The organism is Solibacillus sp. FSL K6-1126, from assembly GCF_038003445.1.
GTDB lineage: Bacteria > Bacillota > Bacilli > Bacillales_A > Planococcaceae > Solibacillus > Solibacillus silvestris.
Genome location: NZ_JBBOPD010000001.1, coordinates 577,501 through 692,843, shown reverse-complemented (window position 1 = coordinate 692,843; position 115,343 = coordinate 577,501). Strand labels below are relative to the sequence as shown.

Here is a 115,343-nt window from a genome sequence, read left to right as displayed (position 1 = left end):
CAGATATAATTGAACCTTTCATTTCTTTTACCTCTTTCTTTTTCTAATACCGAATTCCCCTAACAAGGGGGTGATGTAAAAAAAGTCTTTTTACGCTTCTTAATTTTAATATCAGTTAAAAATCAAACAATGAGTCGCCGTTTGCATCGTCTTCTTCAAGCTTTTGTGCTGGAATTGCGACTGGTTGCGTGTATACCGGGGTCGAGATTGTTGTACTCATACTCATGCTATTTATGGAAGCAGGTTTTGGCGAACTGACTTTTTCGTCTAAAACGACATCACATAGTGCACGAATTGCCGTAAGCTTTTCACGGGCTTGTTGTTCTGTTGCCGCATGTGCTGCTTCTGCTGTCAATTTTTCAATTTGCTTAACAATCGATTCATACGTAATCATCGCGTTTGCCCACCTTCTCTATTTTTCGGTACGAATTTTAAGCAGTCCATTCCCGAAGACTGTTTTACAACGAGAGATGGCAGCTGCTTCGTTTTAAAGCCATATGCTGTACAACCGCGCGGATTAGACTGATCCCACGTCACACGAAAATACTGGCATTTAAAGCAATCTACTTTCATTTGCCGTTCCCTCTCTTTCTATCAATACTTTACCATGCTTTTGGGCAAAAGTTTAGCTGTTTCCCCATTTCTTCGTTAAGCACCAGTCAATCGGCTGTTGTCCCAATGATAAAAGCGCTTCGTTTGCTTTTGAATACGGTCTGCTTCCGAAAAATCCTCGGTGTGCGCTTAGTGGACTCGGATGTGGCGATTGCAGAATAATATGGTTACTTGAAATTTGTTCAATTAACATTCGTTTACTTTGCGCCGGTTTTCCCCATAATAAAAATACAATAGGCTGCTCACGTTTCGCGAGAAGTTCAATAACAGCATTCGTAAAATGTTCCCAACCTTGCCCTTTATGAGAATTGGCTTTGCCTGCTTGTACAGTTAAAACGGTGTTCAATAATAATACACCCTGCTTTGCCCACGATGTTAAGTCTCCATGCTCAGGTATTTCGCAGCCAATGTCCTGTTGCAGTTCCTTCATCATATTTTTAAGACTGGGTGGTAATTTTTGCCCTTTTTCAACCGAAAAACTTAATCCATGTGCCTGATTCGGACCATGATACGGGTCTTGGCCTAAAATGACTACTTTTACATTATCGTAATCCGTTAACTGGAGGGCATTGAAAATATTCTCCTTCTTCGGATACACTGTTTGTTCCATGTATTGTCTTTCTAAAAATGTTTCGAGAAATTTATAATACGGCTGCTCTTCTTCTCGAGACAATAAATCTTTCCAACTATTTGTTAACTGTTCCATCATAATTTCCACCTCATTTTAAACGCTATTGTATTTGCTGCAGAAGTTCAAGTAGTTCTTCTGGCATTATAGTTTTTTCGTTTTCTGACTATTTTTATATAGTCAGATAGGAGTTATACTTAACCTAATTATAATTCGAATATTCACTATAAGGAGATATGCTATATGACACTTAAAAAAACTTTAACAATTGCTGGTTCTGATACTTCTGCAGGCGCAGGAATGCAGGCCGATTTAAAAGCCTTCCAGGAACATGGCACATACGGAATGGTCGCATTGACTGTAGTCGTAACAATGGACCCGAAAACTTGGAGCCACACAGTAACACCGCTACCGACAGAATTATTGCAAAAGCAAATCGATACAGCCCTTTCAACAGGTGTCGATGCCATTAAGACAGGCATGCTTTCAACTGAAGAAATTATTCAAATGGCCTCAAAAGCGATCCAGGCTTCCGGTACAGATAAAATTGTTATCGATCCTGTTATGGTCTGCAAAGGCGAAGATGAAGTATTGAACCCTGGCAATACGACAGCAATGATTCAATATTTATTACCCCACGCAACAGTTGTCACACCTAATCTTTTCGAAGCAGGACAACTTGCAGGGACAACAACGCCGAAAACAATCGAGCAAATGCAAGCTGCCGCTGTGAAAATCCATGAGCTTGGCGCGAAAAATGTTGTAATTAAAGGTGGAAAAGCCTTAGTACATGATAAAGCCGTTGATTTGTTCTATAATGGAGTAGAATTTAAATTATTAGAAACAGAAAAAGTTTCTTCTACTTATAATCATGGGGCAGGCTGTACTTTTGCAGCGAGTATTTGTGCAAACTTAGCAAATGGTCTTACTGTTGAGGAATCGGTTATTGAGGCGAAAGAATTCGTTTCAGCGGCGATTAAACACGGTTGGGCTTTAAATGAACATGTTGGACCAGTAATGCATGGGGCAAAACCACGTTTCGGTGCACCTGAAGTTACGGTTACAACAATTCAAAACTATCTACATGCATAAAATCAACTGCGTCACACAAGAACTCGTTTCTTGTGTGACTTTTTCGTTTCACAGTCGAATATATTTGACTATACTATTAATAGAAAGATTCGAAAGGAGTTAATAAGAGTGATGAAGGAAGTAAATACTAACGAGCTCCAGGAGTTAATTAATTCTTTTGCGAACAAAGACGTTTTTATTCATCTAGAAACTACAAACGGCTCTTATGCAACACATTACAATGAAGGCTTTTTCAATGCAGGCGCATTTATCCGCAATGTACAAATACGCTATGAATTAGGAAAAGTTGTAGGAGACGCACCGCACCGTGTCGGACTTAAAATGCCGCATGGCTGGGTGTACGCGCAAGGAATTACACATTTTGAACTGGACGATCAGGGCCGATTACTAATGGCCGGTTTAGATAATACTGGAAAGCTGGCGGTTGCATTAGAAATCAGCGAAACGCCATTTGCTTATTAAGGAGGTTGCTTATATGACATTACAAGAAGAACGTCACGTTTTAGTCGTTTATCCGCACCCGGATGATGAAGCCTTTTCAGTTGCAGGTACATTACGCTTATTCCACAACATGGGAGTTCCTGTTACATATGCTTGTTTAACATTAGGCGAAATGGGACGAAACTTAGGAAATCCTCCATTTGCAACGCGCGAATCATTGCCGGAAATTCGCCGAAAAGAGCTGATGCAAGCATGTGAGGCAATGGGTATCGGGGATTTGCGTATGATGGGTTTACGTGATAAAACAGTTGAATTTGAAGATGATGAAAAAATGATCAAGCTCGTAAATGATTTAATTGTCGAGCTGAATCCATCATTAATCTTCACATTTTTACCTGGCTTCGCTGTCCATCCCGATCATGAAGCAACTGGACGCGCTGTCGTCGAAGCGGTACGTCGCATCGATAAACAGTACCGCCCTCGTATTTTAGCTTGTGCGTTTGCGAATGACACAGTTGAGAAAAATGGTGAGCCGGATGTGACAATCGAAATCCAATCCGTCAAAGCAGATAAGTTAAAAGCATTGAAAGCACATGCTTCTCAAACTGCCTGGATGATGCAGGACGCAGAAAAACGAGTAGATTCCGGCGATGTCTCATTAGATAACTGGTTAAATTATGAAAAGTTTTATACTGTAACATTTAATGATTAATGTATATTTATAATAAAAAGGACGTTTGCATATTTTTTTCATTTGCAGGCGTCTTTTTTCTATTATTCATCTTTTGTATTTTTATTCGGTTCAATTTTAGCTTATTTCTTCAAAATTATGATGTTTAGTACGTCTAAACCTTTCGTTCGCCTAATTATATTCATTTTTTAATCAATATAGTTTTCAGAAATATTAATCTTTATGTAAAACAGTAGACAAATGAATATTCACGTTTTATAGTGTATAAATATTCAAACTAACAATCAAAGAGGTTATCATATATGAAAACAAAATTTTCTTCTTATACTTGGTTTCTGTTTATTGCCCTTTCTGCACTTGGTGTATTCCTATTTATTACACCGATTGGTACAGAAGACGGCATAAAAGTACCGATTGCGATCCTTGCGAACTTTTTGGCAGGTAAAGTAGAGCCGTTCATTCATTGGTTCGCTCTCATCGTGTTTATTGTTGCGGCGGTAGGCTCTGTCGTAATGCAATTTATTCCGCAAAAAGGAGAACGTACGCTAGTTGATTCACTATTCCGTGTGAATTGGTTCTGGACAATTATGCGTGTGCTCGCAGTAATTTTTGCAAGTATGTTTATTTTCCAAGTCGGTCCTGAAAGCTTAACGAGTGAAGTCACGACAGGTGTGTTAATCGACCCGGCAACTGGTCTTGTAACATTCATGTTCGTATTGTTCTTATTCGCAGGGTTATTACTGCCGTTATTAACAGACTTCGGTTTACTCGAGTTCTTCGGTTCAATGATGGTGAAAATTATGCGTCCCCTATTCAAGATTCCAGGACGTTCTGCCATTGACTGTCTAGCTTCTTGGGTTGGCGATGGTACAATCGGCGTATTGCTTACAAGCAAGCAGTATGAAGAAAAAAATTATACAGGCCGTGAAGCTGCAACAATCGCAACAACTTTCTCGGTCGTATCGATCACATTCTGTTTAGTCGTAGTTGAAACAATTGGCATTGGCGACTACTTTATCGAGTTTTATGCTTCTGTCATTATTTGCGGATTAATTTTAGCATTCATTATGCCACGTATTTACCCGTTAAAACAAAAGGCGGATACTTTAATTGATGGTTCACAAGTTCCTGCAAACCGTGAAGATGTACAAGATGGATATAATGTATTCTCTTATGGGTTGCATAATGCTTTATCGAAAGCTGATTCTAACCGTAATTTAGGAAAAATGATCAAAAACGGTTTTATTAATGTATTGGAAATGTGGTTTGCGGTAACTCCTATTATTATGGCGTTCGCCACAATCGCATTAGTTTTAGCCGAGTTTACAAGCTTCTTCCGTATTCTAGGGATGCCATTCGAGCCGATTTTGGCGCTTCTGCAAATTCCTGAAGCCGGTGAAGCTGCACAAACGATGATCGTTGGTTTTGCGGACATGCTGTTACCTTCTATTTTAGGTGCTGGTATTGAATCAGAAATGACACGTTTCTTCATCGCAACAGTATCGGTTACACAGTTAATCTACATGTCGGAAGTCGGCGGACTGATTTTAGGTACAAAGCTTCCATTAAAGCTTTGGGATCTATTCATGATTTTCTTAATCCGTACAATCATTTCAATTCCAATTATCGCAGCAATTGCGCATCTTTTATTTTAATTAAAAAAGAAAGGGCTGCCGGAAAGTCAGATTCTCTACTGACGTTCCGGGCAGCCCTTTTTACTATTTACTTCGTGCTTGTGAAGCCGCCATCGATTCGAATAACTTCCCCGTTAATATACTCTGCTTTTGAAGTTAGCAGGAAGGTTACAAGCTCTGCTACTTCCTCTGGTGTACCTAAGCGTTTTTGAGGGATTCCACCAGTAGCATTTTCCTTCATTTGCGGATTTGCTTCATAAAAGGCTTTTACCATTGGTGTTTCAGTCGGCCCTGGTGCGATGGCATTAACGCGTAGCCCGTCTTTTGCGTATTCCGCTACCATACTTCTTGTTAAGCCGACAATTCCGTGTTTCGTTGCTGAATATGTAACAACGGAATCCTGTCCAATTACACCGGCACTTGATGCTGTGTTCACAATAGAACCGCCACCGTTTTGAAGCATTACTTCTGCTACATAGCGTACACCATAAAGTGCCCCAAGCAAATTAATGCCGACAATTTGTTCAATTTCCTCGATGGTAGTATCTAAATAGAATTTACCGCTTCCGGAAATCCCTGCATTGTTAAAGAAGTAATCGATCGAACCAAAATGCTTCAGTGTTTGATCCACATAGTTTTTTACTTCTTCTGCTTTTGAAACATCCGCTTTAATGAAAATAGCGTCTACGCCATGTGTTTTTACTTGTTCAACTGTTTCGTTTCCGCCTTTTTCACTGACATCCACTACTGCAATATTAATACCTTCCTGAGCCATACGGATGGCTGTTGCCTGTCCTAACCCGCTACCTCCACCTGTAATAATCGCTGTTTTAGTCATCCCTATTCCTCCTGATTATATGATTTTGGACGTTGCCAATAAGTTTTTCCTATCCGCAAAATTGTCCTGCCACAATAATTTATTTTTCCCTGTTACTTTTCAAATAAACATGAGAGGTGATTTAAACATAAGCTTTTCCTGTTCTGTTCTGTTCTGTTCTGTTCTGTTCTGTTCTACGATATGCTCTTCCAAGGAATTTAGTTGGCGTTTCAATTTGAAGGGATTTTTGTATGAATCCTTGCCTAATTTCTCTATTAAACCGCTTTCATTATGGCATATTGATGAATTTTCATAATTTACAGAATTTTTAAGCCATTACGACATAAATTTATGATAGAATAATATAATCTTTAATCAGATGACGGAGGTTACATGGAAATGGGAGTTACTCAACCGAATACGATTGCAGTCGAAAACGTATTAATCGCACATCATTTTTTAAAAGATGTTGTTGTACATACACCCCTGCAATTAAACGAATATTTATCAGAAAAATATGGGGCAAAAATTTACTTCAAGCGTGAAGATTTGCAGCATGTTCGCTCATTTAAATTACGTGGTGCCTACTATAAAATTAAAAAAATTGAAACTGAGGCTCGTGCTTCAGGTGTCGTCTGTGCAAGTGCAGGCAATCATGCACAAGGCGTTGCCTACGCATGTGCGAAGCTGGAAATTAAAGCAACAATCTTCATGCCGAAAACAACACCGAAACAAAAGATCGATCAAGTGCGGATGTTTGGAAGAAGCTTTGTGGAAATTGTGCTGGCAGGCGATACATTTGACGACTCTGCAGAAAGCGCGCTTGCCTATTGTGAACAGGAAAACCGCATTTTCATCCATCCATTCGATGATGCAGATGTAATGGCTGGCCAAGGAACAGTGGCGGTAGAAATTATGAACGACATCGAAGAGCCGATCGATTATATATTTGGCAGTATTGGCGGTGGCGGATTAATGTCAGGCGTCTCTTCTTACATTAAAAACTTGTCCCCTTCGAGTAAAGTTATCGGTGTAGAGCCTGCAGGGGCGGCAAGTATGAAATCTGCTTTCCAAAACGGAGCAGTGGTTTCACTGGACACGATCGATAAATTCGTTGATGGCGCTGCTGTAAAATGTGTTGGGCATGATACATATGAAGTATGCCGTCATTATTTGGATGATATTATCGCCGTTCCGGAAGGCAAAGTATGTACGACTATTTTAGATTTATATAATAAACACGCTATTATTGCCGAGCCTGCTGGAGCATTGTCGGTTGCAGCACTTGACTTTTACGCAGAGCAAATTCGCGGAAAATCGGTTGTCATCATTATCTCTGGAGGAAATAACGATATCGGGCGTATGCAGGAAATTAAAGAACGCTCACTCATCTATGAAGGGCTGCTTCACTATTTCATCGTAAGTTTCCCGCAGCGTTCAGGAGCATTACGCCAATTTTTAACGGAAGTTCTTGGTCCGAATGATGATATTACAACATTTGAGTATACGAAGAAAAACAACAAAGAAAGCGGACCGGCATTGGTCGGCATAGAGCTTGCACATCGCGAAGACCACGCAGGATTAATTGAACGTATGCGTGCAAACGGCTTCGAGTATAAGGAAGTAAATAACGACAGTACATTGTTTGCGTTGCTTGTGTAGATAATATTGTTAAAAAATTTAAAGACTCAATTTTCTCCAAGAGAAAATTGAGTCTTTTGCTTCTAAAAATTGATTTTCGTTATGGGGGCGCTTTCCGGGGGCGTGAGGCCAACACGATGTTGTTGGTCACAAAAGCGTTGCCACAGGACGTGGCGTTCTTTTAGCTTTTGTTCCTAGTCTCAGGCGTCACGCTTATCCCCCAGGAGTCGCCCCTTCTCTCCAATCAATTAATCAAGTTTTAATTCAAACTGATGCTTACTCATGCTTACTCATTAAAAGAAGTTCGATATCTGTCCGGAACTTTTCAATTACCCTAACAGCGCGCGGTCTGAGTTCATTTTTTCGCCGCGGATTTGTTCGAATTCGTGCATTAAATCCGGAATCGTCAAGTCCTGTTTGCGGTCTTCGCCGACTTCCAGAATAATCTGACCTTTATCCATCATGATGAGGCGATTCCCCAAATCGAGCGCCTGCTGCATATTATGCGTGACCATCAGTGTTGTCAGCTGGCTTTCCTCGACAAGCTCTTTTGTCAGCTTTGTAATAAGTTCTGCGCGTGATGGGTCGAGTGCTGCTGTATGTTCATCAAGCAGCAAAATTGAAGGCTTCGTAAATGTCGCCATTAATAAACTTAATGCCTGGCGTTCCCCACCCGATAATAGCCCGACTTTAGCCGATAAACGATTTTCCAAATTCAAATGCAGCTTTTCCAATGACGTTTTGAAAAACTCTCGACGCTTTTTATCAACACCAAAACGCAATGAACGCTTCATGTTGCGCGAGTAGGCGATCGCCAAGTTTTCTTCAATCGTCATCGTTGGTGCTGTCCCTGCCATTGGATCTTGGAAAACACGGCCGATATGGACAGCACGCTTATACTCCGGCAAACGGGTTAAATTATTGCCGTTAATTTCGACAGAGCCAAAGTCGGGTGTTAACGCTCCGGAAATCATATTCATCATTGTCGATTTACCGGCACCGTTACTTCCGATAATTGTAACGAAGTCACCAGGTGCCAAATGCAAGTTAATATTGTCCAGCGCAATTTTCTCATCGGGTGTTCCTTCGTTAAACACTTTATTAATGCCATCTAATTTAAGCAAGGCTCTTCCCTCCCTGCTCAATATCTACTTCTGCCTGCTGTAATGCGAGACGCTCTTCCAAACGTTTTGCTTTTCTCTTTTTCTCTTTATATTTCCCTACGATTTGCGGGATTACTAGCGCTAGAATAACGATAACCGCCGTAATTAATTTCATATCACCTGAGTCAAGCCATTTCACACGTAAAGCCAATGCGTAAATCATTCGGTAAATTATTGCCCCGGCAATAACTGCAAATGTGACACGAACAATCGACTTTGTTCCGAAAATCGCTTCACCGATAATTACAGACGCCAATCCGACAACGATCATACCAATTCCCAGTCCGACATCGGCAAACTTTGTATATTGGGCAATCAAGGCACCCGATAATGCCACCATACCATTCGAAATTCCCAGCCCTAAAATGACGAGTGAATCGGTATTTGCCGAAAAGCTGCGAATCATTCGTTTATTGTCACCTGTTGCACGGATTGCCAGACCGATTTCCGTTTTTAAGAACCAGTCTACTACTAGTTTAATAACCGCCGTGACAACAACCATTAAAATTAAAATTCCCCAAGTTGTTGGAACAGAAGCTAAGCCCATTGATTTCAATAGGTTTGTAATCGCGGAATCAATGCCTAAATTCGACCAGAAAGCTCCGAACGTCGAAAAAACTGTTTCCGAATTTAATAATGGAATATTTGGTCGTGTTACACCGGTATCTGAGCTTAACCCCATAATTCGAAGATTGATCGAATAGAGGGCAATCATCATTAAAATCCCTGCAAGTAGTGGATTAATTTTCCCTTTAGTGTGTAAAATTCCTGTCATGCATCCAGCAATAAATCCAGCAACTGTTGCAACCAATGTGGCAAGCAACGGATTATAACCAAGTACGATCATCATCGCTGCCGTCCCTGCACCCGTTACAAAGCTTCCATCAACCGTTAAATCCGGAAAATCCAGCACGCGGAATGTTAAATAAACCCCAAGCGCCATAATTGCATAGATGATCCCTTGCTCCACTGACCCAAACATAGCTGTAAACATCTCGAATCATCTCCTGACTTTTTTAAAAGTTTTAAGCAAATCAGCCCAAACATTTATACCTGTTTAGGCTGACTTGCTTTTTTTGATAAAGTGAATTATTGTACTTCGGCTTCCCATTCAGGCTTAATTTCCAAGCCTAAATTTTCTGCAGTTGCTTTATTGATTACTAATTTTAAGTTTGCCGGGTATGCAGCTGGAACTTCTGAAGGTGATTTGCCTTCTAATAAAATTTGTGCCGCCATTTGCCCTGCTTCATAGCCGATATCGTAGTACTCAAAACCGTATGCTGCTAAACCGCCTCGCTCTACTGAATCAAGCTCACCAACAACTAGCGGTAATTTGTTTGCATCTGCTACTTCGATTACAGATTCAAGTGCAGATACGACCGTATTATCTGTAATAATATAAAATGCATCTACTTTTCCTACTAATGATTCTGCTGCCTGGCGTACTTCAGATGAAGCAGATACCGCTGCTTCCACAATCGTTACGCCTTCTTTTGCTGCAATTTCTTTTACTGCCGCAATTTGTGCAACTGAGTTTTGCTCACCAGCGTTAAATACCATCCCTACATTTTTTGCCCCTAATTCTTTTAGGAAAGCAACTGTTTTCGGCATTGTTTCCGGATGTAAATCAATCGTACCTGTTACGTTAGAACCAGGTGTTGCCATTGACTCGATCAATTCTGCACCTACTGCATCCGTTACCGATGTGAAGATAACCGGAATATCAGATGTTGCGCTTTTTGCCGCCTGTGCTGAAGGTGTTGAGTTCGCGAAAATCAGATCTACATTATCCCCGACTAACTGCTGGGCGATTGTCATGTTCGCACTGTTATCGTTGTTTGCTGATTTATCTACGTATTCTGCTTTAATACCTGCATCTTCAATTGCTTTTTTAAATCCTTCTTTTGCTGCATCTAATGATGGATGCTCAACAATTTGTGTTGTCCCGATTTTAAATGTTTTTTCACTATCTGCATTAGCTGTATCTACAGCCTCGCCATTTGTTGTCTCATTCGAAGATGTCTCGCTCTCTTCCGCGCCACAAGCAGCTAATAATAAAAGAAGCCCGAATAATAAAAAGGACAGCTTCATTAAGTTTTTTCTCATCTTATTTCCCCCTAGTTTACTTTATCGGTTTAAAGCGCCGAACTTCATTTGGATGAAGTGTGTTGAAATAATATTACCGCGTCATATTTAGATAGTCAATAACATTTAGAATCTTCTGAATTTATTCTAGGTAATGCGCCTTATTTTAAATTTTACTTGCTACACTTCAAACCGCTATGCGGCGGGGTTTGTTGAACTTTTTACTCTTTGTAAATTTTTTGAACAATTATTGAAAAAAAAGACCTATAAATCTTTACTTTTATTTTCAATATTGCTATGATTGCAGTTGCTTTGCGTGGTTCGTAACCATCCCACGTTAAAAAACTAGGAGGAATTTCATATGAAAGTAAAGTTTATTGCAGCGAGTGCCATTATTGCAGCATTGTATATTGCTGTCACAATGCTTGTTGCACCAATTAGCTTTGGGCAAGTACAGTTCCGTATTGCCGAAATTTTTAACCATTTAGTCGCTTTTAACCCGCGCTATATGTTAGGTGTTGTTTTAGGTGTATTTATTTCCAATTTCCTGCTGTCTTCAATCGGTCCAATTGACTTAATATTCGGTGTGGGACATACGATTATTACACTGGGAATTTTCATATTCATTTGTAAGTTTGTGAAAAATATTTGGGCTCGTCTGATCATTAATACAACGCTATTTACGTTTACAATGTTTATCATTGCAGCACAGCTGAATATTGTTCTCGGCTTCCCGTTCTGGGAAACTTGGCTGTTTGTAGCATTTGGCGAATTTGTTGTATTGGCGGTTGGAGCACCGATTATGTACACTTTAAATAAACGATTGAATTTCAAAAAATTAATCTAGTATCGATTGTTTCACCAGCTGGTTTTTGAACGCCAGCTGGTTTTTTTATTTAGCGAAAACATTTTAGAATTGTTTGACATTTCATTTTTCAGTGTTAGAATAAAGCATATTAAATTGTTATTTACGGTAGCAGGTTGCGGGAGCGCGACCACCGTTTTCGTTTAGTTGAGCTTAGTTGAGTAAATTGTTGAATAAGAAGAGTAGCATTTATTGTTTTGTCCAGAGAGCGTATGGATGGTGAAAATACGTCAAAAGGTAAATGTGAATGGGCCTTATGAAAGCTGCTGGCGCTAGTCGGTGGACGGTACCCTGCCGTTATCAGGTTTAAGTGGAGGCATGGCTTTTTTGGCATGCTTCAAACGAGGTGGCAACGCGGTGCAGATCGTCCTCAGCAAAAGTTAATTCTTTTGCTGAGGGCGATTTTTTTTATTCAGCGAACTTTAATTACAAGATTGCTAAATAATCCGAATCGTAAAGGCGTAGTTTATTTCAAAAAAGGAGTGTTTCAAATGGTAGTTCAGCAACATTTTCGTACATCAATGAAAAAAGTAAATGGGGATTTACTGACACCGATTTCTATTTTCCAGCGATTGCAAGGTGATCGGAAGTTTTTATTGGAAAGTTCCTCTAAATATGATGGCAATGGACGCTATTCGTTCATCGGGGTCAATCCCCGCAAAACATATGTCGGGACAGATGATCAGCTCTTAGATCATACGCATCATTCAAAAAAAGCCTACACATATGAAGGCGAACTGATCCAACTCTTAAAACAAGCGATGCCGCGCATTTCGTCACATACGGAATATCCGTTTACTGGTGGCGGGATTGGCTATATTCATGCATTGCAAAAGCCATTGCCTGAACTGCAGTTTCACGTTTACGATACACTCGTTATTTTTGATCATTTAACAGATGAAATCGCTGTTTTCCATACAAATATTGAAGCAGAGCAAGTAGAGCCAAACATTAATCAATTGATTGAACAGCTGTTTACAACACCAACACCTGAACAGTCAGCCTACACATTGCAAAATGTCGAAAAAGATGAAAATGAACGTTATCGCGCACAATTTACAGGTGACGCCCTTTCTCTTTATCGAAAAATGCGCATTGAGCACGCTGCACCATATATGTACTATGTCGAATTTGATGATTGCACAGTAATCGGTACGTCACAATCAAACTACATGCAAGTAAGAGACGGAAATATTTCCGTTACGAATGATGCACCGTCAATTGAACGCTATAGTACGGAAAATTCAGTGCAACAACTTGCCAATGTTACAACAGGTACGTTAAGCCCTACCCTTCATGCAATCGATGTCGTGAAAGGGCTATTACCAGCACAAGGCTTGATCGGCTATATCGGCTTTAATGGGCAAGTCGATTTCACAACACCTGAACAGACGATAATAATTCAAGGAAATGTCGCTCAGCTTCATTCGAAAGCAGATGAAGAAGTGCCATTCCACTCTTTACTGAAAGGATGATGAACATGTCTTTACTTCCATACATTGAACAGATTGAGCGAAAAGAGCTCTTAGTTTTTGAGGAAATGCAGCAGGCGGCACAGCTTATTTTTAATGAGCAAACACCGAAAGAACAGATCGCCTCCTTTTTAACCGCCATGAGTGCAAAAGGAGAAACGGCACACGAAGTTGCAGGTTTAGCTTCTGTAATGAAATCACATGCCGTTGCCGTTGACGTACCAGAAGGCATTTATATCGATAATTGTGGCACAGGTGGTGACGGACTTCAAAGCTTCAATATTAGTACGACTTCCGCTTTTGTATTGGCAGGTGGAGGCATATCGGTAGCGAAGCACGGCAACAGAAAAGTATCAAGTGCTTCAGGAAGTTCGGATGTGTTAGAGGCACTTGGCATTACGCTATTGCCGAATATCGAGCAAACATCTGAATTACTCAAACAACATGGTATCGCCTTTTTACATGCACCGAATATGCATCCAAAATTAAAACGGATCGGTGAAGTGCGACAGGCAATCGGCAATCCGACGATTTTCAATTTAGTTGGCCCCCTGACAAACCCTGTTCCATTAAAAACACAGTTTGTCGGCATTAACCGACCGAACTTCACGATGGATTATGCGGAAGTGCTCCATATGCTTGGACGTGAGCGTGCAATCGTCGTATCTGGTGCACAAGGAATGGATGAAGCATCACTGGATGGTGAAAACACTTTTGTGCTGTTAGACCGCGGGGACATGATCCCATTTAAACTGCGTGCTGAAGATGTCGGCTTAGCCGCACAGCCACTTTCTGCAATACGCGGCGGCACTCCTGCTGAAAATGCGGACATTATGCGTGATTTATTAAAGGGAAAACAAAGCGTGTATTTCGATACAGTTCTCTTAAATGCCGGCATTGGCTTCTTTGCATATGGGCTTGCCGGGACGATGAAGGAAGGAATCGAAATGGCGAAGGACAGCATTTTGTCCGGACGCGCTTATGAAAAGTTAGAAAATATCGTTGCTTATAGCCAAAAACAGATGCAGGAGGAACCCGTAAAATGACGATTTTAGACCGTATTATTGACCAAAAAAAGACTGAGCTGCCACAATTGCTTTCGACAAAGCCTATGTTTTTATCAATTGATAAGGCCCGACCTTCTTTATATGAAACATTGATGTCAGCTAATTCATTGCAAGTAATTTCGGAAATGAAGCGTGCCTCCCCTTCCAAAGGTGATATTGCGACAGAAGTCGACCCTGTTGAGCAAGCTTTACAATATGAAGAAGCAGGTGCTGCCTGTATTTCCGTATTGACAGAGCGCGCATTTTTTAAAGGAAGCTATGCGGATTTAAATGCAGTTGCAAATGCCGTAAACATCCCTGTTTTATGTAAAGACTTCATCATCCATGAAGTGCAGATCGACTATGCAAAGGCAGCCGGCGCATCGGTTGTACTGTTGATTGTCGCAGCATTAACAGACGTTCAGCTGAACTCCCTACACGCCTATGCGACAGAAAAACAACTTGAAGTGCTCGTTGAAGTACATGATGCCGAGGAATTAAAGCGTGCCCTTGCCATTGGGGCAAACATCATCGGGGTAAATAACCGGAATTTGAAAACATTCGATGTTTCACTTTCAGCAACACTTGAAATTGCGCAGCTTCTTCCCCCATCACCGATTGCCTTTATTAGTGAAAGCGGCATTTTAGGTCCGGAAGATGCACAGTTTGTGGCGAATGCTGGCGCAAAAGGAATATTAGTCGGCGAGGCATTAATGCGGAGCGGAAATGTCAAAAAATCACTTAAAGCCCTACAAATCGACATAACAGCAAAGGTTGGCGAAAATCGATGACAAAAGTAAAAATTTGCGGATTAAAAGAAATCGAACATGTGGAAACAGCGGTCCAAGCAGGTGCTGATTTTATCGGATTTATGTTTGCGCCCAGTAAACGACGCATTACAGTAGAGGAAGCAGTGGAACTGGCAAAGGCAATTCCGAGTACAGTTAAAAAAGTCGGGGTTTTTGTCAATGAAGAGTCAGCCACTATTCGTCAAATTGCAAAAGAAGTCGGACTTGATTATATCCAGTATCACGGGGACGAGACGCCCGAACAAATTCAGGAGATCGGACTGCCGGCAATTAAAGCGTTTTCGATTCGTGGCGAAGAGGATGTGATGCGTGCGGCGACATATGATGTGGACTACTATTTGTTTGATGCGCCTGGAAGTGACTTCCGTGGAGGGAGCGGAAAATCCTTTGACTGGATGCTCCTCGATAAAGTGAAAATCCCGCTTGAAAAGGTTATTTTGGCAGGCGGATTAAATAATGAAAATGTTGGGCTGGCGATTATGCTTGTCGAGCCATTTGCGGTAGACGTTTCAAGTGGTGTAGAAGTAGATGGTCGAAAAAGTTCAGCAGCGATTACGAATTTTATTGAAACAGCAAAAGGAGAGTTGATTTTATGACGACAGTAAAAGGACGCTTCGGGCGATTCGGCGGTCAATTTGTGCCCGAGACATTGATGACTTCACTTGAGGAATTGGAGCTTGCATATGAGGAAGCAAAAAAGGACCCCTCTTTCCAGGAAGAACTTGACTATTATTTAAAGCAATATGTCGGACGGGAAACTCCACTTTATTTTGCGGAGCGTTTAACAAAAAAAGTCGGCGGTGCGAAAATCTATTTAAAGCGTGAAGATTTAAATCATACTGGCGCACATAAAATAAATAATGCGATCGGCCAAGCACTTTTAGCAAAGCGTATGGGGAAGAAAAAGATTGTCGCTGAAACAGGGGCAGGTCAGCATGGTGTCGCAACGGCAACTGCGTGTGCATTGCTTGATATGGAATGTATCGTTTATATGGGGGCAGAAGATGTACGCCGTCAGCAACTGAACGTTTTCCGTATGGAGCTGCTCGGGACAAAAGTTGTATCAGTAGAAAAAGGTTCCGCAACATTAAAAGATGCGGTTAATGAAGCATTGCGTCACTGGGTTACTCATATAGAAGATACGCATTACATTTTAGGATCAGCACTTGGGCCACACCCCTTCCCTACAATTGTCCGTGATTTCCAGCGTGTTATTGGGGATGAAACACGTGCCCAAATTTTACAGCAGGAAGGACGTCTTCCGGATACAGTTATTGCTTGTATTGGCGGCGGCAGTAATGCAATCGGAATGTTCTACCCGTTCGTGGAAGATCAGGATGTTGCATTATATGGCGTGGAAGCTGCAGGTTCCGGTGTTAATACCGACAAGCATGCGGCAGCAATTCATGTTGGAAAAACAGGTGTCCTTCACGGTGCGTTCATGTACTTATTGCAGGATGATAACGGTTTTGTTCAAGAAGCCCATTCAATTTCAGCAGGACTTGATTATCCGGGAGTTGGACCTGAGCACTGTCATTTACATGAAACAGGTCGTGCTGCCTACCCTTCTGTTACCGATGAACAGGCACTTGAAGGTGTGAAGCTGTTATGTGAAACAGAAGGAATCTTGCCTGCATTGGAAAGCGCGCATGCCATTTACTATGCAAGTCAATTTGCTAAGAACCGTCCTGCTGATGAAATTGTTGTTGTTTGCTTATCAGGTCGTGGAGACAAAGATGTTCATACATTAATGGATAAACTTGGAGGTGGCTTGAAATGACATTGCAAAAACAGCTCGAAGACGTATTAGCAACAGGGGATAAAGCATTTGTTCCTTATATTATGGCAGGCGATGGCGGGCTTGAAACGTTAAAACCTACTATATTAAAGCTGCAGCAAATCGGGGTTTCCGCAATTGAGGTCGGCATTCCATTTACCGATCCTGTAGCAGATGGACCAACGATTGAACAAGCCGGTGAACGTGCACTTGCCCACGGTGTGTCATTGAAAAAAGTACTAGCTGAACTGCAAAGCTTTGCACAGGAAATCCATATTCCGCTCGTTGTCATGACGTACTTAAACCCGATTTTAGCTTATGGAATTGAAGCATTTGCCGAGGATGCAAAACGCGGTGGTGTTCAAGGGCTGATTGTACCGGATATGCCTTATGAAGAAAGTGCTTTATTGCATGATGCTTTAAAGGTAAACGGCATTGCGCTTGTCCAGCTCGTATCATTGATGAGCCCACCTGAACGTATTAAGAAATTAGCCGCAGCAAGTGAAGGCTTCGTTTATGCCGTTACGGTAAATGGCATTACCGGTGAACGTGCAAGCTTTGCCGCGGAACTTGCCGGGCACTTTGCAAACTTGAAAGCAGCGAGCAATATTCCGGTTCTAGCAGGATTCGGTATTTCTACGACGGAACATGTAAAAAGCTTCGGCGACATTGCGGATGGCGTAATTGTCGGCAGTAAAATTGTTACGGCACTCGTTGAGCAAGACTGGGCAACAATCGAAGCCCTTGTACAGGCGACGAAGAAGACGGCGGCAATTTAATTGCCACTTATGATAAAGGATGCAACGGCTTGGTGAATAGGAGGTTTTCTCCTACCCAATCAGCTCATTTGCATCCTGCTTTCTTCTATATATTACATTTCCTTTATATGGTATCCTTTGATTAAATCCTATTTAGTGGAGGTTCAAAATGAATGTAAAGGACTTTTTTGCCGGTTTGTTTTTTATTGGACTGGCGGGTTATTTTATTTACGCATTAGTCGATAATATGTCGAACCTTTTTATTGAAAGTACAACTGCTTGGCAATATTTCGTTGCTTTCTTTCGTGTTGCACTGATCATTTTCCTATTCAATTTAGGACTCTCCCTTATGAAACGCTTTTTCGTAGGCGGGACGACGAAAAACGGGAACGCTCGGTAAAACGATGCGTTCCCGTTTTTGTTTTTCATTTACTCTTCTTCATTTAATGTTGCGCTAAATGCACCTTTAAAATCAGTATCTTTAATTGTAACATTAGCTTCTTTTAACAAACGTGCTTCTACTGTTTCCCACTCAGTATTCGCAACAATTCGCTCTCTCAATGTCTTTTTGATTTCTTCTTTTTGCTCTTCCAGTGAAGCATAGTCTTTCACTTCACGTTTATCTACTAGCTGAATAATTTCAAAGCCTAAAGTACTTTCCACCGGCTCTGATACTTCTCCAGTTTCTAACGCATTTGCCGCATCTGCAAATGTTGTCTCCATATCAGAAATTGACAGCCAGTCTAGATCGCCGCCGTTTTCAGCTGTTTCGCTATCCTGCGAGCTTTCTTTAGCAACCGATTCAAAATCGCCGCCTTCCGAAATTTGCTCATACAATTGCTGTGCCTCTTCTTCCGTCTCTACTAAAATGTGGCGTGTATGAAGCTCATATTTTCCTTGATCATAATAGGTCTCGATTTCTTCCTCTGTTACTTCAACATCTTCCATCGCTTTTTGCTGGAGCAATTGGAAGCGTATTGTGTCCTTGAATGTTTCTTCTGTATAGCCATTCGTCGCCAAAGCCGATTCAAAGCTTTCTCCGTACATTTCTATATACGTTTCGAGCTGTTCCTCTATTTCTTTGTCCGACACTTCATACTGATCCGTTAAAATTTTATCAATTACGACTTGTTCCAAAAGAGTTGTTCCGGCTATTTCTTTCATTTGCTCATAAAATCCGGATTTTGTAATATCCCCGTAAGCCGTTGTTGCGACAATCTCGTTATCTGTATTACCACATGCCGCCAACAAAAGCGAAGCCGTCAATGTGATACCGATTATAGTTTTTTTCATTATTACACTCCCTGTTTTTATGCTGTGAAGTTGCCGTCATAGCTTAACATTACTGCTGACGATACACCTTCCACTTTCGATAATGTTGATACGAAAGCGGCATCGTTCCCTTTAAGGCGTACTTCATATGTTACTTCCATTTGTTCATCATTCATTACCGATTTTGATTTTAATAAATAACGTTTTGAAGCTTCTCTCAACAATCCTTCAATGACTGTATTTGTTTCTTCATGCTCAAAACGTACTACAACTAAGTACGGGTTTTCGATTACAATTTTATTTTGGAAAACGATAATGACTACTCCGATAATGACTGAACCGATTACCGCTAGAGGAATAAATCCTGCACCACATAAAATTCCGACTACTACGGACCAGAACAGGAATATTAAATCCATCGGGTCTTTAATCGGTGTACGGAAACGAACGATTGATAATGCACCGACCATACCAAGTGATAATAAAACGTTTTGACTGATCCCCATAATGACAAGCGCTGTTGCCATAGCCATAATCATCAACGAAATATTGAACGAATGAGAGTACACAACGCCGTTAAATGTTTTCTTATATATGAAGTAAATAAACACACCTAATAAAAAGGCACTTGCCAGTCCAATCAATGCATCGATTAAAGAAAAACTGGACGTCTTTTCTAAGAAACTCGATTTAAAAATATCATCAAAATTGGTGATATTCGTTGCTGCTAATAATGTAAACACTTAAAATTCCTCCTATATTTAGCCGAACATGCGGCTTAACTGATATTTTGAGTACGCTTCATGGCGCGTATGAATGCCTTGCAGTAACATTTTAATAATTGCCGGCAAGTACTCGTCATACTTCACTTCCAAAATGACTTCATTTTGATCAAGTACATCGACCATTGGTAAGTTTTTGTCGAACATATCGGTATTGCGCAAGCTTGTCTGTACTTTGCAATCGAATGTTATACGCACATTGCCATGCTCATACAAGTAGGCTTCACGTTCATAGTCGACAACGGTCGTTGGTTTCAGGTGATAGAGTCTGATGTCTTTGTACAAATCTCGGATTAATGAACGCTCATCACCTTTCATCCATTCGAAATCATTTACACGCAATTGCTCAAATTCTTTTTTTGTCAGTGGACATTTGGATTTGTATGTCTGGTTATTGCGCTTCGATTTGCGCTCAAGATGAATAACCGCATCGCTTTTGTTGTATATTCGCACCCGGTATTTATCCCGGTTTAAAAAGCCTTCCTTCTTTTCATTCATTACCTTATTGTCGAAGTTGTCGAAATAACAGGAACGGATGAGATAACGCCCGTTTGCATTTGCATACGGATCGAGCTTCATCATATGACGCAGCTTCATTTTTAAAATTTGATAGTCAATATACGTAATCCCAAATTTCATTTCACTGCGGCCATTTGGATTATAGGATGTTTGTTTTCGCACCATGCTCACCCCTTTTTATATTTTCTTCTGCTTAGGATTACAACAGCACCGATTGCGATAATGACTGCTGCAAAGGAAGCTGCCAATATGATGATCGTTTGTTTTGAACTGCCTGTTGCCGCGTCGTTTGTACGTTGCTGCCCTGGCATACCATTCATTTGGGGCATGTTCTCGAAATTGGATAATTCTCCGTTCATTTCCGGCATATTCTCGAAGTTTGGCATCTCTCCGTTCATTTCCGGTGGTCCGTCTTGTGCTCCGTTTTCTCCGTTCGCGGGTAGCTGTCCATTTCTTTCTGGGCGATTACCGCGCCCTTGATTGGTATTCTCCTGCCCGTTGTTCCCGAAATCCGGTGGGGCTTGGCCGTTCATTTCAGGCATTTCGCCATTCATTTCACCGCCCGGAGCCCCGCCAAATCCTGATCCTGCACCTGATACACCTTCAATTTCACCGGCAAGTTGCTTTAAAATCGATTCGCTGCGCTGTTTTGCAAATTCCGGCAAGCTTTGTTCACCGCTTACTCCTGCCAGGAATTGCTCTGTCGTTGCAAATTTGGATGGATCCTCTTCTACTGCTTCCTGCAGCAAATCTTGTAATTTAGTTGTAATCGCAAGTACATTTTGTTCTGTTAAAATTTCAGCCGCTATTTTTTCTAAATAACGGTCATATAACGCCCGCGCTTCTTCGTTCTCTAAAATAATTTTCAATAATGGACGTGCATCAACGGTTGTTCCCGATACAGGCTCCGTAATACTGAAATTAATATTGGAGTCGGTCATGATCGTTTCGTTAAGCATCATACCGCCACCTCCCATACCACCGTTTATCTGTGGCGGATTGTTTGTGGGTTCTTCTGTTTGTGCTTCGTTATTTTGCACGGCATCGGCATTGACTTTCCCTTCCGGACGACCGCCCCCACCGCCAAATCCACCGAAAGACATGTTATAATCCCATGGAATAACCGAGAATTGTCCATTTTCATCTTCATATAAATAGTAGTTATGCTTGAATGAGCCCTGATAACTGTCCATGCTGACAAGCGCCGTATTTAATGCGAAATAGCGTGCTGCCTCGTCAATATTTACCGAAGAGGTGTCACCCTCGCTAATTTCTTTCATCATGTTGATAATATTCGAATTTTTTTCAGCCGTTTTTTTGTTCATTTTTACTTCATCAAAAATTCCGGCGTAATCATCTGTATCATCCGATTTATAGGCTAAATCACTGCCATCGCCTTCTGGTTTAAAAATAAACCCTTCTGTCGATCCGAAATTTGTTTTCGCAAAGGCTTCTCCAATTTCTTCAACGGCAAGCATCAGTCCGTAATATTCACCATTCACAAGCACTTTTACATAAGAGTGTGCTGGTGTCACGATCCCCAGTTGTTCCATCAGTTCGTATGAGACAAATTCCTTCATTTGTGTTGTATCTGAAAAGTTATTGTTTAAATTGATTTTCTCCAAACCGTAAAACGTCTGGTTCGTATCATATTGAGCAAAATCCACTTTTAGGCTGTAACGCTTTGAATCGCTGTTCGCCACACTTGATAATGAGGAGTTCCCTTTTGCACGAACACCTACATTGTCATATGCTTCACCGTTAATCGTTACTTTTGCTTCCACATATTCCTCGGCAGTTGGATTGTCCAAAATTTTATTCCAGTTGCTGTCACTCACCGTTATTTCTACGACTGCGAGTTTATCTTCCTTAAATAACTGCTCTTTATAGTCATAGCCTGCTGTTGATTTTTCTACGTTAAAATACTTCAGCCCATAAACTGCAGCTATCACGACGGCAACCGTTAAAATAATTGGCACAACTAGCCATCTTGTACGCACTTTCAAAGTCATTCCTCCTTACAAACGTTACAATACAGAGGAAAAATGAAATGAAAATGAAAAAATGGTCCGGATAAATAAAAAAACTCAATTTTCCTCCAGGAGAGAAAAGTTGAGTTTTTTGATTCATGTATTTTGTTTTGTTGCGGAAGACTTTTTAATAAGACTCCTCGCCTATTTTTGAACAATCGGCAATTCAACAGTAAATGCTGTCCCTTCGCCTAGCTCGCTTTTTACTGTAATTTGCCCGCCATGCAAATCAGTAATGACTTTTGCGATGGCAAGTCCGAGCCCCGTTCCTGATTTATTGCGTATTTTATCTGCCCGGTAAAACCTTTCGAAAATATGTGGCAAATCTTCCTCCGCAATGCCGATACCGGTATCTGCCACTTCGATTTTCACGAAGCTTGTTTCCTTATATGCGTGAACATGAACCGTACCTTCCGTTGTATAGGTCACTGCATTTTTCAATAAAATATAAAGCAGTTCCTCTACCAATATTTTATCCGCTTCAATCGTCAAATCCTCTTCAATATCGAGCTGAAATGATAGATGCTGCACCGTTTTGGCAAAGCGGCGTGTTCGCTGAATGAGTACTTTCGATAAATCCACTTCACTGATTGTCAACTGAATTTGATTTTGATCCGAACGTGTTAACGTAAGCAAACTTGAAAGCATGTCATTCATATAATTCGCTTCATTTTTCATATCATCCATCGTATCTGTTGGATAATCGGTTTCCTTTTGCTTCATCTGCGCTTCGAATAATTCCAGCGAGCTGTACAGTACGGCAAGCGGTGTACGGAGCTCGTGAGAAGCATTTGCTACGAATTGGCGCTGTTGCTCATACGATGTTTGAATTGGTGCCATCGATTTTTTCACTAGGAAATAACTTAATATCCCGATGCCGATACTTGAAACAGTCAGCAGCATGATAAGTAAAATAAGCACGTTTTGTAACAGTTCTTCATATGTCGTGACATCTTGGCCAACTGCGATATAGCCTAATGTCTCCCCTTTCATGCGCACAGCCTGTGTCATGACGAGCAATGTTTCGCCTTCGTAGTCATATCGTTTAAACTGTTTCGTTTCTACCGGCGTTAAATTTCCCTGCAATACTTCATTGAATCCGGCATGCAGCTCTTCTCCGTACAAAATCTCCAGATCACGGTTAACGACATAAAAGAAGCTCACTTGATCGACTTCAAGTTCAAAACGCTGAGGAGGCTTCGGTGGTCCGTTATAAATATTGAAAAACTTATCGATATTGTTAGCCGCATAGCTTTCAACCATATTTTCCTGTACTTTGTTCAAAATTTGCGCAAAGGATATATAGAAAACAGTTAAAAACAGCACGAGAAAAACAAAATAGCTGATGGCATTCATCCATGTGAGGCGCATTTTTATTTTTCTAAACATCGCTGTCCCTCAATTTATAGCCAAGTCCGCGAATGCTTTGAATATAGGACGGCTCATCTTCCATATCGATTTTCTTGCGCACTAGACGGATGAGTGCTGCCAGCGTATTTGTGTTGGCATTATCGTCAATGTCCCAAATATAGTCGAGCATCTGTTCATGTGTCAGTACTTGTCCTCTGTTTTCAATTAAATATTCGAGCAGCAGAAATTCATTTTTCGTCAGGCTTACTTCGAAATTCTCAATAAAAACGGTCCGCTTTTTTTTATTAAGCTTCAGCGAACCTACGCTGACTTCCTCTTCCACCATTTTGTTTTTCCGACGCAACAGTGCCCGGACTCTTGCGCGAAGCTCCTCCATTTTAAATGGCTTCACCATATAGTCATCCGCGCCATTATCCAATCCTTCAATAATGTCCTCCGTTGCATCTTTTGCCGTCAGCATTAAAATTCCACCATCAAATCCTTTGCTCCGTGCATACCGGCAAACTTCAATCCCTAAAGCTTCCGGCATCATCCAGTCGAGCACGAGCAGATCGTATTGATAGTAATCGATTAAATCCTTCGCTTCTGCTCCATCAAACACGGAATCAACCGCATGAAAATCGAGCTTCAATATTTTCGCGATGTTATCACACAATGTATGATCATCGTCCGCTACTAAAATTCGCAATTTCCGCACCTTCTTTAATTGAAATCAACTTGCCATTATTTTTGCACACCTTCCCTTTTTATTCTAGTAAAAATATAAAAAAGGAACGCCCGGTAATTAAGAGCGTTCCCATCATTTCAAATTACAGTTGAAGCTGTGGATAAATTTCATTCACATTTTCACGTAACTTCGCCTTTAAGAACTTCCCGACAGAAGTTTTCGGAATTTCCGTTAGGAAGACGATATCATCCGGCAGCCACCACTTTGCAAATTGGCCTCCCAAAAATGCTGTAAGTTCCTCTTTTGTTGTATTGGCCCCCTCTTTCAAGACAACACATGCCAGCGGACGCTCTTGCCATTTCGCGTGTGGAATAGCAATGACTGCCGCTTCAAATACCGCTTCATGCGACATAAGCGCATTTTCCAAATCAACGGATGATATCCACTCACCACCGGATTTGATTAAATCTTTCGTTCGGTCTGTTATTTTAATGAATCCCTCTTTTGAACGAACCGCGATATCCCCTGTATACAGCCAACCATCAGAAAAGGCTTCCGCTGTACGTTCATCTTTATAATATTCCGCCGCAATCCATGGACCACGCAGACGCAGCTCGCCCATTGTTTCTCCGTCCCAAGGCACTTCACCGTTTTCATTGACGATGCTCGATTCAATTCCTGGAACCGTTAAGCCTTGCATTGCGCGTGTTTCAATTTTTTCATCCAATGACCAGTCATTCATATGTGACATATCACGTGACATCGAAACAATCGGTGAAGTTTCCGTCATGCCGTATACCACAATATAGTTGACGCCCATTTCTTCGTACTTTTTAATAAGGCCTTTTGGTGAAGCCGATCCTCCACAGAAAATTTCCTGTAATGTGGATAAATCACGGGCTCTTTTTTCCTGTTCCTGCAATGCGCCAAGCCAGATTGTCGGTACACCCGCCGTTTTCGTTACATTGTACTGCTCAATGAAATCCAATATTAGTGCCGGGGTAAATTGAGGGCCGATCAATACTTGCGTAGCCCCTACATTCACTGCTGCAAACGGCATTCCCCAAGCGTTGACATGGAACATTGGAACAATCGGTAAAATCGTGTCACGTTCTGAAATTGCCATCGTATCCACCATTGAAATCGACATGGAGTGCAGCACGAGCGAACGATGTGTATACACAACCCCTTTTGGATTCCCTGTTGTCGCACTTGTATAGCACATGCTTGCCGGCGCATTTTCATCCAAATCTTCCGGGAATGCAAAGTTTTCATCTGCTTCTTCCAGCAATGCTTCATATGACAGTACATTCGGCAAAGTCGTTTCCGGCAATTCCCCATCCGCCATAATGATGTAATGCTCGATTGTTTTCAATTCCGATTGTACTTCCTCAATGAGCGGCACTAAATCTTCATCTATTAAAATTATTTTATCTCCCGCATGATTAATAATGTACGCAATATGTTCCGTTGACAGGCGAATATTGACCATATGCAAAATTGCACCTGCGCATGGAACCGCAAAATACGCTTCTAAATGGCGATGCTGATTCCAGGCAAATGACGCAATTTTATCACCGCGCTCCATGCCCAGCTTTGTTAATGCATGCGCTAGCTTTCTTGTACGCTTTACCCATTGCCCGTATGTAAGGCGATGAACCTTCTTTTCACTTGTACGTGAAATAATTTCTTTGTGTGCATAATACGTTTCTGCACGCTTGACCATATCTGTTAGAACGAGTGGTGTTTGCATCATCATTATATATTTCCCCCTTTTATGAGGCACTATCTTTACCGGCAATCCCCATTACCAATAAAGCGCCTCCTAATTTCTCCCACAATATCATTTTAATATAATATACTGAAAAATGAAAATATTTTGTCAATAATGCAACGATTTCATTTTACTAGAGAACCGAATATTACAGAATTTTGCTTTTAGGGTCTCCCACATCGAGGCTTTCCACCGGCACCTATATAAAAAAGCGAGTGAACTGCTTTTCAACAGTTTCACTCGCTTCTATAAGTTAAATCGCGTTTTGTGCTAATCGTACTTTTAGTTTTTCCAGCATATCGACCGTCATTTTTTCCAGATCGTAGCTAGCTTTGAAGCCCCATTCTTCAATCGCTGCCGATGAGTCGATTGCATTTGGCCAGCTGTCCGCAATTGCCTGACGGATCGGGTCGACATCATAATCCATTGTAAAGCTTGGAATATGCTTTTTAATTTCGGCTGCGATTTGTGAAGGCTCAAAGCTCATCGCCGAAATATTAAATGCATTGCGGTGCACAAGCTTTGCAGGGTCCGCTTCCATTAAATCAACGATAGCCTGCAGTGCATCCGGCATATACATCATATCCATATACGTACCTTCCGCAATATACGATGTGTAGCGTCCTTCCAAGATTGCTTTATAATAAATATCTACCGCATAGTCCGTCGTTCCTCCACCAGGTGGCGTCACATACGAAATCAGCCCCGGGAAACGGACACCGCGTGTATCCAGCCCGAAGCGTGTGTAGTAGTAGTCGCATAACAATTCGCCTGCTACTTTATTGACACCGTACATCGTTGTTGGACGTTGCAGTGTATCTTGTGGTGTATTGTCCTTTGGCGTAGAAGGACCAAATGCGCCGATTGAGCTTGGCGTAAAAAACTGCATATCAAGTTCACGCGCCACTTCAAGTGCATTCATTAAACCGCCCATATTTAAATTCCAGGCGAAAACTGGATTTTTTTCTGCTGTTGCCGAGAGTAATGCAGCCATGTGTATCATCGTGTCTGCACCAAAATCATGGGCAAGTGTGTGCATGCGTTTCCCATCTGTTACATCCAATACTTCAAATGGACCTTCATGCTGATCAATCTTTCGAATATCTGTTGCCAATACATTATCTGTGCCATACGTATGACGTAATTTCTCTACTAATTCCGAACCAATTTGACCTAAAGCACCGGTCACCATAATTTTCTTCACGCTGAAGCCTCCCTATCCTTTAAAAGACAATTTTCAGCCTGTTATCGCTGAATATACCGTCTATTATTTCTCATCTATTAAAACAAATGTCCTTGTGGAAAATACATAGAACCATCCGTAAAACTTGATGTTCAAACATTTTCATGAAATTCATTATATGGTGTTCTTTTCTAAAAAACAATATTTAATAAATATTCTTTTTCAGAAATACATTTGTACGTGTGAAATATTCGAATAGAAAGATTACTTTTATACGAGTGGCTCTGGTTGTAAAATCGTGAGAAATTTAATTTCTCTTTCTAACATTGGGTTGATTTCCATTCCGGGTCGGACGCTTTCCGCGGGCACGAGGCCAACACGATGTTGGTCACAAAAGCGTTGCCACAGGACGTGGCGTTCTTAGCTTTTGTTCCTTTTGCTCAGACGTCGGTGCTCCTGACGCTTCGCTTTCGTCGCAAAATAAATTTTGCTGTTCCCGCTGGAAGCTTGCTTGTAGCGAAAGGCGCCAGCCGTCAGCTAATGTTTTAGCAGTGCGAAAGGTGAAACCGTCAGCACGAACACTCGCCTCCCCTCCATTCCAATCAACTTACTTAATATCTGGTTTTATCATCTTATTTTTTATTGGACGATTAGAAAGTCTACTCATCCAAGAGTGCTTCATAAATATGGTGGAATTGAATTCTTTCGCTGTTTGCCAGCTTGACGTATTGTTCGTGGATGTTGATTTTTTGAATTGCTCCGGAAACTGTATAAAGGCCTGTTTGCTCCCATACTTTTAGTTGGATTGGGCAATGCTCTGTGTAGGCTCGCTGCAGATTGATGTTAATTTGTTCTAACTGGGCTTCGTCGAGTTGGGGTTGGGTAACAATTGTGTCCTCTTCCTGCCATTCACGTAATAGTTGGACATGCTCCGGCAGCATCATTGCGCTCCATTTAATTGTTCCTCTATCTTTGTTCATCGCCTTCACTCCTTATTGTTTATGCCCGCCTACTAATTTAGCCCGTGTCAGTGCAGTACCTGCTTCCGTATAGGAAACAGCACGCAAAATCGCTGTTGTGCCGTATTTTGTACGTAAACGGTCCATCGTTTCTCCGAGCTTGCGGTTGCGCCATCTCATCTCATCAAACAGACTGAGCTGCATCGAATATTCACTTTCAATATTGCTTAATGTAATCGTAACTTTGCGTGCCGGTCGTTCTGCATAAAATTCGTCGAGCAGCTGCTTGCATACTTCGAAAATTTTCATTGTATCGTTTGTCGGCTCATCAATTGTGCGGGAACGATGAAATCCGCCTCCGAAGGCATCTTTACTGTAGCTAAGCCCTAATGAAATCGTCCGCCCGATTTTTTTCGCTTCCCGCGCCCGCCTTGCCACGTCTTCACACATTTCCAGCAATACGACTAAAATTTCTTTTCGGCTGCGATAATCGCGCATCAGCATTTGGCCTTTCCCAAAGCTGATCTGCCCTTGCATAATCGGTGCTCCGACTGTCGAATGATCGATTCCCCATGCGTGGTAATAAAGCTGGTTGCCGAGAACACCGAAGCGCTTTTCAAGTAACGCTAAATCGGCATGCGCCAAATCATAGACAGAGTAAATCCCCATATGGTTCAGCGTTCTTTCCGTTCGGCTACCGATGCCCCACATTGTAGACAGCGGCATGATCGGCCACAGTTTTTCCGGTACATCATTATATGTCCATTTCGCAAATCCCGTCTTTTTTGCTTCGATGTCGAGCGCCAGTTTTGCCATCAGCATATTTGGGCCAAAACCGACTGCACATGGAATTTCAAATTGGTTGTAAACGAGCTGCTGAATGTATTTTGCCGTTTCTTCGGGCGGTCCCCATAACTTTTCTGTTCCGGTTAAATCGATAAAACTCTCGTCGACGCTATATACATGAATGGCCTCTTTTGGAACGAACTCATTGAACAGACGTGTAATTTCCATTGATATGCGAATAAATAACGACATCCGCGGTTCAAAAAGGCGAATATCCGGATGTGGCGGGATTTCGTATAATCGCGAACCTGTGCGAATATTAAAGCGCTTTTTCATCGGAGGGGACGCTGCAAGCACAACACTTCCCTTTTGCTGAAAATTTCCGACAATCGCAATCGGGACTTCCATTACATTTAAATTTTCAACCGATGCAATACAGCTTGCATAAAAACTGCGCATATCAATACAAATAATCGAACGTTCCGGCGCATTTTCATACATAAAGCTCATCTCCTTATATCGAACGTTTGTTCTTATATTAAAATGAGACGTGTGAGATGGCAAGTGGAAAGTAGTGGCTGTTTTGGTTGTTAGGGATTTTTTTCGGTATGAAAGAGTTATTTTGCTGCTTAATGCAAAAAAGCGCACTGGCATTATCCAGTACGCTTCTAAAATTTATTCTTTTATTACTTTTTCATAAAGACCTGGACGGCGATCTTCGTATACAGGAATGCGGCCGCGCACTTCATCGACCGTTGAAAAATCAACATCAATAATCGCCAGCTCCTCATCTTCTGCACCTGTCCAAAGTACCTCACCCCATGGCCCGATAATCATTGACTGACCATTAAAGTTTTCCACTTTACGGGCAATACGATTTACCGCAACGACGAAGCACTGGTTTTCAATTGCTCGCGCCTGCAGTAAAATTTTCCAGTGATCAATACGTGGTGTCGGCCATTGCGCTGGTACGAACAGCACCTTGGCACCATCCAATGCATGAGAACGCAGCCATTCCGGGAAGCGGATATCATAGCAAATTGCTCCGCCTGCTTCGAGCTCGCCTAATGCGAAACGGTTCATATCACTTCCGGATTCCAAATACAGATGCTCATCCATTAAGCGGAACAAATGCACTTTACTGTACTCGCCGACTAGTTCGCCATCGCGATTGTACGTGTACATTGTATTGTAAAACTTATCATCACGCTTCACCGATACCGATCCGCCTACAATATGTACCGCCAATTCTTTTGAAAGACTGCTTAAAAATGCTTTTGTACGTTCACCATTTTCGTCTGCCAGCTCTTCCAGTTTTTCGAGCGCATAGCCCGTATTCCACATTTCCGGCAATACGACAATTTCAGCACCGCCTGCTACCGCTTCGCGAATAAATTTCTCCGCGCGTTCATAGTTTTCATCTACCTTGCCAAAACCAACATTCAACTGAATACAACCAATTTTCATAACTGCCACCGCCTTAAAAATTCCGTGCGAATCAATTTTCGCTTATTCGTACTCATTGTAACATCTCACTTCAAGTTGTCAAAATCTTCACTTTACTTAAGTGAAGTTTTAGACTAACATTAACCTTACTATTTTTCAGAGGTGATAAAAAATGATTGAATTCTCGAAAAAGCTGCAACAGTTACCACAACAGTTTTTCGCAGCACTTGTAAACAAAGTGAATGAAGCGCTTGCTGAAGGGCGCGATGTCATTAATTTAGGTCAGGGAAATCCGGACCAGCCGACACCGGCACATATTATTGAAGCACTGCAAATTGCGGCAAACGACCCGCAAACACATAAATATTCCCCATTCCGGGGTATTGCGGAGCTCAAGCAAGCGGCTGCGGATTTTTACAAACGTGAATATAATGTAGACATCAACCCCGCTACAGAAGTGGCTGTCCTTGGCGGAACGAAAATCGGTTTAGTCGAACTTCCGCTTGGGCTCCTGAATCCGGGTGACTATATGCTCCTTCCAGATCCGGGTTATCCGGATTACTTATCCGGTGTCGCACTCGCAGATGTAAAATTTGATACGATGCCGCTTCAAGAGGAAAATCACTTTTTGCCAGATTACGAAGCATTGTCCGCAGACATTAAACAACGGGCAAAATTGATGTATTTAAACTATCCAAACAATCCGACTGGCAGTGTCGCAACACATGAATTTTTTGAACAGACCGTACAGTTCGCTAAAGAAAATAACATTGCGGTTGCCCATGATTTTGCTTACGGGGCAATAGGTTTTGATGGGGAGCGTCCGCCAAGCTTCCTGCAAGCACCAGGTGCAAAAGAAGTCGGTATTGAGCTTTATACATTGTCAAAATCGTACAATATGGCAGGCTGGCGTATTGGCTTTGCTGTCGGCAATGCAAAAATGATTGAAGCGATCAATATTATTCAGGACCATCTGTTTTGCAGCCAGTTCCCTGCTATTCAGCATGCAGCGGCCGTTGCACTGAACGAGGAGCAAACTTGTGTACAGGAGCTCCGTGCATTATATGAGCGTCGCCGCAATGTACTCGTTGAAGAGGCTCATAAAATCGGCTGGGAAATTACCGCTCCGAAAGGCTCGTTTTTCGCATGGCTCCCTGTACCTGCACCATATACAAGCGAGCTATTTGCCGACTATTTGCTGGAAAGAACAGATATTGCCGTTGCAGCCGGTAATGGTTTTGGTGAATACGGCGAAGGCTATATTCGTGTCGGACTGCTCGTCGATGAAGAACGTTTGCGCGAAGCAATGCAGCGTGTCGCAAAGCTTGGTCTGTTTGCGGAGACGGTTTTGAAATAACTTTCATTGTATGATTCTGCTATCAGAAATGCGGTGTTTTATTCGCCGCATTTTTGTTGTTTAATCCTCAATTCCAGTTAAATAATCCTCAATTCATACTCAATAATCCTCACTTGCTCTTACTTAATCCTCAGTTCACTATTTATAATCCTCAATATGCGCCAGATAATCCTCAATTCCATTTTTAATCCTCAAATCCACTTTTAAACCTCAACATATAAAAAAACTCAGCACCATAAAAACAGCGCTGAGCTTAACATCTTCTATTTAATTACTTCTAACTCGCGGCCTACTTTTTCATAAATCGCTAGTGCTTCATCGAGCATTTCTTTCGTATGTGCCGCTGTTGGCATATTGCGCACGCGGCCTGTTCCTTTTGGTACTGTCGGGAACACGATTGCTTTTGCGTACACACCTTCTTCGAGTAAACGTTTCGAGAATTGTTGTGTCAGCTTTTCTTCGCCGATAATACATGGTGTAATCGGTGTTTCCGAATCACCGATATTAAAGCCAAGTTTTGCTAGGCCGTCTTTTAAATACTGACCGTTTTCCCAAAGCTTGTCATGCAGATCAGTCGATTCCATAATCATCTCTACAGCGCGTGTAATGGCAGCAACATCCCCTGGTGGTAATGCTGTTGAGAATAAAAACGGACGAGATCGAACTTTTAGCCAGTCGATCAGATTTTTCTTCCCTGCCACATAGCCGCCAACAACACCGATTGCTTTTGACAATGTACCGATTTGGAAGTCGATATCATGTTGCAGACCGAAATGCTTCACTGTTCCGGCACCTTTACCTGTAACGCCTGAACCGTGTGCATCGTCTACATACGTAATCAAATCAAATTCTTTTGCGATTTCCACGATTTCCGGAAGCTTGGCAATATCGCCGTCCATCGAGAAAACGCCATCTGTAATGACCATTACTTTATTGTAAAGGCCTGATTCTGTTGCGTCTTTTGCTTTTGCGCGTAAATCATCCATATCCGCATGCGCAAACGGAATAATTTTTGCTTTTGATAAACGGCAGCCGTCGATAATTGAAGCGTGGTTTAATGCATCCGATAATATTGCATCATTTTTGTCCATAACAGCCGAAATTGCCGCCATATTACAGTTGAAGCCTGATTGATAGCTGATTGCTGCTTCTGTACCTTTAAACTTTGCTAATGTTTCTTCCAATTTTACATGTAGATCAAGTGTGCCGTTAATTGTACGAACAGCACCAGCACCGACACCGTATGAAGCGATCGTGTCTTGAGCGATTTTTTTCAGCTCATCGTTCGTCGCCAAACCTAAATAGTTGTTTGATGACAGGTTTACAAGCTGTTTGCCTCCAACTTTGATAATCGGGCCATTTGCTCCTTCTACCGGATCGATTTCGTTGTATAAACCTTGTGCTTGTAGTGCCAGTAGGTTTTCATCTAAAAAGGTATTTAATACGTTTGACATGCGCGTTCATCCTTTCGATATCTATTTCCACTATATTTTAGCACAGAGGGGGAATTTTTTATGTAAGCGGCTCTCCGATTATTTCCTCAAGCTTTCTTTTAAAGAAAAACAGTGAAGGCTGAATGACATAACCTGTGCCGAGCGCTAAAATAACCGTCCCAAAACCAACAGGACCACCAAGCAGCCAGCCGGCGCCAGTCGCAAATACTTCCATAACAAGCCGCCCTGTTTTCACAGAATAGCCTTTACTCGCAATAATCATCATAATCGTGTCACGCGGGCCTTCACCAAGACTTGCCGCAATATACAGCGCGCAGCCAATGCTCATCACAAAAAAGCCGGCTGTAAAATACGTAAGTTCCAGTACAAAAATACCTGTCTCTGGCAGGAGCCAATTGAACAAATCGATAAATGAACCAATGAACAGCATATTTAAAAACGTCGCAAGCTTAGGAATGCGCTTTAAATAAATCGATGTCCCGATAATAATCGTCAGACCCGTTAAAATGGACCAGGAACCGATCGTCAACCCAATTTGCTTGTAAAGACCAATATGGAAAACATCCCATGGTGCGGTCCCGACAACATTCCCTTTAATCGTCATCGTGATACCAAGCGCCATGATCATCATTCCTACAAAAAAACTTCCCCATTGCCACTTAAATTTTTTCGACACAACAATCCTTCTTTCTATCAAGAAACAATCGATGCAAATTGCCCGTTCGTTGCCTGTTGTAAATCTTCCGGTGCAAGCTTAATCTGCATCCCAATTTTTCCGGCACTGACAATTATATAGTCAAGTGCAGTCGCCGCTTCCTCAATAATTGTTGGAAACAGCTTTTTCATCCCGATCGGCGAGCAGCCTCCCCGAATATAACCGGTCAAACCGAGTAGCTCTTTTACGGGCAGCATCTCAATTTTCTTTTGCCCTACCACTTTTGCGGCAGCCTTTAAATTCAGTTCCGCATCGACCGGGATAACGAAAACAAAATAATTGCCCTTTCCTGCAGTGGCGACCAATGTTTTATAAACATGAAGGACAGGCTGGCCAATTTTCCCGGCAACAGTCAATCCATCCACCGCTTCCCCGTCATTGATTGTATACTCAAAAATTTCATGTGCGATTTTTTTTTGCTCAATTAAACGAACTGCATTCGTCTTTGCCTGCTTCTTCGCCAAAAAGACCACTCCATATTCTAAACTTTGGAAATATTATACCACTGAATGATTTGCTAAGTGCTGCTTAATGCAATTTTGTAATTTACTTAAATATAAAAAACCCACTCCATATGAGCGGGCTTATTTTCATGCAATTTGGGAAAAAACCGATTCCTCTGTCAAACGGTAACCGTTATTCACCATTGCAATATGAGCGCTGTATTTTTGTGCAGCTATGTTGAAGGAACGCTGAAATAACCGCTTTTCCAACTCTTGACCAAAGACCGTTTTCTCATCTGGATTACGTGCAAAATCTTGTTGGAACTTTTCCGGTATCGTAAAAGAAAGATTTTCGTTCGACAACGGAATTGCTTCCTCATCTTGTTCTTGCTCTGTAAGTTCTTTTTGAGTGTTTACCGGCGTTTGCGGAATGGAGGTTGAAACATTTACTGCTGTAAGTAAATCTTGAGATGAAGGGACAGCAGATGCTAGATGTGCATTATCCAGTGTTGGTGAATACGTGATGTCAGTTGGCAATGCAAGGTTTTCTGCCTGATCGGCATTGTCGCTTTTCAGCAAATCTTTTTCTGTTTTACCGGAAAGAAGGTTTTCAAGCACCTTCAGTAGCGGGTTTTTACTTGGATCTGTATATTGTGCATGCTTTTTATATACTTCGCCTGCCTCTTTGCGAAGCTGGGAACGTCTTCTTTCATCTAACTCTGAACTAAAGCCTCGTGCCAAGCTAGAAATCTTCATCTTCTTCACCCCATTTGTAAAAGTTGCATTAATTTTTTTATTAATATACCAACATATACCGCTTTTATATAGAAGATATTCAACAATTGTTCATATTCAGAACTTTCCTACCAACCTGTTCTGCATTATTCACCTATAAAATGGACTATTTGTTCATTAATATTAAGTACCCATTGCCTATAATGAAAAAACAATCTTTACACCGCCTTTATAATGCCAAAACAATTGCTGTTTACAATTAAGAATCATAAATAACTTCAGGTAGGAGCATTCCATGAAAACTTTAGTAAATTCAAAACCGAACTATCCGATCGACTTCAAGGAAATGATGCAGCGGTTTCTGTTAAAGAATAAAATGATCCGCCATCTATCCCAGTCAATAGCATTGAAAAATATCATTGCGCAAGAAGCGATGAATACATATTTCCAGCCTATTTATGATGTGAAAAGCAACACGACATTTGGTTTTGAAGCATTGAATCGTCCGATGGCACTGAAGCTTTTTCAGTCGGCCGATATTTTCTATGAATTTGTTGGACAAACGGATAAAGTATTTCTGTTTGAGTGTTTTTGCCGTAATCTTTCGCTCGTGCGCTATCATAAAAAATGGCTCAATTACAATAGGAAGAAGGATTTCACGTTGTTTATCAACATACATCCGAATGTTTTGCTCGATAAAAATTATCATAGCGGTGAAACGAGAGCTTTGCTGGAAAAATTGAATATTTCCCCTGAGCAGGTCGTTTTCGAATTGACGGAGCGCAGTGCTGTCGGGGACTTCGAAGAGTTTGCACGGGTCCTTTCCCACTACCGGTCACAAGGCTATCGCATTGCGGTGGATGATGTCGGTTCCGGCTACAATAGTTTAAAAACATTAATTTACTTAAAGCCGGAATTTATTAAACTGGATCGCTCACTAATTCAAAATATCGATCAGCATAAAGCACAGCAGCAGCTTTTAACGGTCATTTTAAATTATGCGATTGAATCGGGGACAAAGGTAATTGCTGAAGGGATTGAAACAAAATCGGAATATGAATTTATCCAATCAGTTGGCGTTCATTATGCTCAGGGCTATGCAATCGGACGCCCTCATCAAGATTTAATTGAAGGAAAAAATCCTTGCTATGAATGAAGTTCGGCAATATAAAATAGGTGACTGAATTATCCAAAATGGAGTTCAGCCGCCTAACATTATTGATTAATACCCATTGAAATTCACAAATTCCCCGACAGGTTTACGGTAACCACGGGCACGTACTTTATCAACACTTTTCCCTATCGTAATCATCATAATCGGCTCTAAATGATCCGGAATATTAAACTCTTTTCTTAGTTCATCGACATTATGGACATGCATTGGACATGTATCGAATCCGTAATGCTTGGCGCTCAGCATAAAGAGCATAGCGTGAATACCGGCATTGCGCACTAATTCTAAATTCAATTCATGCGGATTGTTTTTTAAGCCGTCACTATACCCTTTAATCAATTCCATCGTCATATCATACTCCACTTCATCCATCATCTTCAGCATTTTTAATGGACTGTAAATTCTTTCGACTTCCGGCATTTCAATGCTGTTCTTATTGCCCATAACAATCACAACACCGCTTGCTGTATGGATTTTATATTGGTTGTAGCTTAATTCTTTTACTCTTTCCTTCTTCTCTTGATCTGTAATGACCAGGTAATTCGTAAACTGCAGGTTGTATGCGCTTGGAGCCATTTTTGTCAGCTCAAATATATTTTTAAAATCTTCTTCTGTCATTTGTTCAGTTTCTATAAAGTTCATTGCGGAATGGCGAGATTTTACTAAGTCTTCAAAGTTCATACTGTGCTACCTCTTCCTTGTATATTTAGTTTGAATTAAAATATCTTTATTTCGAGATAAATTTACCATATTATGATTTTAGTTGTCAATAATTTCATATCTTTTAATCGGTTGAGAAATAATAGAAAGTCCATACTTTCTATAGGGAATTCAATAAGTTTAAAGAAACAGGAGATGCAGAATATGAAATTTGAAAACAAAATTATTATTGTCACAGGTGCTGCAGGAGGTATCGGTAAAGAGGTTGTAAGAAAACTGGTTAATGAAAAAGCAAAAGTTGTATTGGTCGATCTAAACGAAGATGCGATTAAAGCCGTTCAAACAGAACTTTCACTTACAGATGAAAACAGCTTAATTGTAAAAGCCGATGTGTCAAAAGAAGACAATGTAAAAAACTATGTGGATCAAACGATCTCGAAATTCGGCCGGATCGACGGCTTTGTGAATAATGCTGGTGTAGAAGGCCCCGCAAAACCCCTTGAAGAAATTACAGAAAAAGAATTCGACTTTGTATATGGCATTAATGTAAAAGGTGTTCTTTTCGGCCTAAAATATGTACTGCCGGTAATGAAAGAACAAAAATCCGGTTCTATTGTCAATACTTCATCAGTAGCCGGCTTAATCGGTTCTCCAAGTATGGCACTATATAATTCATCTAAACATGCAGTAATGGGTCTTAATAAGGTGGCCGCTTTAGAAGCAGCAGCGTATAATGTTCGTGTAAATACGGTAAATCCAGGTGTGATTAATACACAAATGATGCGTAAAATTGAAGCAAATGTTGCGCCGGGCGCTGCAGAGGCAGCTCAAGCAGCATACAATGATGCTGTACCGATGAAACGCTATGGTGAACCGGAAGAAGTAGCAAATGTTATTGCTTTCTTACTTTCTGATGAAGCTTCATATGTAAGTTCATCTTCTTTCACGATAGATGGCGCATTATACAATGTTTAAATTTAAAGAAAAGAAAAACCAAAAGAGCCCATTCTTTGATATTATCCCCTTTAAGTAGACAATGTTAAAAAACCTACAGTACGCTGTAGGTAAACATTTTACTTAAAGGGGATTTTTCTGTGTCGAGAAAAAATAGTATTTATTCAAACGAGTTGAAGTTAGAGATTGTACAAGCTTATTTAACAGGCAATGAAAGTATGCAAAAAATTGCGGATCGATATGAGATTCGTAATGTTTCTCAAGTAAAAGCTTGGGTGAAGAAATATAAAGAAGTCGGATCCATCGAAGCTTTTAATCGTATCGCATCTACAGGTTCTGGTGCGAAAGGTGAGAAGAATCCTTTAAAAGGAAAACGGGTCCACTTTAAAAATGTAGAAGAAGAACGTGATTACTATAAGGCACAGGTCGAATACTTAAAAAAGCAGTATCCAAATCTGTAAATGGAGGAATGCCTACTTATTCAGATCGTTATCAAATTATTGAAGAAATGAAAGATCGCTATCCCATTACATGGCTTACTAAAATGGCAAAATTGGAACGTTCAGGCTACTATAAGTGGCTTAAAAATGGCAAAGTATCGTTACGCAAACATAATGATATTGTTTTAAAGGAGCAAATTTTGGCAATTCATCAAACGCACAAAATGTATGGATATCCACGCATGAAAATCGCTTTACGAGACAAAGGCTTTCTTGTGAATCATAAGAAAGTCTATCGACTAATGAGTGAGTTGGGTATTCAATCGATTATCCGTAAAAAGCGTCGCGTATGGGGCAACCGTCTCTCACGTGTATTTGATAATGTGTTGGAGCGTCAATTTAAAGAACGTGTAGAAAATGAGGTGCTCGTAACAGATATTACGTATCTGCCAACGAAAAATGGATTTCTCTACTTGTCAGCTGTACAGGATTTATATAACAACGAAATTGTCGCTTGGCGTATTAGCAAGCGTAATGATTTAGAATTAGTCATGGATACCCTCCAGGAATTGACCGCAAAAAGAAATGTGTATCGAAGCATCATTCACTCAGATCAAGGCTACCAATACACATCCATAAAGTATCATCAAACAGTAGAGCAGCTTGGCATGATTGGCAGTCATTCTCGCAAAGGAAACTGCCATGACAACGCTTGTATTGAGTCCTTTTTCTCGCACTTTAAAAGCGAGTGCTTGTATCTGTTACATGATTATTCAGAGGAAACGGTAAGACAAGCTGTTGAGCAATATATCTACTTTTATAATTACCAGCGCTTCCAAAAACGACTCAACCATCTGGCACCGATAGAATATCGTCACCAGATGGCTGCTTAGTCTTTTTATAGGCTGTCTACTTGACAGGGGTAAGTCCACTTTTGGTTTTTTCCCTTTTTCATATACAAAACTTTTTCAACTCCTTCATAACCCGTCACCCCTGCCACCGCAAGTTATATATGTTAATATAAAATCGTTATTCTCAAGCATTATCGGAGGTTTATAGATATGAAGATAAATAAAGGAGTATTCTTTGTACTGCTAGGTGCAGGATGCTTTGGTTTTACACCTGTGTTCGCTAAGTTAGGGTTTGGGCACGGTTACTCACTTGGACAAATTAATCTTGTCCAAATGGTCATCTCCTTTTTGCTTTTGTGGTCAATCGCTTTCTTAAAAGGCGACGGGACTAAAGGACTGACTAAAAAGAATATCATTCCAATTATGATTACCGGATGTTTTATCGGTTTAACAAGTATTTTTTATTATGGTGCGATGCAGTATTTACCTGCTTCACTGGCCATCATTTTAATGTTCCAGTTCGTTTGGATCGGCATTCTGTTCGAATGGGTCTTCAATAAAATTAAGCCCGCCCCGATTACTATTTTTTCGATTGTGCTCATTCTTGTCGGTGTATTTTTCGCATCGAATATTTTAAACGGTGATATGCAGGGCCTTCCGATTAAAGGTTTTGTTATGGGCATATTATCTGCTTTTACTTATGCTGCCTTTATCTTTTTCAGCGGAAAAGTCGCCGTTGATGTCAATCCATTAACCCGTACTTCTTTAATGGTGACAGGTTCAACGATTTTAGTATTTATCCTATTTATGAAGGACATCCCTACTGTATTTCCCCTTGAAGGAAGCTTGGTGACAAGCGCTGCAGGGGTTTCATTATTTGGAGCTGTATTGCCGCCACTGTTTTACGCGGTCGGTGCACCGTTGATTTCAGGAGGTTTGGCGAATATATTAACTTCTGTTGAACTGCCTGTCGCAATTTTATCAGCGAGCATCATTTTGGCTGAAACGGTTAAAGCTGTGCAATGGCTCGGTATTGTGCTGATCCTCGTAGCGATTGTATTAAATGAAATCGGTCCAAACATCATTCGCATGAAAAAACGATCAAAAAGAACAATTCTTCATCAGCATAATAAAAATTAATTAGGATGCTAATCAACTGTGCAAACAGCCTTTGGTTAGCGTCTTTTTATTTACAGAAACAAAAAAGCTTATCAATAATTTTCTATTGATAGGCTAAATTGATATTTCGAGTTTTATATTTAATTATCTGAAGAGATTCAGCATTGCGCCTACTTGTCTCATCGTATTAATTCCATTAGTTAATGTCCCCACATGGCCCATCATTGTATTTAAATTATCCGAAAGACCGCTAAAGCGAGAACCCTGCTGTTGTTGCTGTTGTGGAAAAGGGTTGAATTGTTGTTGCTGCTGTTGTGGATATGGATTGAACTGCTGTTGCCCCTGCCCCTGTCTAGGATTCACTGGATATGGCGGATAAAAGGCTTCCCTCGGTCTTGCAAATTCATTGGATCGAGGCATTCCCATCTGCTGTCTGCCCATTTGCGGTGCAGGACCAAATTGTTGTCCATTTGGCGGAAACATCCCCGCTCTAGGATTTTGCCCAAAAAATGGCATGTCATTCACCTCCCTACTAAGTTTGACATCTAACCTAGTATATGTTCATGATTTTACGCAATATAGACATTTGAAATACTCGGATGAAACGTTAATTACTCATAGTAACGACCTCTTCACCTCCAATAAAAAAGTCGCATATGAATATAGAAAATGATTGGAGCAATGACATGAACAAATTTAATTCTGAAAGGCTGTCCGTTGAATACAGGGATGGTGTTACCGCAACAGATCCCGTTATTTCAAGACACCATACACTCACCCATTCTGATGACACCGGAGAATTATTTTTAACAATCGGAACACAGTTTGCGTGGGACAAAGTGAATATTGATATGAGAGATGAAGTAATCGGCGAATGGAAAACGAATGGGCACTGTATATATTACAATGCCTATGTAATGGTTAACAAAGAAGGTCAGGATTTCAATACAGCAATGCGGCGTTATGAAGTATTCCGGCGCGAATTGCCTCTCGCATTGACGGCAATCCGGTATGGTGACCGCTTTTTATTCAATGTCTATCCAGCTTTGGACAATGGATTAATCATCTTAAACTTCATATCCACATACCCCCAGTTATATAAACAAGAGATTTTTGGGACTTTCAGCAGTTTTTCCAACTCCTTTTAATTTTATGAAATGCGGTAAAATGTAATATTCAATTCCACTCCCTTTTATGGTATTAATTGTTAGTGCGTAATGCACGACACTTCACTTTACATGAGAGAGGGTAAAAGAAATGCTGCATTTAAAAACGATTACAAAAGACAATTGGATAAAAGCGATTTCATTAAAAGTGCGGGAGGATCAAGTAAAGTTTGTAGCATCAAATACGGTGTCACTGGCGCAGCTGAACTTTTTGGAAAATTTCCATGCAAAAGGAATTTACTACGGTGAAGAAATGGTCGGATTTACACTTTATGGTATTGATGAAGATGACAATGAATACTGGATTTACCGTATGATGATTGACCAGAAACATCAGGGAAAAGGATATGGGAAAGAAGCAGTTCAGCTCGTCATAGAGGATATTCGAGCAATGAAAGAGCCTCACAACCAAACGATTAGCCTTTCTTATGAACCTGACAATGAGCATGCAAAGCGCATCTATGAAAAAATGGGCTTCCGGGAAATAGACGGCTTTGTTATTGAAGGTGAGCAAGTAGCACGCTATACGTATTAGGAGAAACTCCGATGCGAATTATAACGATTGCGTTACTAGCGATTCCAGGCTTCTTTATTTACAGCAAACTTACTTATAATGAATTTCTCTTCAAACATCTGGATGAGAGAGCTGTCCGATTTTATTTTTCATATGATTCAGAGGATGAAGAGTCTATAAAGGAGCTGAATCAGCTAAAATCTCCAGCTGATTTGGAGCAGTATTTAAAAGAAATTAGGGGAAACTAGTCATCAAAGATGAAACCCACTTATGCATGAATAAATACGTTTTAAGTGGGTTTTTCATATGCAATATACGGATACTCTCTCTTGTATCCGTTTTAACACTTCTTCTGGTATTTCTCTAATTGTTATGTCCCCTCCCAGAAACAAAAGCCAGTTCGTTATCTCTACCAAGTCTTCTTGGTTCTCAGTATTAATAAAAGTCTCTAGAACTGCTGTAGTTTGGTAGGGATTTGTATAGGAAATAGAAAGTTTTAAAGGATGATATTTTTTGAACTGTGCGATTGCCTTTGGACCAAACTCCAGGATAAGGTTACTCTCTTTATCCCGTTCACTAAGCTTTTCTAAAATCTCCTTCTTACTGATTCTGTTTTTCCCCGAGTCCGGTTTCACATCGATAATATGCGAGACAGGAAAAATTCGATTCTTTTTCTCACCCACATCAAATCCTTCTATCAGCCAGTTACCTTTTTCATGATGAAGGTAAAAAAGATAAATTGAATATGTTTTAGTTAACTTTCCTTCTTTGACTGAAATGATTAAATAACGGTCAATCAGAAGTGTTTGTATAAGCTTTTCTATCACCGGATCAGGTAAATCGGATAAATCCAGCAAATCCGGATTATGAGGGTTCGTCCCTTCAAAAAGCAAGATCTGATTTAACAGAACAAGGTCGTCTTGCTGGTTTTCTGAAATCAAACCGAGTAATTTCTCAGCTAACGACTGACGACTTTTTAAATATGGAAGTTGTTGATTTCTTGTCGCCATAAAGGCAATAAAAAGAGCTTTAATTTCATTATCGGTAAAACGAACAGCGGGAAGGACAGAGTTATGTAATACATTATACCCCCCTTCTCTTCCAACTTCAGCGACAAGAGGCATTCCTATAGCTTCAATTTCTCTAATATCTCGTATAGCCGTTGATCGGGAGATATTAAATTCTTGCATGATTTCAGAAATGGTAAAGTGAGCACGATTGTTGATATATCGCATGATCGTATTAATCCGTTCAACTTTTTTCATTGGCACCTCCGAAACAGTATCATATTTTGACATGATTTATGGCTATTATAAACTTATCAAGTAAAAAAACAAATCTTGATTAAAACAAATTTGAAAGAAGGTTTATGATTTGCCAAATTATACGATTGAAGAAAAGGAAAGCTTTATTGTTTTAGGTTTTGGAACAGAACTAAAGAGCGATTACACAGACTATATGGGGATAAATAAAGAAAAGGCTGATTTTTGGCATGCAGTCAATCAGAATGGAAGGCTTGATACATTAAGGACTTTAGCTACAAACGATTATATTTTTATCGTAAACGAAGCAGTTAATAATAAGATGATGCATTATGCCGGGGTCCAGACTGAAGAAACATTACCAGAGGCAACTAGAGTCATTCAATTTCCTAAAGGGGATTACGTAGTTGTTAAAGGGGAAGCTCCTACTGCAGAAGAGTTGGTCAATACTGTTACAGGTATTGCCTTTGGACAAGTTTTACAAGAAGCAACTGATTATGCCTATGTAGGAGGTCCAAACACAGCAGTTGTAATGGGGCAACAAAATGGCCAAGTATATGGGGAAATGTGGATTCCGGTTATTAAGAAATAACAGGTAAATTGGACTTCAGAAAAATTAGACTTCAGAAAATGAAACGGATTAAAATTAAAACTGAGTCCGGTACGGACTCAGTTTTAATAAGCTTTTATTGAAATAATAATGTCTAACTAATGCTTTATGAAGTCAATTCATGTTGTAGGAGATTTCCATCTAAAGCCTTTTGCATAAAAGAACTTGGTCTCCCTACGCTATACAGTTGCAGTACGTGCATTGCCCTTGTACAGGCTGTATAAAAAATCCTGCGTAGACTTTCATCACCATATACATTTTCGGATGCATCATAAATAATGACCGCTTCAAATTCAATCCCCTTCGCTAAATACGAAGGAATGACTACAACCCCTTTCTCAAATTCTGCTGTACCGCTTTTTATTAGCTTAATCCCATCAATTTTATTCAATGCCTCAAATGCCGCTTTACTTTCCTCCGCTGATTTACAAATAACTGCAATACTTCCATAGCCTTCACTTTGTAATTCCGAAATTTTAGACAGTATGCATTGGTGCAAGTCTGTATGATTCTCCACTTCGGTCAACACCGGCAACTCGCCAGCACGGTCAAACGGGATAATTTTTTCTCCATTTGCTATCAGATTCCGTGTAAATTCGATAATCGGTTTCGTTGAACGGTAACTTCTTGTCATATTGATTACTTCTGTTTGTTCTTCTCCATAAAGATGGTTGAGCGTTTGAAAATCTCCCACTCCACTCGCATGAGCAAAAATGGCCTGATTAAAATCACCTAGCACTGTCATTTTGGCTGAAGGGAATAGGCGCTTCAGAAATTCAAATTGAAACGGTGAATAGTCCTGCGCCTCATCAATGAGGATATGCTTGATCGAACGGTTTGTTTGAAAGCCTTGAATCAATTCCTGCAAAAATAGGAATGGTGTCGCGTCTTCATAATACAGGGTTCCCGATTCCAGTATTTGAAGTGTATCTTCACATATAGCTTGCCACTCATCTGGCACTTCTACTTTTAATTGCTGTTGCATCAGTAATGGATCTGTAAATAGCTGCTTATAGATCCCTTCTAAATCAATAAAGTCCAGTGTTTGAATTTGTTTTCTCACTGCCTTCAATTTCAGGCGGACGATTACTTGAATAAGCGCATCCTGATCCATTTCATAATCCGCTTGCTCTTCTCTTTCAAAGCCATTTTTCTTTGCTAAATATTTATGAATTTTATGATACGTCTCATCGCTTAGTAGCTCAATTTCCTCTTCTACCCATGGCTGAGAACGTTCTACTTTTTCTATTTCTTTAATTTTATTCATTAGCCAGTCTTTCAGCTTTTCAAGTCTGCTTTGGAAACTCAGTGAAATATGCTCTCTATAAAACGTCTCCGACAATTGTTGTGAGGAAAAGATCATTTTCCCTCTGAATTTGACATCTTTAAATAGCAGGCCTGATTTTTCCAATGTTTCTCGATATAGTTTAATCGCCTCGAAAAATTTTACGGATGCTTTAAATTGAATGCCTTTAATTCTTGCGCTATATGAAGGGTTATTTGCTGCCGTCAGCACATATTCCAATTGATGATACGGGTTTTCCAAATGGAAATCTTTACTTAAGCGATGATCCAAATATTCCTGAAATGTAACTTGCTGCATATTCTCTTCACCGAGCTCTGGAAGTACGTTGGAAACATAGCTATTAAACATAGCATTCGGTGAAAATAATATAATTTGGTCTGCTTTTATACGGTCCCGGTATTTATACAATAAAAATGCGATTCTTTGTAATGCAGCTGAAGTTTTACCGCTGCCCGCTGCACCGTGCACAATAAGCATACGCCCTTGATCATGGCGAATAATACGGTTCTGATCCTTTTGAATCGTTGCTACAATGCTTTGCATATACTTATCCGCGCCTTTTCCGAGCACTTTCTGCAAAATCTCGTCACCAATCGTGAGACTTGTGTCAAACATAGACTGCAGTTTCCCGTCACGAATAACGTATTGCCACTTTTTCTCGAGTTCACCGTAAACCTTGCCCCCAGGAGTTTTATAGTGTGCTGGTCCAGGCTCGTAATCATAATAGACGCTTGAAATCGGTGCTCTCCAGTCATAAATTAGGAAGTCCTCTCCACTTGCATCCATTAGGGACGAAATACCAATATAAATTTTCTCCTGCTCTGAAAATCCTTCTTCAAGAAAATCTATTCGCCCGAAATAAGGTACTGACTTCATACGATGAAGGACAGCTAATCTTTTGGATGCATGGTGGTGTGTACTTTCACCAACAGCTAATGCCTGCGCTTCTTGTCTTAAATTAATAACGGTTTCCAGAAAGTCATCAAACGAATCCGTATTCACTTTGATTTCATCCCAAAAATGCTTACGAGTATTTACTACCTCGTTTCGGAGCTTTAACGTTTCTGATTCCAGTTGAAATGTTTGATCATTAATTACATTCAGAACACTATTTAAACGTTGTTGTTCGTCCAAGAAAACTGCTTTCATAACATTCACTCCTTGAAAATAGTTAAGAGTTGACTAATAAAGAATTTTTATATATAATTAGAATAGGGAATAATATACACAAGTATAATTAATTATGTATATCTATATAAACTTACCACGTGTCCGCATTTTTTACAATGCATTTGGCAGGTGTATTTTTTTTGCCTTTAAATAAGGTAGCAGAAATAAACAACGATTGCTTACTCATTGAAGATTTACTGTACATTACTAAATCTACATAAATTTTCGGTTTTAAGATTTATATTGGAGAAATTTCATTTTCTTGAAGGTATTAAAGAAAACCGCACTTACATATGATACGGTACATTTCCGTAATAAATTTAAGTGCGGTTTTCAGATATAGATTTAGATGAAGATGGAAAATTTATTTATCCACCAGGTAGTTCATTTGTAATTTTCTTAATTTCACCTAATAATCAAATAGTTAAAGCAGAAGTTGCATTCGGCTGGTTTGAAAAATTAAATATAGATGATAACTAATTTGTAAATCAGTTCATTCAATTGGGAATACCGTGCTTAGGTCTCCATGGTTTTTTGTTCACACAATGTTCTTCTAACTATCTAATGTAGACCAATCTTCTAAAGATAGTTGACCAACAATATCATAGCCGTTACCTCGCCCTTTTGGCTTAATAATAACTGTCCCCATATAAGGGATTGGACCTAATCCAACCTTTGCAGGGAAAATGTGATCAACAATCATTTTATTATTTCCCTTATCCGGGATATATTCTAAAATTGATTGAAGATTACTCAAAATTATTTGCCTATCATTACTCGGTAAATTTTCGCTTAACCTATTTATCTCAACCCAAAAAGGATTAATTTGAACATTACCACTACCAAATGCTAACTGTGCTGTTTCGATTGTCCTGCAATAGGGACTTGAGGAAACAGGGATTTCGAATGGTATTCTTAAATACCGAAGTATTTCTCCATAGTAAATTGCTTGCCTACGTCCCATTTCAGAAAGATTTCTCTGAGTTAAACAGTTTTGAAAGTTTAAGTTAGCTAAATCGCTTCCGACAGTCGCTTCTCCATGCCTTGCATAAAATATAAATCCCCCATTTCTAAGTGCATTAAGTAAGGTTTTATTCAAGTTTTGTCTCCTTTCCATAAATATCCTAGTATACTCCTAATGTATGACATGGGTTATTAGAAATAAAAAACAATCAGAAATAATTTATGTATTTTTGCACTGACCTAAAATAATGACACAAATAAAAAACACCTTTCGTTGAAAACAGGTATTGAATACCAAGAATCAACATGGAGGTGTTTTTTTATGGGGACAAGAGTATGTTATTCTGCTAAGGTAAAAATAAAAGCGATAGAAATGAGACATTCCCGTTAACCAGCGCTCCTCAGCATGATGACTTATATGCTGAAAACAAGCAAATTGAGTGCATCCGGTACTTGGTACTTATTTAACATCTTTTGTCCAATCGGCAACTTTAGCTTCATTTTCTTCAATCCATTTTTTTGCTGCATCTTTCGGATCCATGCCTTCCATAATATCATACATAACACTTTCTATATCTTCTGGCGTCCAGTGGAAATTATCGAGAACACTGTATGCCTCAGGATTATCCTCTTTGAATCCATTACGTGCAAATGTACCGATATATTCTTCAGTTCCGTACATCCCTTTAGGATCATCTAAATACTTCAAATCAAATAAGTTAAATTTCCAGTGAGGAGACCAACCTGTCACTATGATTTCTTCTTTGTTCTCAATCGCTTGTTTAAGGGCCCCTGTCATTGCTACTGAAGATGAGCTTAGTACTGTCCACCCTTCAAGATTTGGATATATCTCATACGCCTTTTCTGTAGTTCCTGTTATATTTGCACCTGGTTCGATGCCCGTTATCGTTTTACCCGCTTCATCTGTTAAATCTTCGATGGAATCCACATCCATATAACTAGGGACTACTAACCCAATTTTTCCGCCTAACAAATTTTCACCTAAATCATCTATACGGCCTTTGTACTTCTCAACTTGCGGGGCGTGCGTCTGCGGTAGCCAAGCTGAAACCATGCCATCAACCTCTCCATTTGCAAGAGCTTCCCACATAATTCCATTATCTAAAGGCGTCAGCGTTACATCATATCCTAAATCTTCTAGAACTTGTCCTACTACATGAGTGGAGGCAACCTCAGTCTCCCATTCAACATAGGCTAAGTTGACAGCTTGTTTTTCTGTACCTTCAGCCTCCGAAGAACATGCAGCTAATAATAAACTTAATACTAAAATTAATCCTAGCTTCGATAAACTAATGAGTTTCATAAAATCTTCCTTTCTGATTGTTTTACTTATATGTAAAAATTAACATCTAACAACTTATAATTATAAATAGGTTGTTACTTTTGTCAAATTGGCAATTAATACAGATGGTTTAAATTTTTAAGAATCAAAGGGGTTTTTGGGTTGCACAGTACAGGAAACAGCTGACTTATATAGGGGAAATAATAAGAGAATACCTTATAAATGTTCTCTCTATTAATTTTTCTTTGGTCTAACGTCTTTTTTTAGAAAAAACCACCTAATTCGTTGTATATCAACAATTAGGTGGTTCTTCAAAATTGTAATTTTTTTCGTAAAGGAGCGCAATCAGTTAGTATCCATCGGCAAAATGGGAGATGGTTTCTAATTCATCTTCGGTAAGTTCCCTTTTTACATAGTTTTCGTATTCCTTCACTATTGTCGGTAAATCTCCCTTACAGACCTCTGTATATTTGGCAATCGTTCTTAGAATGGCGACTTCTTTATCGAAAGCTACTTTTGAAATTGGTTGTTGATGTGAAGGGATATAGGTTTCCGCATCAAAAGTTTCTAATACATCTAATAACCGTAAAGTTTCACTAATTGTATAGTGTACTTTTTCGGCATACATTCTTGGATAAATGCAGTCCCCTAAGAAAAGAATCTTCTCTTCTTTTATATACACAATGACAGAATCTGCAGCATGGTCCCCTCCAACTTGTTGTACGATACAAGTCACATCACCAAGATTTATCTCTGCCCTTTTCTCTATTGTAATATCCGGCAAAGTAATTTTAATATTTCGATGATTCGTGTATTCTTCCTTAATCGCTTTTGCACAAAATTCAATTTCCACGCCTTCATTTACTCGCGCATCAATGGCTTCATCTGACCATGAAAATGGAATAAGCTTCTCCATTTCCCTTTCAGTCTCTTTGGAGGCAATTGAAACAGTATCGGGTAATGCGGAAAGACCAAATATATGATCCCAATGCCAATGTGTTAGGACAACTAAATCCGGATTAGGAACTCCCCTTTTTTGAAGTTCATTCAGAAAATAATGCATATGTTCTTCCGAGTTTCCTGCATCAATCATTAATGTCTTTTTACTGCCAACCACCATTCCTAAAATCGGGCGGTCAGTCAACGAGACTGGGGTGATATACCAAAAACTTTTACCTATTTTGTGTATAGAGTGCAAAAAGGTTGTCCCCCTTTCTTTTAAATCAAATGTTTATAGACTACATTCTTTGTTAAAAAGTCCAATTATATAGCAAGTATTTTTTTTAATAGTCTAAATTTCCAGTATAACAAATAAAGAATTTTCTAAATAGCTAAAAATACTACTTTTTATTAGTTTCATTCGAGTTCTTTTTCTGCTATTTAGACCATTGAACGAATGATATGATACCAAGAATATAAGCGCTTATATTCTAAAAAGGTTAATAAATTAATTACTTCTTTCTTCTTGAATACTGTTTCAAAAAAATTCACTGTCATTTAGGAGGTATTTATGAGGTCTAAAAAAGGTGCACTTGTATGGATATTGGTTCTTGTTCTCTCCCTTATAACGGTCACATTCACTGGTGCTAAGGCATTGTATGAAACAAAGCCAGTACCGGCAAAGGAAAGACATGACATTTCTGAAATTATTCATCAAAGCAGTAAATGGGAAAAGGTTGCTACAGGTAGTGGATTCATGGAAGGTATTAACTTTGATCGTAAAGGAAACATCTGGTTAGTTAGCCCGACAACTGGCGAAATCTTAACTATTAAAGGCGACAAAGTTGAAAAAGTTTTAGGAGATAAAGATAAATTAATGCCAATTGGAGCTAAGTTCCATAAAGATGGTCGCCTATTTATTACGGATGGCAAAGGTGAATTATATTCCTACAATCCTGCTACTGGCGAACGCAAAACCATTGTCAATTCTTACGACGGGAAACCTTTAAACGGTTTAAATGACCTTGTTTTTGACGAAACAGGTGGTCTTTACTTTACTGAGCCAATGGGTTCTAGTGCTACTCATCCAACAGGTCGCGTCTTCTACTTACCTCCTGGTAAAACTGAAGCAATCCTCTTCTCAGAGAATATTGCTTATCCTAATGGAATTGCCATTTCGGCAAATGGCCAACGCGTCTATATATCAGAGTTTGATAAAAATCAAATTCTATCCGTCCCTTCTGTAAATGCTGCAAATTCTCCTGAATCACCGTTTATTTTCGCTCGTTTTGAAGGTGGAATCGGTCCGGATGGGTTAGCTGTAGATGCTGAAGGTAATCTGTACGTAGCCCATTTCCAAGCTGGAGAAGTAGTAGTGGTTGACGCCAATGGTTTTAAATACGGAACCATTCGCCTTCCTGAAGATGCAGGAACATTCGCGACAAACTTAGCTTTTCATGATGGGTACCTGTACGTAACCGAATCATCAAAGAACGAGGTGTGGCGTATTCAAGTGAAAAAGAAGGGTCTACAGCCATACGGGTTAAACTAGACTCGCTTCTAATATAATGTAATGGGGCAATCACCAATTTAGTGATTGCCCCATTTTAAATTTTAATAGCTATTTACGAAGTAGTATTCCTGAATGAAAGCTCAAATTTAACGTTTTCCTTCTATTTCTTCATCTTCGCCCCAGCATTCCACCTCGCCTAAATTAGGTACGTTTTTCTTATAGAATACTGGATCTTTGCCTTGCTTCCGTTGAGTTAAATAATCATTAATAACCGGTTTGGCCACTTTCCAAAGTTGGAGAATAGCAATTAAGTTAATGATCGCCATAAAGGCCATAAACAGATCCGCTAAATCCCATACAACTTGTACCTTTGCAATGGAACCAAACATAACAAAAAGTACGACAAATATACGGAATACTAATAAACCAGTCTTTGAATCTTTTATAAAACTAATATTCGATTCACCGTAATAGTAATTGCCAATAACCGTACTAAAAGCAAACATAAATACAATGATCGCTAAGAAGCTGCCTGCCCAATCACCTAAACTTCCGACTAAAGAGGCTTGCGTTAAATTGACTGAAGTTGCGTCAGATTGAAGGTATGCATCGCCTAATAATACGATTGCCGCTGTTGCTGTACAAACGACTAATGTGTCTATAAATACACCAAGGGCTTGAATTAACCCTTGCTTTACTGGGTGTGAAACAGCTGCTGTTGCTGCTGCATTGGGTGCAGAACCTATCCCTGCTTCATTTGAGAATAATCCCCGTTTAATACCATTCATAATTGCTGCCCCAATCATTCCCGCAAAGGCTTCTTCCAATCCAAAGGCAGACTTTATGATAAGAAGAAATACATTCGGAATTTCGGAAATATTGAGGAATACAACAATAAGAGCAATTATAATATACAAAATTGCCATAACAGGAACAACTATTTGAGTAAAGCTAACAATTCTCTTTAATCCACCGAAAACAATAATCCCTGTTAAAGCAGCCAATACTAAACCTACTACAAATCGATTGGCACCAAAACTTTCTTCAAATGCAATGGAAATCGTATTTGCCTGGACAGAATTAAAAATAAAGCCATACGTAATTGTAATGACAACAGCAAAAAGAATACCCATCCATCTTTTATTTAAGCCTTTTTCCATATAATAAGCAGGACCACCACGAAACAATCCAGTACTCTTATCTTTCACTTTATATACTTGTGCTAATGTACTTTCAATTAGTGCAGATGCCGCTCCGATCAGCGCAATCATCCACATCCAAAATATCGCACCGGGACCGCCAAGAGCAATTGCCGTCGCGACACCCGCTATATTACCTGTTCCAATTCGAGAAGCAGCAGAAATTGTAAAAGCCTGAAAAGAAGATATGCCTTTTTTTCCTGACTTATCTGTTGGCGCCGATTCTGTTATAAGTTTAAACATTTCACCTATTAATCTAAATTGAATAAACTTTGTTTTAACCGTTAAAAATATGCCTGTTCCTACTAATAAAATTATTAATACATATGAATATAATATTGTATTCACTTCACCCAATATATTACCGAACCAATCCATTGTTTCACTTCCTCTATTTTTTCAACTTTTTCTGTTGGTATGTAGGCCGTGCTACTTCGTCAACTATTAAAATTCTGCACCAACATCTCCTAAATACAAAGTCACTTTCCTACACCCATGCTAACTTGTCCTATTTTATACTCACTTGAAATTTTAGTATACATTTTTATTAAGATGTATTAATTTTCTAGCATGACAGTTATCCCCCTCACTCCCCTATATTTACTCTCGTTTTTTTACAGGCGTTAAGTAATTTTCTTTTAAATAACAAGCTAATTGCATTTTCAGTGCATCTTCCTGTATTTGAAACGAGATATTTAATATTTGCTCAATTCGGCTTAATCGCTGGTACAAAGTGTTGGTATGAATATGTAAATGCTGTGCTGTTTGCTGAACGGAGCGATTAAATCTGAAATAGGCCAACAATGTTTCATACAGGTGACTTTTATTGGCTTTAGTCAATAACTCACCGATTTGGTCATGAATGAAGTTTGCCAAGTCTTTTGGCGGGACTTGTAAAATCAGCTGATTGAGACCGATTTTATCGTAGCTCGTAATTGTCCATTCATCACGTACATGTAAAAAGCGCAATGTTTGCAGCGCTTCTTCGTATAGAGAAGAAACTGTCTGTAGGGTTTTATATTGTTTACTGATTGCGCACCGAAAAAGCGGTTTATGCTGTGATTGCCACTTTTTTTGTAGGCGCGAGAGTGTTTCGTTTAATGTTGTAAGCATTGCTGGTGACGGCACACCGATTAAAAGAGTGATTTTGTTTTTTTCATAAAAAAGTAATTTCCGTTCACCTGGAAATTGTTCCTTTAGCATGGAGATGAACTGATGTAAATATTGTTCAACCGATAACATGTCGGCCGTTTGTTTGAACTCGAAAATACATAATCGGTAGTAGTCCTGCACATCTAGATCAAGTTGATATGCCATAGAAGCAACTGTTTTTTGATTAGGTGCATCGATGATCTGCTGGAATGTTTCCTGCATTCGTTTGTTATGGTGCTCCAGAACATTTTTATTGCGTAAAATTTGCAGTGTTAAAATATTGGCCCCCTGCTCCAGTGTTTGCTGATCTTTGTAGGAAATGATGCCTTTCTGTTCAATAATCATACTCCCTAAACAAATATCCAAATTATAGAGAGGATAAACAATAAAGCTGCGGTCATTTTTAAGCCGATACTCAAATGGCTTCATTTTCAAGAATAATTGTTTTTTTATTTTAGCTTTTGTGTGAGGGGGAATGGACTGATCATCTTCAAAAAACACATCATCATATGCATCATAAAAACCAATTGGTAATTGCGTTAAGTTTTTCAGTTCATTTAAAATGACGGAGATCGGTTCGTTTTGTAAGAGCAATTGATTTAATGTAGCATGCACATCATAGCGCTGTTTAAGAAGGGTATGTTTTGTCTCTAATGCCAGAGATAATTCGTGCGCTTCTTTTACTTTCTCAGTCATCTGTTCATAATACTGGGCTTTTTGAATTGCCACCCCTACCTGATCGGCAAAGGCTTGAAAAAATAATAGATCTTCTTGTGTGAGGTCTCTTTTCTTTTGAAGTTGGTGAAGGATCATGATGCCGATTGGCTTAGCATCAACAGTTATCGGTACACAAAGAGCTGCTTGCGGAACATGTGCGCTCTTTAATATTGTCTGTAAATTACGCGGGCTTACATTTTGATGGTACATAGCAGCCATAATTTCTTCGTAACTGTTAAAGAACTCACCGATTCCTGTCGCAAATACACGACCAGTAATGGCCTCATTCGGCTTTGTTTGAAATTGTTCAATAAGTGGCGGGAAATGAATATAGGTTTTCGGAATTAGACACTGTTTCTGTTCATCAAAAAGCATTAAATACCCTGCATCTGCTTCAGGAATAACGTTCAGTGCATGCCGCATGATTGTATGTAATACTTCATCAATATGAAGTTTGGAAGTGATTGTCCGGATACTTTCCACGAGGATAGATAACTGTTTATTTGAAAGTGTTAAGTGACGTAGAATTGCTTCTTGTCCATCTGACATAGACATTCCCCTCTTTCTGAAATATATAGAATATTCCATAATTTTATTTATAAATATAGAGGATTACACATTGTTTCGCAACAAGAAAACAAAGTATAGTATTAAAAAAACTGAATTGTTCGTCAATTTAAAGGAGGGGTTTTATGAACTTAGCATCAGAGATTATGGATCATCCGATTTTATGGGTTATAGCATTTGTCGTTGTACTCATTGTAATTTTCCAAGCCATTGTCTTTATACGGATTTCAAAGAAAGTAGCACCAGAAGTAGGCTTAACGAACAAGGAAGTCACTTCAATTATTCGAACAGGTGCAATTAGTTCATTAGGTCCATCATTTGCCATTATTATCGTGGCCATTTCTTTAATTACTTTAATTGGTGAACCAACGACAATGATGCGAATTGGTATTGTCGGATCAGCACCGATCGAAACAGTAGGAGCAAGTCTTGGGGCCGAAGCAGCAGGTGAAGAGTTAAGTGACAAAAGCTTCTCAGCACAAGCATTTACAGCAGCAGTTTGGACAATGTGTTTAGGCGGCATGGGATGGTTGATTGTTACAGCATTGTTTACGAAATCTCTTGGTCGCCTTCAAAGTAAGTTAACGAGCGGTGGCGGCAATCGGGCAAAATGGTTAAGTGTCATTTCGACTGCAGCAATGATTGGTGCTTTCGGATATTTTGGTGGTGGCCAGATCGCAAAAGGTATGAATGAAACGATTATTTTTATAGTCGCTTTACTTGTAATGCCGGTTATTATGTGGGCAGCTCAACGCTTTAACCAGAATTGGCTCCGTGAGTGGTCACTAGGACTAGTTATTTTAATCGGTATGAGCGTCGGGTATTTCTTAATTTAATTGAAGGAGGATGATTAAAATGGTCGTTTTAGAGCGTCACACAACAGATGCTTCACCTACAAAAAGCGAGGAAAACTTTGCAATGTTTCATAGTCAGGCACATTTCTGGGGTCGTCTTACTATTTGGAGTGTCATCATTTGTACGATAGCCCTTCCCCTCTATTTATCATTTGGTCTAGGGTACCATCCAGGTTGGTCTGTTATCTTAACAGGTTTTTTAAGTTACGGGGCCGTTGTATCGATCATCTGGTTTGTCGAGCCAATTAGCTACTACCCTATTTTAGGTGTGTCGGGCACGTATTTGGCATTTCTAACAGGTAATATCGGAAATATGTGCTTACCTAGCGCATCTATTGCCCAATCCATCGTAAAAGCAGAGCCAGGGACGCGCAAAGGTGAAGTTACCGCAACATTAGCGATTTCTGCCGCTTCCATTGTGAATACAACAATGCTTATAGCTGTGATTTTAGGGGGTTCTTACTTAATTAATGCGTTGCCTGTGTCAATCCGCGCCAGCTTCAGCTTTGTATTGCCGGCTATCTTTGGTGGAGTGCTTGCGCAGTTCGCATTAAAGAAACCCGTTTGGGGAATCGGTGCTATTGGATTGGGGATTTTTGCAGCGCTTGGCCCTATTCCGCCGTCGTTCCAAACCTTTATTTGTATTGCAGGAACAGTACTCTTTGCCGTAATTCTTGAAAAAATGAAAGCGAGTGAACAAACATCATGACAATTAAACAACAGTTAATGGATAAGTTAGCAGCACGGAACGATGAGATGATTGCCATTCGCCGTCATCTACACGAACATCCGGAACTCTCCTTTGAAGAACAGCAAACAGCACAGTATATCGCGGATTTCTATGCAAATAAAGACGTAAAGGTCCATCGCAATGTCGGCAATGGGTACGGAATTATTGTAGAAATTCAAGGGCAACATCCAGGTCCTGTCATCGGGATACGTGCAGATTTTGATGCTTTACCGATTGAAGAAAAAACAGATGTCCTATTTAAATCGAAAAACCCGGGTGTCATGCATGCTTGCGGTCATGACGGTCATACCGCGTATTTGCTCATTTTAGCAGACTGTCTCATCCAGTTAAAAGATGAATTGCACGGAACAGTGAAAATTATTCATCAGCATGCAGAGGAAAAACCGCCTGGTGGTGCCAAAAGTATGATGGCTTCCGGTTTACTCGATGACTGTGAAATAATTGTTGGGGCACATTTATTCCCAACATTTAAAGTCGGACATATCGGATATCGTGCTGGCGCTGCAATGGCCGGCCGCTCATTTTTCAAATTGGTCGTACATGGTACAGGAGGGCATGGTTCGTCCCCTCACCTGGCGAATGATGCAATTGTTGCAGCCTCGAACTTTGTAACGACTGTACAAACGGTTATTAGTAGACGGTTAAACCCGTATGATATGGGTGTCGTTACAATCGGTTCATTTGATGGAAAAGGAACGTTTAATGTTATTAAAGATGCCGTAACGCTTGAAGGTGATGTGCGTTATATGAACGACACTGTTCACGCTACGATTGAAAAGGAAATCAAACGGTTAGTAGACGGTTTAGAAGTCCAGTTTGGTGTTACTTGCACGCTCACTTACGAAAAGGATTATCCACCGTTAGTAAACGATAAGGACCTGACAAATTTTGTCGTTGAAACATTGGAAGCTTCGGAACAGGAAGAAATCATTGCGATTGAAGAAGCACCGTTGTTTTCAGGGTCAGAGGATTTTGCGTATTATGCACTCGCAAAGCCATCCACTTTTTATTATATTGGCTGCCAACCAACGTACTTAGATGTACCTTATATGAACCATCATCCAAAGTTTGATATTGATGAACGGGCATTATTAGTTGCAGCAAAAGCTGGTGCAGAAGTCGTTGCTAAATATTGCTTAAAATAAAGTTGCCTAAATGCCATTGTTCTCTAAGGAGAAAATGGTATTTTTGCTGTGTTTAAAACTAATTTCCTTCATCCAACAGGTCATACATACCCCCATCAAAAACATCCCTATCCGCATGATTTTGTAATGAAATGAAATTCTCCCTCTACAATAAAATCCCATGCATCAAAGCATTATAAATACTGACTAAAGCCTATTCCAAATAGAAAGTAATGACATAAACATATTAAAACAATCTGATTTCAAGGAAATAACTTTTATTCAACATAACATTTAAATGGGTTTTACTTTTAAGGAGGAATAACAAATGATGCATCCACATACAGAAATTCAATTTGTCAGTGAGCAGGTAGGCGTCGGTGTCTTTGCAACTAAACTAATCCCTAAAGGGACGATTGTTTGGATTAAAGATGACTTAGACTTGATGCTGACAGTAGAGTTTATCGAAAGCCTTGGTGATTTGCAAAAAGCGGATGTCTATAAATATGCGTACTTAGAAACTGACGGTATCTATGTCCTTCATTGGGATCACGCAAAATATATGAATCACAGTTTCAAACCAAATTGTGTCGATACAGCTTATAATTTTCAAATGGCCGCAAAAGACATTCAACCTGGCGAGCAATTAACATGTGATTATGGAACTTTAAAAGGTGTTGAGGATTTTCAGTGCATCTCTGAAGAAGGCACATCGAGAACTAAAGTAACGGCAAATGACTATTTAACCTATTATGAAGAATGGGATGAAATGGCACGGGATACATTCAAATATTTCAATGCCGTAGAGCAGCCGTTAAAGTATTTAATCAACAAGCAATACGTTAACAAAGTGAATGCCGTTGCGAATGGTACTGCGCCAATGGATTCGATTCTTACGCTATATTAGATGAATTTGAAGAAACTACAGTACCCATTTAAAACATAAAAACCGCACTTGTTAAAGTACGGTTTCCATTCCTGCATGTAATCAATAAAGCGAATTACTCATCAAATTTCATGCCTTTTAATAAATCCGCAAATGCGTTATTAATTGGCTCTACTTCTTTTTCTTGCTGCTTCAAATATTTTTGAACACTGCGTTTATCAACTTTACCGCCGCCTTCTTTTTTACGGCGCGCTTCGAATGCGGATAATTTTTCGCGGTAACCGCACTTACATACAAAAATTTGGCCTTCACCTTGTCCATGCAGCTCCAGCTTTTTCTTACATTGCGGACAACGGGCATTCGTTACACGTGAGACGTTTTTACGGTGACCGCACTCACGGTCCTGGCATACGAGCATTTTTCCTTTTTTCCCGTTTACTTCAAGCAATGGCTTTCCGCAATCCGGGCAGGACTTCGTTGAAATATTATCATGCTTGAACTTTTTATCGCTGTTTTTAATATCGGCAACGATTGCTTTTGTATGCTGCTTCATTTCATTAATGAAGACATCTTTTTTCAGCTTACCCTTAGCAATTTGCTCAAGCTTTTGCTCCCATTGTGCCGTTGTTTCCGGAGATTTTAGTTCATTCGGTACCAAATCCAGCAGCTGGCGGCCTTTTGACGTAATATGAATGTCTTTTCCACGCTTTTCAATAAGGAACGAATTGAACAATTTATCGATAATATCGGCACGCGTTGCAACAGTCCCTAGCCCACCTGTCGATTTTAATGTATCGGCAAGCGCTTTGTTTTGCGTATTCATATATTTCGCCGGATTTTCCATCGCTGTCAGTATTGTCGCCTCTGTAAAACGAGCTGGCGGTTTTGTTTGTCCAGATGTTTGGGCAAGTAATGTCACGTTTAGCACTTGTCCTTTTTCAAGACGCGGCAACAGCTGTTCCTTCACATCCTCTGAAGTTTCCTCGTCATCAAAACGATTCGAGTATACTTCTTTCCACCCAGCAGAAATAACCGTCTTACCGCGTGCGATAAATTTCTCTTTCCCGATTTCGGCTTGAACTGTTAATTGCTCATACTCATGTGCAGGGAAAAGAACTGCAAGGAAACGTTTTACGACCAGATCGTAAATTTTACGCTCTTTATCATTGAAGTTCGCAAAATTCACATATTCTTCAGTCGGAATAATCGCATGGTGATCGGATACTTTACTATCATCAACAAACGATTTACTTGCTTTAATCGGCTTTGTTAGTACTTTGTTTGCTAACGTACGATATTCCCCTACAGAACAAGCTTTCAAACGCTCAGGCAATGTGCTGACAATATCGGATGAAAGATAACGTGAATCCGTACGCGGGTATGTGAGCACTTTATGTGATTCATATAGCTTTTGCATAATATTCAACGTTTCTTTTGCCGAATATCCGAATAGCTTATTCGCATCACGTTGTAATTCAGTTAAATCATAAAGTCCAGGAGAGAATGTCTTTTTCGGTTTACGTTCAATATCGATGACTTTCGCATTTTGCTTATCTAATGTATGAACGATTTTGTCGATCTTTTCTTTATCAAAACTGCGTGCATTGCCGTTTTGATCCTGCCATGTCAATTTCAGCTCTTTCGTTTGAGCTTCGATTCCGTAATACGTTTGAGGTTTGAAATTCTTTATTTCATCTTCACGAGCGGCAACCATTTCAACAACCGGTGTTTGTACACGACCTGTATTAAGCTGTGCATTAAATTTCGTCGATAATGCGCGACTTGCGTTCAGTCCGATATACCAGTCAGCTTCACTTCGGGCAACCGCTGCATAATATAGATTTTCATATGCTTTCCCTGGCTTTAAATTCGCAAAGCCTTCTTTAATCGCTTTATCGGTAACCGAAGAAATCCATAGACGTTTAACCGGTTTATTTACTTTTGCGCGTTCAATAATCCAGCGTGCAACAAGTTCTCCTTCACGACCGGCTTATCTCCATAATAGTGTACATTATAAAAGTGTACATAAATCACATTCTCCTCTAGGTTATTTCAAGTAACTTCAAAGATCAAAAATTAAAACAGAAGATAAGGAGTGATATTTTGTCCAATATTATTTCAATTCAAAATGTAAATGAAAACAATAAATTTATGATTAACCCTGTTTGGATTGACTATGTTGTTGATGGAAATGGAAAAGTTAAAGAAAGGAAACACATTTGTTTGATTGCTTTAAAAGATATTGAAAAAGGAACATATATTAACCATCATTTAAGTAATTTCATCATAGATAAATGGGGATTGAAATCCTTCAATACACAAAAGAAACATGCAACAAATACAGTGAAATTCCTTAACTATATAATACATCACTATCCCGTACTAAAAATAAAAAACTTAATTGACCTCACAATTAACCAAGGCACTATATATTTGAATTGGTTGGGGACGACAGGTGTTTCTCAAGAAACTGTAAAAGATGCTGAAAGAACATTAATACATTTCTATGTATGGGGAATCAAAAAATCTATATTTACCGAAGTAAACATTACAGAATTTAAAGAACAACTATCTGAGCAAAATAAAGTATATTTTCAATCACCCTTTCAAGTAATTTATCCTCAAAGGAAAGTGAAGGAACTTGAACATGTGATTCCATTCGAATTTATACCAGTGTTTATAGAGATCGCAACTATACATGCTCCGAGAATTGCTTTGGGGATTTATCTACAGATCTTTGGAGGTCTACGTGTATCAGAAGTGCTTAACATAAAAAGGACTCAAATTACTAAAACCCTTGCAAGCAAAGAGTTCATTTTACAAATAGAAAACCAAAATTTTAGAACGGATTTAAAAGAACATGCATCCGTAAAAAAAACGCGTACTCAAGCTGTATTAGATGTAAATGGTTGGGGCTCAACTTTATTAAGACAACATTTAAATATTTATCAATCAAAATCCACCAACGCCCTATTCCTAAATTCAAATGATAGACCCATGTCTGGACGTAGCTACAGACAATATTTCGAGAAATGTAAAAACCTCTTTATTTCTCAACTAGAGTGCTCTGAGCAAATAGATCATCGAATCGTTGCACAACATTTAAAAAGTATAAAGTGGTCAACGCACATAGGGAGGGGAACCTTTACAAACCTTGTCGCTAATGAGGCTAGTAACCCATATGAAATTGCTCATATGAGGGGTGATTCAAGTTTAGAATCAGCGCTTTCCTATATGGTTTCAACATCTCGCATTCATCAAAAAATTGAAGATAAATTAGAAACTATGCATGAAACTTATATACCAAATTTACTTGAAGGGAAAGGAAATAAATCATGATTCACTTAGAAAAAGATTTATATACAATCAAAGAGGTTGCACATTTAGTAAATAAACCCGTATATGCTATTAATAATGCTATTTATTCAAAACAATCATTAGTTAAATTAGATGTAATTCGAAAAGAAGGAAGAATATATATTAAAAAAAATGAGGTGAAAAGATATATAGAATATTTTGAAGAAAGACAAACTTCAATAGAAATAGATAGTGTATATGCAATAAACAAACTTAATAGGCGAATGATGAAAATCCCCAAATTAAAGCAAACACAAGAATTATTTTTAGAATATGCACGAAATTATTTTAATAAAATGAAAGGTTCAAATTCCCATAAAAGAAATATAATTAATGAATTTGTAAATTTTCACAACAAATTAGTCACTGTTATAGAAGACGATATTTTCAAGCTTAGTTCAGATAAAATTAATGATTTATGTTTAAAAGAGGATTTCTTAAAAACTAAAGAAAGATTACTTTTTACAAGATTCATAAATTATGCATTTGAACAGAAAAAAATTCCTTTAAAAAGTAAGTTAATTGCTGCTCAAAAAAATACGAAATCAGAAAAAGAAATATATTCAATTGAAATGTTTAACCAAATCTATAGACATGTTCAAAATATTGAACTTCATTTGCAACACAGTATTAACGATAGAAACTATGCAAATATGTGGGTTTATACAACTTTACTCTGCTGCGATTTTATTAGAGGAAGTGATTTGATTTTAAACACACCTACGATGAAATTAAAAGATTTAGGGATTGAAAATGAAGATTTCCAAAGTGGAAATTTCGCTTTAACAGATGAGAAAATTCAGCACATTATCAAACAAATATACTTTTCTTTTAGAAGTAAGAGAGCGTCAAAGACCGGAGAATTATTAACTTTTTTAGTACCGGCAAGTCTTGAAAAACCTTTAGCTTATGCAATGATATGCTCTGAATATCTAAGAAATACTGATGAATTACAACTTGAAACCTTTATTCAAGGCAAATATAAAAAAATCTGTACACATGGAGCAGTTTCGCATTTAAAATTCTTCACTAACTATGAACAATTCGCTGACTTTAAATTTAGCAGTTTAATTATGAATCGTTCGATAGCTACATATTTATACGGTTCAATTACTGAAGATAGCGCATATGATTCAGAGTTAGCTCTAATATTAACGCAAACAGCACGCTCTCACAAAAATGAAGATAGTACAAAAAGTTATATTCAAATGATGAGTAAAGACGGTTCATTAGAAAGAGTTTCAAATAACCTTTTTAGAAGAGGTCCATTCGGGTGGCTTTATGATCAATTACTAAAATTTATATTTTCAGAAGGCTATAAAAGTAAAGTTTTAGAAACAAGAACAGTTGTAATTGAAAAATTAAAGGAATCTTTTTCACTTAAAGATATGGAATCTTTGGCTGCATATTCATTCAACTATTTAAAACCATATACTGCCGATCAAAATACTACTATAACTGAAGTAATGAACTTGATTTATGAAAAAAGGATTAAAGTTATCCATAAATTAATGCAACTGAACCAACAAGATATAAGTACTTTATTTAACCAGTTAGCTACACATTCCATGCCATCAAAGATTGAACACGCTCAATGTTTAATAGCACCAAATTGCGAGTACCCAGCATTAGTGAATTGTATGTATTGTGAATACGTATTACCTCAAAATTTAATTTTAATACAACTAAATCACGAATTATTGAGACTATTAGAAACTATAAATTCTACCGAAAATCCAAACATATTAAAAAGAGAAAATCGATTCCTTATTCAATGTTTTTTGATTTTAAGTGAAGCTAATAATACTTTTGGAAAAGAGCATGTTAAAGCCTATGTAGAAATAGATAAAGTAAGGTCTCTCATAGCAAAAACTGCAAATAAAATTGAGTTATAGGGAGATTATAATGGAAATAAGAAAAATATTAAATGAATCTGAATTCACAAAACTAGAATCAATTAGCCAAGTTTATCAAAATGACCTCACCCTAAAAGATTATCAAAAAATTTTCGATTATTTATTTGAAGTTAATAAAATTCGTAATTGTTCTTTTGAAGACCCTATTTGGTATATTTTCGATCCTCTATCTCAATTAGATATGCATATGAAATTTAATTTAATTAGTTTTCAAAAAATCAATTTACATTTAAAGTTTTATACATTACTCAGAATTTCATCTGGTAAAGCTGCTAAAACTGTATATGATGAATTAGCTTCTTTAAGAAAAGTGATTTTGTACTCTAACGGATTTCAAACTGTTGAGAAACTAAAAGAATTTTTCGTAGAAAGTTTAAACAACTATAAATACCTAGGGAATCACTTAATTATGGTCACTAAAATATTTATCGATTTCTATAGATGCGAGAATTATCAAGAAATCTTAGATTTATGTGAGAGTATGCCTAATTATAAAAAATTAGTTAGAAAACTCCCAAACTTCCAAGATGTTTTAGAGTTAGATGACATTATAAATCATTACTTCAAAAACAGTGATATTAAAGAAAACATTACTTACCTACCTATTCTAATTTGGTGGTTACTCACAAACATTTTACCTATGCGGCCAAGTGAATTTTTAAAGTTAAAAAAAGATTGTTTAATTAAGGATGAAAAAAATCAAAAGTTTCATATTTCTGTACCTCGAATTAAGAATCTAAATAGTGAACTCAATAATTTTATTAACTATGATTTAGTTGCAATTGATGAGGCTACTTATAAATTTTTAATGTCTGCAAAAGATCAAGTAAATAGTTTTTTCCCTGATACTGAATACTTGTTCCCTTCAGGTATTTTTAATATTAATGCAAAAAATAGTGGCGCTAAGAAAAATTCGGTACTAAACTTAAGGGATTTCAATGATTTAAAGGATAGATTTTATAAGGAAATCGTTGAGAGAAAATATGAAAGATATAATTTAGAACGCGTTAAAGCTGCTGATACCCGTCACTTTGCAATTATAAATATGTGTTTACAAGGTTTTAGCATGCATAACATCGCTACTCTAGCAGGTCATACAGAACTAAGAATTACACAGGGATATTTTAGCCACGCACAATCTTTTGTACAATCTTATGTGTACAAATTAACTCAATTGAAACTTGAAAGTGATATCAGTCATAGAATGAACACCGCTATCATTGGTTGGAAAAAATATTTAGTTCATAAATCTTATTTAGAGAAAAAGAATTTAAATGATAATCACGTAGGTCAAATACAATACGGTTTTTGTTCAGAACTAAAAGAAAATTTCCCAAATACTTGTATTGAATTTTGCGAATTTTGTCCTAAATACATTTTTGCACCAAGCGTAAATGAAAGTGAACAAGCGTTTAAGTGGTTAGCTTATCAATCTGAAGAATTAGATAAAAAGATTGATGAAGCATTGGGGCTATTAGAAAGTTTAATTTCGTTACCACAAAGATACGGTAACGATTTAAATACAGTAGAGCGTAATACCGCTGCACGTAAGCTACAGCATTTTATAGAGCTAAAATCAAGCGTTAATGCTCAGATTGAAGGAGAAATAAATGTACGAAATTAAACGAGGGAAACCACAGCAATGGACAGATGAGCAGCTACAGAAAATCGCTTTAGAAGTAAAATATAAATTACCTAATGCCAAACTCACTGCTTTACAGCTAGAAAAGGAAACTGGTATTGGACGAAATACATGGAGCCGACGAATGAAAGGTTTTATTAATCAATTGAACGCACCTGTACATGTACCTTCACTCAAAGAAGGTGGCATTATTACAATTGCAACTGTAGACGAATTATTTGAAAACTATGGTGACAATACAATTGAATTAAAAAATGAAATTGCAAAACTACTTAACATTATAAATGACTTATACAATGACGCAAAACAAGTTGAAGCACTTAAAGCGAATGTAACAAAACTTCAAACTGAACTTGATACTACTAAAGAAAAATTAAAGCAATCCGCTGAACAAAAAGTACATTTTGAAGTGCTTTATAATCAAATTGTTGCAGAAAGTTATTTTCCGCATTTATATGGGTGTTCGGAAAAGTTACAAGCAGCTAATGTTAAAGCGAAAATTATTCCTTTACCTCAAAGTCCAAATGAGATATTAAATATTACTGAACCTTTAAAAATTTATAATGCGAATTTAAAAGAAAATTTAATTAAAGATGGTGAAGAAAATGATTTAATAAAAAAGTTAAATAATAAATTTAATTTAGATTTTTAAAATCATACTAAAAGCTGCAAACTAAAAGAAATGCTATTCTAGTTTTTATGCAAATTTATAATCAAGCTCCGCTAGTATAAACCCTAGTACTTCAACCGTTTATGCCATATGTATAGAGAACTGTATAATTAATCATTTAAGGGAAAAGGCACAAATGTTGATTTAACAACATTCGTGCCTTTGTGTTGTATGCCCAAACTTGCGTTTGGGAACGTTATTTTATTATAAGCTGTATTAATTATACAAACTTTGATTTTAATTAATACATATTGCATTGAAATATTTGACTGACATAAGTAAATCTTTTATGTACAAAATAAACATTAAAAAGGAAGTGGAAAAGTGAAGAAAAAAATTATAACTCCTTCTTTTTTACTGCTATTTCTAATATCAACAACATTAACTTATGCTGAATCAGATTATTATCAGCCTGTTAAAGAATCTAAAGAAGAACGCATAATGGACATGTTTTTTTTACTACTATTACCAAACATCGAAGAAGCAGTTTCTAATTACTATTCCGATTATCTTACGGAAAGTCCTTTGGTGTATCCGTATCAAATAAAAATTTTAAATACGGAAAGAATTGATGACGCTTTTCAGTTTTCAGTAACCCTCGAAGTCACTCCAGTTTTGGGTGCACATAACCCAGTAGGTAGAGACCAACTAACATTTTCAATAGCTCCAAATGAAATTAAGCTTAAAAATTTTAAGCACATGGAAACATTTGAACTTCCACCACATTTGCAAATTTTCATAAAGAAAAAGTAAAAGATTGTACGATTTCAATCTGTTTAACTAAACTGGGGCAACACTTGAAGTACGGATAGTTCCCAAAGCGTCGTTTGGGAATCTAATTAAATAACAAGCAGCTAACATTTTATATTAGCAGCTTAATCGAACGTTCCCAAGCTTTGCATTTGGGAACGTTTATTCAGTTTGTTTTGTATACATTATTAGTACTTGTTGCACTTAAGAATTATAGTAACTTGTTATGTTAAATTGAAATATTTCAGTTTCAAAATTATATTTTTTAATAACGTCAGTTGCAAACTGTTGTACTTCTTTTTTGGTGTTTTCATCGAACTTATCGTGTGGTAATACTAATGATATTATAACGTTTTTGTCTGAAGATACGTCCCCCTGTACGGCAACATCATAGCCTAATTCATTTAAACTTAGCATGATGTCTCCCATTAAATCATTGTAACTTAGCCTTTTTGAAATATGATTCCCTTCTTTTTCGGAGTTATAAAAACTTTTTATGTTAAATTGAAATAAATCAGAATCAAAATCATTTTGTTTAATAACGTCAGTTGCTATTTGTTGTATATCTTCTTTGGTCTTTTTATCAATCTTGTTACTTCCTAATTTCACGATTATTTCAATGTTTCCGTTAGGCAAAACAGCATGGTCTAAAACAACCCCATAATTTTCGCCATTTAAGTTACTTTTTATCTGCCACATCAAACTCTTTAATTCATGTCTTTCCTCTTCGGATAACTGAGAACCCCTATTCGTACCTTCTTTTTCCTTGCCAGAAACCTGTATATATAAAAATAAGGACACTACTACCAACACTAGTGAGACCAAGCTAATTACACTAATTTTCCCTTTTTTATAACAACACCTCCCTTTTTTAAGGTATGCCATTGTTTTTTTAAAAAGAATTAAAAGCTCTTGCCTAAACTACCTTGCGACGTTTGGCAACCTAATTAAAGTAAAAAGCAACCAAGACTGTGTCTTAGCTGCTGAATCGAACGTTCCCAAGCTTGCAGTTGGAAACATTATGAGGTTGACTTCTGTATGCTTTATTAATCCTTGTTGCACTAAATGTCCCAAATTAGTTATTAAAATGAGTTAGCTATTAAAACGAATGTTTCAAGCGTTTCTTCGTTAGCTACTTTATTATAAATTCCAAGCATATACTGCAAATTATTTTTTTCAAAGACAAAAAAGTTAAATAGTTGATCTTCAAAGTAAATGGCTTTGGTACCATCTTGAAGTGTATATTCTTTACCATTTAAGTTCAGTTTATTTTTGAAGTCCAATTTGTTATTTAAAGGACGAATATCAATTTTATAAATATTATCACTTAAATCTTTGTTAACAAACCTTATTTCAAGGGAATCGTTTAAATTATAGTTCTTATCTTCTAAAAATCTTCCGAATTCATGTGTGAAAGAAATAGAAGGTAACATTTCAGGTAGCGTTACTTCACAGTTAAAATGATTTTCAAATTCTTTAATCGCAGCTTTTACAGATTTATATCCAACTTCAGTGAACTTTTCCTCAAAAGAAGGCTGAATATCATTCGAATTTGCATTTACTGTTCCATAATAATACAACCCACAAGTTAATAGACTTAATAAAACCATTAGAAGTGGGATACGTTTATCCAATTTCATTTTATCACCCCAATTATATTTAGGTTTAGTTTGTCCTGTTGGGTTACAATAATTCCTTATTCTCCTGCTGTGTTAGTTGAAAAAATGTACCATAAGCTACACTTGTTTACATACAATTCAAAAGTAGCTAAAAGCAAACAGCCCATTCTAATGAACGGGCTGTTTTGTTACCAAAGTGTCGTTTGGGAATATTGCTGATCCGTAACCTTGTAATGGCATTCGCTATTCCACAATCGGGCGCGATTCTTCAAAAAGAAGATCGCGTTTTTCCGTTAAAGGGCCAGATTGTGGAGCAAAAGTTTTTTATGTAATCTTTGGTTACATTTATCCTTACGTTATAATCACTTGTATAAGTATAAAGACCTTTGGAGGGCTGCATGGATAAAACAAGTTTATATGCATACATTAGTTTTACTGGTAAGGAAGATGTTGATGATTTTCCTGTAGAAGTAGTAACAGAGATGTTAGGTGTAAAACCAACAAGAATATTACGAATGGGTGAAAGAATAAATGATGTACGTACACGTTCGTTTACATCGTGGCAATATGAATCTGAAACATTAGAAACACTGGATATAGATGATGTTTTACTTCATATTTTAAATGTTTTCCAGGAAAAAACAGATTCAATTAACCGTATAAAAAAAGCATTGAATTTGAATGTAAACGTTGCATTAGTGATAACAATGATAGATGGTTTTACACCTGGTTTAGTGATCTACCCTGAATTTAGTAAATTTGCTTCCGATATCAATGCATGTATTGATATCGATATGTATGTGTATCCATTTAGTGAACCTGAAGAATAACAACTCATATTTATAAATACTAAATGAATTTTAATCTCAATAACGTTTTCAAATAAAAGTTTGGAGACACAATCAATCTTCAACAATAGGGCGCGTTTCTTCAATATGAAGATCTGAACTGCACCCCATTTGTTAGACACATCTAACAAGGAGGTGCCGTTTTTCTATCGCTAAAATGAGTGCAGAAGATAAATTAGCAGCGGTTCTACGATATGTAAATGGAAAAGAAAGTACAAGGGAAGTAGTGCAGATATAGAGGTATCCCTTCGTTACCTATTAACTTGGGTTGTTTTTGCAATTTCTACGGCTTTTTTAGCTTATGTGGGTTATACACGTAGGAAAAATATGATTGATAAGTTTGCTAAATTATTAGGCATAATTTTATTTATTATTAGTATAGTATTATATTTTTTAAAATAATGTGAAAAAAAGAGTAGCAATTACTGCTCTTTTTTATTCTTATCAACTCACCGTATTAATTTTCCGGTGAGTTGTTCTTTTTTTGCGTATTTTTTAAAAACTGTACACGGGCATCCAGACGATGGAGCGCTTGTTTCTGTAATTCTTCTTGGGTTTGCCAATTGTTTTGATCTTTACGAGCTTGGAATAGTGTGTTTAATTGTTCCTGTTCTTTTTTCTTCATGAACGTAGCCCCCTTTTCTTCAAAGGTTAATGATTCTTACTTTATTTAAAAAGTCCATTATATCTATATGTAATATGTCGGATTTGTTACTCGTTCAGATTTACAATAGGTGTCTAAACGGTCACCAATCCCTTTATCAATTACAATCGTCCTTAGGGTCTTATCGCTTTGTGGAAGTCCTTTTATACGCTCATGTACTCATTCATAAAGCATTTCCATTAGCATGGATACTTCATTCTGTGTGAATTGGGGGTGAATAACTAATGAATGAGGGATGATTTCTCTATTACTGCTATTCACATCCTTATTACTCTGTGTGACTTCATGGTGAATTACTGGTGAAGAAATGGTCACCTTTCTTGAATTAAAGTTCACATAATCAAAAATACTTTTATCTAAAGGTTCCGGCACTTAATCCCCCTTGTTCCCTGCTCTCCATATTCGATTGTATAATATTTATAACATCTTGTATGTTTCCATTGAACTTAATCACTATAAAATTTAGCACTAATATATGTATATTGAAAAAAGAATCCTCCAATTTTTGTTATTCATACTTAGAAACCACCTCAATTCAGAGTTTGATTAGTTTCTGAAAATTAATTCTTAGAATTTCTAACTGATTCCACCATTTTTATTACAATGAAATTCAATTTCTATGTTATGGGAAGAAACAATACCACTTTGTGAGTATTTTCCTCCAACAACAATTTTATATATAGTATCTCCATCACTTAAAGACTCATTATAGCCTAGCTGGGTCCAACTTCCACTAGTGTCTAAAGTTTTCGAAGAAATACTGTTAAAAGCTGAAAATAACTGTCTTCCCTTGGATGAATTTTTGTTTAATTGCGTATCAAAAGAACCTTCAAAAATAATGCTTGCTTCTTTTGAGCCTAATTGTAACTTTACTGTTTTTGGTACTGAAATCGGATTATAACGTTCATTATTGTCTAAAACAATAATTGATGCATTCGCTCGCTCTTTTGCTAGCTTTTCAAACTGGTCTACTTCAATCCAATCTTCATTGAGGAAATCTGTGATAGGCTCCAATTCCAACGTGAAATCTTCTTCGCTTATTGCATTTACTTTTTCTATTATAGCTACATAATTTTGATAATATTCTTCTTTTTGCTCTTGCGATAAATTTAAAGGAATCGGCGCAACTTCTTTTGTTTTTTCAGTATTAACCACGTTGTTATTTGCTTTTGATTGCTCAGCAAGCGATTCTTCTGTTACTTCTTTATTATCAGTGCAGCCTGATAAAGCAAATGCTCCTAGTAAAATACTTACGTAAAAATATTTTTTCAACATTCCCACCTCATTTAGCTCTATTTAAAACAAACTCAATAATACCATATATGGATTTTATTAGTTTTAAGATATTTAATTCTTAAAAAATATTTTCCACAACGTCTCATATATTTTTTAATAAAAACAGCGACGAACACTGATTTAACAGTGCTTGTCGCTGTTTGAAATGTTATCAATCTTTTAATTTGGGAACGTTTATTGATGCAAATTTATTTACATTATACAAAGTTAATTAGTTTACAACCATAATTACAATCTGTTTTATTTTTTAGTCAATACAATAACTTCAGAATTGTTGTTCCACTCTATTTTTGCTTCCATTGTTTTATCATCTTCAGTAATTCTTGCACAAGGTTCTGCGTTAACTGGAGGACCGGTACATTCAAGATTTCCAGAATTAATATTTTTATCTGGATGATTGAATCGCTCTTCTTTTCTTGTTAATTCCAACCATGTACTTTTTAAGTTATATCCAAATATTTCTGGTGCAGTTTCTTCTCCAATATATTCAAATGAAATATCATCCCATGTACGACCTTCACTTATTTCGGTTTTGTACTTCACCACCCAGTTATCATTTGTTCCGAAAAAATTATATTCTTCTTCACCTTGTGAACAGGCACTTAAGGTTAGCAAGATAAAAATAGATACAACACTTAAAATCATATTTAATTTCATTGTTACGCCTCCCAAACAATATACATTCTATATATTACCATTTTCAAATGATTTTATATAGTTTCTGTTTGAATGTGTTATTTTGATAGTTGATAAGTTACCCAAGCGACGTTTGGGTATTTTCTTGTACTTAACTTTGTGAACGCATAGATTTAATACTCCTAGTTATTCCACAATCGGGAGCTTTTCTTGAATTAAGAAAAGTGCTTTATTCAATTATAGGGCCATATTGTTGAATAACAATAAATGTTTCCAAAAGAGGCTTGGAAACTTGTTAAATTAGTTAGCATACAGAAATCACACGTAAATTTGCAATGTTTTTGCAAACATAGCGACGATTTTTAATTACACTTAAGAGAAGTAATCGCAGTTATTAAGTATTCCACAATGGATCTCGTGTCTGTAATATCTATCAGCTACTCGTTTTCTTTAAATGGCCAGCAGATTACTTAAAAAATTTGGTTAGATTAAAAAGCCCCACAGAATTACTAAATATAATTAGCTAATTCTGAAAGGCTTTTTATTTTTTAAGGATGCTTAATATTTGAAGATGATTTTTTATTCAAAGCTAGCAATAATATCATCCCTATGATACATGCTGTACCAACCCATTGAAAAAATTCAAAAGGCTCATTTAACCAAAAAACTGTTGTTAGAACAGCTGCTAGTGGTTCTAAACTACCTAAAAGGCTTGTTTCTTTTGGGGAAAGACTTTGTAAACTTTCTATATAAAACCAAAACGCAATCATTGTACCGAATATTGTAACGAATACTAAGTATACATAGGCTTCTACTGTTAAGCTTGTAAAGTCCATTTGCCAAGGTGGATGGATAAAACTTAAGGCAAAACCTCCTATAATCATAGCCCATCCAACAATGACAAGGGAACCGTATTGCTCAAGGAGAGGAACTGCATATAAAGTGTAAAACGCTAATGCTACTCCAGATAACACACCCCAAACGATTGCGGGTGTCGGTACAGATAGGCCCGAGAGTGAACCGTTTGTTAATAAGAAAAAGCAACCACCTAAAGCAAGTGAAACAGTTAACAAATCTTGTCGTGTTAATGCAGCTTGCTTACGTAAAATTAAGTAGATGATAATCATTACAGGTGCTAAGTATTGTAATAATGTCGCAACAGCTGCATTTCCATGATTAATGGATGCCATATATGTGTATTGAACAGCGAGCATGCCAAGTATGCCGAAAATAATCAGTTGAACAGCTATTCTTCTATCTTTCCAAACACCAAAAACTTGAGAACGGTCCTTTCCAAAAAAATGAACTGTTAAGAGTAAAAAACCAGCAATGAGCAATCGTGTCGTTACCAGCCAATTTACATCAATTGCGTATTGTTGAAAGAGCTTTTGAGCTACTGTACCACCAATACCCCAAAATATCGCTCCCATTATGACAAAAAATAATCCTGTTCTTCTATTTGGTCTATTCATAATTGATTTTCCACCTTTAATATAATAATAGTATTATAATAGATAAAAAAATGTTTTAATTATACTTATATTGTATGAAAAAATATCAGTATATTGAGGTGGTTATATGCAGATTAAAAATTTTATGGTTAATCGAAGTTTAAAAGAGCTGACCCAACATCGTACAGCTGAATTACCGATTGCATGTTACGAAACAGTGATTAAGGAAAATATATATGGCTATATTCCACTCCATTGGCATGAAGAGATTCAATTTGTTCTGATTATAAAAGGGGAAGCCATTTTTCAAATAAATGAAGATAAAATAGTGGTACGAGAAGGAAACGGTATTTTTATAAATAGTGGGTGCTTGCATATGGTGGAGGAAATGAAACAATCGGGCTGTGTCTATATTTGTTTAAATGTGTCCCCTCATTTCGTTTTGTCCCAAGAACTCTATACAACCTATGTAACTCCTTATATTCAAGCAACTAATTTATCATATGTTTTTGTAGATGCAAATGACTTTTGGGGGAAAAATATTTTAGATGCCATAATAAAAATCAAACAGTTGATTGAGCGAAAACCGCAGTACTTTGAAATTGATATAACCATGCAACTAACGATAATTTGGAAAAACTTAATCTTTAATGGTTTCCACCCAGAATACGTCCAAGCGGAAATGTTAAAAAGTCAGCGAATGAAGCAAATGTTAAGTTGGATACAGCTAAATTATACTGAGAAAGTCATGTTAGAGGATATTGCAAGAGCTGGTGGGTTGAGTCGTTCCGAATGCTGTCGATACTTCAAGCGAATTTTAAAGAAAACACCGTTGAGTTATGTAACCGATTATAGAATCCAAAAAAGTTTAATTCTATTGCAACAGGTAGAATCCAATGTTACTGAAGTTGCCTATCAAGTAGGCTTTAATAGTACAAGCTATTTTATTGAGAAATTTCGAAAGTCGATGAACATGACACCATTAGCATATAAAAAATATAAAATGGACGATTGTTAACTAAATTATGTTGGTGAAAAATGATTTGCCTTTCTTGCTAAACTAACCTGCTAATAGAAGCTAAGTGATCTTCAGCAATCGGGCGCGATTCTTCAATAAGAAGATCGTGTATTTCCGTTAAAAGGCCAGATTGTGGAGCAATATTTTTTAAGTAAGGTGAACCGGATCATAAAATACGGTCGATTTATAATAAAGTCACATAAAACAATTCAGTTAATGTTTTAAATGAATTTATTTTGTATGAGATTAATCATCTAATTTACTTTTATATTGAATTTCAATAATTTCCTTTGTAATTGAATAATAAGTTGCCTTGCAATTATCGTATTTTCCATCTTTATTATCAGACCACATAGAAGTTGTTAAATTTAAATTTTTATCTTCAAAATAGATGGAAGTACTTTTAGATGTACTTTCAATTGTGCAAGCACCTTCTACAGTTAGAGTATTATTTGTCCACTTCATAGATAATTCGAATACTTGTATCCCTGTAAAAATTCCAGCTATTATAAAAATGCTAACCGCTACAAAGAAATGATTAGAAAAATCTATGTTATTTTTTCTTTGCATTGAAAGTCTAATAATATAAAGAAGTGCTATAACCGTTATAGTGGCAGATACTACGGTCCAAAAAATAAAAGTCATTACAAAATATTAACGGGTTCGGTTGATGGGGAGAAAACATTAAATAGCAGCATATTTGGGACACCAATTCATATATAAATTGGTGTCCTTATTTTTGTTGTTATATCAGAATCCCTAATGATTTAACACCTTAATTAGCACAAAAATTCACATACAACTTGGAGAGACCACATAAATTTATGCGGTCTTGTTAAACTCTATGTCAAAACGGGTGTTAATTGTTCGCATAATATCAAACTGAATTCTTTCTTCTAAAAGGGGGATAGGAAATTTATGTTAAAATAATCATATGGTAAAATTGAACAATTCTGAAAAAAGTATTAGCGTTCGGGTGCATTTCCCCATCAACCAAACCTATTACTATTTTATGAGTCTTTTTTGCTTTGAAACTCGTATAACTGATAAGTAAAAATATTTTAAAAAAAGAAAGAGGGATGAGAATGTCGAAAAAAACATTGGTTATATTGCTTGGTGGGATAATATTGATTTTAATTTTGGTATTTACTTTTCTGCAAAAGAACAATAATGTTACATCGGAATGGGAAGGATTTTATCTAGAACAAACAAGCAAAACCAGTGCTACGCAATACGCGATCTATTCTATTGATGGGACGCTCGTAATAAAAAATTCATTTATGCACCCTCCTCGTATTATTGGTTCTACCAAAGAAGATTTCAACAAGCATTTTACAATCACTGAAACGGAACTAATCCCTGGAGAATATAAAAAATACAGTGTATTAAAGAACAAAGACACTTATACGATTAAAGTGAAGGGAAATCCAAAATTTAGTTATACTTTAAATAAAGTTGCACCAAGAAAATACAGAGGTGAAGATGGGATTGAATATTCAACTGGTTTTTATTTGGAATAACTTCCTCCAGGTAATTCCTCACTTCCCATCGGGTAGATGAAATTTAAATTAGCTAATAAAATACAGCAAAAAACGCTCAGAAACTGAGCGTTTTTTATTGTCAATTATAGTGTTAGTGTAGCTGTTGAAATATACGCTGATTAACCTGTTATTTACGTGGTTAATTGCACTTTTCTCCCCATCAACCGAACCCGTTAACAAAATATACTCCTTTGTTTTTTACAGTACGTACTTACGCTAGTTATAGAGAACAGTATGATAAGTAACGATATTCAACAATCGGGCGCTTTAATTGAATATCGCACTCCGAAATAATCAAACTTTTTTATAAAAACCAACTGTTTTAATCAATCTTTGTATCAAAACAGTTGGTTTCTCTCTGCATAAAATCAGCGTTTGCAACTTATTTTTAATCGAACTTTATTAAAAAGCTACTTCTATTTTATAAAAATAACCGTCCACATAGTTTATTCAAGATGACGGTTATTTTTTTCTAACATTAATTCAACTTCTTTAACAATAATGTTTGGTTGTATATTTAGTACGTCGCATATTATAAAAATCGTATTCAGACTAGGCTGTCTCTCTGCTCTCTCTAACATCCCAATATAAGTTCTATCCAATTCGCATTGCAAAGCTAACTGCTCTTGTGATAAATTAGCTGCCTTCCTATGCTTACGCAAAACGACTCAAAATGCTTTTGAAATTTCCACGTCATCACCTCTTAGTTTATTAACTAAGAAATGTGACACCTCATTCGACCGACTATAGTCATCAAAACTAACTGGTGATACAATATTATACAAATCTAAAATTCAATGGGAGCCTATTAAAATGACTTATAAAAAATACGAAGATGATTTTAAAAGAAAAATTGTAAATTTACATTTAAGTGGACATTCTGTTGCAGATTTGTCGAATGCACATAAGATTTCTAATACCGCAATTTATAGTTGGATTAAAATTTATGGTAAATCGGAGACTACGAAACAACAAATAAATCTTGAAATGTCTAAGGAAAATGAAAGATTAAAAAAGGAAGTTGCGATTTTAAAACAAGCCATGACCATTTTGTCTTCTAAGTAGGAGTAGCGAAATTAATTTAACCCTTTACTTGTGGTATATTTAATATTACAGATGTAGGTAAAGGAGTATAAAAAAATGGTAAAAAGCTTAGTAATTGCCGAAAAACCATCCGTTGCACGTGACATTGCAAACGTATTGAAATGTCTGAAAAAAGGTAATGGTTTTTTAGAAGGCGACAAATATATCGTTACATGGGCTTTGGGACACCTTGTAACATTGGCAGATCCAGAAGCGTATGACGTGAAGTATAAAACTTGGAATTTAGAAGATCTACCAATGCTTCCAGAACGCATGAAATTAGTTGTAATGAAGCAAACAGGCAAACAATATAATGCAGTGAAATCTCAATTAACTCGTAGTGATGTAAGCGAAATTATCGTGGCTACAGATGCGGGGAGAGAAGGCGAATTAGTGGCACGTTGGATTATTGAAAAAGCCAACATCAAAAAGCCGATTAAACGTTTATGGATTTCTTCTGTCACAGATAAAGCAATTAAAGATGGCTTTGCTAATCTAAAGCCAGGTAAAAACTATGACAACTTATATCAAGCTGCTGTAGCTCGTAGTGAGGCTGACTGGTATATCGGTTTAAATGCGACACGTGCCCTTACAACACGTTTCAATGCACAATTAAACTGTGGTCGTGTGCAAACACCTGTAGTTGCAATGGTAGCTGCACGTGAAGATGAAATTAAAAACTTCAAACCTCAAACTTATTACGGTATTGAGGTACAAACAAACGATAATTTAAAACTTACTTGGCAAGATGCAAAAGGTATTTCACGTAGCTTTGAAAAAGAAAAAATCGATGCTATTGTAAAAAAAATTAGTAATGACAACGCTAAAGTTGTTCAAATTGAACGCAAACCTAAAAAAACATTCGCACCAGGTCTTTATGATTTAACGGAGCTACAACGTGATGCAAACAAAATCTTTGGCTATTCGGCAAAAGAAACTTTAAACATCATGCAAAAGCTTTATGAACAACACAAAGTTCTGACCTATCCACGGACAGATTCAAGATTTATTTCAAGTGATATTGTTAACACACTCCCGGAGCGCTTAAAAGCATGCGCAATTGGTGAATATCGCTCTTTAGCTAACAAAGTGCTAGCAAAGCCAATTAAAGCTTCTAAAGCGTTTGTAGACGATTCTAAAGTGTCGGATCATCATGCGATTATACCGACTGAAGAATATGTGAACTTAGGAAACTTTACCGATAAGGAACGTAAAATTTATGATTTAGTTGTCAAACGTTTCTTAGCTGTTCTATATCCAGCGCATGAATTCGAACAATTAACATTACGTGCAAAAATCGGTGATGAAAACTTTGCGGCAAAAGGCAAAACAATAATTACTGCTGGTTGGAAAGAAGTATATGAAAATCGCTTCGATGATGACGAATCAAACGATGATTTAAAAGAGCAAGTTTTCCCTAAAATCGAAAATGGTGCAACATTGCAAGTACGTTTAATTGCTCAAACATCAGGTCAAACAAAACCACCTGCACGATTTAACGAAGCATCGTTACTTTCTGCAATGGAAAACCCAACAAAATATCTTCAAACAAACGATAAACAATTAGCTGATACATTAAAATCAACGGGTGGTTTAGGAACAGTAGCAACTCGTGCAGATATTATTGATAAGCTATTCAACTCATTTATGATTGAACAACGTGGTGGTAAAGACATTTATATTACATCTAAAGGTCGTCAACTTTTAGATTTAGTACCTGAACAATTACGATCACCAGCAACTACTGCCGAATGGGAACAAAAGCTTGAATTAATCGCAAAAGGTAAATTAAAGAAAGAAGTATTTATCAATGAAATGAAGCAGCATACGCAAAAAATTGTTGCTGAAATTAAAGCAAGTAACAAAAAATACAAGCACGATAATATTTCAACAAAATCATGCCCTGACTGCGGTAAACCAATGCTTGAGGTAAACGGTAAGAAAGGCAAAATGCTTGTGTGCCAAGATCGTGAATGTGGTCATAAGAAAAACGTGTCACGTGTCACAAATGCACGCTGCCCGCAATGCAAGAAAAAGCTTGAATTACGTGGTGAAGGCGATGGCCAAATCTTTGTATGTAAATGTGGTCACCGAGAAAAGTTATCTGCATTTGAAGCTCGTCGTAAAAAAGAAGGCGGCGGAAAAGTAGATAAGCGAAGTGTGCAGAAGTATATAAAGCAGCAGGAAAAAGAGGCCGAGCCGATTAATAATGCTTTTGCTGATTTATTAAAAGGCATGAAGTTTGATTAATTTAAAATAATTTATAATCAAAGGTAAGGCTGTCTTCTTGCCCCCTTACCTTTGATTAAATAATTATTTAGTACCTTTGACTATTTTAATAAGTGTTTTTGCTCTTTTATCACCAAATGAAATTCTTAAGGTATTATATAATACATAATAATCCCAATGCTTTAAACTATCTCTCATCAAAAAGAAATTTAACAGGAATATTTCATTTAATACACAAAGAAATAAATTAAAAAACTCATCCTTTTTAATTATAGTGTCTTGATAAAGATTCGAAAAATATTCAACACTCATTACAGGCATATTAGCAGAACCTGAATGTACTATCCCGCTTAATTTTTTATAATAAGTTAGGTTTCTCTCAATAGATTTATAATACTCATTAAATTGCTTCTTATCTACAAAAGATCCTATATCTTCAAGGAATTTTTTCTGCGTTTCATTAAATCTATAGTCTAAGTGCTCGAAAGTTAATGAAGAATCGTGTTCTTTCATAATCCTTCGTTCACACTCTAAAACGTATTTATAATTTGCTTCTTGTGCAGATCTTAGTAATAACAAAGAACTTCTACATTGACCAGATAATAAAGCATACGATGATTCTAAAAGTAATGAAAATGTCATGTTAAAATCAGAGTTAAAATACCTTTTTGTTTCGGCCCTATTTTTAAAAAAATTTATTATAAAAATACAACCAAATACTTTTTTTACTTCACTATGATTACTCGATATAAATTCTTCTTTCACATCTTTTAAATTTATAAGTTTTTCAAACTCACTATGAAATATATCGTTTAATGTTCTCAAGATTTTTTATTTCCTTTACTAACAGTATTGAACCAACCAATTACCTCGTCTTCCATACTACTATTATTTTGTGGCTTTGTTTTAATATCTTCTGTCATATTTTTATCATTTAAATATTCCATGATAGATTTTATTGAAGCTGATATTTCTAAATTATCATATTCTATAGAAATATCTTTAAGTAATCTAGATGCTAAATAAGGTCTAGCTTTAAAAAGATAATCACCATACTCTTTATTAAATATATGTTTTAGAAATCCTTCTAATTCCTTGTTTTTTTTAAAGATCGTTTTATTTGAAATTAATTGATAAAGTAATCCTAAATATAAACTTTTAGTTTGTTGAAGGGTGAACTTATTTTTATTTATTACACTAAATTCTTTTATAAATTTTTCCTTAACTTCAGTACTGTTCATAAATTAATTACCCCTCCTTTGCTGCTTCTATTGTCTCTACTTTCTTTGTTATTTCATGTACAACTCTTGAAATCGAATTCTTTAAAGCATCATGTTTAGAACCACTTTCATCATATAATGAGAATTTTAATGGTACAGATGAATGATAAGGAACCTCTGTATCAAAAAATGATTGAGGTATAGTTTTTTGAAGCCGTTCTTTAAGCTTACTTGCTATAGGCATTTCGTGAGTTAAAGTGAATAAAACTCCCAATGATTTAATAGGATCACGCATTAGATCTCGTCTGTACATTGAATACATTTTATAAATACCTGATCTTTTCTCATAAAAAGTAGTGTTAACTAAATTTTCTAACAAACCAATTCCTACACTAGAAAATAAATCTACCTTACTTGGAATTACATAGTAGTCTGAAGCAAATAAGCTTGCTTGAGTTAAAATTGTCCAGTTAGGCGGGCAATCGATTATTATGTAATGATATATACTCCTAAAATTGTATGTTTCAAAATGATCATCTAATACATTATGCTTTCCACTTGTATCACCATATAATGATTCAAATAAATCTAAATCACCTGGAATTAAATCTAGATTTTCCTTAATATTATAAATTAGATTTGGATTTTCTAAAGGCTCCACTATGCCCTCATTAGTGAATAATGATCTTACAGTCATTCCTTTTGATTTTAATTTATTATATATTAACTGAGCTGATATTTCTTTTTTATAATTTTCATCTTGACTCAAATCATCCGAAGCTACTTCGTCTTGAATTGTCGTTGCTGCAACCTCAGTTTCTTCAAATTTTTCAATTAATTCAGCTATAACATCTTTTAATATGTCTGGATTTATTATTTTCTTATGATATCTATATTGATGGTTAAGTAGTGCTTGAGTAGCATTAAACTGTGGGTCCATATCTATTACTAAAACATTGTATCCTTCTCTTGATAAATCATCAGCAATATTTATTGCAGTAGATGTTTTACCTACTCCCCCTTTTAAATTTATAAAAGAGATAACCTTAGAATTGATTTCTTCCATTTTATCACTCCCGATTTTAGTAAATTTTACTTTTTTAAGGTTGTAAAATTATTTATATAGAATAGGTACATTTATTTATTTTTTTAAAATTCATGTACAATTCAGATTATATCGTTACTAAATATTGCTGTATAGGACTCTTTTTAGTTTTTCTGGTGATATTATGAAATAGAAATTTATTGTACATAATATAATATTAATTATGTACAATTTGAAATTTGGTGATATAGCTATATTTATTGAAACACATAGATAATCAACATTTATGTACATTGACTTTTTATAGAGATACATCACAATCTGTTGCAATGATAATTTCATTAACATCATTACGTGTAAGCTGTGATTTTACGGCATTGTACTGTTTGCTTGTCTGCTTGATTGTTGTTAGTTTCAGACGTTCGGGCAGCATCGGTAAATCTGCTAAATCCCACTTCTTATATTTCTCGTCGTAGCTTTCCGGATCTGCCAGCGTTACTAAATGTCCTAAAGCCCATGTGACGATATATTTGTCTCCTTCTAAAAATCCATTACCTTTTTTATGACACTTCAGCACATTCGCAATATCCCGTGCAACTGAAGGTTTCTCTGCTAGTACTAAGCTTTTAACCATTGTAAACAATCCTTTCGTAACTCTTTGAACCAACTATACCATACATCAATAGTACCTAGACGTATTTGCTTTACGTCCGTTTTTGAATTGAATGTCACAATAAATTTGTATAAGAATATAATATGATGTTTAGCATTTGAAAGGACGGGTATATTAGTTTTAAGCAACAAATTATTCAAAAATGATTTTGGGTAGTTGATAACGAATATTTTTTAATAAAAGGTAAAAAAATTATTAAATACATAAATTTTTACTTATTATTCCTTTTAAACAATATAAAAGCACTATTAAATCGGTATATTCAACTCATACTATCCCTTCATTTGTACGAAAAATCAAAATTCTCTACTGTATTTCGAGAATTTTTAGTAGACATTTGGATAATGTTGTTATACAATAAACTTAATTAAATTGCTTAAGCTGTTTACGATCAATTCACATATTAAAAAAGTGAACGTGTACGCTCCCTTTTTTAATGTGTGAATTTTTTATACATTTAGCAATTCAATTAATTAATTTTTTGGAGGTTTTCTCTCATGCAACAAGGTACAGTAAAATGGTTTAACTCAGAAAAAGGTTTCGGTTTCATCGAAGTTGAAGGCGGTAACGATGTATTCGTACACTTCTCAGCTATCCAAGGCGAAGGTTTCAAAACTTTAGACGAAGGTCAAAAAGTTGAATTCGACGTTGAAGAAGGCAACCGTGGCCCACAAGCTACTAACGTAACAAAACTTTAATTCTAACGAATTAAGTTCACATAGTTAGTTGCAAGAAGCATACTCTATCGGGTATGCTTCTTTTTATAGTTTCATAATGATGAAAAAAATAGCCGTGCCGGAGATTAACTTTCGGCACGGCTATTTCTATTTTTTACACCTATTCATGTTTCGTTCGTTTCTTGAATAATATAATCGATTTGATAAACAGCTATTACTGCCCAAATCGCGATGATGATAAATGTACTTATTAACTCCGGAAGGTCCCCCTCCTACTTGTGAAAGTTCTGCTATTTGCGGTAACTGTGTGCTTGGCAACCATTCAACCACTTTCAAGAGTACATTTAATGAAGAAAGTTGATAAAGGCATCATATCGACGGTGAAATGTCGCAAATTGAAATTATATAGTGTAAATCAATGTATCGTATACCCTATTTCCCAGGAAATCCATTATAATCCGACATCTCTTTTAACTCCGTAATTTTTGTTCATGATAACGGCACTTCTGATTTATTTGTACTTTGAAGGGATAAGCTGTATGTAACTATTGCGAGTGTATGTAATTATTTCCCTTACTTTTTGCAAATTAACGATAGAGGAACGGTGTTAGTGGAAAAAGGTGAAATGGTGCAACGGTTTCTTAAGTTCACATATCCTTTTATCATTGTATAAATACACAGAATAAGAAAAGCTATCACTCGAATTTTTCCGAGCAATAGCTCCTCCACATTTTCTTATAATATTTCTGCTAAACGTTTAATACCCTCTTCGATCGTTTCCGGTGTTGCATTTGTATAGTTCAAGCGTAGTGTGTTAACTGATTCTTTATCCGTGTAAAATGGATTTCCCGGCACGAATGCTACTTTTTTCTCCATCGCCTCCGTAAACTTATCAAGCGCATTTACTCCTTCCGGAAGTGTGACCCACACGAACATACCGCCTTCAGGTTTTGTATATTTCACATATGGTGGGAAATATTTTTCTATTGCCGCCAGCATTGCATCTGCTTGAGTTTTGTATAGCGCTATAATTTTTTCAACATGCGCTTCATATTCATTATTCGTTAAATACTGATGCAAAATATATTGTGCAAAAATATTAGTATGTAAATCCGTTGCCTGCTTCGCTGTTTCGACATGATTTAGTAGTTCATGGTTTTTCGTTAAAATATAACCTAGGCGCATACCTGGTGTAACCGTTTTTGAAAACGAACCTAATACGACACTGTTCGTCATCTTCCCTGCTGCGATATACGGCAAGTGTTCACCAGTAAAACGAAGTTCGCCATATGGATCGTCCTCGATAAAAATGACATCTTGACCTTTTACTGCCTCAAACACTTCTTCACGGCGCTCTTTCGTATACGTTAACCCAGTAGGATTTTGGAAATTTGGTACTGTATATACCATTTTCACATTTGGCTGTTTTAGAGCATCCTTAAACTGTTCAACATTCAGCCCTTCTGTTTCCAGTGTGACACCGTAGAAACTTGGTTCACGTAATGTAAAAGCCTGGATCGCGCCTAAATAGCCTGGCTCTTCAATAACAACGCCGTCCCCTTTGTTCAGCAAAACTTTGGAAATTAGCTCCAATGCTTGCTGGGATCCTGTCGTAATAAGGACATCATCTGCTGTATAATTTAAATTCGATTGCTTATTATTAAGCTTGTCTGCAATATACTGACGTAGCGGCAAATAGCCTTGTGTCGTAGAATATTGGAATACCTTTGCACCATTCGCTTCAATCGCATCATTTACCGACTGTTTTAACTCATCAATTGGAAATGAAATTGGATTTGGCAAGCCTCCCGCAAATGAAATGACGTCGTACGCATCCGTTACCTTTAAAATATTGCGGATGAATGATGACGGGGTTTTTAAAATACTATCAGAATATTGCATAGTGGACTCTCTTCCTTTTTGTAATTTTCAAAATTTTATCACTTTTCAACTAAATACACAATAAGCATGTACCATTTTAGAAGATACATGCTTATTGCTAGTAAGATCCTGACATGAAGTTGTTATTCCGATTATTTACCTAAACTGATAAATTGTCATAACTTACGCTAGCTTTTGCTTTCTTCCTACTAATAAATAGTAAAGCGGGATACAAATAAGAATTAGCGGAATCATGGAAACGAAAATTGTTCGGTATGTTGTATGGGGTTCGATCATTCCAAGAATAAAAGGCCCTACCCCTAATCCTAAATCGTACAAAATAAAATATGTCGATGTTGCTAAGCCGAATCGATGAGGCTCCGTTACTTTAACCGCAATTGTTTGAGCAATGGAATTGAAGTTCCCGTAGCCAAAACCAATTAGGACAGCTGCTACTAAAAGCATCCAGCCTGCAGATGCCTGGCTAAACAGCAGCATACCTACAGCGAATACAGCAAGACATGGGTATACAATCACGTTAGGACCGCGAACATCCATTAATTTCCCTGTAAACGGGCGGGAAATAATGACAATTCCTGCATATGCCAAGAAGAAATAGCTTGCCGCTTCCACTAAGTTGATTTCTCTTGCATAAAACGTAATAAACGTCATGACGCCAGAGTACGCAAAACCGATTAATAAGGCAATAAATGAAATCGGAAGCGCTTTTGGTTCAATAAATTTTTCGATAAACGATAACTTCTCTGTTTGTTGCCCATTTTGCTTGTTCACTGGTGGTAAAGAGATTTTAACAAAGAAATAAGCAATTAGTAACATAAGCGAAAGACTGGTGTTCATATAGAAAATGACATCAAAGCCATTTTCAAGCTTCAGCATGAACATGCCGACGAATGGACCAATGGCTGTTGCCAGAACCGCGCTAAGACTAAAGTATCCAATCCCTTCTCCTTTACGTGAGATCGGTAAAATCATAGCAACAATCGTACCTGTCGCTGTCCCGATCGTCCCGACTGCAATCCCTTGCAATAGACGGATGATCAATAAATAGACAACGCCCCACTCCATTAAATAGAGTGTTGTTGTTACAAAAAATAAGACAAGGCCAATTAAAAGCATCTTCTGTGGCCCGATATTACCGATAAGACGCCCAGCCCCTAACCGGCCGATCAATGAACCGATAATAAAAATACTCGAAACAAGCCCCGCAATACTAGTAGAAACATGGTATGTATCTACTGCATAACTTGAAATAGTCACCATTAAAAGAAAGAACATTAAAATGGATACAAAGTTAATGATCGATACAATAATAAAATCTTTCGTCCATATAGGTTCTTTTATTTCCTTCATTCTAGCCCTTCTTTCAATATTTTCTCCATATCAGACAGCGCTTTTTTGAAAAGCTCCTGTTGTTCGTCTGTCAGGTTATTTAATAGCTGATCTTGTAGAAATTTAATTTCCGGGGAAATATTTTCATACAATTTTTCTCCTTTTTCCGTCAAACTTATATATTTTTCACGTCTGTCATTGCCTTGTTTCAGTTGGATAAGCTCTCGTTTCGTCAATGTCTTAACATTTGCAGAAACAGTTGGCTTCTCGACATCCCAATATTTCGCGATTTGACTCATTGTAGCCAGCTCTTCATTCGCCAAATATTGCATCAAAGACCAGTTGGCATTGGACAGTTCATGCCCTGCCAGCATACTAGTAAGTCGCTGCATATAACGTTTATGAAAACGGTGCAATTGTAAAAAGAAAGTCATAATTAGATTACCTCCCTTTATTTTCTATAATGGTTAGTTAACCTAACTAATTAAATAGAACTATACTTCATTTGTCAATCTTTTTTCGCTGAACAGAAGTGAATTTGAATGGTTAGATGCTTTTAAAAGCTGATAAATCAAGTTATACACGCACTTAAAAAATAGAGAACTATATTCGGCCAAATCGAGAAATTGAGAAAAACCTCAATTAGCGACTCCCTTTCCTTAAACAAATAAACACGCTTCATAGCCTTAAAGACTACGAGCGTGTTCATTCGTTTTAAAAGAATATTAATAATAAAATACCTACTAAAAAGCAGTAATACGTGAAGTAGTGGAGCTTTCCGTTTTTCATAATCCCCATGAACCATCGCATAGCGAAATATGTCATAAACAATGTCGCAAGGAATGTAACTGTATACGGAATGGCTAAATCCATTTTGTTTGGCTCATCGAGGAAGTCCGTAAACCCTAATACGACACCACCTAAACTTACCGGAATATACAGCATGAATGAGAAACGCAGTGCCGTCTCCTGTTTCATTCCAACAGCAATTGCGGAAATAATTGTTGCACCTGACCGGCTAATTCCCGGTGTTAATGCTACAGCTTGCCCAAAACCTACTAATAAGGCATCCTTTGCTGATAAATCCCCATCACGTTTCGTTCCGCGTAAATTTCGAATTAACCATAAGGCAATACCTGTCACAAACAGCATAATCGCAATCGTCGTCATACTCACACTATCTGCAATAACATCACTCAGCAAAACACCTAAAACACCTGCTGGAATCGAACCGATAATGACATACAGTGCAAAATAAAAGTCTGTACGGTATCGCGCATTTCGTGTTTTAATATACAGTAAAAATCCAGTAATTAATCGAATAATATCTTCACGGTAAATAAACATAATCGCAATCAATGATGCCGTATTCGTTAGAATCGCGAATGTAAAGCCCTGTTCACCCATTCCCAGAAGTTCACTTACAATCATGACATGCCCGCTTGATGACACCGGAATTGGTTCAGTTAAGCCTTGGACAATACCGATAATAAAATGCTTTAACACTAAAATTAAATCAAAATTTTCCATTTGTATCTCCTAAAAAAGTAGTTCTCCTCTGTTAGACGCAAAAGACGCCTAAATGTTCACTTCCTTACGATAATACTGTTCTTTGATGTGTGCAAGCGCTTTTGGCATTGTTCCGTCCGTTACTAAAAATAATTGGCGGGTCGCTCGAGAAGCAATTGTATACAGTAAATACGCATCCATCTCTTCCCGGTATGCATGGGCATTGGCATCTGCTACAAGAACAGTTGTAAATTCAAAGCCTTTCGCCATATAGCCTGGCATGATGAGCAGCCCTTTCATATAAACTTTCTGTTCTTCTGTAACGAGCTGAAGCTGTGGAAGAAGCGGTTTTAATTCATTGTATAATTGTTCGCATGCCAGTTTATTTTTGCATAAGATGACGAAGCTTTCCTCTTCTTTATAATGCGAACCGACAAGACGAGCAATTGTTTCACCCACTGATTTCGTTTCGATCATTTGTGGCTTATCTCCAGATACACCAAGCGACTCGGTTGTCGTGTTGTTCAAAATCGCGCTCATAAAATCGGTAATTTCATTTGTCGAACGATATGATTTATTCAGCTCGACAGCTTTGAAATGCTTGGACAATGGACCTGCCAGCGAATCCTTCATTTGCGGATGCACAACCTGGTTTTTATCACCCAGCAACGTGTAATGCGCTTTTGGATGCATTGCTTTAATCGTCAACAATTGCAAATACGAATAGTCTTGGATTTCATCAATGACAATATGTTTAATTGTATTATCCGTATACAAGCCTTTTACAACCGCTTGTATATACATGATTGGGGCCAAATCTTCGTAATATAATATGCGCTGTTTCAGCGTTTCAGTCGTTACAGCCTGAATCATTTGTGTTTTTAAATTATCGTTTTGGAATGTTAACGAATGAAGATACATTTTATTTAAATTCACAAAACCTAGCTGATGAATCGCATTTTCAAGTTTGCCGTACTTTTTTTGCAGCTTTTCATTTGCCTGTTGCTCTATTTCCTTATCTGTGCCGATATACGTATTGACCGCCTTTAATTCCTTCATTAATACTTTACGGTCTTTCTTTTTTTCCTGCTCTATTTTTTCCAGCAGTACTGTACGAATTTTTTTTAGGCGAAAATCTATATCCAATGTGCCGAACTTGTCATAAAACAGGTCGGTCAGTTTTTTAGCGGAAACAAACAGCTTTTCTTCCACCTTCAAATTATAAAATGGCATGCCACTCTTCTTTAGATTTTGAATATATTTCAGCAGTTGCTTTACGTATGCATGCGAGCCTTTGAATGCATAGTGCTCGCGTTCCTCCTTGCTCCCCTTTTGAAGACGTTCAATATTTTCGTAGCTTGTCTCTGCTTTGTAATAAGATAATTTCAAATCGCGCAATAAACGGTAATACGTCGTATGTTGAACATTATCCTCACCGAGCTCAGGCAATACGTTCGAAATGTAGTCATTGAACAAATCGGACGGCGAAATAAGCAAAATACTACGTGCATTCATTGTTTGGCGGTATTCATACAGTAGATAAGCAATTCGCTGCATCGCAACAGATGTTTTTCCGCTGCCGGGTGGTCCGAGTACGATTAAATTATCTTTATTTGACGAACGAATGACGATATTCTGGTCACTTTGAATCGTTGCGACAATTGATTTCATCTTTTCTTTTGCCGTATCCGACAGCAGGCTTTGCAGCACTTCATCGCCTACATAAATATCCGCATCCAGTACTTGCAATAGCTCATCGTACTTTACTTTATACTGACGGCGGCCTTGTATTGTAACCGGAATATATTCCCCGTCTGGAATTTGATAGCGCGCCTTTCCGACTTTATTTTCATAAAAAAGGCTGGAGATCGGTGCTCGCCAGTCATAGATCAGCACATCATCCGTTTTAGGTTCGCGGAATGTCGATAGGCCAATATATAAATGTTCACGTTCGCCTTCTTCATTTTCAATTGAGATACGCCCGAAATACGGACTTTTATATAAAATTTGCATTTTGCTTAATTGTTCGCTTGCATTCAGATACTCTCGTTCACGCAATTGCATCGTTTGCAGCATTTGTGAAAACTGGATGGCACTTTCTCCTGACACATCGTTAAACTCCGAAGATGCTTGTGAGCGTTCCTCAACAATGTCGCCTTTTTGCTTTTTTAAATGATTGGACTGAATCTTTATTTGTTGTTTTAGAAGTGCACTAATTTCCTTTAAATGTGTCTCTTCCTGTTGCCATATCGTTTGTTCCACTATCGGTTCGCCTCCAAATGCTCCGGAAGTAAAATCTTCTCTTTACATAAATATTCATGGTACTTCAAAATGACGTTGGATTCAATTGAAACTATTTACGAATCCTCCTCATTACAAATTTTAACAATCCTATTATAGCATCTTCCTAATCCTAAATTATGTTGAATAAAGAAATATATTATACGCAAGTTTATATACATGAATTTTTGAGGAGTTATGATGCATTTGCTGAGGGTAATAAAAAAGAAGCTTCCGTATTTAAACGGAGGCTTCTTAATGGTTATTGCATATCAACTGCTTGTTTTGATAATGTTTTTGTCATTTCGCAATATTGAACGAATACGCGTGCAAGTTCGCGCAGGCGGTTGTGTACATCTTCATCAATAATTTTATTTTCTTTATCGAAGTGGTCCGCATGTGTGTATACATAGTTTGGTGTAACTAGGCAGCGGAAGTAATCAAGAATCGGACGCAGCTGGTTTTCCAGTACTAAATGATGCTGGTATGTTCCGCCATTGCCGATAATTGCTGCCGGCTTGTAGCGTAACGCTTTTGGTGGAATCATATCAAAGGCATTTTTCAGTACGCCTGGAATTGATGCCTGGAAAATCGGCGACGCGAAAATGTAAGCATCTGCTTCTTCAAATTTTTGAATCATTTTTTTCATATCATCATTTAGCGGACTGCCATCTAAAATTTGATGCTGTAATTTCGAGAAATATAAAATCTCCAATTCTAGCGAAGGGTTGAAAGCTTGAATATATTGTTGAACCTGTTCCAAAAGAACGCCGGTTTTACGACCAAAAATGGTTCCATCGACAAGTAATATTTTCATAAATGTTCCTCCATGTAAATCATTGTACTCATATTGTATCAGAATAACATTGCTTTTTAATAGGTAGTTGCTTAGTTAAGTTCAATTTCAGTCTTTCGTCTTACATTGTTATATCGGGAAAGGGATTAGAATAATTTCCCACTAGCATTGCTAAGTTTAGTTACGGTTTCGTTTCTTGGCTGGTTTCAGAAATAGCGGATAAGATTAGCCTTATAACCAGCATTACTCCCTATTATTTGGGTTTTCGTTTTTCCGATTGACTTCTTCGTCCTCAATACCTACTGGCGATAGCACTTCTTCTTTGTATTTATCCCAGTTAAAGCTCACTTCTTCCTCTTCTAAAGCTTCCTTCTCTTCAATAATGGGCATTTGCATTTCCAGCAGTTTATCGGATAAGTATATCGCCACTTTTTGCTTTTTCCCGTGTAGTGCAATTACTTTCATTGCCAATGCAATTTGCGTTGCCGGAATGGAATGCATCTTTTTGAACGGTCCGACTAAGATTGGGTTCAGCACCTTTAATACTTTATCGCCTATTGTTTCTCCTAGACGGAATTCTTGGCGATCTCCTGTAATAAGTGATGGACGTACGATGGATAGTCGCGGGAAATCCATTTTAATAAGTTCTGCCTCCAATTTTCCCTTTACCTGACTATAATAAGCAAGTGCCTTCTCATTTGCTCCCATTGCAGAAATAACAATGAAATGACCAACTCCTCGGTTTTTTGCGATGGCTGCAATCGTTAATGGATACTCAAAATCGACCTTTTCAAATTGTTGCTTTGACCCGGCTTTTTTCATCGTCGTTCCTAAACAACAAAATACCTCATGAGCAAATTCAATATCCTTATCTGCAATCTGATCAAATTCACACAGCTTTACAACTAATTTTGGGTGCGTAAAATCAAGCGGTCTTCTCGAAAGGACATTGACAGCTGCATACTCCTCACTCTCGCATAATAACTTCACAAGGGAAAAACCGACCAATCCTGTTGCACCTACGACCAACGCTGAACGCATGGTTTTCATATGTTTCCTCTTTTCTTTATTTTGATGTATGTATATGTAGAAAGCTCTTTCATTCATAATTTCGGCAATCCCACCATATTTTATAGAGATAGTGGAAAGGATGGGATTTACGTGCAAAAAAGAAAAATTATATGGATTATCGAGCATTGTGAGATTAAAGGAACATATCCTTTTGAGCGTGCAGTAACTTTGGCAAATCTGTTGCAGGATGAAGAGGTCATTCTCTTTGTAAAAACTGCAAACGAACAGCTTCTTGATAAATTGGCCCAAACAGGCTTAAATATTGTAAAGTTTGATCGTTTTATCGAACTTAAAAAGAAAATGCGTGAATTGGAGCCTCATTTAATTATCCATGAAGGTAAAGATACCCAAGTTGAACAAATTGAAATGATTAAACCGTTTTGCTCGACGATTGTTCATTTTGACGATTTTGGCATGGGTGCACAGCTTAGCGACTGTCATATCGTTTCGTTGTTTGGGGAATCCCATGAAGAGCCGCATACACATGAACTGGCAGGCAGCTATGCGTTTGCCGTCCCGCCAAATTTAGAAAAGGTCGCACACCAAATCCTTGAAAAACCTGACAGCTCGATTAAAGATTCGCTACCCCATATTGTTGTCGCATTTGAAGATGGGGATAGCAACAACCTGACTTACCGCACTTTACGCCACTTAACACAATTGCAAATTCCATTAAAAATTTCAGTCGCGATTGACGATGAATACCATCATGACATTGATAGTCTAAAAATGATGGCACTAAGCCGAAAGAATACTGTCATCGTTCAAAAAGCTGATGCCCTGCTCGAGTTGATGCCACAAGCAGACTTGATTATTTGCAATGCCAACTATACACCATACAAAGTGGCAGCAGCCGGGATCCCTTGTATTACAACGGCCCAGCAGGATAATGAGCTGAACTATGCATTCACACGCGAAATGAACGGCTTTATCCATATTGGCCTAGGTCGGAAAATGAAGCAATCCATTATTCAAAATGCCGTGATGGAACTTTTACTTCATGAGCAGCGCCGTGAACGAGCTGTACGCAAGCAGCGCAGTCTTGAAATTTTAACAAATAATGAAATCCTCAAAAACCTGCTGCTCGATTTAGCTTATGCCCGTCATAATATGGCCCATATTTAACTAAAAAATTAGGCTTTCCCCATCACATAAATGTATGCATTATGTTACAATATGAAAAGATTAATTTCCGAAAATAAAGGAGTAATTAATGATGCTAACAAAAGACCAGCTTCAGCAGCAAATCGCCGAATTAAAGAATGATTACATCAATCTTCAAGGCGACATGGAAAAGCTAGAATCACTTGGCCATGCAGACTCAGTAAAACAAGCGCTCGCACGCCTTGAAAATATGGAAGCACGGCTAGCAGAACTAAACAAACAGCTCGCAGCACTTTAATGTTGCGGGTTTTTTAATGGATAAATTTTTTAGAAGAATCTAGTTGATTGGAATGCAGGCGGTGAGTAAAGCTTCCGCCAAACAATAATCAACGTTATTAGTAGCAAACACTTACACACTCGGAGGATTATATATGGCAATATTAACTGTTGAAAATTTAGGTCATTCATTTGGTGACCGTACGTTATTTAAAGATGTTTCGTTCCGTCTTGTTGAAGGCGATCATATCGGACTTGTTGGTGCAAACGGTGTTGGGAAATCAACATTGATGAGCATCATTACAGGGCAAGCAATTCACGATGAAGGAAAAGTGGAATGGCTGCCTGGCACACATTACGGTTATTTGGATCAGCATACGGTTTTAACTGCCGGCCGTTCAATGCGTGATGCATTACGTGACGCGTTTGCACCTTTATATAAGAAGGAAGAGCGTTTAAATGAAATTTCTGTGGAATTAGGCGAGCCTGATGCAGATTACGACAGCCTATTGGAAGAAATGTCTGAAATCCAGGATGCATTGGATGCAGGTGACTTCTATAGCCTCGATATGAAAATTGATGAGATAGCTCGTGGTTTAGGGTTGGATGCAATCGGCCTGGAGCGTGATGTTGCCGCATTATCTGGTGGACAGCGTACAAAAGTTTTACTTGCTAAGCTTTTACTTGAAAAGCCAAAAGTATTATTACTGGACGAGCCGACGAACTATCTTGATGAAGAGCATGTTACTTGGCTGAAAAACTACTTGAAAAACTATCCGTATGCATTCCTGTTAATTTCGCATGATACGGAATTCATGAACAATGTTGTCGATGTGATTTTACATTTAGAATTTGCTAAAATGACGCGTTACACTGCCACATATGAGAAATTTATTGAGCTTGCTGAAATTAACAAGCGCCAGCATATCGATGCATATGAAAAACAGCAGGAATTTATTAAGCAGCAGGAAGATTTCATTGCGCGCAACAAAGCACGTTACTCAACAAGTGGTCGTGCAAAATCACGTGCGAAGCAGTTGGATCGTATGGAGCGCATTGATCGCCCGGAAACTGCCGTAAAACCGGAGTTCAGCTTTAAAGAAGCGCGTACACCTGGCCGTTACGTAGTGGAAGCGGAAGGTTTGGTAATTGGTTATGATAAAGAAAAACCATTATTGCCGCCACTTACATTCCAAATCGAGCGCGGTGAAAAAATTGCGTTAGTCGGCATGAATGGTGTCGGGAAATCGACATTACTGAAAACAATGTTAGGCAAAGTTCAACCATTGGACGGTAAAGTGATTTTAGGTGACTATTTGGAGCCATCATACTTCGAACAGGAAGTAAAAGCAGATAAAATCACACCGATCGATGATGTATGGAATGCGTTCCCTTCTATGGAACAAGCACAAGTTCGTGCTGCATTGGCACGTGCCGGTCTGAAAACGGACCATATTACTCGCCCACTGAATTCCCTTTCTGGTGGTGAGCAGGCAAAAGTACGTCTTTGCAAGCTAATGATGGATCAGACAAACTGGCTGATCTTTGACGAACCGACAAACCACTTGGACGTTGATGCGAAAGAAGAGCTTAAACGCGCCATGAAAGAATTCAAAGGTACAATCGTTCTTGTATCGCATGAACCGGAATTCTATGAGGGCTTGGCTACGAAAGTGTGGAACGTGCAAGATTGGTTCACGACGCGCGAAACAAAGGAATTAAACGAATTTAAATAGTTTTTTAATGAAGCAGCGCACTCTTTTACGGAGTGCGCTGTTTTGAGTTTCGGTTTGTTTTACTCAGAATAAATGTGGCAAATATTTGAAAATCGCCTTTAGTATTCGGAATTTTACGCCAATAGAATAGCGCTTTGCAAGGACTTTTTAGTATAACTAACGAATATATTAAATGTTCGAGCATTTATTAGAAACACTGCCAATTTTATTGAAACAAATGCTGTTTTATTGGTAATCTCAGTTCAATATCCTCTTAATTTCAGAAAAAATTTTTTACAGAAAGTTCTATCTGGCATAATTCAGGAATATATTAAAAAGTCGCGGTATTTTAGAGCACTCTCCAACTACATATTAGAATAATTTCCTATTTAAAACTCACCGCGCCCAGTAATCCCCTCCCTCTTCTAATTTCTACTTTACAAAACTGTAATATTAAATTAGAAACTTTTTATAGTTTTATACGTATAATTTATTAGAAGAATGGGTAAACAGATATAGGGAAACATATAATAAACTTGTTGCATTACTAATAGCTTACTGGTAAGATATTATTATAAGTAAATGTCTTACAACTAAGCTATCACCAAATTATTGATTATGGGAAAGCGAGGAAATTAATTATGACAGTAACAATCTATACACAATCGAGCTGTTCCTCATCACGAAAAGCATTGAAATGGCTAAACGAAAATAATATTACTTATACTGAAAAAAGAACAACTTCTCAATCTTTGACTTTAGCAGAATTTAAACATATTTTAAGTATGACTGAAGATGGTACGGATGAAATTATTGCGACAAACTCGAATGATTTCAAAAATCTGGACATTGATATTGATCAGTTATCCATTCAAGAGTTGTACAACTTAATTCAGCAGCATCCTCGTATGTTGCGCAGCCCTATTTTACTTGATGAAAAACGCATTCAGATCGGCTATAACGAAATGGACATTCGTCGTTTCATCCCTCGTAAAGTGCGTGCATTTGAATTAAATGCCCTTCAAAAATTAGCCGTAGAATAGTGATAATATTTGGAGTTGACACTGATGAATGAGCATAAACGCGAGCAGTTAACCGAACTTTTTGAACAGATGACATCGTTGGAACGCAAAATTGCTAATCAATGGAACAGTCAAAATCAGTTAGGCTTCTCGAAATCACATATTTTAATTTTGGCTTATTTGCATACAGACGGACCAAAGCGCCCTTCTGCCATTGCAGAAAAGCTGAAAGTGACAACAGGTGGCGTGACTGTTTTGACGACGAAGCTCATTAAGGCGGGGCTCATTGAAAAAACACAAAATGAAACGGATCGCCGCGCTTCGCAAATTCATATTACCGAAGCAGGAATCGAAGTACTCGAACGCTCTCAACAGCAAGTAGACAATCTTTTCGAAAATCTGTTCGGCATGTTAACAGAAGATGAAATTAAAACTTTAACGGCAATCTTTGAAAAATGTACGAAGTTTTAAAAAAGCGAGCAGCTCTTTGCTCGCTTTTTTTTGTTGGAACAAAATGTTTGTTGCTCTGACTACAGTTTAATTTCTGCTTTATCAACTTATTTCCCAGAAAAATCCATTAGTCTTATAGATATAAAATAAAAAACGCATCTATTTCAATGCGCTTTTCGTAAATTTAACAAGTTCCTCATATTGGGCCTGAATTTCTTCAGTTGTCGTAGAATCATATAGATATAATTGCTCCGCTGTCGACTCGAATAAACCGATTAAAATTCGCGATGTACGTGAAGCATCAATAGTCGAACGAATTTCGCCTTTTTGTAATGCTTCATTCAATAAATTATACACCCACTCATAAAACGGCGCATATATTGATTCCCATTGTTTTAAATGTTCACTTTGTGCAAGACCTGCATATAAAATAGCAAACAGCTCTTTTTTCTGCTCATTAATTTGGAACACTGCTTTAATAAGTTGCTCAATTTTTTGGTCAAAAGACTCATCTAAATTAACATTTTCTTCGATACTTTTCATAATTTCATCTACAGCATATTTAGCAATTTCAGGCATGACTGAAAATTTTGAAGGGAAGTACAAATAAAATGTGCCTTGAGCAATTCCAGCGGCCTTAACTATATCTGAAATTTTTGTGCCTTCTACACCTTTATTTATAAATTGCTCAATTGTTGCTTCAATAATTTTTTGTTTTTTATTCAATACGCCATCCCCTATCTTGTTGAATGAAGTTCATTCAGAAACTACTTTCATGATAACGAAAGTTCAAAGAAGAAACAATGTACCAAAACAATAATATTATGCTATGAAACATATTTTAATCCGGAAACCCCAATAACAATCACAAACACAGCCACCATTCTTCCTATGCTCCTTGACTCGCCGAAAAAAAGCATATTAATAATGACTGCTGCTGTTGTTCCAAGACCAATCCAAACAGCGTAAGCAATACTTACCTGCAAATATTCAAAAGATGCATATAAAAAGTAAAAAGCACTACCGAATCCCGCAACAAGTGTTACTAGATCTTTCGGCTTCTTCGAGGTACTAAATTTCTTAAGTCCAATAACCCCAATAGTTTCTAATATTGCAGCTAAAATCACAAATATCCATCCCAATTATAGCGCCCCCTTTTCTACCTTTCGTTCAGACAATGTATCCGCTATATTTAACATCATCACACCTATTACAATGATACTTATGAATACAATTTTCATTGTTGTAAAGGATTCACCAAATAAATAAACATCCATCAATGCCGTACCAATTGTCCCAATAGCAGCGAAAATTGCATAAACTGTTCCAGTTGGCAATCCTTCACACGCTTTTGCTAAAAAATAAAAATCAACAGTGATAAGTGGGATAATAATTGCCCAATGCCATGACGCACTTGCTACATTGAAGCCGTAAATCCATAATAATTCGCACAAACTTGTTAACCCTACATAAATCCATGACTTTTTCATCTCTTACCTCCTACAATTAATGACTGACGTTCATTCATAATTTATCATATTATATTATTGAAAGCAAATCACGTATTAATAAAGGGTTGATCTCCAGGCAATCAAAAAAAGCTACGGCAACTTTCTGCCATAGCTTTCGTCCTATCTTTTACTAAGCCAATACTGCTTCAGCGACACCATTATCGGATAGTAAAATTTCTTTTAAGCGTGCTTTTGCGCGGAACAGACGAGATTTCACCGTACCGATTGACACTTTCATCAATTCGGAAATTTCGGCTAATGAGAATTGGTCCACATAGAAATACCATAATGTTTTTTGGTAAATGCTATCAAGCTGTGCCATTTTCTCCTGCACGATTTTTGTGATTTCTGTTTTTTCCACAAGTTCTTCTGTCGTAAAATCATTGTTGGGAACCAAATCTAAAATCGGTACGTCTAATTGTTCAGGTTGATTCATCATGTATTTACTGCGACGTACATTTTTGCGATAGCGGTCGCGGAATGTATTCATCGTAATTGTTGTAAGCCATGCTTTTACATGGTCTACTTTTGATACTGATTCTTCATAGCGTACAACTTTTACCCAAACTTCCTGCATTAAATCTTCTGCTTCGTTTTGATTGCGTGTAAGCTTTAAGCAAAGATGGTAAATGTAGCGGTTGTATTCATCATAAATAGTCGTTAATAATTCATTCATTTGAAAGTCCTCCGATAGATTTTATATGAAGTGTGCCCTTGGCATAATTACATCGTATGTGTATGTTAAATTTCCTTATGACCTTATTGTGCCAAATTAAACAATTACACTCTATCGGATTGGCTTTCAATTACCTTACAATGCTGTAAGATTGGTTGTAATCATTTGAACGAAATAAATGTTTCTGCATCCCCCGCATAGTCCTCCCCCTACAAAGTTTCCATTACATAAGTAAGCAATTCATTTAACTTTTTAAAATCTTTTTCAAAATTCGGTTGGATTGTGCTGATTTGAGCGATATTGCGTTCTCTTAAATATGCGCTGTCGCCATGCAGATAAAAACCATTTAATTCGCATGCAGTAAGGATTTCAGCCATTTTTGGGTGCTCCCATGTAGCAATCATCGGATAAGTTGCTGTTACATCAAGCGTTGAATTCTTAATTGCCTCCATCCGCTTTTCCAATACTTCAAAGCGCTCCGGATACAACTTTAATACATCGCTTACTGCCTCTACAAAACTATGCGGCAATGTGAACGGAATTTGCTTTTCAATATAATAAGGCAAATTCAAATACAGTGGTGCATCACTAGAAATCGGTTGTTCCTTACAGAAGATGAAAGCAAGTCCCGCCACCGTGCCAAGCGCCTTCCCGCTGACTGCTGTTGCATAGTGAAGCCCCTGCATCGAAAATGGTATGGAACCAAACGAACTAATACAGTCCGCACATAGCTTTATCTTATATTTTTCCGCCAACTTACCTAACGAGGCAAGCGGATTTAATGTACTGTTTGATGTTTCGCCATGCACAAATAAAATGTATCGATACCCCGCCTTTTGTAAATACGCTTCAATTTCTGCAATATCGAATGGATTTCCCCATCCAACATCAATCTTTTCAATATGTAGTCCCCACTGTTTCGCCTGGTTATGAAGACGTTGACCGAATTCCCCATTTACCAATACTAGTCCAGCTTCATGAGGAAATTCACTTTTCAGCTGGCCGAGCATCGCATCATTGGCAAGTGTCCCTGTACCGACAAGTGGTATAACGTAATTTGCCTTTGCAAGTTTACATAACCCGCTTTTCATATCATCAAGCTCCTGCTGGAATTTTACGGAGCGATGGGAAATGGTGGACGGAATCAGCGGATTTTCCAATGCAACTGGTCCCGGGAAAAACACCCTATTCTGTTCACGCAGACGCTCACGGAAAACCGCGCTGTCCTGCCGTGTTAAAACCATTGGCAAATAACGTGCTTCCTCAGTCCCAACAGCTGACGCAAATTGCCTGAACCCCATTTGCGTATACATTTTCTCTTCTCGGACCGTACCGGAAATGACGCATGCTGTATATCCTACATCATAAAAATAGCGGTAGATCGCTGTTGCAAGCTTCGTAAAAACACGCCCGTTCCGGTGATTCTTTTTCACCGCGAGCAGCCGGATTTCACATAAATGTTCGCAAACTTCTGCATCCAAGTATTTTTCTACATTCCCGATTTTTCGATCGATTGAAAATGGTCGTGTATCGCGGAATGCAACCATACCGACCATTTCCGTATTTTTATAGACGATTACATACACATTTTCATCATGAAATTTATCGATCAGCCGACGCAGCGGATTGTGCTCATGCTGAGGAATTTCCTCTACAAAAGTTTCATAGTTTAATGCTGCGATTGCATCAAATTCTTCATCTGTTGCTGCAATTTTACTCCAGTACATTTGGTTTCACCCTTTCTACAATACTATGACGCTGTTTCCAAATAACGAGAACAAGTGCGATTGTTACGATGATTCCTGCTTCTATATATACACTCATAATTAGTCCATACAAGATAAACCCGCCTGTCATACTAAGTGTTGCACTTTTTGTTACGAGCAGGCTCAATAAAAAGCCAGCTAAAAATACGAAAATCAATAACGGTGAAAAAGCGACCATTGCTCCAATTACCGTTGCGACTCCTTTTCCACCTTTTCCGCGATTCCAAAACGGGTACAAATGGCCAAGCACTACAGCAATAACAGCAAGTGCAATCGTCAGTTCAGGAAGCTCAAGCATTCGTCCTACAACTACTACAAGAAGCCCTTTCAAACCATCCCCTACTGCCACAAAGATAAAAGCCCACTTCCCTAATGTACGCCCGGCATTTCGTGCCCCAAGATTACCGCTATTCGCATGCTGAAGATCAATTCCTTTTACTTTCCCTAGAACGACCGCAAAAAGGATTGTACCGAGTAAATAACTTAGCAGTATATAGAACATTTTAATCACCCTTTTTGGATTTATTATTTTTATCGTAGCGTATTTGAGCAGAAGTTGCACCGATTGCTTTCCATATTTATCAAAAACACAATACAGTATTTCTTAACTTTAAATGGGTTTATAAAATGATTATTCGCGGGTACTCCATATAATCATTTAGAGAACAATTGAAAAAAGTGTACTTTTATATTTCCTGACGGAGCGTGCTTCCCTCTTTTTTCTAAAAATCATTTATACTAACTATTATCTATTCAAATTTGTTAGGAGTTTATATGAAGAATTTCGGAGGATTTATAGGCTTTATTTTTATCGGATTACTATTTATAGCGATCATCGGAATCGCAATTTCTGTGGAAGTAGGCATTTTACTGCTTGTCGGAATTGAATTTGAAGGTTGGGGAAACTTAATTTGGTTCATTCTAATTTATGGAGTCATTGAATTTGCGTTTGTTATGTTTTCTGATGTCCTGATTGAATTAAAAACAACGCAAAATCACCGGTTCCACAAGTACTTTGCGCACTTACTTATCTCCTTTACGCTTTTAATGACAATTTCACTCATAATGGAATCCATTTACTTGCCTTTATATGGCGGAATTGTCTTTGCGATTGCGACAGCGACAATGTATTGGGTGTTTGACGCAGGCTCAAAAAAAGAAAAGATGAGAAGCTGATTTCCAGTTGTTCTATGCTATAATTATTTCTACAACCGAAATAAAGGGAGGCACTCAACCATATGAGTCATTTAGAAAAGTTAGACGGTTACTTTACGGAAAACCGTGAACGTCATTTAGCGGAGTTAAACGAATTTTTACGTATTCCTAGTATTTCTGCTTTATCTGAGCACAAGGCCGATATGTTGTCAGCGGCAAACTGGCTGGCGGACCACTTAAAATCATTAAACATCGAAAACGTATCAGTAGATGAAACAGCGGGTCATCCGGTCGTTTATGGGGAATGGCTTCATGCTGAAGGCAAACCGACAATTCTGTTCTACGGTCATTATGATGTACAACCAGTTGATCCATTAAACTTATGGGAAACACCTCCTTTTGAACCGGCCATCCGCGACAATAAACTGTTTGCACGTGGTTCTTCGGATGATAAAGGACAAGTGTTCATGCATTTAAAAATGATCGAAGCGTTATTTGCGACAGAAGGTACATTACCGGTAAACGTGAAATTCATTTACGAAGGTGAAGAGGAAATCGGCAGTCCGTCTCTTCCGAAGTATACAGAAGACAATAAAGAAAAATTAGCGGCTGACTTAATCGTCATTTCCGATACAGGTCTATACGCAAAAGGAAAACCCGCAGTATGCTATGGCTTACGCGGACTAACAGGTGTGCAAATTGATGTGCGCGGTGCAAAAGGTGACCTGCACTCTGGCCTTTATGGCGGTGGTGTTCAAAACGCGATCCATGCACTTGCAGAAATTTTAGCTTCTTTCCGTGATGAGCACGGTACAATTCAAGTGGAAGGCTTCTATGATTCAGTTCGTCCCCTATCTGAAGAAGAGCGCCAAGCTTACCGTGATTTGAACTTTGATGAAGAAGCATTAAAAGAAGAAGTCGGTGTGAAAGAATTATTCGGTGAAGCTGGCTATTCTTACTTGGAACAAACATGGGCACGTCCAACATTGGAAGTAAACGGTGTATTCGGCGGCTTCTCTGGTGAAGGCATTAAAACAGTTTTACCTGCTGAAGCGGGTGCAAAAATTACATGCCGCTTAGTACCGGATCAAGACCCTGAGGAAATCGTTTCTTTACTGAAAGCGCATATTGAAAAGCATAAACCAACTGGTGTCGAAGTGACGATTTCTGAATTTGATAAAGGAAAACCTTACTTAACACCATTCGATCACCCGGCAATTCAGGCGGCAGGTCGTTCATATGAAAAAGTATATGAAGTACCTACAGCTTATACGCGCGGTGGCGGATCAATCCCGATCGTTGCAGCATTCGATGAAATTTTAGGTTTGCCTGTAGTGTTAATGGGCTTCGGTCTTTCAAGCGAAAACTTCCATGCACCAAACGAACACTTCCATCTTGAAAACTTCGACCAAGGCTTGCGAGTACTTGGCGATTACATGCATGAAGTAGCAACAATTAAATTTTAAAAACAAAAGTGCTAAAGCGCCAGTCCAACTCCTAGTGGGCAAAACGCCACGTCCCTGTGGCATGCCCCCCAATGACTCACATCGTGTGAGCCTCTTTTGGAGGGACCGAAATGTCTGAGGAGTTGGCGCTTTAGCCTAGCCTGGACGATAAACAAAAAAGACGCCAATGCTCACTACAGCATTGGCGTCTTTTGGAATCCGTACGGGACCATATAAAAATAGGGGGGTTATATGTTGTCGAAGTCATGTACGAGATTTATGAGTAACATAGCATATCAATGAGTGAGCAAGTTTGCCTTCCATGCACACCGCTCTACTTGATAAACCAATGATAGCATGTCTCCTTCAAGCAAAAAATACGTGGGCTATCATTGTCATATTATGCTCACATTTTCTGTTCACAATTTCTCAACAAGCGGATAGAAAATAATAATATTTTGATGTTTCTTAATTGATTTTTGATGAAATCCTATAATATATAAGAAAAGTCTATTCCATATAAGTATTTATTACTAAATAAAAAAGAAGATTATACAAGTGCTTAACCTATATAACAAAAAAGAGGTTGGGACAGAAGTGGAAATTTCATTAAATAAGGAGAAAATCCTTATTAAGAAACAGATATTTTATAAAATTGATTGGAATGGAGGGCGACTCCTGCGGGAATAGCGTGACGCCTGAGACTACAGGCTCAGGCCACGCCCGCGGAAAGCGTCCCGAAATGGAAATCAATTTTTAACGCTCAGCAAAAAAATGCTATTTTTCTCTGAGAGAAAAATAGCATTTTTGGGTTATGTCCCGCCCTCTTTTGATTCTACAACTTTAAAGCGCATTTAAAATCATGCCAACTGTTGCATAAATAAAGACTGTCCCAAATACAGCCATCATATGGAAGAGCGAATAACCGAACATAATATTCGCCCACTTCTTCTCACCTTGTTTTTTTGACGCAGCAATACTCATGCATAGCCAAATGACACCAAGGACAAGTGAAACGATTGTTAAACCTAAGCTAAGCGGTAAAAACAAAAAGCTCGATAAAATTAGCAGCACGAGATAAATATTCGACTGAATATATGTGCGCTTTTCCCCTTTTGCTACAGGTAGCATTGGGATATTCGCCGCGGCGTAATCCTCTTTTTTACGAATGGCAATGGCATAAAAATGAGGCATTTGCCAAATGACCATAATTAGAAACAGCGCCCATGCAGCCGGATGCCACAGATCCGGAGCGACGGCTGCCCATCCAATGAGTGGGGGCATAGCGCCTGAAATACTACCAACTTCTGTATTCCAGATTGTACGGCGTTTTGTCCACATTGTATAAGGGACAACATAGAAAAATACACCTAAAAACCCTAACAAAGCAGCTAACGGTGATGCTAAATAAAGCGCCGTACATCCTAGTATTAATAAAATCGTCGCAACGATTAGCACTAACTTCGCAGAAAGTTCTCCAGTAACGGTTGGACGAGTTTTTGTACGGGGCATAATTTGATCAATATCCCGGTCATAGACGTTATTATATGCACCTGCTGCAGCTATAACAGCCGCAGAACCAATAATTGCATAAATAATAGCGGGAATATGATCAATAAAATTTAATTCATACGTATACAGGGCGAGCATTAATGCCGCGATCATCGGAATTAAGTTAGATTTTATAATGCCGGTCTTCACTGCTTGCGCCCACAACTGTCGATTCGATTGCGTTTGCATGTTCTTAATCCTACTTCCTAATTAATCACTTTCTCTAGTATAACCTAATCAGGACGTAAAGGGTTAGCATCCAGGCTTTTTTTCTCATTTTCCCATTTAAAATGTCGTGATAATCCTGTCACAATTAATGATTGGATTGCTGGGCAGACAATTAACGAAACGGCTTATCATTCATTGTTGTACAGACTCTTCCCGCTCTCGGTAAACCCACTTAATAATAGGTAATACACATAAGAATATAAACAGCAAACGAAACAGCTGGAAAACCGTTACAACGGAAATATCCGCCTTAACCGCAGCCGCTAAAAGCCCCATTTGATCGAGTCCACCAGGTGCTGTACTTAAAAAGCTTGTTGCAAAACTTAAATCTAAAAACCGGGCGATGAGCAAGCTTGTGCCGTATGTGAGAATAATCATCGCAACCGTACTGGCAATCCCACCGATCAAAACATTCAATGGAAGACGCAATGTTTCCGGCTTTAATAACAGCCCGATATAGGCACCGATTAAAATTTGCGCAATATGAAGAACATCACTTGGCATTGTCGGCGCTTCAATTCCAAAGAATTTTAATCCGATAACAATGATGATTGGCGTTAAAAAGTGCGCGACAGGCAGCTTTAATTTTCTGCCAAGCGGAACGGCAACAGCAGCGAGCAAAATGACCAAGATCACTTGCCAAACATCCCATGTTAACGGAATACTCGCCCCCCCAACAACGTGACCAGATACTAAAAACGGAATGAGCAGCACGACCCCCAACACACGCACAATATGAAAATAAGTGACTGCTGTTAAATGGACGTCCCCTTCTTCTTCTGCAAACAATACAAGCTGAGATAATCCACCTGGCACATTGGCAGCGACGGCTGTTTTAAATGTAAGACCCGTTGATCGAGCAATCACCCATGCAATACCTAAACAAAACGCAAACAATAGAACATTCACGATGACCATAAAAAACAGCAAGGATTTGAAATCGGAAAATAGTGAGAAATCAAATTGCTGACCAATTGCGACACCGACGATTACAAGTCCTGTATTTCGCAAAACAGCCGGCCATCGCAGCCTATCTTTAATGAAAAACTGTGCAACCAGCACCGAAAAAATAGGACCGATCAGCCATGGAATCGGAAATGAAAGCGTGGAGAATAGAAGTGCCCCAAAAAGTGCAATGACGAATACAAGAAGCATAATTTCTCCCCTTTCCTTTTAATGAATACGTTCATTTTAACTTAAATTATTTCGTAATGCGAACAACTTATTAAACTGTAATACAATAGAATGTGTACAATTCCAACCTTATAAAACCACTAATTAAATAGAAAATATAACATATAATAAAAAATATTCATAAATATTTATGAATATTTATACATATAGTTCCACTGTATATTTTTGTTATATAATAACCACTTATTATAATGATATAAGGTTTAATCCACTTTTTTCATCACCTCACTCACCTAACTCCTCTGTATCAGTACATAAATAATTTCACCAAAAATGATTTTTCCATGCGATTTCATTTTACAAGTATAACGACATAACTAAGTATGTAAGCATTTTCATTTGCTATTTTTCGTACTTAGTTGCATAATGAGGACATAAAGTTACTATAACTTTAAAACAATAATAGAGGTGTTAATAGATGATCTATGCAAACCCTAATACTGCTGGTGCAGTAGTTAACTTTAAAGAAAAATACGATAACTTTATCGGTGGCGAATGGGTAGCTCCTGTTAAAGGACAATACCTAGATGTAAAATCACCTGTAACTGGTAAAGTATTTACTTCAGTTGCACGTTCAACTGAAGAAGATATTGAATTAGCATTAGACGCAGCACATGCAGCTAAAGGTGCTTGGGCACAAACTTCTGTTGCATACCGCGCGAATATTTTAAATAAAATTGCAGACCGCATTGAAGAAAATTTAGAAAAAATCGCTGTTGCTGAAACTTGGGACAACGGTAAAGCAGTACGTGAAACATTAAACGCTGATATTCCTTTAGTAGTGGATCATTTCCGTTACTTTGCTGGTGCGATTCGTGCACAACAAGGCGGAATTTCTGAAATCGACAACGATACAGTAGCATACCACTTCCACGAGCCAATCGGGGTTGTCGGTCAAATTATTCCTTGGAACTTCCCATTATTAATGGCTTCTTGGAAAATCGCACCGGCATTAGCAGCTGGTAACGTAATCGTGATGAAGCCTGCTGAACAAACACCAGCTTCAATCATGGTATTAATCGAATTAATTCAAGACTTATTACCAAAAGGCGTATTCAACGTCGTTAATGGTTTAGGTATTGAAGTTGGTAAACCACTTGCTACGAACCCACGCATCAACAAAGTGGCGTTCACTGGTTCTACTGGTGTTGGTCGTTTAATTATGCAATACGCTACAGAGAATATTATCCCTGTAACATTAGAGCTTGGCGGTAAATCACCAAACGTCTTCTTCCCAGACGTAATGGATCATGACGATGAGTATTTGGATAAAGCTATCGAAGGTTTAGTAATGTTCGCATTAAACTCAGGCGAAATTTGTACTTGTCCTTCACGTGCATTAGTTCACGAATCTATCTATGACAAATTCATGGAACGTGTATTAGAACGCGTTAAAGCAATCAAAATTGGTAACCCGTTAGATACAGAAGTAATGATGGGTGCTCAAGCTTCAAATGAGCAATTACAAAAAATCTTATCTTACATCGAAATCGGTAAAGAAGAAGGCGCTGAGCTACTTATCGGCGGCTACCAAAACCAATTAGATGCTGACCAAGAAGGCGGCTACTATGTGGCACCAACAGTATTCAAAGGTCACAACAAAATGCGTATCTTCCAAGAAGAGATCTTTGGTCCAGTTCTTTCTGTAACAACTTTCTCTACTTTCGAAGAAGCTATGGAAATCGCTAACGACACTGAATTCGGTCTAGGTGCTGGTGTATGGTCACGTAACATGGATACAGCTTACCGCGCTGTACGTGGTATCCAAGCTGGTCGTGTTTGGACAAACACTTACCACCAATACCCTGCTCACGCTGCATTCGGCGGATATAAAAAATCAGGTATCGGTCGCGAAAACCACTTAATGATGTTAGATCACTACCAACAAACAAAATGTATGTTAGTAAGCTACAACAAAAACGCTCAAGGTTTCTTCTAAGCCAAAGCGAGAAGCGAACTATTAGAGGATGTGCTTTTACAGTACATCCTCTTTTTTATAGGAGGATGCTTTATGGAAAAGTTAGTCGTGACTGAAAAAGCGATTGAGGTTATCGAGCTGTTGAAGGCAAAGCATGGAAACTTGGTGTTTGAGCAGTCTTCCGGTTGCTGCGATGGTACGGTGCCAATGTGTTTTACAAAGGACGGGCACTATATTAGCAGCCAGCTTGTACTTATCGGGGAAATTTCGGATGTTCCGTATTATATTGATAAGCATCAGTCGGAGTATTTAAAGCATATGCAAGTTCTTGTTGATGTAATGGAAGGTCAGGGCGCATCTTTTTCATTGGAGAGCGCAGAAGGATTTGCTTTTTTGATGAAATCAAAGGTAATGAAATAGTGTAAAACGCCATCCAGCAGCTTAAATAAAGCTTCTGAATGGCGCTTTTTATTATGATAAAACTGGGGGATAAATTGGGATAGACAATGTCACCAATGCCACACTTAATAATAATAGCGATAATTTAACGTTTTTCTTCATATTCCTCGTCTCCTTTATAATTAAATGAATTGGATTGCTTTTTCAAATTTCCTTTCTTGCCTGTAGTACTCGCCCAGTAAATAAGAAAACTGCTGGTGCATTTCTTTAAACTCTTCACTGTTTGCCGTAAACGGAATTAACCTCCCCTCCAAAAATTCCATTGCTTTCTTTTCTTGTCCACCTAGCAAATATAAATAAAAAGAAGCAAATAAATTAAAACTTAGTTTTCTCTTACTTTTTGCTTCTTCCTTTAACATAGTAAAGGTTTTGAAACTTTCTACTTTTTGATCAAGGCGAAATTGCGTCATGCCCAAATTATATAAACAAAATAAATAGTTATCGCTGTTATTTTCCATTAACGAAGCACTTTGCTCAAAATAAACGAGGGCTCTTTCATATTCGCCTCTCATTTGATATAAATCCCCAAGGTTATGATATATAGCAGGCAGTAACTGCTGTTGCTGCATCAGTTCCACATTTCTCAGGAGATGATCATAAATTTCGATTGCTTCATGGAATACTTTCCCCTGCGCGTAATAAAGAGCGAGCGACATGGAAGTATAAATAATCCGCTTAAAATTAAACTGATCCTTATAATAATGCAGTGCTTTTCTCCCATAAAGAATTGCCTGGCTCGGTTCATCCAGCCGGCCTTTTATTAACGAAAAGTGATAGTAAAACTCCCCTTCCAGTGACCCAAGTTCCGAGCTTGTCTTAAGTATATTAGTTAGTTCTACAGCTGCTTCTGCATACTTACCCCTTGTTATTAAAACTAATGCATAATAGTAAGAATGTAAATATCTCTCATGTTGGGAAAAATTCTGACGGTGGGCATTTAGCCACTTCAACTGTTGTTCCGCCAATTTATATTCGTTAATAAACACGTAGTAACGTAATTTATAAAGTTCATATAAATAGACTGATTCTGTAAAACCAATGATCTCTTCAAATTCTTTTAATAGTTCCATTGTCGCAATAGCTTTTTCATTTTCTAGGTAATTGATCTGTTTTTGTAAGTCTTTCAATAACTTTATGATATGGTGCTCGCTATTTTCGACGTCATGGCTATTAACGTTCAAGCGTTCCAAAAGTAGACGGATTGTCTCGCAGTTTGCTTCTTTATTGTTATTCTCGATTTTACTTAAATGTGGAATTGAGCAAATTCCCGCTGCAACCTCATTTTGAGTCATTCCCAGCTTTGTACGATAGTACTTTATTAAAGAACCTATTTTCATTCAAATACCACACCCCTTTAAATAGTTGGATAGTTTATCTAGTATACTTAATATTTTCCCAATAATCAAAAAACTAGTAATGTGATAAATTCAATATGTAATCCAAATATACTTTGAAAAGGGGTCAGGAAAATGAAAAAAGTGAAGAGTACATTATTCAGTCTATTGATTGCAGGATCATTAATGAGTCCGGCTAATGCGGCAACTTTAGGTAGCGAAGATAATTCAACAAACAATGTTGGCCAAGAAAAGTTCCGTGTGTACATTGAAGCAAACAACCAGTCTGCAAAACAATCAGCAAAAGCACAATATTCGGCTCGTTGGGAATTAACAGAGAACGGATTTTCAACGGAAATGAATGAAAAGCAATTCCAGGCATTACAAAAGAATAAAAATTTCACGGTCACAAAAGTTCCTGTCGTCTCATTAGATCCGATCAATCTGGAATTGGGCGAGGATTATACAACAGAAGATAGAACACCGGATGCATCTGCTTACGCAAGAGCTTCCCAGCAAGTACCATGGGGAATTAAAGCGATTTATAATAATAGTTCATTAACATCTACATCTGGAGGAAGCGGCGTAAATATCGCTGTACTTGATACAGGAGTTAACACTTCCCATCCTGACCTTGCCAATACTGTGGAGCAATGTAAAGACTTTACGACAGCGACAGCCGTTGTAAATAATAGCTGTACTGATAGAAACGGTCATGGTACGCATGTTGCCGGGTCAGCACTGGCTGATGGCGGAAGTGACCGAGGCGGTGTTTATGGTGTTGCTCCAGATGCAGATCTTTGGGCATACAAAGTATTAACAGACAGCGGTTCTGGCTACTCGGATGATATTGCTGCTGCGATCCGCCATGCTGCTGATCAAGCAACATCTACTGGTACAAAAACAATCATCAACATGTCATTAGGTTCTTCAGCGAATAACAGCCTAATTTCAAGTGCTGTCAACTATGCATACAGCAAAGGCGTACTTATTGTTGCGGCAGCCGGTAACTCAGGTTATGCACAAGGAACAATTGGCTATCCGGGAGCATTACCGAATGCTATTGCTGTAGCAGCATTAGAAAATGTACAGCAAAACGGAACTTACCGTGTAGCTGACTACTCTTCACGCGGGTATGCTTCAACGGATGGCGATTATGTCATCCAGCAAGGTGATATTGAAATTTCAGCTCCAGGTTCAGCGATTTATTCTACATGGTATAACGGCAGCTACAATACAATTAGCGGAACATCGATGGCTACACCTCACGTTTCAGGTTTAGCAGCAAAAATCTGGGCTCAAAACCCGTCTTGGTCTCACACGCAACTGCGCTCAAACTTACAAACACGCGCAAAAGCTGTAGATATTAAAGGCGGATACGGTGCCGCTACAGGCGATGACTACGCTTCAGGATTTGGGTTCGCCCGTGTTCAGTAATATAGAATGTAATAAAAAACGAAACACCGGCCGTGCTGCTGGTGTTTCGATTTTTCATTTAATTTGTTCTCCCCCTTTGCTTAACGGTATACACTTTTTAAGGTTGGTCGCAGTGTTCTAATATGTTCGAGAATGTTCTAATATAATTTTATTTATTCTAATAAAGTTGCAATTTTCTAATATAACTGTGAGTTGTGCTAATAAGTATCCGCTTTGTTCTAATATCCCCTTTTGATTAGCTAATATCTCTATAACTTTTTCTAATATCCGGTCCAATTGTTCTAATATAAATCTGATCGCATTACAGTTTTGCGAATTCAACCGCATACGAGACTAAAAAATAGATGAAACCGGCGCAACTTCTAATACCCTTCTGATTTCTTCTAATATCGCCTCAAATTCTTCTAATATCCCGCACCAATATTCTAATAAAACCGCCCAATAAAAAACAGCTTAAGCAAAATTTCACTTAAGCTGCTTCACGTAAATTATAATTCACAAGCCCAGCCATCTTTATCGCCGTCTCTTGCTGTTGCGTAAGCAGGATGCGATGAGCTGACACCTTTCGGATAATAAACCCGCATTTCTGTACAGTTTTTAAATGCAGTCGGTGCTCCTGGAATGACATATGTCCCAGAATTCACATCACCTTTTGGATTTTCAGGTGTCGTATTCGGCACGATGAACTCTTTCGCACTAATCGAGTAGGATTGACCGTTCGTTGTCACAACAATTGTTCCATCCTGTGCAGTTGCGTAAGCTTTTGTACCAACCGTTTTAATGTTTGAAAGCACTTCTTTATGAGGATGGCCATAGCTGTTGCCTTCTTCATAACTTAAAATAACCGCTTTCGGATTTACTTTTTGTAAAAATCCAAGCGAACTACTTGAACTTGAACCGTGATGACCCGCTTTTAAAATCGTTGCGGAAACATCATATTTCTTCGCAATTTGCTCTTCGATTCCTGCATCCGCATCGCCCATCAATAAGAAAGACATATTTTGATACGTCAGTTTTAATACGATGGAAGCATCATTCATATCACTTGCTTGTGCATTGACAGCTAAAACTTGAGTTTTCACATTTGAATCCAATGAAATCAAGTCTCCCGCTTTCGGCTCTGTATAAGGAATTTTTTTATCGACTACCATCTGCAGTAAATTTTCATATGTTACCGTTGTATGGACTTTCCCGCTGTTAATAAACTCGCCAACCGTAAAGCTTTCCAGTACTGCAGCTAATCCACCGATATGATCGGCATCTGGATGTGTTGCTACTACGTAATCAAGCTTCTTCACATTTTTAGATTTTAAATAAGCAACAACCTTGCTGCCGTATTCTTTCGTCCCTGCATCAATAAGCATTGTTTTTCCATTTGGTGCTTGAACGAAAATCGAGTCTCCTTGTCCAACATCTAAAAAGTGTACGTTCAATTTAGAAGATGTTGAGCCTAAACCTTCCTGATATTTCACTGCACGTGCTAAAAATGCAGAAATATGAGCACGCGTTAAATTATTCGCAGGCTTAAATGTACCATCCTCATAACCAGTTGTAATATTGGCTGCAGCTAATTGGCTCACTGCTTCATATGCCGTATGCCCTTTTTTCACATCTTTAAAGGTTTTCGTGCCATTCGGTAAATCAAATGCACGTGCAATAAATGCAGCCATATGACCACGTGTCACTTTTGTCGTCGGCTTAAATGTACCATCCGTATAGCCGTTAATGATACCGGCCTCCACAGCTGATTGAATATACCCGCTGTTTTTATGAGACTTCGGAACATCTTTAAACTTCGTAGCTCGCTGTGTGCCGTCAAGACCAACAGCCTTTGCGACCATGACAGCCACTTCTTCGCGTGTCACAATGTCCTTTACTCCGTATATCTTTTTATCGGCGCTAATAATACCTTTATCCAATAAAAAAGCTATATCCTGATAGTTACTATGCTTTGGCGATACATCGGTAAACACTTGTTCCGCACTTGTTGGTGTAGCATATAACATCGAGGATATAGTTAGAAGAAACACTAATAATAGACTAAATACTTTTTTCATTTTCTAACCTCCCTTATTTATTATAGATTTTTTAATAAAGAAAGAAAGTTATTTTTGAATAGTATTTAAATTATCTTTTTGGTAGTAATGGATTGTTCATCCTTTTCATGACCACTCAAAATTATAGTTGGGATTTGTCGCTTCTCCCCTTTTTCACAACAACCTCTATATCGTTAAACTAATATTCTATTTCAAGAAGGACTACGGACTATAAGAAATTTAAAATCCTTTACAAATAAAAAAAGCATGCAGCTTCTGCTACATGCTTAGAAATGACCCGTACGGGATTCGAACCCGTGTTACCGCCGTGAAAGGGCGGTGTCTTAACCACTTGACCAACGGGCCATGGCTCCGAAGGCAGGACTCGAACCTGCGACCTGCCGGTTAACAGCCGGATGCTCTACCAACTGAGCTACTTCGGAATAATTATATATGGTGGGCCTAAATGGACTCGAACCATCGACCTCACGCTTATCAGGCGTGCGCTCTAACCAGCTGAGCTATAGGCCCTATTTAAAAACTGGAGCGGGTGATCGGAATCGAACCGACAACATCAGCTTGGAAGGCTGAGGTTTTACCACTAAACTACACCCGCATATGGTGGGTTTGGACGGAATCGAACCGCCGACACTTAGAGCTTCAATCTAATGCTCTACCAACTGAGCTACAAACCCATAAATGGCGGTCCCGACCGGGATCGAACCGGCGATCTCCTGCGTGACAGGCAGGCATGTTAACCGCTACACCACGGGACCATTTGGTTGCGGGGGCAGGACTTGAACCTGCGACCTTCGGGTTATGAGCCCGACGAGCTACCACTGCTCCACCCCGCGATAATATTATGTTTGAACCTGTTTTAAGTACCCAGTTTGTAAAAATGGAGGAGGTAGAGGGATTCGAACCCCCGCGCGGTGTTACCCGCCTGTCGGTTTTCAAGACCGATCCCTTCAGCCAGACTTGGGTATACCTCCAAAATTTTAAAATGGCTACCGAGGGAGTCGAACCCACGACCTTTCGGGTATGAACCGAATGCTCTAGCCAGCTGAGCTAGGTAGCCATGATCAATAGTTATCTCTACTAGTTAAAGCAATGTAAGCTCTATCCAGTTAAGTTATATGGCGCGCCCGGCAGGAGTCGAACCCACAACCTTCTGATCCGTAGTCAGACGCTCTATCCAATTGAGCTACGGGCGCATATTGTTTAAATAAATGATGGTGCCGAGGGCCGGAATCGAACCGGCACGGTGATCACTCACCGCAGGATTTTAAGTCCTGTGCGTCTGCCAGTTCCGCCACCCCGGCATTTTTTGGAGCGGAAGACGAGGTTCGAACTCGCGACCCCCACCTTGGCAAGGTGGTGTTCTACCACTGAACTACTTCCGCAAAATGCTTAAGATATTTTTACTCTGACAGTATAAATAATGATTATAAACTGGTGAGCCATGAAGGACTCGAACCTTCGACCCTCTGATTAAAAGTCAGATGCTCTACCAACTGAGCTAATGGCTCTTGATTAAAATGGTGGAGGATGACGGGCTCGAACCGCCGACCCCCTGCTTGTAAGGCAGGTGCTCTCCCAGCTGAGCTAATCCTCCAAAAAAAATAAGCGAAGCGACGTCCTACTCTCGCAGGGGGAAGCCCCCAACTACCATCGGCGCTAAAGAGCTTAACTTCCGTGTTCGGTATGGGAACGGGTGTGACCTCTTTGCCATCATCACTTCACTTAATTATTTAGTTAAAAGAAATTTCATTCTTTCAAAACTGGATAAACGTTTCATTGAATTGAGCAATAAAATGTGGTTAAGTCCTCGACCGATTAGTATTCGTCAGCTGCATGCGTCACCGCACTTCCACCTCGAACCTATCTACCTGATCGTCTTTCAGGGGTCTTACTTACTTGCGTAATGGGAAATCTCATCTTGAGGGGGGCTTCATGCTTAGATGCTTTCAGCACTTATCCCGTCCATACATAGCTACCCAGCGATGCCTTTGGCAAGACAACTGGTACACCAGCGGTATGTCCATCCCGGTCCTCTCGTACTAAGGACAGCTCCTCTCAAATTTCCTACGCCCACGACGGATAGGGACCGAACTGTCTCACGACGTTCTGAACCCAGCTCGCGTACCGCTTTAATGGGCGAACAGCCCAACCCTTGGGACCGACTACAGCCCCAGGATGCGATGAGCCGACATCGAGGTGCCAAACCTCCCCGTCGATGTGGACTCTTGGGGGAGATAAGCCTGTTATCCCCGGGGTAGCTTTTATCCGTTGAGCGATGGCCCTTCCATGCGGAACCACCGGATCACTAAGCCCGTCTTTCGACCCTGCTCGACTTGTAGGTCTCGCAGTCAAGCTCCCTTATGCCTTTACACTCTACGAATGATTTCCAACCATTCTGAGGGAACCTTTGGGCGCCTCCGTTACTCTTTAGGAGGCGACCGCCCCAGTCAAACTGTCCGCCTGACACTGTCTCCTACCCCGCTAAGGGGCATGGGTTAGAAGTTCAATACAACCAGGGTAGTATCCCACCGACGCCTCCTTCGAAGCTGGCGCTCCGAGATCTCTGGCTCCTACCTATCCTGTACAAGTTGTACCAAAATTCAAT

Annotated in this window: 111 protein-coding genes, 14 tRNA genes, 2 rRNA genes, 2 pseudogenes, 1 riboswitch and 1 other annotated feature (2 of these 131 only partly in view); of the genes and pseudogenes, 50 read left to right on the top strand and 79 right to left on the bottom strand. The window is 38.1% G+C overall.

What is annotated here, in order from left to right; genetic code table 11:
- From MHH44_RS03435 to MHH44_RS03420, 4 genes are all read right to left on the bottom strand, one after another.
- A protein-coding gene (locus MHH44_RS03435; protein WP_008404562.1) for a DUF423 domain-containing protein crosses the window boundary here: on the bottom strand, nucleotides 1-22 show its start. It extends 359 nt beyond the left edge of the window; the window shows 22 of its 381 coding nt (coding positions 1-22); it begins with the start codon at nucleotides 20-22; its stop codon lies beyond the left edge, outside the window.
- A 93-nt stretch (nucleotides 23-115) separates the two neighbouring features.
- The gene (locus MHH44_RS03430; protein ID WP_340797814.1) at nucleotides 116-394 is read right to left on the bottom strand and encodes a YwdI family protein; all 279 of its coding nucleotides are present in this window, start codon (nucleotides 392-394) and stop codon (nucleotides 116-118) included.
- Nucleotides 391-573 carry a hypothetical protein gene (locus tag MHH44_RS03425; RefSeq protein ID WP_008404564.1) on the bottom strand — a complete coding sequence of 61 codons (183 nt, stop codon included), beginning with the start codon at nucleotides 571-573 and terminating at the stop codon, nucleotides 391-393. The genes MHH44_RS03430 and MHH44_RS03425 overlap by 4 nt, the downstream gene beginning before the upstream one ends.
- A gap of 52 nt (nucleotides 574-625) precedes the next feature.
- Nucleotides 626-1,321 carry a uracil-DNA glycosylase gene (locus MHH44_RS03420; protein ID WP_340797813.1) on the bottom strand — a complete coding sequence of 232 codons (696 nt, stop codon included), beginning with the start codon at nucleotides 1,319-1,321 and terminating at the stop codon, nucleotides 626-628.
- A gap of 162 nt (nucleotides 1,322-1,483) precedes the next feature.
- Between MHH44_RS03420 and thiD the strand changes: the two genes are divergently transcribed.
- From thiD to MHH44_RS03400, 4 genes are all read left to right on the top strand, one after another.
- Nucleotides 1,484-2,332: a bifunctional hydroxymethylpyrimidine kinase/phosphomethylpyrimidine kinase gene (gene thiD / locus MHH44_RS03415; protein ID WP_340797812.1), complete on the top strand. Its 849-nt coding sequence runs from the start codon at nucleotides 1,484-1,486 to the stop codon at nucleotides 2,330-2,332.
- A gap of 111 nt (nucleotides 2,333-2,443) precedes the next feature.
- Nucleotides 2,444-2,794 carry a YojF family protein gene (locus tag MHH44_RS03410; RefSeq protein WP_008404569.1) on the top strand — a complete coding sequence of 117 codons (351 nt, stop codon included), beginning with the start codon at nucleotides 2,444-2,446 and terminating at the stop codon, nucleotides 2,792-2,794.
- Between the two features lie 13 nt (nucleotides 2,795-2,807).
- Nucleotides 2,808-3,485 (top strand): bacillithiol biosynthesis deacetylase BshB2, encoded by a 678-nt coding sequence (bshB2, locus tag MHH44_RS03405; protein ID WP_340797811.1) that lies wholly within the window; start codon nucleotides 2,808-2,810, stop codon nucleotides 3,483-3,485.
- Between the two features lie 281 nt (nucleotides 3,486-3,766).
- Nucleotides 3,767-5,119: a YjiH family protein gene (locus MHH44_RS03400; protein WP_340797810.1), complete on the top strand. Its 1,353-nt coding sequence runs from the start codon at nucleotides 3,767-3,769 to the stop codon at nucleotides 5,117-5,119.
- A 67-nt stretch (nucleotides 5,120-5,186) separates the two neighbouring features.
- Here the strand turns inward: MHH44_RS03400 and MHH44_RS03395 are convergent, their stop codons facing one another.
- A complete protein-coding gene (locus MHH44_RS03395; RefSeq protein WP_008404573.1) occupies nucleotides 5,187-5,936 on the bottom strand; it encodes an SDR family NAD(P)-dependent oxidoreductase in 750 nt (249 codons plus the stop codon).
- A 372-nt stretch (nucleotides 5,937-6,308) separates the two neighbouring features.
- On the opposite strand from MHH44_RS03395, the gene ilvA reads away from it, so the two are divergent.
- Complete coding sequence (gene ilvA / locus MHH44_RS03390) at nucleotides 6,309-7,577, top strand: threonine ammonia-lyase IlvA (RefSeq protein ID WP_340797809.1); 1,269 nt, start codon at nucleotides 6,309-6,311, stop codon at nucleotides 7,575-7,577.
- Between the two features lie 308 nt (nucleotides 7,578-7,885).
- On the opposite strand, the gene MHH44_RS03385 is transcribed toward ilvA, so the two are convergent.
- The 3 genes from MHH44_RS03385 to MHH44_RS03375 all read right to left on the bottom strand — a co-directional run bounded on the left by MHH44_RS03385 (nucleotide 7,886) and on the right by MHH44_RS03375 (nucleotide 10,825).
- On the bottom strand, nucleotides 7,886-8,680 hold the full coding sequence (locus MHH44_RS03385) for an ABC transporter ATP-binding protein (RefSeq protein WP_340797808.1): 795 nt from the start codon (nucleotides 8,678-8,680) through the stop codon (nucleotides 7,886-7,888).
- A complete protein-coding gene (locus MHH44_RS03380; protein ID WP_008404577.1) occupies nucleotides 8,673-9,713 on the bottom strand; it encodes an ABC transporter permease in 1,041 nt (346 codons plus the stop codon). The genes MHH44_RS03385 and MHH44_RS03380 overlap by 8 nt, the downstream gene beginning before the upstream one ends.
- 95 nt (nucleotides 9,714-9,808) lie before the next feature.
- On the bottom strand, nucleotides 9,809-10,825 hold the full coding sequence (locus tag MHH44_RS03375; RefSeq protein ID WP_340797807.1) for an ABC transporter substrate-binding protein: 1,017 nt from the start codon (nucleotides 10,823-10,825) through the stop codon (nucleotides 9,809-9,811).
- 289 nt (nucleotides 10,826-11,114) lie between these two features.
- A riboswitch (PreQ1 riboswitch) is annotated at nucleotides 11,115-11,159 on the top strand.
- A 6-nt stretch (nucleotides 11,160-11,165) separates the two neighbouring features.
- Here MHH44_RS03375 and MHH44_RS03370 point away from each other — a divergent pair.
- The 8 genes from MHH44_RS03370 (at nucleotide 11,166) to MHH44_RS03335 (ending at nucleotide 17,931) form a co-directional block, all read left to right on the top strand.
- A complete protein-coding gene (locus MHH44_RS03370) occupies nucleotides 11,166-11,651 on the top strand; it encodes a QueT transporter family protein (RefSeq protein WP_008404583.1) in 486 nt (161 codons plus the stop codon).
- 178 nt (nucleotides 11,652-11,829) lie between these two features.
- Nucleotides 11,830-12,044: a binding site (T-box leader), on the top strand.
- A 116-nt stretch (nucleotides 12,045-12,160) separates the two neighbouring features.
- On the top strand, nucleotides 12,161-13,144 hold the full coding sequence (locus MHH44_RS03365) for a metal ABC transporter ATP-binding protein (RefSeq protein WP_340797806.1): 984 nt from the start codon (nucleotides 12,161-12,163) through the stop codon (nucleotides 13,142-13,144).
- Between the two features lie 5 nt (nucleotides 13,145-13,149).
- Complete coding sequence (trpD, locus tag MHH44_RS03360) at nucleotides 13,150-14,187, top strand: anthranilate phosphoribosyltransferase (protein ID WP_340797805.1); 1,038 nt, start codon at nucleotides 13,150-13,152, stop codon at nucleotides 14,185-14,187.
- Nucleotides 14,184-14,978 carry an indole-3-glycerol phosphate synthase TrpC gene (gene trpC, locus MHH44_RS03355; protein WP_340797804.1) on the top strand — a complete coding sequence of 265 codons (795 nt, stop codon included), beginning with the start codon at nucleotides 14,184-14,186 and terminating at the stop codon, nucleotides 14,976-14,978. The genes trpD and trpC overlap by 4 nt, the downstream gene beginning before the upstream one ends.
- Nucleotides 14,975-15,592 carry a phosphoribosylanthranilate isomerase gene (locus MHH44_RS03350; protein WP_340797803.1) on the top strand — a complete coding sequence of 206 codons (618 nt, stop codon included), beginning with the start codon at nucleotides 14,975-14,977 and terminating at the stop codon, nucleotides 15,590-15,592. Before trpC ends, MHH44_RS03350 begins: the two co-directional genes overlap by 4 nt.
- Nucleotides 15,589-16,776 carry a tryptophan synthase subunit beta gene (trpB, locus tag MHH44_RS03345; protein WP_340797802.1) on the top strand — a complete coding sequence of 396 codons (1,188 nt, stop codon included), beginning with the start codon at nucleotides 15,589-15,591 and terminating at the stop codon, nucleotides 16,774-16,776. The genes MHH44_RS03350 and trpB overlap by 4 nt, the downstream gene beginning before the upstream one ends.
- The gene (gene trpA / locus MHH44_RS03340; protein WP_065216644.1) at nucleotides 16,773-17,552 is read left to right on the top strand and encodes a tryptophan synthase subunit alpha; all 780 of its coding nucleotides are present in this window, start codon (nucleotides 16,773-16,775) and stop codon (nucleotides 17,550-17,552) included. Before trpB ends, trpA begins: the two co-directional genes overlap by 4 nt.
- 148 nt (nucleotides 17,553-17,700) lie before the next feature.
- The gene (locus MHH44_RS03335) at nucleotides 17,701-17,931 is read left to right on the top strand and encodes a sulfate permease (protein ID WP_340797801.1); all 231 of its coding nucleotides are present in this window, start codon (nucleotides 17,701-17,703) and stop codon (nucleotides 17,929-17,931) included.
- Nucleotides 17,932-17,960: 29 nt separating this feature from the next.
- Here MHH44_RS03335 and MHH44_RS03330 read toward each other — a convergent pair whose 3' ends face one another.
- From MHH44_RS03330 to MHH44_RS03280, 11 genes are all read right to left on the bottom strand, one after another.
- Nucleotides 17,961-18,824, bottom strand: coding sequence for a peptidylprolyl isomerase (locus MHH44_RS03330; protein WP_340797800.1), 864 nt, complete (start codon nucleotides 18,822-18,824; stop codon nucleotides 17,961-17,963).
- Nucleotides 18,825-18,841: 17 nt separating this feature from the next.
- Nucleotides 18,842-19,546 carry a DUF4956 domain-containing protein gene (locus MHH44_RS03325; protein WP_340797799.1) on the bottom strand — a complete coding sequence of 235 codons (705 nt, stop codon included), beginning with the start codon at nucleotides 19,544-19,546 and terminating at the stop codon, nucleotides 18,842-18,844.
- 18 nt (nucleotides 19,547-19,564) lie between these two features.
- Complete coding sequence (locus MHH44_RS03320; protein WP_340797798.1) at nucleotides 19,565-20,269, bottom strand: polyphosphate polymerase domain-containing protein; 705 nt, start codon at nucleotides 20,267-20,269, stop codon at nucleotides 19,565-19,567.
- A 2-nt stretch (nucleotides 20,270-20,271) separates the two neighbouring features.
- Complete coding sequence (locus MHH44_RS03315; RefSeq protein WP_340797797.1) at nucleotides 20,272-22,116, bottom strand: CotH kinase family protein; 1,845 nt, start codon at nucleotides 22,114-22,116, stop codon at nucleotides 20,272-20,274.
- A 162-nt stretch (nucleotides 22,117-22,278) separates the two neighbouring features.
- The gene (locus MHH44_RS03310; protein WP_340797796.1) at nucleotides 22,279-23,523 is read right to left on the bottom strand and encodes a sensor histidine kinase; all 1,245 of its coding nucleotides are present in this window, start codon (nucleotides 23,521-23,523) and stop codon (nucleotides 22,279-22,281) included.
- The gene (locus tag MHH44_RS03305; protein WP_340797794.1) at nucleotides 23,516-24,202 is read right to left on the bottom strand and encodes a response regulator transcription factor; all 687 of its coding nucleotides are present in this window, start codon (nucleotides 24,200-24,202) and stop codon (nucleotides 23,516-23,518) included. The genes MHH44_RS03310 and MHH44_RS03305 overlap by 8 nt, the downstream gene beginning before the upstream one ends.
- A gap of 112 nt (nucleotides 24,203-24,314) precedes the next feature.
- On the bottom strand, nucleotides 24,315-25,928 hold the full coding sequence (locus tag MHH44_RS03300; protein WP_340799482.1) for a long-chain fatty acid--CoA ligase: 1,614 nt from the start codon (nucleotides 25,926-25,928) through the stop codon (nucleotides 24,315-24,317).
- Between the two features lie 271 nt (nucleotides 25,929-26,199).
- Nucleotides 26,200-27,150 carry an L-threonine 3-dehydrogenase gene (locus MHH44_RS03295; RefSeq protein ID WP_014824779.1) on the bottom strand — a complete coding sequence of 317 codons (951 nt, stop codon included), beginning with the start codon at nucleotides 27,148-27,150 and terminating at the stop codon, nucleotides 26,200-26,202.
- A 638-nt stretch (nucleotides 27,151-27,788) separates the two neighbouring features.
- Complete coding sequence (locus tag MHH44_RS03290) at nucleotides 27,789-28,109, bottom strand: YolD-like family protein (protein WP_008404614.1); 321 nt, start codon at nucleotides 28,107-28,109, stop codon at nucleotides 27,789-27,791.
- Between the two features lie 12 nt (nucleotides 28,110-28,121).
- Nucleotides 28,122-29,375 (bottom strand): Y-family DNA polymerase, encoded by a 1,254-nt coding sequence (locus MHH44_RS03285; RefSeq protein ID WP_014824781.1) that lies wholly within the window; start codon nucleotides 29,373-29,375, stop codon nucleotides 28,122-28,124.
- A 174-nt stretch (nucleotides 29,376-29,549) separates the two neighbouring features.
- On the bottom strand, nucleotides 29,550-30,341 hold the full coding sequence (locus tag MHH44_RS03280) for a carbon-nitrogen family hydrolase (RefSeq protein ID WP_079524566.1): 792 nt from the start codon (nucleotides 30,339-30,341) through the stop codon (nucleotides 29,550-29,552).
- A 151-nt stretch (nucleotides 30,342-30,492) separates the two neighbouring features.
- Here MHH44_RS03280 and MHH44_RS03275 point away from each other — a divergent pair, with 151 nt between their 5' ends.
- The gene (locus MHH44_RS03275) at nucleotides 30,493-31,677 is read left to right on the top strand and encodes a pyridoxal phosphate-dependent aminotransferase (RefSeq protein WP_445683035.1); all 1,185 of its coding nucleotides are present in this window, start codon (nucleotides 30,493-30,495) and stop codon (nucleotides 31,675-31,677) included.
- Between the two features lie 263 nt (nucleotides 31,678-31,940).
- On the opposite strand, the gene MHH44_RS03270 is transcribed toward MHH44_RS03275, so the two are convergent.
- The 4 genes from MHH44_RS03270 to MHH44_RS03255 form a co-directional block, all read right to left on the bottom strand.
- Nucleotides 31,941-33,131, bottom strand: a complete 1,191-nt coding sequence (locus tag MHH44_RS03270; protein WP_340797793.1) for a glycine C-acetyltransferase — start codon at nucleotides 33,129-33,131, stop codon at nucleotides 31,941-31,943.
- A 58-nt stretch (nucleotides 33,132-33,189) separates the two neighbouring features.
- Nucleotides 33,190-33,807, bottom strand: coding sequence for a YczE/YyaS/YitT family protein (locus MHH44_RS03265; RefSeq protein WP_014824785.1), 618 nt, complete (start codon nucleotides 33,805-33,807; stop codon nucleotides 33,190-33,192).
- A 17-nt stretch (nucleotides 33,808-33,824) separates the two neighbouring features.
- The gene (ybaK, locus tag MHH44_RS03260) at nucleotides 33,825-34,310 is read right to left on the bottom strand and encodes a Cys-tRNA(Pro) deacylase (RefSeq protein ID WP_340797792.1); all 486 of its coding nucleotides are present in this window, start codon (nucleotides 34,308-34,310) and stop codon (nucleotides 33,825-33,827) included.
- A 126-nt stretch (nucleotides 34,311-34,436) separates the two neighbouring features.
- Nucleotides 34,437-35,045: a hypothetical protein gene (locus MHH44_RS03255; RefSeq protein WP_340797791.1), complete on the bottom strand. Its 609-nt coding sequence runs from the start codon at nucleotides 35,043-35,045 to the stop codon at nucleotides 34,437-34,439.
- A 274-nt stretch (nucleotides 35,046-35,319) separates the two neighbouring features.
- Between MHH44_RS03255 and MHH44_RS03250 the strand changes: the two genes are divergently transcribed.
- Nucleotides 35,320-36,180: an EAL domain-containing protein gene (locus MHH44_RS03250; protein ID WP_014824788.1), complete on the top strand. Its 861-nt coding sequence runs from the start codon at nucleotides 35,320-35,322 to the stop codon at nucleotides 36,178-36,180.
- 66 nt (nucleotides 36,181-36,246) lie between these two features.
- Here MHH44_RS03250 and MHH44_RS03245 read toward each other — a convergent pair whose 3' ends face one another.
- The gene (locus tag MHH44_RS03245) at nucleotides 36,247-36,879 is read right to left on the bottom strand and encodes a nitroreductase family protein (RefSeq protein WP_014824789.1); all 633 of its coding nucleotides are present in this window, start codon (nucleotides 36,877-36,879) and stop codon (nucleotides 36,247-36,249) included.
- A 183-nt stretch (nucleotides 36,880-37,062) separates the two neighbouring features.
- Here MHH44_RS03245 and MHH44_RS03240 point away from each other — a divergent pair, with 183 nt between their 5' ends.
- The 4 genes from MHH44_RS03240 (at nucleotide 37,063) to MHH44_RS03225 (ending at nucleotide 40,243) form a co-directional block, all read left to right on the top strand.
- Entirely contained in the window at nucleotides 37,063-37,833 is a 771-nt protein-coding gene (locus tag MHH44_RS03240; protein WP_340797790.1) for an SDR family NAD(P)-dependent oxidoreductase, read from the top strand.
- Between the two features lie 119 nt (nucleotides 37,834-37,952).
- Nucleotides 37,953-38,273, top strand: coding sequence for a helix-turn-helix domain-containing protein (locus tag MHH44_RS03235; protein WP_008409062.1), 321 nt, complete (start codon nucleotides 37,953-37,955; stop codon nucleotides 38,271-38,273).
- A gap of 8 nt (nucleotides 38,274-38,281) precedes the next feature.
- On the top strand, nucleotides 38,282-39,145 hold the full coding sequence (locus MHH44_RS03230) for an IS3 family transposase (RefSeq protein WP_340797581.1): 864 nt from the start codon (nucleotides 38,282-38,284) through the stop codon (nucleotides 39,143-39,145).
- 168 nt (nucleotides 39,146-39,313) lie between these two features.
- Nucleotides 39,314-40,243 (top strand): EamA family transporter, encoded by a 930-nt coding sequence (locus MHH44_RS03225; RefSeq protein WP_014824791.1) that lies wholly within the window; start codon nucleotides 39,314-39,316, stop codon nucleotides 40,241-40,243.
- Nucleotides 40,244-40,366: 123 nt separating this feature from the next.
- Here the strand turns inward: MHH44_RS03225 and MHH44_RS03220 are convergent, their stop codons facing one another.
- Nucleotides 40,367-40,738 (bottom strand): hypothetical protein, encoded by a 372-nt coding sequence (locus MHH44_RS03220; protein WP_008404634.1) that lies wholly within the window; start codon nucleotides 40,736-40,738, stop codon nucleotides 40,367-40,369.
- Between the two features lie 170 nt (nucleotides 40,739-40,908).
- Between MHH44_RS03220 and MHH44_RS03215 the strand changes: the two genes are divergently transcribed.
- The 3 genes from MHH44_RS03215 to MHH44_RS03205 all read left to right on the top strand — a co-directional run bounded on the left by MHH44_RS03215 (nucleotide 40,909) and on the right by MHH44_RS03205 (nucleotide 42,150).
- Nucleotides 40,909-41,370, top strand: coding sequence for a staygreen family protein (locus MHH44_RS03215; RefSeq protein WP_340797789.1), 462 nt, complete (start codon nucleotides 40,909-40,911; stop codon nucleotides 41,368-41,370).
- Between the two features lie 109 nt (nucleotides 41,371-41,479).
- Nucleotides 41,480-41,923, top strand: coding sequence for a GNAT family N-acetyltransferase (locus MHH44_RS03210; RefSeq protein WP_008404637.1), 444 nt, complete (start codon nucleotides 41,480-41,482; stop codon nucleotides 41,921-41,923).
- Between the two features lie 11 nt (nucleotides 41,924-41,934).
- Entirely contained in the window at nucleotides 41,935-42,150 is a 216-nt protein-coding gene (locus tag MHH44_RS03205; protein WP_340797788.1) for a hypothetical protein, read from the top strand.
- Nucleotides 42,151-42,204: 54 nt separating this feature from the next.
- Here the strand turns inward: MHH44_RS03205 and MHH44_RS03200 are convergent, their stop codons facing one another.
- Entirely contained in the window at nucleotides 42,205-43,167 is a 963-nt protein-coding gene (locus tag MHH44_RS03200) for a helix-turn-helix transcriptional regulator (protein WP_340797787.1), read from the bottom strand.
- A gap of 109 nt (nucleotides 43,168-43,276) precedes the next feature.
- Between MHH44_RS03200 and MHH44_RS03195 the strand changes: the two genes are divergently transcribed.
- Nucleotides 43,277-43,756 carry a GyrI-like domain-containing protein gene (locus MHH44_RS03195; RefSeq protein WP_340797786.1) on the top strand — a complete coding sequence of 160 codons (480 nt, stop codon included), beginning with the start codon at nucleotides 43,277-43,279 and terminating at the stop codon, nucleotides 43,754-43,756.
- A 124-nt stretch (nucleotides 43,757-43,880) separates the two neighbouring features.
- Here MHH44_RS03195 and helD (MHH44_RS03190) read toward each other — a convergent pair whose 3' ends face one another.
- Nucleotides 43,881-46,229: an RNA polymerase recycling motor HelD gene (gene helD, locus MHH44_RS03190; protein ID WP_340797785.1), complete on the bottom strand. Its 2,349-nt coding sequence runs from the start codon at nucleotides 46,227-46,229 to the stop codon at nucleotides 43,881-43,883.
- A 345-nt stretch (nucleotides 46,230-46,574) separates the two neighbouring features.
- Here helD (MHH44_RS03190) and MHH44_RS03185 point away from each other — a divergent pair, with 345 nt between their 5' ends.
- Nucleotides 46,575-46,730 carry a DUF6143 family protein gene (locus MHH44_RS03185; protein ID WP_340797784.1) on the top strand — a complete coding sequence of 52 codons (156 nt, stop codon included), beginning with the start codon at nucleotides 46,575-46,577 and terminating at the stop codon, nucleotides 46,728-46,730.
- A gap of 73 nt (nucleotides 46,731-46,803) precedes the next feature.
- On the opposite strand, the gene MHH44_RS03180 is transcribed toward MHH44_RS03185, so the two are convergent.
- From MHH44_RS03180 to MHH44_RS03170, 3 genes are all read right to left on the bottom strand, one after another.
- The gene (locus MHH44_RS03180; RefSeq protein WP_014824798.1) at nucleotides 46,804-47,349 is read right to left on the bottom strand and encodes a histidine phosphatase family protein; all 546 of its coding nucleotides are present in this window, start codon (nucleotides 47,347-47,349) and stop codon (nucleotides 46,804-46,806) included.
- A 324-nt stretch (nucleotides 47,350-47,673) separates the two neighbouring features.
- Nucleotides 47,674-48,537 (bottom strand): glycine betaine ABC transporter substrate-binding protein, encoded by an 864-nt coding sequence (locus MHH44_RS03175; protein ID WP_340797783.1) that lies wholly within the window; start codon nucleotides 48,535-48,537, stop codon nucleotides 47,674-47,676.
- Nucleotides 48,538-48,865: 328 nt separating this feature from the next.
- Nucleotides 48,866-49,714, bottom strand: a complete 849-nt coding sequence (locus tag MHH44_RS03170; protein ID WP_340797782.1) for an MBL fold metallo-hydrolase — start codon at nucleotides 49,712-49,714, stop codon at nucleotides 48,866-48,868.
- A 312-nt stretch (nucleotides 49,715-50,026) separates the two neighbouring features.
- On the opposite strand from MHH44_RS03170, the gene MHH44_RS03165 reads away from it, so the two are divergent.
- Entirely contained in the window at nucleotides 50,027-51,007 is a 981-nt protein-coding gene (locus tag MHH44_RS03165) for an SMP-30/gluconolactonase/LRE family protein (RefSeq protein WP_340797781.1), read from the top strand.
- Nucleotides 51,008-51,114: 107 nt separating this feature from the next.
- Here MHH44_RS03165 and MHH44_RS03160 read toward each other — a convergent pair whose 3' ends face one another.
- Nucleotides 51,115-52,545 carry an alanine/glycine:cation symporter family protein gene (locus tag MHH44_RS03160; RefSeq protein WP_014824801.1) on the bottom strand — a complete coding sequence of 477 codons (1,431 nt, stop codon included), beginning with the start codon at nucleotides 52,543-52,545 and terminating at the stop codon, nucleotides 51,115-51,117.
- A gap of 222 nt (nucleotides 52,546-52,767) precedes the next feature.
- Entirely contained in the window at nucleotides 52,768-54,585 is a 1,818-nt protein-coding gene (locus tag MHH44_RS03155) for a helix-turn-helix domain-containing protein (protein WP_340797780.1), read from the bottom strand.
- A 143-nt stretch (nucleotides 54,586-54,728) separates the two neighbouring features.
- On the opposite strand from MHH44_RS03155, the gene MHH44_RS03150 reads away from it, so the two are divergent.
- From MHH44_RS03150 to MHH44_RS03135, 4 genes are all read left to right on the top strand, one after another.
- On the top strand, nucleotides 54,729-55,439 hold the full coding sequence (locus MHH44_RS03150) for a DUF5058 family protein (protein WP_014824803.1): 711 nt from the start codon (nucleotides 54,729-54,731) through the stop codon (nucleotides 55,437-55,439).
- A 19-nt stretch (nucleotides 55,440-55,458) separates the two neighbouring features.
- A complete protein-coding gene (locus MHH44_RS03145; RefSeq protein ID WP_340797779.1) occupies nucleotides 55,459-56,166 on the top strand; it encodes a small-conductance mechanosensitive channel in 708 nt (235 codons plus the stop codon).
- On the top strand, nucleotides 56,163-57,353 hold the full coding sequence (locus MHH44_RS03140; RefSeq protein ID WP_340797778.1) for an amidohydrolase: 1,191 nt from the start codon (nucleotides 56,163-56,165) through the stop codon (nucleotides 57,351-57,353). Before MHH44_RS03145 ends, MHH44_RS03140 begins: the two co-directional genes overlap by 4 nt.
- Before the next feature lie 307 nt (nucleotides 57,354-57,660).
- Nucleotides 57,661-58,239, top strand: coding sequence for an SET domain-containing protein (locus tag MHH44_RS03135; protein WP_340797777.1), 579 nt, complete (start codon nucleotides 57,661-57,663; stop codon nucleotides 58,237-58,239).
- A 94-nt stretch (nucleotides 58,240-58,333) separates the two neighbouring features.
- Here the strand turns inward: MHH44_RS03135 and MHH44_RS03130 are convergent.
- A pseudogene (locus tag MHH44_RS03130) lies at nucleotides 58,334-60,208 on the bottom strand (DNA topoisomerase III); the annotation flags it as partial.
- A 113-nt stretch (nucleotides 60,209-60,321) separates the two neighbouring features.
- On the opposite strand from MHH44_RS03130, the gene MHH44_RS03125 reads away from it, so the two are divergent.
- From MHH44_RS03125 to MHH44_RS03105, 5 genes are all read left to right on the top strand, one after another.
- On the top strand, nucleotides 60,322-61,557 hold the full coding sequence (locus tag MHH44_RS03125; RefSeq protein WP_340797776.1) for a site-specific integrase: 1,236 nt from the start codon (nucleotides 60,322-60,324) through the stop codon (nucleotides 61,555-61,557).
- Nucleotides 61,554-63,470, top strand: a complete 1,917-nt coding sequence (locus tag MHH44_RS03120) for a DNA-binding protein (RefSeq protein ID WP_340797775.1) — start codon at nucleotides 61,554-61,556, stop codon at nucleotides 63,468-63,470. Before MHH44_RS03125 ends, MHH44_RS03120 begins: the two co-directional genes overlap by 4 nt.
- A gap of 10 nt (nucleotides 63,471-63,480) precedes the next feature.
- On the top strand, nucleotides 63,481-65,115 hold the full coding sequence (locus MHH44_RS03115; protein WP_340797774.1) for a tyrosine-type recombinase/integrase: 1,635 nt from the start codon (nucleotides 63,481-63,483) through the stop codon (nucleotides 65,113-65,115).
- Nucleotides 65,102-65,785, top strand: coding sequence for a hypothetical protein (locus tag MHH44_RS03110; RefSeq protein WP_340797773.1), 684 nt, complete (start codon nucleotides 65,102-65,104; stop codon nucleotides 65,783-65,785). Before MHH44_RS03115 ends, MHH44_RS03110 begins: the two co-directional genes overlap by 14 nt.
- A gap of 342 nt (nucleotides 65,786-66,127) precedes the next feature.
- On the top strand, nucleotides 66,128-66,556 hold the full coding sequence (locus MHH44_RS03105) for a DUF3888 domain-containing protein (RefSeq protein WP_340797772.1): 429 nt from the start codon (nucleotides 66,128-66,130) through the stop codon (nucleotides 66,554-66,556).
- A 201-nt stretch (nucleotides 66,557-66,757) separates the two neighbouring features.
- Here the strand turns inward: MHH44_RS03105 and MHH44_RS03100 are convergent, their stop codons facing one another.
- Nucleotides 66,758-67,354, bottom strand: a complete 597-nt coding sequence (locus MHH44_RS03100; RefSeq protein WP_340797771.1) for a hypothetical protein — start codon at nucleotides 67,352-67,354, stop codon at nucleotides 66,758-66,760.
- A 281-nt stretch (nucleotides 67,355-67,635) separates the two neighbouring features.
- Complete coding sequence (locus MHH44_RS03095) at nucleotides 67,636-68,193, bottom strand: carbon monoxide dehydrogenase (RefSeq protein ID WP_340797770.1); 558 nt, start codon at nucleotides 68,191-68,193, stop codon at nucleotides 67,636-67,638.
- 377 nt (nucleotides 68,194-68,570) lie between these two features.
- Between MHH44_RS03095 and MHH44_RS03090 the strand changes: the two genes are divergently transcribed.
- Nucleotides 68,571-69,002 carry a DUF4279 domain-containing protein gene (locus tag MHH44_RS03090; protein ID WP_340797769.1) on the top strand — a complete coding sequence of 144 codons (432 nt, stop codon included), beginning with the start codon at nucleotides 68,571-68,573 and terminating at the stop codon, nucleotides 69,000-69,002.
- 475 nt (nucleotides 69,003-69,477) lie between these two features.
- Here the strand turns inward: MHH44_RS03090 and MHH44_RS03085 are convergent, their stop codons facing one another.
- The 5 genes from MHH44_RS03085 to MHH44_RS03065 all read right to left on the bottom strand — a co-directional run bounded on the left by MHH44_RS03085 (nucleotide 69,478) and on the right by MHH44_RS03065 (nucleotide 73,088).
- Nucleotides 69,478-69,645: a hypothetical protein gene (locus MHH44_RS03085; protein WP_340797768.1), complete on the bottom strand. Its 168-nt coding sequence runs from the start codon at nucleotides 69,643-69,645 to the stop codon at nucleotides 69,478-69,480.
- Nucleotides 69,646-69,843: 198 nt separating this feature from the next.
- Nucleotides 69,844-70,056 (bottom strand): hypothetical protein, encoded by a 213-nt coding sequence (locus MHH44_RS03080; protein ID WP_340797767.1) that lies wholly within the window; start codon nucleotides 70,054-70,056, stop codon nucleotides 69,844-69,846.
- A 204-nt stretch (nucleotides 70,057-70,260) separates the two neighbouring features.
- Entirely contained in the window at nucleotides 70,261-70,956 is a 696-nt protein-coding gene (locus MHH44_RS03075) for a hypothetical protein (RefSeq protein WP_340797766.1), read from the bottom strand.
- A 264-nt stretch (nucleotides 70,957-71,220) separates the two neighbouring features.
- Complete coding sequence (locus tag MHH44_RS03070) at nucleotides 71,221-71,637, bottom strand: hypothetical protein (RefSeq protein WP_340797764.1); 417 nt, start codon at nucleotides 71,635-71,637, stop codon at nucleotides 71,221-71,223.
- A 527-nt stretch (nucleotides 71,638-72,164) separates the two neighbouring features.
- Nucleotides 72,165-73,088 carry a DMT family transporter gene (locus MHH44_RS03065; RefSeq protein ID WP_340797763.1) on the bottom strand — a complete coding sequence of 308 codons (924 nt, stop codon included), beginning with the start codon at nucleotides 73,086-73,088 and terminating at the stop codon, nucleotides 72,165-72,167.
- A 106-nt stretch (nucleotides 73,089-73,194) separates the two neighbouring features.
- Here MHH44_RS03065 and MHH44_RS03060 point away from each other — a divergent pair, with 106 nt between their 5' ends.
- Nucleotides 73,195-74,085, top strand: a complete 891-nt coding sequence (locus MHH44_RS03060; RefSeq protein ID WP_340797762.1) for an AraC family transcriptional regulator — start codon at nucleotides 73,195-73,197, stop codon at nucleotides 74,083-74,085.
- Nucleotides 74,086-74,331: 246 nt separating this feature from the next.
- Here the strand turns inward: MHH44_RS03060 and MHH44_RS03055 are convergent, their stop codons facing one another.
- Entirely contained in the window at nucleotides 74,332-74,655 is a 324-nt protein-coding gene (locus MHH44_RS03055; protein ID WP_340797761.1) for a hypothetical protein, read from the bottom strand.
- Nucleotides 74,656-75,170: 515 nt separating this feature from the next.
- On the opposite strand from MHH44_RS03055, the gene MHH44_RS03050 reads away from it, so the two are divergent.
- A complete protein-coding gene (locus MHH44_RS03050) occupies nucleotides 75,171-75,605 on the top strand; it encodes a hypothetical protein (protein WP_340797760.1) in 435 nt (144 codons plus the stop codon).
- A gap of 467 nt (nucleotides 75,606-76,072) precedes the next feature.
- On the opposite strand, the gene MHH44_RS03045 is transcribed toward MHH44_RS03050, so the two are convergent.
- Nucleotides 76,073-76,288, bottom strand: coding sequence for a helix-turn-helix domain-containing protein (locus MHH44_RS03045; protein ID WP_340797759.1), 216 nt, complete (start codon nucleotides 76,286-76,288; stop codon nucleotides 76,073-76,075).
- A 151-nt stretch (nucleotides 76,289-76,439) separates the two neighbouring features.
- On the opposite strand from MHH44_RS03045, the gene MHH44_RS03040 reads away from it, so the two are divergent.
- Nucleotides 76,440-76,691, top strand: coding sequence for a transposase (locus tag MHH44_RS03040; RefSeq protein WP_340797758.1), 252 nt, complete (start codon nucleotides 76,440-76,442; stop codon nucleotides 76,689-76,691).
- A 75-nt stretch (nucleotides 76,692-76,766) separates the two neighbouring features.
- Entirely contained in the window at nucleotides 76,767-78,959 is a 2,193-nt protein-coding gene (locus MHH44_RS03035; protein WP_340797757.1) for a DNA topoisomerase III, read from the top strand.
- Nucleotides 78,960-79,022: 63 nt separating this feature from the next.
- Here MHH44_RS03035 and MHH44_RS03030 read toward each other — a convergent pair whose 3' ends face one another.
- The 4 genes and pseudogenes from MHH44_RS03030 to MHH44_RS03015 all read right to left on the bottom strand — a co-directional run.
- Complete coding sequence (locus MHH44_RS03030) at nucleotides 79,023-79,763, bottom strand: hypothetical protein (RefSeq protein WP_340797756.1); 741 nt, start codon at nucleotides 79,761-79,763, stop codon at nucleotides 79,023-79,025.
- Nucleotides 79,760-80,179 carry a hypothetical protein gene (locus tag MHH44_RS03025; protein ID WP_340797755.1) on the bottom strand — a complete coding sequence of 140 codons (420 nt, stop codon included), beginning with the start codon at nucleotides 80,177-80,179 and terminating at the stop codon, nucleotides 79,760-79,762. Before MHH44_RS03025 ends, MHH44_RS03030 begins: the two co-directional genes overlap by 4 nt.
- 7 nt (nucleotides 80,180-80,186) lie before the next feature.
- Complete coding sequence (locus MHH44_RS03020; protein WP_340797754.1) at nucleotides 80,187-81,224, bottom strand: ParA family protein; 1,038 nt, start codon at nucleotides 81,222-81,224, stop codon at nucleotides 80,187-80,189.
- 298 nt (nucleotides 81,225-81,522) lie between these two features.
- Nucleotides 81,523-81,837, bottom strand: a pseudogene (locus MHH44_RS03015) (toprim domain-containing protein); the annotation flags it as partial.
- A gap of 536 nt (nucleotides 81,838-82,373) precedes the next feature.
- On the opposite strand from MHH44_RS03015, the gene MHH44_RS03010 reads away from it, so the two are divergent.
- Nucleotides 82,374-82,574: a cold-shock protein gene (locus MHH44_RS03010; RefSeq protein ID WP_008404655.1), complete on the top strand. Its 201-nt coding sequence runs from the start codon at nucleotides 82,374-82,376 to the stop codon at nucleotides 82,572-82,574.
- A 714-nt stretch (nucleotides 82,575-83,288) separates the two neighbouring features.
- Here MHH44_RS03010 and MHH44_RS03000 read toward each other — a convergent pair.
- The 7 genes from MHH44_RS03000 to MHH44_RS02970 all read right to left on the bottom strand — a co-directional run bounded on the left by MHH44_RS03000 (nucleotide 83,289) and on the right by MHH44_RS02970 (nucleotide 91,419).
- Nucleotides 83,289-84,455, bottom strand: a complete 1,167-nt coding sequence (locus tag MHH44_RS03000; RefSeq protein WP_340797753.1) for an aminotransferase-like domain-containing protein — start codon at nucleotides 84,453-84,455, stop codon at nucleotides 83,289-83,291.
- 162 nt (nucleotides 84,456-84,617) lie between these two features.
- Nucleotides 84,618-85,805, bottom strand: coding sequence for an MFS transporter (locus tag MHH44_RS02995; RefSeq protein WP_340797752.1), 1,188 nt, complete (start codon nucleotides 85,803-85,805; stop codon nucleotides 84,618-84,620).
- Nucleotides 85,802-86,218 (bottom strand): MarR family winged helix-turn-helix transcriptional regulator, encoded by a 417-nt coding sequence (locus tag MHH44_RS02990; protein WP_008404661.1) that lies wholly within the window; start codon nucleotides 86,216-86,218, stop codon nucleotides 85,802-85,804. The genes MHH44_RS02995 and MHH44_RS02990 overlap by 4 nt, the downstream gene beginning before the upstream one ends.
- Nucleotides 86,219-86,498: 280 nt before the next feature.
- Nucleotides 86,499-87,314 (bottom strand): undecaprenyl-diphosphate phosphatase, encoded by an 816-nt coding sequence (locus MHH44_RS02985; RefSeq protein WP_065216671.1) that lies wholly within the window; start codon nucleotides 87,312-87,314, stop codon nucleotides 86,499-86,501.
- Between the two features lie 48 nt (nucleotides 87,315-87,362).
- Nucleotides 87,363-89,555 (bottom strand): RNA polymerase recycling motor HelD, encoded by a 2,193-nt coding sequence (gene helD, locus MHH44_RS02980; protein ID WP_340797751.1) that lies wholly within the window; start codon nucleotides 89,553-89,555, stop codon nucleotides 87,363-87,365.
- A 280-nt stretch (nucleotides 89,556-89,835) separates the two neighbouring features.
- A complete protein-coding gene (locus MHH44_RS02975) occupies nucleotides 89,836-90,390 on the bottom strand; it encodes an NADPH-dependent FMN reductase (protein ID WP_008404666.1) in 555 nt (184 codons plus the stop codon).
- Nucleotides 90,391-90,612: 222 nt separating this feature from the next.
- Nucleotides 90,613-91,419: an NAD(P)H-binding protein gene (locus MHH44_RS02970; protein WP_340797750.1), complete on the bottom strand. Its 807-nt coding sequence runs from the start codon at nucleotides 91,417-91,419 to the stop codon at nucleotides 90,613-90,615.
- 111 nt (nucleotides 91,420-91,530) lie between these two features.
- On the opposite strand from MHH44_RS02970, the gene MHH44_RS02965 reads away from it, so the two are divergent.
- The 5 genes from MHH44_RS02965 (at nucleotide 91,531) to MHH44_RS02945 (ending at nucleotide 96,028) form a co-directional block, all read left to right on the top strand.
- Nucleotides 91,531-92,565 carry a PseG/SpsG family protein gene (locus tag MHH44_RS02965; RefSeq protein ID WP_339263670.1) on the top strand — a complete coding sequence of 345 codons (1,035 nt, stop codon included), beginning with the start codon at nucleotides 91,531-91,533 and terminating at the stop codon, nucleotides 92,563-92,565.
- Nucleotides 92,566-92,653: 88 nt separating this feature from the next.
- On the top strand, nucleotides 92,654-92,842 hold the full coding sequence (locus tag MHH44_RS02960; RefSeq protein ID WP_008404672.1) for an SE1832 family protein: 189 nt from the start codon (nucleotides 92,654-92,656) through the stop codon (nucleotides 92,840-92,842).
- 133 nt (nucleotides 92,843-92,975) lie between these two features.
- The gene (locus MHH44_RS02955) at nucleotides 92,976-94,556 is read left to right on the top strand and encodes an ABC-F family ATP-binding cassette domain-containing protein (RefSeq protein ID WP_008404674.1); all 1,581 of its coding nucleotides are present in this window, start codon (nucleotides 92,976-92,978) and stop codon (nucleotides 94,554-94,556) included.
- A gap of 620 nt (nucleotides 94,557-95,176) precedes the next feature.
- Entirely contained in the window at nucleotides 95,177-95,578 is a 402-nt protein-coding gene (gene spxA / locus MHH44_RS02950; RefSeq protein WP_008404676.1) for a transcriptional regulator SpxA, read from the top strand.
- 24 nt (nucleotides 95,579-95,602) lie between these two features.
- Entirely contained in the window at nucleotides 95,603-96,028 is a 426-nt protein-coding gene (locus MHH44_RS02945; protein WP_008404678.1) for a MarR family winged helix-turn-helix transcriptional regulator, read from the top strand.
- 138 nt (nucleotides 96,029-96,166) lie between these two features.
- Here MHH44_RS02945 and MHH44_RS02940 read toward each other — a convergent pair whose 3' ends face one another.
- From MHH44_RS02940 to MHH44_RS02915, 6 genes are all read right to left on the bottom strand, one after another.
- Entirely contained in the window at nucleotides 96,167-96,733 is a 567-nt protein-coding gene (locus MHH44_RS02940; protein ID WP_065216674.1) for a TetR family transcriptional regulator, read from the bottom strand.
- A 101-nt stretch (nucleotides 96,734-96,834) separates the two neighbouring features.
- Complete coding sequence (locus tag MHH44_RS02935; RefSeq protein WP_008404681.1) at nucleotides 96,835-97,149, bottom strand: DMT family transporter; 315 nt, start codon at nucleotides 97,147-97,149, stop codon at nucleotides 96,835-96,837.
- A complete protein-coding gene (locus tag MHH44_RS02930; protein ID WP_340797749.1) occupies nucleotides 97,150-97,497 on the bottom strand; it encodes a DMT family transporter in 348 nt (115 codons plus the stop codon).
- A 151-nt stretch (nucleotides 97,498-97,648) separates the two neighbouring features.
- A complete protein-coding gene (locus MHH44_RS02925; protein ID WP_008404685.1) occupies nucleotides 97,649-98,194 on the bottom strand; it encodes an RNA polymerase sigma factor in 546 nt (181 codons plus the stop codon).
- Between the two features lie 209 nt (nucleotides 98,195-98,403).
- The gene (locus MHH44_RS02920; RefSeq protein ID WP_340797748.1) at nucleotides 98,404-99,921 is read right to left on the bottom strand and encodes an aminotransferase class V-fold PLP-dependent enzyme; all 1,518 of its coding nucleotides are present in this window, start codon (nucleotides 99,919-99,921) and stop codon (nucleotides 98,404-98,406) included.
- The gene (locus MHH44_RS02915; protein WP_340797747.1) at nucleotides 99,908-100,462 is read right to left on the bottom strand and encodes a glycerol-3-phosphate acyltransferase; all 555 of its coding nucleotides are present in this window, start codon (nucleotides 100,460-100,462) and stop codon (nucleotides 99,908-99,910) included. The genes MHH44_RS02920 and MHH44_RS02915 overlap by 14 nt, the downstream gene beginning before the upstream one ends.
- 272 nt (nucleotides 100,463-100,734) lie before the next feature.
- Here MHH44_RS02915 and MHH44_RS02910 point away from each other — a divergent pair, with 272 nt between their 5' ends.
- Nucleotides 100,735-101,136: a YrvL family regulatory protein gene (locus MHH44_RS02910; RefSeq protein WP_340797746.1), complete on the top strand. Its 402-nt coding sequence runs from the start codon at nucleotides 100,735-100,737 to the stop codon at nucleotides 101,134-101,136.
- 62 nt (nucleotides 101,137-101,198) lie between these two features.
- Nucleotides 101,199-102,581, top strand: a complete 1,383-nt coding sequence (locus MHH44_RS02905) for a dipeptidase (protein WP_008404693.1) — start codon at nucleotides 101,199-101,201, stop codon at nucleotides 102,579-102,581.
- Nucleotides 102,582-103,403: 822 nt separating this feature from the next.
- Here the strand turns inward: MHH44_RS02905 and cyoE are convergent.
- On the bottom strand, nucleotides 103,404-104,300 hold the full coding sequence (gene cyoE, locus MHH44_RS02900; RefSeq protein WP_008404696.1) for a heme o synthase: 897 nt from the start codon (nucleotides 104,298-104,300) through the stop codon (nucleotides 103,404-103,406).
- Between the two features lie 171 nt (nucleotides 104,301-104,471).
- Nucleotides 104,472-105,494, bottom strand: coding sequence for an AbrB family transcriptional regulator (locus MHH44_RS02895; RefSeq protein ID WP_008404698.1), 1,023 nt, complete (start codon nucleotides 105,492-105,494; stop codon nucleotides 104,472-104,474).
- Nucleotides 105,495-105,951: 457 nt separating this feature from the next.
- Between MHH44_RS02895 and exaC the strand changes: the two genes are divergently transcribed.
- Nucleotides 105,952-107,472: an acetaldehyde dehydrogenase ExaC gene (exaC, locus tag MHH44_RS02890; protein WP_014824816.1), complete on the top strand. Its 1,521-nt coding sequence runs from the start codon at nucleotides 105,952-105,954 to the stop codon at nucleotides 107,470-107,472.
- Between the two features lie 72 nt (nucleotides 107,473-107,544).
- A complete protein-coding gene (locus MHH44_RS02885) occupies nucleotides 107,545-107,871 on the top strand; it encodes a DUF779 domain-containing protein (protein WP_340797745.1) in 327 nt (108 codons plus the stop codon).
- Between the two features lie 161 nt (nucleotides 107,872-108,032).
- Here the strand turns inward: MHH44_RS02885 and MHH44_RS02880 are convergent, their stop codons facing one another.
- Entirely contained in the window at nucleotides 108,033-109,247 is a 1,215-nt protein-coding gene (locus tag MHH44_RS02880) for a tetratricopeptide repeat protein (RefSeq protein ID WP_340797744.1), read from the bottom strand.
- Between the two features lie 132 nt (nucleotides 109,248-109,379).
- On the opposite strand from MHH44_RS02880, the gene MHH44_RS02875 reads away from it, so the two are divergent.
- On the top strand, nucleotides 109,380-110,681 hold the full coding sequence (locus MHH44_RS02875) for a S8 family peptidase (protein WP_008404708.1): 1,302 nt from the start codon (nucleotides 109,380-109,382) through the stop codon (nucleotides 110,679-110,681).
- A 488-nt stretch (nucleotides 110,682-111,169) separates the two neighbouring features.
- Here the strand turns inward: MHH44_RS02875 and MHH44_RS02870 are convergent, their stop codons facing one another.
- From MHH44_RS02870 to MHH44_RS02790, 17 genes are all read right to left on the bottom strand, one after another.
- The gene (locus tag MHH44_RS02870) at nucleotides 111,170-112,738 is read right to left on the bottom strand and encodes an S-layer homology domain-containing protein (RefSeq protein WP_340797743.1); all 1,569 of its coding nucleotides are present in this window, start codon (nucleotides 112,736-112,738) and stop codon (nucleotides 111,170-111,172) included.
- A 273-nt stretch (nucleotides 112,739-113,011) separates the two neighbouring features.
- Nucleotides 113,012-113,083: transfer RNA gene (locus MHH44_RS02865), tRNA-Glu, on the bottom strand.
- A 1-nt stretch (nucleotide 113,084) separates the two neighbouring features.
- A tRNA-Asn gene (locus MHH44_RS02860) sits at nucleotides 113,085-113,160 on the bottom strand.
- Between the two features lie 11 nt (nucleotides 113,161-113,171).
- A tRNA-Ile gene (locus tag MHH44_RS02855) sits at nucleotides 113,172-113,248 on the bottom strand.
- An 11-nt stretch (nucleotides 113,249-113,259) separates the two neighbouring features.
- A tRNA-Gly gene (locus tag MHH44_RS02850) sits at nucleotides 113,260-113,333 on the bottom strand.
- A 3-nt stretch (nucleotides 113,334-113,336) separates the two neighbouring features.
- A tRNA-Phe gene (locus MHH44_RS02845) sits at nucleotides 113,337-113,412 on the bottom strand.
- Between the two features lie 5 nt (nucleotides 113,413-113,417).
- Nucleotides 113,418-113,493 (bottom strand) — tRNA-Asp (locus MHH44_RS02840).
- Between the two features lie 3 nt (nucleotides 113,494-113,496).
- A tRNA-Met gene (locus MHH44_RS02835) sits at nucleotides 113,497-113,571 on the bottom strand.
- Between the two features lie 45 nt (nucleotides 113,572-113,616).
- Nucleotides 113,617-113,709: transfer RNA gene (locus MHH44_RS02830), tRNA-Ser, on the bottom strand.
- Nucleotides 113,710-113,721: 12 nt separating this feature from the next.
- Nucleotides 113,722-113,795, bottom strand: a tRNA-Met gene (locus tag MHH44_RS02825).
- A gap of 59 nt (nucleotides 113,796-113,854) precedes the next feature.
- Nucleotides 113,855-113,931 (bottom strand) — tRNA-Arg (locus tag MHH44_RS02820).
- 19 nt (nucleotides 113,932-113,950) lie between these two features.
- A tRNA-Leu gene (locus tag MHH44_RS02815) sits at nucleotides 113,951-114,039 on the bottom strand.
- Between the two features lie 6 nt (nucleotides 114,040-114,045).
- Nucleotides 114,046-114,120 (bottom strand) — tRNA-Gly (locus tag MHH44_RS02810).
- A 50-nt stretch (nucleotides 114,121-114,170) separates the two neighbouring features.
- Nucleotides 114,171-114,246 (bottom strand) — tRNA-Lys (locus MHH44_RS02805).
- 10 nt (nucleotides 114,247-114,256) lie between these two features.
- Nucleotides 114,257-114,332: transfer RNA gene (locus MHH44_RS02800), tRNA-Val, on the bottom strand.
- 11 nt (nucleotides 114,333-114,343) lie between these two features.
- Nucleotides 114,344-114,459: ribosomal RNA gene (rrf, locus tag MHH44_RS02795) — 5S ribosomal RNA — on the bottom strand.
- Nucleotides 114,460-114,533: 74 nt separating this feature from the next.
- Nucleotides 114,534-115,343 (bottom strand): 23S ribosomal RNA (locus MHH44_RS02790) (it continues 2,119 nt past the right edge of the window).

Excerpts from the sequence above, each read along its gene's own strand:
- MHH44_RS03220 (WP_008404634.1), bottom strand. The coding sequence starts at position 40,738 with ATGCCATTTTTTGGGCAAAATCCTAGAGCGGGGATGTTTCCGCCAAAT.
- cyoE (WP_008404696.1), bottom strand. The coding sequence starts at position 104,300 with ATGCAAACGCAATCGAATCGACAGTTGTGGGCGCAAGCAGTGAAGACC.
- MHH44_RS03050 (WP_340797760.1), top strand. The coding sequence starts at position 75,171 with ATGTCGAAAAAAACATTGGTTATATTGCTTGGTGGGATAATATTGATT.
- MHH44_RS03095 (WP_340797770.1), bottom strand. The coding sequence starts at position 68,193 with ATGAAATTGGATAAACGTATCCCACTTCTAATGGTTTTATTAAGTCTA.
- MHH44_RS02960 (WP_008404672.1), top strand. The coding sequence starts at position 92,654 with ATGATGCTAACAAAAGACCAGCTTCAGCAGCAAATCGCCGAATTAAAG.
- MHH44_RS03255 (WP_340797791.1), bottom strand. The coding sequence starts at position 35,045 with ATGAAGATTTCTAGCTTGGCACGAGGCTTTAGTTCAGAGTTAGATGAA.
- MHH44_RS03370 (WP_008404583.1), top strand. The coding sequence starts at position 11,166 with ATGAAAGTAAAGTTTATTGCAGCGAGTGCCATTATTGCAGCATTGTAT.
- MHH44_RS03210 (WP_008404637.1), top strand. The coding sequence starts at position 41,480 with ATGCTGCATTTAAAAACGATTACAAAAGACAATTGGATAAAAGCGATT.
- MHH44_RS03110 (WP_340797773.1), top strand. The coding sequence starts at position 65,102 with ATGTACGAAATTAAACGAGGGAAACCACAGCAATGGACAGATGAGCAG.
- MHH44_RS03025 (WP_340797755.1), bottom strand. The coding sequence starts at position 80,179 with ATGAACAGTACTGAAGTTAAGGAAAAATTTATAAAAGAATTTAGTGTA.
- MHH44_RS03315 (WP_340797797.1), bottom strand. The coding sequence starts at position 22,116 with ATGACTTTGAAAGTGCGTACAAGATGGCTAGTTGTGCCAATTATTTTA.
- MHH44_RS02990 (WP_008404661.1), bottom strand. The coding sequence starts at position 86,218 with ATGACTTTCTTTTTACAATTGCACCGTTTTCATAAACGTTATATGCAG.
- MHH44_RS02925 (WP_008404685.1), bottom strand. The coding sequence starts at position 98,194 with ATGAATGAATTATTAACGACTATTTATGATGAATACAACCGCTACATT.
- MHH44_RS03280 (WP_079524566.1), bottom strand. The coding sequence starts at position 30,341 with ATGAAAATTGGTTGTATTCAGTTGAATGTTGGTTTTGGCAAGGTAGAT.
- MHH44_RS03350 (WP_340797803.1), top strand. The coding sequence starts at position 14,975 with ATGACAAAAGTAAAAATTTGCGGATTAAAAGAAATCGAACATGTGGAA.
- MHH44_RS03250 (WP_014824788.1), top strand. The coding sequence starts at position 35,320 with ATGAAAACTTTAGTAAATTCAAAACCGAACTATCCGATCGACTTCAAG.
- MHH44_RS02920 (WP_340797748.1), bottom strand. The coding sequence starts at position 99,921 with ATGTACTGGAGTAAAATTGCAGCAACAGATGAAGAATTTGATGCAATC.
- MHH44_RS03040 (WP_340797758.1), top strand. The coding sequence starts at position 76,440 with ATGACTTATAAAAAATACGAAGATGATTTTAAAAGAAAAATTGTAAAT.
- MHH44_RS03290 (WP_008404614.1), bottom strand. The coding sequence starts at position 28,109 with ATGAACAAAGATAGAGGAACAATTAAATGGAGCGCAATGATGCTGCCG.
- MHH44_RS03330 (WP_340797800.1), bottom strand. The coding sequence starts at position 18,824 with ATGAAAAAAACTATAATCGGTATCACATTGACGGCTTCGCTTTTGTTG.
- MHH44_RS03020 (WP_340797754.1), bottom strand. The coding sequence starts at position 81,224 with ATGGAAGAAATCAATTCTAAGGTTATCTCTTTTATAAATTTAAAAGGG.
- MHH44_RS02875 (WP_008404708.1), top strand. The coding sequence starts at position 109,380 with ATGAAAAAAGTGAAGAGTACATTATTCAGTCTATTGATTGCAGGATCA.
- MHH44_RS02870 (WP_340797743.1), bottom strand. The coding sequence starts at position 112,738 with ATGAAAAAAGTATTTAGTCTATTATTAGTGTTTCTTCTAACTATATCC.
- MHH44_RS03165 (WP_340797781.1), top strand. The coding sequence starts at position 50,027 with ATGAGGTCTAAAAAAGGTGCACTTGTATGGATATTGGTTCTTGTTCTC.
- MHH44_RS03310 (WP_340797796.1), bottom strand. The coding sequence starts at position 23,523 with ATGTTTAGAAAAATAAAAATGCGCCTCACATGGATGAATGCCATCAGC.
- MHH44_RS03155 (WP_340797780.1), bottom strand. The coding sequence starts at position 54,585 with ATGTCAGATGGACAAGAAGCAATTCTACGTCACTTAACACTTTCAAAT.
- MHH44_RS03150 (WP_014824803.1), top strand. The coding sequence starts at position 54,729 with ATGAACTTAGCATCAGAGATTATGGATCATCCGATTTTATGGGTTATA.
- MHH44_RS03065 (WP_340797763.1), bottom strand. The coding sequence starts at position 73,088 with ATGAATAGACCAAATAGAAGAACAGGATTATTTTTTGTCATAATGGGA.
- MHH44_RS03060 (WP_340797762.1), top strand. The coding sequence starts at position 73,195 with ATGCAGATTAAAAATTTTATGGTTAATCGAAGTTTAAAAGAGCTGACC.
- ilvA (WP_340797809.1), top strand. The coding sequence starts at position 6,309 with ATGGAAATGGGAGTTACTCAACCGAATACGATTGCAGTCGAAAACGTA.
- MHH44_RS02905 (WP_008404693.1), top strand. The coding sequence starts at position 101,199 with ATGAGTCATTTAGAAAAGTTAGACGGTTACTTTACGGAAAACCGTGAA.
- MHH44_RS02915 (WP_340797747.1), bottom strand. The coding sequence starts at position 100,462 with ATGTTCTATATACTGCTAAGTTATTTACTCGGTACAATCCTTTTTGCG.
- trpA (WP_065216644.1), top strand. The coding sequence starts at position 16,773 with ATGACATTGCAAAAACAGCTCGAAGACGTATTAGCAACAGGGGATAAA.
- spxA (WP_008404676.1), top strand. The coding sequence starts at position 95,177 with ATGACAGTAACAATCTATACACAATCGAGCTGTTCCTCATCACGAAAA.
- MHH44_RS03115 (WP_340797774.1), top strand. The coding sequence starts at position 63,481 with ATGGAAATAAGAAAAATATTAAATGAATCTGAATTCACAAAACTAGAA.
- MHH44_RS03215 (WP_340797789.1), top strand. The coding sequence starts at position 40,909 with ATGAACAAATTTAATTCTGAAAGGCTGTCCGTTGAATACAGGGATGGT.
- MHH44_RS03410 (WP_008404569.1), top strand. The coding sequence starts at position 2,444 with ATGAAGGAAGTAAATACTAACGAGCTCCAGGAGTTAATTAATTCTTTT.
- bshB2 (WP_340797811.1), top strand. The coding sequence starts at position 2,808 with ATGACATTACAAGAAGAACGTCACGTTTTAGTCGTTTATCCGCACCCG.
- MHH44_RS03070 (WP_340797764.1), bottom strand. The coding sequence starts at position 71,637 with ATGAAATTAAATATGATTTTAAGTGTTGTATCTATTTTTATCTTGCTA.
- helD (WP_340797785.1), bottom strand. The coding sequence starts at position 46,229 with ATGAAAGCAGTTTTCTTGGACGAACAACAACGTTTAAATAGTGTTCTG.
- MHH44_RS03055 (WP_340797761.1), bottom strand. The coding sequence starts at position 74,655 with ATGCAAAGAAAAAATAACATAGATTTTTCTAATCATTTCTTTGTAGCG.
- MHH44_RS03120 (WP_340797775.1), top strand. The coding sequence starts at position 61,554 with ATGATTCACTTAGAAAAAGATTTATATACAATCAAAGAGGTTGCACAT.
- MHH44_RS03375 (WP_340797807.1), bottom strand. The coding sequence starts at position 10,825 with ATGAGAAAAAACTTAATGAAGCTGTCCTTTTTATTATTCGGGCTTCTT.
- MHH44_RS03140 (WP_340797778.1), top strand. The coding sequence starts at position 56,163 with ATGACAATTAAACAACAGTTAATGGATAAGTTAGCAGCACGGAACGAT.
- MHH44_RS03145 (WP_340797779.1), top strand. The coding sequence starts at position 55,459 with ATGGTCGTTTTAGAGCGTCACACAACAGATGCTTCACCTACAAAAAGC.
- MHH44_RS03380 (WP_008404577.1), bottom strand. The coding sequence starts at position 9,713 with ATGTTTACAGCTATGTTTGGGTCAGTGGAGCAAGGGATCATCTATGCA.
- MHH44_RS03240 (WP_340797790.1), top strand. The coding sequence starts at position 37,063 with ATGAAATTTGAAAACAAAATTATTATTGTCACAGGTGCTGCAGGAGGT.
- MHH44_RS03000 (WP_340797753.1), bottom strand. The coding sequence starts at position 84,455 with ATGCAATATTCTGATAGTATTTTAAAAACCCCGTCATCATTCATCCGC.
- MHH44_RS03160 (WP_014824801.1), bottom strand. The coding sequence starts at position 52,545 with ATGGATTGGTTCGGTAATATATTGGGTGAAGTGAATACAATATTATAT.
- MHH44_RS03425 (WP_008404564.1), bottom strand. The coding sequence starts at position 573 with ATGAAAGTAGATTGCTTTAAATGCCAGTATTTTCGTGTGACGTGGGAT.
- MHH44_RS02995 (WP_340797752.1), bottom strand. The coding sequence starts at position 85,805 with ATGAAGGAAATAAAAGAACCTATATGGACGAAAGATTTTATTATTGTA.
- MHH44_RS03400 (WP_340797810.1), top strand. The coding sequence starts at position 3,767 with ATGAAAACAAAATTTTCTTCTTATACTTGGTTTCTGTTTATTGCCCTT.
- MHH44_RS02885 (WP_340797745.1), top strand. The coding sequence starts at position 107,545 with ATGGAAAAGTTAGTCGTGACTGAAAAAGCGATTGAGGTTATCGAGCTG.
- MHH44_RS02945 (WP_008404678.1), top strand. The coding sequence starts at position 95,603 with ATGAATGAGCATAAACGCGAGCAGTTAACCGAACTTTTTGAACAGATG.
- MHH44_RS02895 (WP_008404698.1), bottom strand. The coding sequence starts at position 105,494 with ATGCTTCTTGTATTCGTCATTGCACTTTTTGGGGCACTTCTATTCTCC.
- MHH44_RS03245 (WP_014824789.1), bottom strand. The coding sequence starts at position 36,879 with ATGAACTTTGAAGACTTAGTAAAATCTCGCCATTCCGCAATGAACTTT.
- MHH44_RS03085 (WP_340797768.1), bottom strand. The coding sequence starts at position 69,645 with ATGAAGAAAAAAGAACAGGAACAATTAAACACACTATTCCAAGCTCGT.
- MHH44_RS02970 (WP_340797750.1), bottom strand. The coding sequence starts at position 91,419 with ATGAAAACCATGCGTTCAGCGTTGGTCGTAGGTGCAACAGGATTGGTC.
- MHH44_RS03230 (WP_340797581.1), top strand. The coding sequence starts at position 38,282 with ATGCCTACTTATTCAGATCGTTATCAAATTATTGAAGAAATGAAAGAT.
- MHH44_RS03300 (WP_340799482.1), bottom strand. The coding sequence starts at position 25,928 with ATGATGCAAACACCACTCGTTCTAACAGATATGGTCAAGCGTGCAGAA.
- MHH44_RS03200 (WP_340797787.1), bottom strand. The coding sequence starts at position 43,167 with ATGAAAAAAGTTGAACGGATTAATACGATCATGCGATATATCAACAAT.
- MHH44_RS02930 (WP_340797749.1), bottom strand. The coding sequence starts at position 97,497 with ATGAAAAAGTCATGGATTTATGTAGGGTTAACAAGTTTGTGCGAATTA.
- MHH44_RS03275 (WP_445683035.1), top strand. The coding sequence starts at position 30,493 with ATGATTGAATTCTCGAAAAAGCTGCAACAGTTACCACAACAGTTTTTC.
- MHH44_RS02975 (WP_008404666.1), bottom strand. The coding sequence starts at position 90,390 with ATGAAAATATTACTTGTCGATGGAACCATTTTTGGTCGTAAAACCGGC.
- MHH44_RS03010 (WP_008404655.1), top strand. The coding sequence starts at position 82,374 with ATGCAACAAGGTACAGTAAAATGGTTTAACTCAGAAAAAGGTTTCGGT.
- MHH44_RS02985 (WP_065216671.1), bottom strand. The coding sequence starts at position 87,314 with ATGGAAAATTTTGATTTAATTTTAGTGTTAAAGCATTTTATTATCGGT.
- MHH44_RS03135 (WP_340797777.1), top strand. The coding sequence starts at position 57,661 with ATGATGCATCCACATACAGAAATTCAATTTGTCAGTGAGCAGGTAGGC.
- MHH44_RS03395 (WP_008404573.1), bottom strand. The coding sequence starts at position 5,936 with ATGACTAAAACAGCGATTATTACAGGTGGAGGTAGCGGGTTAGGACAG.
- trpC (WP_340797804.1), top strand. The coding sequence starts at position 14,184 with ATGACGATTTTAGACCGTATTATTGACCAAAAAAAGACTGAGCTGCCA.
- MHH44_RS03285 (WP_014824781.1), bottom strand. The coding sequence starts at position 29,375 with ATGTATGAAAATGCGCCGGAACGTTCGATTATTTGTATTGATATGCGC.
- MHH44_RS03420 (WP_340797813.1), bottom strand. The coding sequence starts at position 1,321 with ATGATGGAACAGTTAACAAATAGTTGGAAAGATTTATTGTCTCGAGAA.
- MHH44_RS03335 (WP_340797801.1), top strand. The coding sequence starts at position 17,701 with ATGAATGTAAAGGACTTTTTTGCCGGTTTGTTTTTTATTGGACTGGCG.
- MHH44_RS03205 (WP_340797788.1), top strand. The coding sequence starts at position 41,935 with ATGCGAATTATAACGATTGCGTTACTAGCGATTCCAGGCTTCTTTATT.
- MHH44_RS03225 (WP_014824791.1), top strand. The coding sequence starts at position 39,314 with ATGAAGATAAATAAAGGAGTATTCTTTGTACTGCTAGGTGCAGGATGC.
- MHH44_RS02880 (WP_340797744.1), bottom strand. The coding sequence starts at position 109,247 with ATGAAAATAGGTTCTTTAATAAAGTACTATCGTACAAAGCTGGGAATG.
- trpB (WP_340797802.1), top strand. The coding sequence starts at position 15,589 with ATGACGACAGTAAAAGGACGCTTCGGGCGATTCGGCGGTCAATTTGTG.
- MHH44_RS02910 (WP_340797746.1), top strand. The coding sequence starts at position 100,735 with ATGAAGAATTTCGGAGGATTTATAGGCTTTATTTTTATCGGATTACTA.
- MHH44_RS03270 (WP_340797793.1), bottom strand. The coding sequence starts at position 33,131 with ATGTCAAACGTATTAAATACCTTTTTAGATGAAAACCTACTGGCACTA.
- MHH44_RS03430 (WP_340797814.1), bottom strand. The coding sequence starts at position 394 with ATGATTACGTATGAATCGATTGTTAAGCAAATTGAAAAATTGACAGCA.
- trpD (WP_340797805.1), top strand. The coding sequence starts at position 13,150 with ATGTCTTTACTTCCATACATTGAACAGATTGAGCGAAAAGAGCTCTTA.
- exaC (WP_014824816.1), top strand. The coding sequence starts at position 105,952 with ATGATCTATGCAAACCCTAATACTGCTGGTGCAGTAGTTAACTTTAAA.
- MHH44_RS03175 (WP_340797783.1), bottom strand. The coding sequence starts at position 48,537 with ATGAAACTCATTAGTTTATCGAAGCTAGGATTAATTTTAGTATTAAGT.
- MHH44_RS02955 (WP_008404674.1), top strand. The coding sequence starts at position 92,976 with ATGGCAATATTAACTGTTGAAAATTTAGGTCATTCATTTGGTGACCGT.
- MHH44_RS03365 (WP_340797806.1), top strand. The coding sequence starts at position 12,161 with ATGGTAGTTCAGCAACATTTTCGTACATCAATGAAAAAAGTAAATGGG.
- MHH44_RS03320 (WP_340797798.1), bottom strand. The coding sequence starts at position 20,269 with ATGGTGCGAAAACAAACATCCTATAATCCAAATGGCCGCAGTGAAATG.
- thiD (WP_340797812.1), top strand. The coding sequence starts at position 1,484 with ATGACACTTAAAAAAACTTTAACAATTGCTGGTTCTGATACTTCTGCA.
- MHH44_RS03090 (WP_340797769.1), top strand. The coding sequence starts at position 68,571 with ATGGATAAAACAAGTTTATATGCATACATTAGTTTTACTGGTAAGGAA.
- MHH44_RS03035 (WP_340797757.1), top strand. The coding sequence starts at position 76,767 with ATGGTAAAAAGCTTAGTAATTGCCGAAAAACCATCCGTTGCACGTGAC.